Origin of the sequence: Paraburkholderia fungorum (genome assembly GCF_900099835.1) — a bacterium.
In the GTDB taxonomy this organism is placed as follows: Bacteria; Pseudomonadota; Gammaproteobacteria; order Burkholderiales; family Burkholderiaceae; genus Paraburkholderia; species Paraburkholderia fungorum_A.
On record NZ_FNKP01000001.1, the window covers coordinates 3166902 to 3282244 of the forward strand.

The 115343-nt window shown below is 62.9% G+C and carries 104 protein-coding genes (2 of these 104 cut by a window edge); 45 read left to right on the forward strand and 59 right to left on the reverse strand.

Features of this window, described 5'->3' with window-relative positions:
• Positions 1–151 carry the beginning of a sigma-70 family RNA polymerase sigma factor gene (locus BLS41_RS13995; protein WP_074765415.1) on the reverse strand. The gene continues 833 nt to the left of window position 1, outside the view, so 151 of the gene's 984 nt are visible here — the first part of the coding sequence; its start codon is at positions 149–151; the stop codon falls past the left edge of the window.
• A 258-nt stretch (positions 152–409) separates the two neighbouring features.
• Here BLS41_RS13995 and clpP point away from each other — a divergent pair, with 258 nt between their 5' ends.
• A complete protein-coding gene (gene clpP, locus BLS41_RS14000; RefSeq protein WP_074765417.1) occupies positions 410–1057 on the forward strand; it encodes an ATP-dependent Clp endopeptidase proteolytic subunit ClpP in 648 nt (215 codons plus the stop codon).
• A 195-nt stretch (positions 1058–1252) separates the two neighbouring features.
• Positions 1253–2719 (forward strand): NYN domain-containing protein, encoded by a 1467-nt coding sequence (locus BLS41_RS14005; RefSeq protein WP_074765419.1) that lies wholly within the window; start codon positions 1253–1255, stop codon positions 2717–2719.
• A gap of 355 nt (positions 2720–3074) precedes the next feature.
• Here the strand turns inward: BLS41_RS14005 and BLS41_RS14010 are convergent, their stop codons facing one another.
• Together BLS41_RS14010 and BLS41_RS14015 are read right to left on the reverse strand one after the other, a co-directional pair.
• Positions 3075–4910: a PQQ-binding-like beta-propeller repeat protein gene (locus BLS41_RS14010; protein WP_074765421.1), complete on the reverse strand. Its 1836-nt coding sequence runs from the start codon at positions 4908–4910 to the stop codon at positions 3075–3077.
• 317 nt (positions 4911–5227) lie between these two features.
• The gene (locus BLS41_RS14015; RefSeq protein WP_074765423.1) at positions 5228–5779 is read right to left on the reverse strand and encodes a glycine zipper family protein; all 552 of its coding nucleotides are present in this window, start codon (positions 5777–5779) and stop codon (positions 5228–5230) included.
• Positions 5780–6135: 356 nt separating this feature from the next.
• Here BLS41_RS14015 and BLS41_RS14020 point away from each other — a divergent pair, with 356 nt between their 5' ends.
• Positions 6136–6438, forward strand: a complete 303-nt coding sequence (locus tag BLS41_RS14020) for a hypothetical protein (RefSeq protein WP_143026261.1) — start codon at positions 6136–6138, stop codon at positions 6436–6438.
• Positions 6439–6537: 99 nt separating this feature from the next.
• On the opposite strand, the gene BLS41_RS14025 is transcribed toward BLS41_RS14020, so the two are convergent.
• From BLS41_RS14025 to xseA, 3 genes are all read right to left on the reverse strand, one after another.
• Entirely contained in the window at positions 6538–8904 is a 2367-nt protein-coding gene (locus BLS41_RS14025) for a tetratricopeptide repeat protein (protein ID WP_074765427.1), read from the reverse strand.
• A 188-nt stretch (positions 8905–9092) separates the two neighbouring features.
• Positions 9093–9671, reverse strand: coding sequence for a superoxide dismutase [Fe] (gene sodB, locus BLS41_RS14030; RefSeq protein ID WP_074765429.1), 579 nt, complete (start codon positions 9669–9671; stop codon positions 9093–9095).
• A gap of 219 nt (positions 9672–9890) precedes the next feature.
• Positions 9891–11270 (reverse strand): exodeoxyribonuclease VII large subunit, encoded by a 1380-nt coding sequence (gene xseA, locus BLS41_RS14035; RefSeq protein ID WP_074766538.1) that lies wholly within the window; start codon positions 11268–11270, stop codon positions 9891–9893.
• A 608-nt stretch (positions 11271–11878) separates the two neighbouring features.
• Here xseA and lpxK point away from each other — a divergent pair.
• The 5 genes from lpxK to BLS41_RS14060 all read left to right on the forward strand — a co-directional run bounded on the left by lpxK (position 11879) and on the right by BLS41_RS14060 (position 16006).
• A complete protein-coding gene (gene lpxK / locus BLS41_RS14040) occupies positions 11879–12895 on the forward strand; it encodes a tetraacyldisaccharide 4'-kinase (RefSeq protein WP_074765431.1) in 1017 nt (338 codons plus the stop codon).
• Entirely contained in the window at positions 12876–13079 is a 204-nt protein-coding gene (locus BLS41_RS14045; RefSeq protein ID WP_006050060.1) for a Trm112 family protein, read from the forward strand. The genes lpxK and BLS41_RS14045 overlap by 20 nt, the downstream gene beginning before the upstream one ends.
• 219 nt (positions 13080–13298) lie before the next feature.
• The gene (gene kdsB / locus BLS41_RS14050; protein WP_074765433.1) at positions 13299–14102 is read left to right on the forward strand and encodes a 3-deoxy-manno-octulosonate cytidylyltransferase; all 804 of its coding nucleotides are present in this window, start codon (positions 13299–13301) and stop codon (positions 14100–14102) included.
• A 214-nt stretch (positions 14103–14316) separates the two neighbouring features.
• On the forward strand, positions 14317–14982 hold the full coding sequence (adk, locus tag BLS41_RS14055; protein ID WP_074765435.1) for an adenylate kinase: 666 nt from the start codon (positions 14317–14319) through the stop codon (positions 14980–14982).
• 265 nt (positions 14983–15247) lie between these two features.
• A complete protein-coding gene (locus BLS41_RS14060) occupies positions 15248–16006 on the forward strand; it encodes a 3-hydroxyacyl-CoA dehydrogenase (RefSeq protein ID WP_074765437.1) in 759 nt (252 codons plus the stop codon).
• Positions 16007–16130: 124 nt separating this feature from the next.
• Here BLS41_RS14060 and BLS41_RS14065 read toward each other — a convergent pair whose 3' ends face one another.
• Both BLS41_RS14065 and murJ read right to left on the reverse strand, forming a co-directional pair.
• Positions 16131–16973, reverse strand: a complete 843-nt coding sequence (locus BLS41_RS14065) for a SirB1 family protein (protein WP_074766540.1) — start codon at positions 16971–16973, stop codon at positions 16131–16133.
• A 5-nt stretch (positions 16974–16978) separates the two neighbouring features.
• Entirely contained in the window at positions 16979–18529 is a 1551-nt protein-coding gene (murJ, locus tag BLS41_RS14070; RefSeq protein WP_074765439.1) for a murein biosynthesis integral membrane protein MurJ, read from the reverse strand.
• A gap of 549 nt (positions 18530–19078) precedes the next feature.
• Here murJ and rpsT point away from each other — a divergent pair.
• Positions 19079–19357 carry a 30S ribosomal protein S20 gene (gene rpsT, locus BLS41_RS14075; RefSeq protein WP_074765441.1) on the forward strand — a complete coding sequence of 93 codons (279 nt, stop codon included), beginning with the start codon at positions 19079–19081 and terminating at the stop codon, positions 19355–19357.
• Between the two features lie 218 nt (positions 19358–19575).
• Here the strand turns inward: rpsT and BLS41_RS14080 are convergent, their stop codons facing one another.
• Positions 19576–19917: a DUF3579 domain-containing protein gene (locus BLS41_RS14080; RefSeq protein ID WP_074765442.1), complete on the reverse strand. Its 342-nt coding sequence runs from the start codon at positions 19915–19917 to the stop codon at positions 19576–19578.
• 436 nt (positions 19918–20353) lie between these two features.
• Between BLS41_RS14080 and argF the strand changes: the two genes are divergently transcribed.
• Positions 20354–21283 (forward strand): ornithine carbamoyltransferase, encoded by a 930-nt coding sequence (argF, locus tag BLS41_RS14085; protein WP_074765444.1) that lies wholly within the window; start codon positions 20354–20356, stop codon positions 21281–21283.
• 234 nt (positions 21284–21517) lie between these two features.
• Positions 21518–22744 carry an argininosuccinate synthase gene (locus BLS41_RS14090; RefSeq protein ID WP_074765447.1) on the forward strand — a complete coding sequence of 409 codons (1227 nt, stop codon included), beginning with the start codon at positions 21518–21520 and terminating at the stop codon, positions 22742–22744.
• A 356-nt stretch (positions 22745–23100) separates the two neighbouring features.
• Here the strand turns inward: BLS41_RS14090 and murB are convergent, their stop codons facing one another.
• Positions 23101–24135 (reverse strand): UDP-N-acetylmuramate dehydrogenase, encoded by a 1035-nt coding sequence (murB, locus tag BLS41_RS14095; protein ID WP_253189680.1) that lies wholly within the window; start codon positions 24133–24135, stop codon positions 23101–23103.
• Between murB and BLS41_RS39030 the strand changes: the two genes are divergently transcribed.
• Both BLS41_RS39030 and BLS41_RS14100 read left to right on the forward strand, forming a co-directional pair.
• A complete protein-coding gene (locus tag BLS41_RS39030) occupies positions 24049–24276 on the forward strand; it encodes a hypothetical protein (protein WP_171910175.1) in 228 nt (75 codons plus the stop codon). The two genes, murB and BLS41_RS39030, sit on opposite strands and share 87 nt — an antisense overlap.
• 82 nt (positions 24277–24358) lie before the next feature.
• Positions 24359–24844 carry a YajQ family cyclic di-GMP-binding protein gene (locus tag BLS41_RS14100; RefSeq protein ID WP_028197943.1) on the forward strand — a complete coding sequence of 162 codons (486 nt, stop codon included), beginning with the start codon at positions 24359–24361 and terminating at the stop codon, positions 24842–24844.
• 60 nt (positions 24845–24904) lie between these two features.
• Here BLS41_RS14100 and plsY read toward each other — a convergent pair whose 3' ends face one another.
• Positions 24905–25540, reverse strand: a complete 636-nt coding sequence (gene plsY, locus BLS41_RS14105; RefSeq protein WP_074765451.1) for a glycerol-3-phosphate 1-O-acyltransferase PlsY — start codon at positions 25538–25540, stop codon at positions 24905–24907.
• Positions 25541–25683: 143 nt separating this feature from the next.
• On the reverse strand, positions 25684–26175 hold the full coding sequence (gene ybaK / locus BLS41_RS14110) for a Cys-tRNA(Pro) deacylase (protein ID WP_074765453.1): 492 nt from the start codon (positions 26173–26175) through the stop codon (positions 25684–25686).
• A gap of 286 nt (positions 26176–26461) precedes the next feature.
• Here ybaK and BLS41_RS14115 point away from each other — a divergent pair, with 286 nt between their 5' ends.
• Entirely contained in the window at positions 26462–28024 is a 1563-nt protein-coding gene (locus BLS41_RS14115) for a class I adenylate-forming enzyme family protein (protein WP_074765455.1), read from the forward strand.
• Positions 28025–28048: 24 nt separating this feature from the next.
• On the opposite strand, the gene xerD is transcribed toward BLS41_RS14115, so the two are convergent.
• The 3 genes from xerD to queG form a co-directional block, all read right to left on the reverse strand.
• Positions 28049–29005 carry a site-specific tyrosine recombinase XerD gene (gene xerD, locus BLS41_RS14120; RefSeq protein ID WP_074765458.1) on the reverse strand — a complete coding sequence of 319 codons (957 nt, stop codon included), beginning with the start codon at positions 29003–29005 and terminating at the stop codon, positions 28049–28051.
• A complete protein-coding gene (locus tag BLS41_RS14125) occupies positions 29002–29472 on the reverse strand; it encodes a methylated-DNA--[protein]-cysteine S-methyltransferase (protein ID WP_074765461.1) in 471 nt (156 codons plus the stop codon). Before BLS41_RS14125 ends, xerD begins: the two co-directional genes overlap by 4 nt.
• Positions 29473–29552: 80 nt before the next feature.
• Positions 29553–30806: a tRNA epoxyqueuosine(34) reductase QueG gene (queG, locus tag BLS41_RS14130; protein ID WP_074765463.1), complete on the reverse strand. Its 1254-nt coding sequence runs from the start codon at positions 30804–30806 to the stop codon at positions 29553–29555.
• A 17-nt stretch (positions 30807–30823) separates the two neighbouring features.
• Between queG and tsaE the strand changes: the two genes are divergently transcribed.
• Both tsaE and BLS41_RS14140 read left to right on the forward strand, forming a co-directional pair.
• A complete protein-coding gene (gene tsaE, locus BLS41_RS14135; RefSeq protein ID WP_074765465.1) occupies positions 30824–31405 on the forward strand; it encodes a tRNA (adenosine(37)-N6)-threonylcarbamoyltransferase complex ATPase subunit type 1 TsaE in 582 nt (193 codons plus the stop codon).
• A complete protein-coding gene (locus BLS41_RS14140) occupies positions 31387–32982 on the forward strand; it encodes an N-acetylmuramoyl-L-alanine amidase (protein WP_074765467.1) in 1596 nt (531 codons plus the stop codon). The genes tsaE and BLS41_RS14140 overlap by 19 nt, the downstream gene beginning before the upstream one ends.
• A 165-nt stretch (positions 32983–33147) precedes the next feature.
• Here BLS41_RS14140 and BLS41_RS14145 read toward each other — a convergent pair whose 3' ends face one another.
• Positions 33148–34029, reverse strand: coding sequence for an EamA family transporter (locus tag BLS41_RS14145; protein ID WP_074765469.1), 882 nt, complete (start codon positions 34027–34029; stop codon positions 33148–33150).
• A 176-nt stretch (positions 34030–34205) separates the two neighbouring features.
• Between BLS41_RS14145 and BLS41_RS14150 the strand changes: the two genes are divergently transcribed.
• Together BLS41_RS14150 and trxA are read left to right on the forward strand one after the other, a co-directional pair.
• On the forward strand, positions 34206–35081 hold the full coding sequence (locus BLS41_RS14150; RefSeq protein WP_074765471.1) for a pirin family protein: 876 nt from the start codon (positions 34206–34208) through the stop codon (positions 35079–35081).
• Between the two features lie 120 nt (positions 35082–35201).
• A complete protein-coding gene (gene trxA, locus BLS41_RS14155) occupies positions 35202–36050 on the forward strand; it encodes a thioredoxin (RefSeq protein ID WP_074765473.1) in 849 nt (282 codons plus the stop codon).
• Between the two features lie 131 nt (positions 36051–36181).
• Here trxA and tcdA read toward each other — a convergent pair whose 3' ends face one another.
• Positions 36182–37063, reverse strand: a complete 882-nt coding sequence (gene tcdA, locus BLS41_RS14160; protein WP_074765475.1) for a tRNA cyclic N6-threonylcarbamoyladenosine(37) synthase TcdA — start codon at positions 37061–37063, stop codon at positions 36182–36184.
• 261 nt (positions 37064–37324) lie between these two features.
• Between tcdA and pdxH the strand changes: the two genes are divergently transcribed.
• The 3 genes from pdxH to BLS41_RS14175 all read left to right on the forward strand — a co-directional run bounded on the left by pdxH (position 37325) and on the right by BLS41_RS14175 (position 40867).
• Positions 37325–37966: a pyridoxamine 5'-phosphate oxidase gene (pdxH, locus tag BLS41_RS14165; RefSeq protein WP_074765477.1), complete on the forward strand. Its 642-nt coding sequence runs from the start codon at positions 37325–37327 to the stop codon at positions 37964–37966.
• 140 nt (positions 37967–38106) lie between these two features.
• On the forward strand, positions 38107–39321 hold the full coding sequence (locus BLS41_RS14170; RefSeq protein WP_074765479.1) for an SAM-dependent methyltransferase: 1215 nt from the start codon (positions 38107–38109) through the stop codon (positions 39319–39321).
• Positions 39322–39400: 79 nt separating this feature from the next.
• Positions 39401–40867 (forward strand): DUF72 domain-containing protein, encoded by a 1467-nt coding sequence (locus tag BLS41_RS14175; protein ID WP_074765481.1) that lies wholly within the window; start codon positions 39401–39403, stop codon positions 40865–40867.
• Positions 40868–41100: 233 nt separating this feature from the next.
• On the opposite strand, the gene msrA is transcribed toward BLS41_RS14175, so the two are convergent.
• Entirely contained in the window at positions 41101–41646 is a 546-nt protein-coding gene (msrA, locus tag BLS41_RS14180) for a peptide-methionine (S)-S-oxide reductase MsrA (RefSeq protein WP_074765483.1), read from the reverse strand.
• A gap of 256 nt (positions 41647–41902) precedes the next feature.
• Between msrA and BLS41_RS14185 the strand changes: the two genes are divergently transcribed.
• Entirely contained in the window at positions 41903–42412 is a 510-nt protein-coding gene (locus BLS41_RS14185) for a flavin reductase family protein (RefSeq protein ID WP_074765486.1), read from the forward strand.
• 140 nt (positions 42413–42552) lie between these two features.
• Here the strand turns inward: BLS41_RS14185 and BLS41_RS14190 are convergent, their stop codons facing one another.
• The gene (locus BLS41_RS14190) at positions 42553–43068 is read right to left on the reverse strand and encodes an Lrp/AsnC family transcriptional regulator (protein WP_074765489.1); all 516 of its coding nucleotides are present in this window, start codon (positions 43066–43068) and stop codon (positions 42553–42555) included.
• Between the two features lie 130 nt (positions 43069–43198).
• Here BLS41_RS14190 and kynB point away from each other — a divergent pair, with 130 nt between their 5' ends.
• The 3 genes from kynB (at position 43199) to kynA (ending at position 46240) form a co-directional block, all read left to right on the forward strand.
• Positions 43199–43858 carry an arylformamidase gene (gene kynB, locus BLS41_RS14195; RefSeq protein WP_074765491.1) on the forward strand — a complete coding sequence of 220 codons (660 nt, stop codon included), beginning with the start codon at positions 43199–43201 and terminating at the stop codon, positions 43856–43858.
• Positions 43859–44031: 173 nt separating this feature from the next.
• Positions 44032–45282: a kynureninase gene (kynU, locus tag BLS41_RS14200; protein WP_074765494.1), complete on the forward strand. Its 1251-nt coding sequence runs from the start codon at positions 44032–44034 to the stop codon at positions 45280–45282.
• A gap of 10 nt (positions 45283–45292) precedes the next feature.
• Entirely contained in the window at positions 45293–46240 is a 948-nt protein-coding gene (kynA, locus tag BLS41_RS14205) for a tryptophan 2,3-dioxygenase (RefSeq protein WP_074765496.1), read from the forward strand.
• Between the two features lie 942 nt (positions 46241–47182).
• Here kynA and BLS41_RS14210 read toward each other — a convergent pair.
• From BLS41_RS14210 to BLS41_RS14240, 7 genes are all read right to left on the reverse strand, one after another.
• Positions 47183–47920: an SDR family oxidoreductase gene (locus BLS41_RS14210; RefSeq protein ID WP_074765498.1), complete on the reverse strand. Its 738-nt coding sequence runs from the start codon at positions 47918–47920 to the stop codon at positions 47183–47185.
• Positions 47917–49461 (reverse strand): FGGY-family carbohydrate kinase, encoded by a 1545-nt coding sequence (locus BLS41_RS14215; RefSeq protein ID WP_074765500.1) that lies wholly within the window; start codon positions 49459–49461, stop codon positions 47917–47919. The genes BLS41_RS14210 and BLS41_RS14215 overlap by 4 nt, the downstream gene beginning before the upstream one ends.
• Before the next feature lie 53 nt (positions 49462–49514).
• Entirely contained in the window at positions 49515–50603 is a 1089-nt protein-coding gene (locus tag BLS41_RS14220; RefSeq protein ID WP_074765502.1) for an alcohol dehydrogenase catalytic domain-containing protein, read from the reverse strand.
• 33 nt (positions 50604–50636) lie between these two features.
• On the reverse strand, positions 50637–51644 hold the full coding sequence (locus tag BLS41_RS14225) for an ABC transporter permease (RefSeq protein ID WP_074765504.1): 1008 nt from the start codon (positions 51642–51644) through the stop codon (positions 50637–50639).
• Positions 51631–53151 carry a sugar ABC transporter ATP-binding protein gene (locus BLS41_RS14230; protein ID WP_074765506.1) on the reverse strand — a complete coding sequence of 507 codons (1521 nt, stop codon included), beginning with the start codon at positions 53149–53151 and terminating at the stop codon, positions 51631–51633. The genes BLS41_RS14225 and BLS41_RS14230 overlap by 14 nt, the downstream gene beginning before the upstream one ends.
• A gap of 61 nt (positions 53152–53212) precedes the next feature.
• Positions 53213–54175 (reverse strand): ABC transporter substrate-binding protein, encoded by a 963-nt coding sequence (locus BLS41_RS14235; RefSeq protein ID WP_074765508.1) that lies wholly within the window; start codon positions 54173–54175, stop codon positions 53213–53215.
• Between the two features lie 132 nt (positions 54176–54307).
• Positions 54308–55321 carry an AraC family transcriptional regulator gene (locus BLS41_RS14240; protein ID WP_074765510.1) on the reverse strand — a complete coding sequence of 338 codons (1014 nt, stop codon included), beginning with the start codon at positions 55319–55321 and terminating at the stop codon, positions 54308–54310.
• Between the two features lie 388 nt (positions 55322–55709).
• Here BLS41_RS14240 and dalD point away from each other — a divergent pair, with 388 nt between their 5' ends.
• The 3 genes from dalD to BLS41_RS14255 all read left to right on the forward strand — a co-directional run bounded on the left by dalD (position 55710) and on the right by BLS41_RS14255 (position 59741).
• Positions 55710–57122, forward strand: a complete 1413-nt coding sequence (dalD, locus tag BLS41_RS14245; protein ID WP_074765512.1) for a D-arabinitol 4-dehydrogenase — start codon at positions 55710–55712, stop codon at positions 57120–57122.
• Positions 57123–57236: 114 nt separating this feature from the next.
• Positions 57237–58718 carry a xylulokinase gene (gene xylB / locus BLS41_RS14250; RefSeq protein WP_074765514.1) on the forward strand — a complete coding sequence of 494 codons (1482 nt, stop codon included), beginning with the start codon at positions 57237–57239 and terminating at the stop codon, positions 58716–58718.
• A 75-nt stretch (positions 58719–58793) separates the two neighbouring features.
• Positions 58794–59741, forward strand: a complete 948-nt coding sequence (locus BLS41_RS14255; protein WP_074765516.1) for a sugar-binding transcriptional regulator — start codon at positions 58794–58796, stop codon at positions 59739–59741.
• A 22-nt stretch (positions 59742–59763) separates the two neighbouring features.
• Here BLS41_RS14255 and BLS41_RS14260 read toward each other — a convergent pair whose 3' ends face one another.
• The 7 genes from BLS41_RS14260 to BLS41_RS14290 form a co-directional block, all read right to left on the reverse strand.
• Entirely contained in the window at positions 59764–60060 is a 297-nt protein-coding gene (locus tag BLS41_RS14260; protein WP_074765518.1) for a DUF1330 domain-containing protein, read from the reverse strand.
• Between the two features lie 69 nt (positions 60061–60129).
• Entirely contained in the window at positions 60130–61239 is a 1110-nt protein-coding gene (locus tag BLS41_RS14265; RefSeq protein ID WP_074765520.1) for an ABC transporter ATP-binding protein, read from the reverse strand.
• Between the two features lie 156 nt (positions 61240–61395).
• Positions 61396–62097: an HAD family hydrolase gene (locus BLS41_RS14270; protein ID WP_074765522.1), complete on the reverse strand. Its 702-nt coding sequence runs from the start codon at positions 62095–62097 to the stop codon at positions 61396–61398.
• Positions 62094–62927: a carbohydrate ABC transporter permease gene (locus tag BLS41_RS14275; protein ID WP_171910250.1), complete on the reverse strand. Its 834-nt coding sequence runs from the start codon at positions 62925–62927 to the stop codon at positions 62094–62096. Before BLS41_RS14275 ends, BLS41_RS14270 begins: the two co-directional genes overlap by 4 nt.
• A gap of 38 nt (positions 62928–62965) precedes the next feature.
• The gene (locus BLS41_RS14280; protein ID WP_074765526.1) at positions 62966–63901 is read right to left on the reverse strand and encodes a carbohydrate ABC transporter permease; all 936 of its coding nucleotides are present in this window, start codon (positions 63899–63901) and stop codon (positions 62966–62968) included.
• A 185-nt stretch (positions 63902–64086) separates the two neighbouring features.
• Positions 64087–65409, reverse strand: a complete 1323-nt coding sequence (locus BLS41_RS14285) for an ABC transporter substrate-binding protein (RefSeq protein WP_074765528.1) — start codon at positions 65407–65409, stop codon at positions 64087–64089.
• 87 nt (positions 65410–65496) lie between these two features.
• Positions 65497–66279: an L-iditol 2-dehydrogenase gene (locus BLS41_RS14290; RefSeq protein ID WP_074765530.1), complete on the reverse strand. Its 783-nt coding sequence runs from the start codon at positions 66277–66279 to the stop codon at positions 65497–65499.
• A 345-nt stretch (positions 66280–66624) separates the two neighbouring features.
• On the opposite strand from BLS41_RS14290, the gene BLS41_RS14295 reads away from it, so the two are divergent.
• The 4 genes from BLS41_RS14295 to BLS41_RS14310 all read left to right on the forward strand — a co-directional run bounded on the left by BLS41_RS14295 (position 66625) and on the right by BLS41_RS14310 (position 70069).
• Positions 66625–67104 (forward strand): Fur family transcriptional regulator, encoded by a 480-nt coding sequence (locus tag BLS41_RS14295; protein ID WP_074765532.1) that lies wholly within the window; start codon positions 66625–66627, stop codon positions 67102–67104.
• 223 nt (positions 67105–67327) lie between these two features.
• A complete protein-coding gene (locus BLS41_RS14300; RefSeq protein ID WP_074765534.1) occupies positions 67328–68299 on the forward strand; it encodes a metal ABC transporter solute-binding protein in 972 nt (323 codons plus the stop codon).
• Positions 68296–69294 carry an ABC transporter ATP-binding protein gene (locus BLS41_RS14305; protein WP_074765536.1) on the forward strand — a complete coding sequence of 333 codons (999 nt, stop codon included), beginning with the start codon at positions 68296–68298 and terminating at the stop codon, positions 69292–69294. Before BLS41_RS14300 ends, BLS41_RS14305 begins: the two co-directional genes overlap by 4 nt.
• Positions 69287–70069: a metal ABC transporter permease gene (locus tag BLS41_RS14310; protein ID WP_074765538.1), complete on the forward strand. Its 783-nt coding sequence runs from the start codon at positions 69287–69289 to the stop codon at positions 70067–70069. The genes BLS41_RS14305 and BLS41_RS14310 overlap by 8 nt, the downstream gene beginning before the upstream one ends.
• Positions 70070–70139: 70 nt before the next feature.
• On the opposite strand, the gene fghA is transcribed toward BLS41_RS14310, so the two are convergent.
• The 3 genes from fghA to BLS41_RS14325 all read right to left on the reverse strand — a co-directional run bounded on the left by fghA (position 70140) and on the right by BLS41_RS14325 (position 73836).
• Positions 70140–70988 carry an S-formylglutathione hydrolase gene (gene fghA / locus BLS41_RS14315; protein ID WP_074765540.1) on the reverse strand — a complete coding sequence of 283 codons (849 nt, stop codon included), beginning with the start codon at positions 70986–70988 and terminating at the stop codon, positions 70140–70142.
• Positions 70989–71003: 15 nt separating this feature from the next.
• On the reverse strand, positions 71004–72110 hold the full coding sequence (locus tag BLS41_RS14320) for an S-(hydroxymethyl)glutathione dehydrogenase/class III alcohol dehydrogenase (protein ID WP_042321278.1): 1107 nt from the start codon (positions 72108–72110) through the stop codon (positions 71004–71006).
• A gap of 295 nt (positions 72111–72405) precedes the next feature.
• Positions 72406–73836, reverse strand: coding sequence for a xylulokinase (locus BLS41_RS14325; protein WP_074766542.1), 1431 nt, complete (start codon positions 73834–73836; stop codon positions 72406–72408).
• Between the two features lie 492 nt (positions 73837–74328).
• Between BLS41_RS14325 and BLS41_RS14330 the strand changes: the two genes are divergently transcribed.
• Positions 74329–75738, forward strand: a complete 1410-nt coding sequence (locus BLS41_RS14330; RefSeq protein WP_074765542.1) for a nucleobase:cation symporter-2 family protein — start codon at positions 74329–74331, stop codon at positions 75736–75738.
• A 183-nt stretch (positions 75739–75921) separates the two neighbouring features.
• Here BLS41_RS14330 and BLS41_RS14335 read toward each other — a convergent pair whose 3' ends face one another.
• From BLS41_RS14335 to BLS41_RS14345, 3 genes are read right to left on the reverse strand one after another with little or no spacing between them, the layout of a single operon-like run.
• Positions 75922–77472 carry an efflux transporter outer membrane subunit gene (locus tag BLS41_RS14335; RefSeq protein ID WP_074765544.1) on the reverse strand — a complete coding sequence of 517 codons (1551 nt, stop codon included), beginning with the start codon at positions 77470–77472 and terminating at the stop codon, positions 75922–75924.
• A gap of 1 nt (position 77473) precedes the next feature.
• On the reverse strand, positions 77474–80686 hold the full coding sequence (locus tag BLS41_RS14340; RefSeq protein ID WP_074765546.1) for an efflux RND transporter permease subunit: 3213 nt from the start codon (positions 80684–80686) through the stop codon (positions 77474–77476).
• Positions 80687–80704: 18 nt separating this feature from the next.
• Positions 80705–81937 (reverse strand): efflux RND transporter periplasmic adaptor subunit, encoded by a 1233-nt coding sequence (locus tag BLS41_RS14345; RefSeq protein ID WP_074765548.1) that lies wholly within the window; start codon positions 81935–81937, stop codon positions 80705–80707.
• A gap of 432 nt (positions 81938–82369) precedes the next feature.
• Between BLS41_RS14345 and BLS41_RS14350 the strand changes: the two genes are divergently transcribed.
• Positions 82370–83011, forward strand: coding sequence for a TetR family transcriptional regulator (locus tag BLS41_RS14350; RefSeq protein ID WP_074765550.1), 642 nt, complete (start codon positions 82370–82372; stop codon positions 83009–83011).
• A 46-nt stretch (positions 83012–83057) separates the two neighbouring features.
• On the opposite strand, the gene BLS41_RS14355 is transcribed toward BLS41_RS14350, so the two are convergent.
• The 6 genes from BLS41_RS14355 to BLS41_RS14380 form a co-directional block, all read right to left on the reverse strand.
• Complete coding sequence (locus BLS41_RS14355; RefSeq protein WP_074765552.1) at positions 83058–83819, reverse strand: SRPBCC family protein; 762 nt, start codon at positions 83817–83819, stop codon at positions 83058–83060.
• Positions 83820–83852: 33 nt separating this feature from the next.
• Positions 83853–84245, reverse strand: a complete 393-nt coding sequence (locus BLS41_RS14360) for a DUF427 domain-containing protein (RefSeq protein WP_074765553.1) — start codon at positions 84243–84245, stop codon at positions 83853–83855.
• 159 nt (positions 84246–84404) lie between these two features.
• Positions 84405–84902: a hypothetical protein gene (locus BLS41_RS14365; protein ID WP_074765555.1), complete on the reverse strand. Its 498-nt coding sequence runs from the start codon at positions 84900–84902 to the stop codon at positions 84405–84407.
• Between the two features lie 308 nt (positions 84903–85210).
• Positions 85211–86734 (reverse strand): DegQ family serine endoprotease, encoded by a 1524-nt coding sequence (locus BLS41_RS14370; RefSeq protein ID WP_074765557.1) that lies wholly within the window; start codon positions 86732–86734, stop codon positions 85211–85213.
• A gap of 161 nt (positions 86735–86895) precedes the next feature.
• Complete coding sequence (locus BLS41_RS14375; RefSeq protein ID WP_074765559.1) at positions 86896–88197, reverse strand: ATP-binding protein; 1302 nt, start codon at positions 88195–88197, stop codon at positions 86896–86898.
• Positions 88198–88201: 4 nt separating this feature from the next.
• Positions 88202–88864, reverse strand: coding sequence for a response regulator (locus BLS41_RS14380; protein ID WP_074765561.1), 663 nt, complete (start codon positions 88862–88864; stop codon positions 88202–88204).
• 313 nt (positions 88865–89177) lie between these two features.
• Here BLS41_RS14380 and dacB point away from each other — a divergent pair, with 313 nt between their 5' ends.
• The 3 genes from dacB to BLS41_RS14400 all read left to right on the forward strand — a co-directional run bounded on the left by dacB (position 89178) and on the right by BLS41_RS14400 (position 93328).
• Complete coding sequence (gene dacB / locus BLS41_RS14390) at positions 89178–90827, forward strand: D-alanyl-D-alanine carboxypeptidase/D-alanyl-D-alanine endopeptidase (RefSeq protein ID WP_074765565.1); 1650 nt, start codon at positions 89178–89180, stop codon at positions 90825–90827.
• A 205-nt stretch (positions 90828–91032) separates the two neighbouring features.
• Positions 91033–91995, forward strand: a complete 963-nt coding sequence (locus BLS41_RS14395; protein WP_074765567.1) for a sterol desaturase family protein — start codon at positions 91033–91035, stop codon at positions 91993–91995.
• A 94-nt stretch (positions 91996–92089) separates the two neighbouring features.
• A complete protein-coding gene (locus BLS41_RS14400) occupies positions 92090–93328 on the forward strand; it encodes an SGNH/GDSL hydrolase family protein (RefSeq protein ID WP_074765569.1) in 1239 nt (412 codons plus the stop codon).
• Between the two features lie 220 nt (positions 93329–93548).
• Here BLS41_RS14400 and BLS41_RS14405 read toward each other — a convergent pair whose 3' ends face one another.
• The 7 genes from BLS41_RS14405 to BLS41_RS14435 all read right to left on the reverse strand — a co-directional run bounded on the left by BLS41_RS14405 (position 93549) and on the right by BLS41_RS14435 (position 101841).
• The gene (locus tag BLS41_RS14405) at positions 93549–94598 is read right to left on the reverse strand and encodes an L-threonylcarbamoyladenylate synthase (protein WP_074765572.1); all 1050 of its coding nucleotides are present in this window, start codon (positions 94596–94598) and stop codon (positions 93549–93551) included.
• 10 nt (positions 94599–94608) lie between these two features.
• Positions 94609–95805: a 5-(carboxyamino)imidazole ribonucleotide synthase gene (locus BLS41_RS14410; RefSeq protein WP_074765575.1), complete on the reverse strand. Its 1197-nt coding sequence runs from the start codon at positions 95803–95805 to the stop codon at positions 94609–94611.
• 95 nt (positions 95806–95900) lie between these two features.
• On the reverse strand, positions 95901–96419 hold the full coding sequence (purE, locus tag BLS41_RS14415) for a 5-(carboxyamino)imidazole ribonucleotide mutase (protein WP_074765577.1): 519 nt from the start codon (positions 96417–96419) through the stop codon (positions 95901–95903).
• A 49-nt stretch (positions 96420–96468) separates the two neighbouring features.
• Positions 96469–97359: a phosphoribosylaminoimidazolesuccinocarboxamide synthase gene (locus BLS41_RS14420; RefSeq protein ID WP_074765579.1), complete on the reverse strand. Its 891-nt coding sequence runs from the start codon at positions 97357–97359 to the stop codon at positions 96469–96471.
• A gap of 131 nt (positions 97360–97490) precedes the next feature.
• Positions 97491–98555 carry a class II fructose-bisphosphate aldolase gene (fba, locus tag BLS41_RS14425; RefSeq protein WP_074765580.1) on the reverse strand — a complete coding sequence of 355 codons (1065 nt, stop codon included), beginning with the start codon at positions 98553–98555 and terminating at the stop codon, positions 97491–97493.
• Positions 98556–98768: 213 nt separating this feature from the next.
• Positions 98769–100205, reverse strand: a complete 1437-nt coding sequence (pyk, locus tag BLS41_RS14430) for a pyruvate kinase (protein ID WP_074765582.1) — start codon at positions 100203–100205, stop codon at positions 98769–98771.
• Positions 100206–100647: 442 nt separating this feature from the next.
• Positions 100648–101841, reverse strand: coding sequence for a phosphoglycerate kinase (locus BLS41_RS14435; RefSeq protein ID WP_074765584.1), 1194 nt, complete (start codon positions 101839–101841; stop codon positions 100648–100650).
• Between the two features lie 116 nt (positions 101842–101957).
• Between BLS41_RS14435 and BLS41_RS39035 the strand changes: the two genes are divergently transcribed.
• On the forward strand, positions 101958–102119 hold the full coding sequence (locus BLS41_RS39035; protein WP_171910229.1) for a hypothetical protein: 162 nt from the start codon (positions 101958–101960) through the stop codon (positions 102117–102119).
• On the opposite strand, the gene BLS41_RS14440 is transcribed toward BLS41_RS39035, so the two are convergent.
• Together BLS41_RS14440 and BLS41_RS14445 are read right to left on the reverse strand one after the other, a co-directional pair.
• Positions 102112–102435, reverse strand: a complete 324-nt coding sequence (locus tag BLS41_RS14440) for an AzlD domain-containing protein (RefSeq protein ID WP_074765586.1) — start codon at positions 102433–102435, stop codon at positions 102112–102114. The two genes, BLS41_RS39035 and BLS41_RS14440, sit on opposite strands and share 8 nt — an antisense overlap.
• Positions 102432–103178 (reverse strand): AzlC family ABC transporter permease, encoded by a 747-nt coding sequence (locus tag BLS41_RS14445; RefSeq protein WP_074765588.1) that lies wholly within the window; start codon positions 103176–103178, stop codon positions 102432–102434. Before BLS41_RS14445 ends, BLS41_RS14440 begins: the two co-directional genes overlap by 4 nt.
• A 309-nt stretch (positions 103179–103487) precedes the next feature.
• Between BLS41_RS14445 and BLS41_RS14450 the strand changes: the two genes are divergently transcribed.
• The 6 genes from BLS41_RS14450 (at position 103488) to BLS41_RS14475 (ending at position 108436) form a co-directional block, all read left to right on the forward strand.
• The gene (locus BLS41_RS14450; RefSeq protein ID WP_074765590.1) at positions 103488–104411 is read left to right on the forward strand and encodes a branched-chain amino acid transaminase; all 924 of its coding nucleotides are present in this window, start codon (positions 103488–103490) and stop codon (positions 104409–104411) included.
• Between the two features lie 90 nt (positions 104412–104501).
• The gene (locus tag BLS41_RS14455) at positions 104502–104696 is read left to right on the forward strand and encodes a zinc-finger domain-containing protein (RefSeq protein WP_074765593.1); all 195 of its coding nucleotides are present in this window, start codon (positions 104502–104504) and stop codon (positions 104694–104696) included.
• 401 nt (positions 104697–105097) lie between these two features.
• Positions 105098–106123 carry a lipopolysaccharide heptosyltransferase II gene (waaF, locus tag BLS41_RS14460; protein ID WP_074765596.1) on the forward strand — a complete coding sequence of 342 codons (1026 nt, stop codon included), beginning with the start codon at positions 105098–105100 and terminating at the stop codon, positions 106121–106123.
• 176 nt (positions 106124–106299) lie between these two features.
• Entirely contained in the window at positions 106300–106746 is a 447-nt protein-coding gene (locus tag BLS41_RS14465) for a nuclear transport factor 2 family protein (protein WP_074765598.1), read from the forward strand.
• Between the two features lie 51 nt (positions 106747–106797).
• Positions 106798–107871 (forward strand): hydrolase, encoded by a 1074-nt coding sequence (locus BLS41_RS14470; protein WP_074765601.1) that lies wholly within the window; start codon positions 106798–106800, stop codon positions 107869–107871.
• Entirely contained in the window at positions 107864–108436 is a 573-nt protein-coding gene (locus tag BLS41_RS14475; protein WP_074765603.1) for a DUF2946 family protein, read from the forward strand. Before BLS41_RS14470 ends, BLS41_RS14475 begins: the two co-directional genes overlap by 8 nt.
• Before the next feature lie 69 nt (positions 108437–108505).
• Here the strand turns inward: BLS41_RS14475 and BLS41_RS14480 are convergent, their stop codons facing one another.
• On the reverse strand, positions 108506–110233 hold the full coding sequence (locus tag BLS41_RS14480) for a M48 family metalloprotease (RefSeq protein WP_074765604.1): 1728 nt from the start codon (positions 110231–110233) through the stop codon (positions 108506–108508).
• Positions 110234–110580: 347 nt separating this feature from the next.
• Between BLS41_RS14480 and moaC the strand changes: the two genes are divergently transcribed.
• Entirely contained in the window at positions 110581–111057 is a 477-nt protein-coding gene (gene moaC / locus BLS41_RS14490) for a cyclic pyranopterin monophosphate synthase MoaC (protein ID WP_074765606.1), read from the forward strand.
• A 73-nt stretch (positions 111058–111130) separates the two neighbouring features.
• Here moaC and BLS41_RS14495 read toward each other — a convergent pair whose 3' ends face one another.
• The 4 genes from BLS41_RS14495 to sucD all read right to left on the reverse strand — a co-directional run.
• Positions 111131–112915, reverse strand: coding sequence for a PglL family O-oligosaccharyltransferase (locus BLS41_RS14495; RefSeq protein WP_074765608.1), 1785 nt, complete (start codon positions 112913–112915; stop codon positions 111131–111133).
• 157 nt (positions 112916–113072) lie between these two features.
• Positions 113073–113696 (reverse strand): pilin, encoded by a 624-nt coding sequence (locus BLS41_RS14500; RefSeq protein ID WP_074765610.1) that lies wholly within the window; start codon positions 113694–113696, stop codon positions 113073–113075.
• Positions 113697–113820: 124 nt separating this feature from the next.
• On the reverse strand, positions 113821–114525 hold the full coding sequence (locus BLS41_RS14505) for a TerC family protein (protein WP_074765612.1): 705 nt from the start codon (positions 114523–114525) through the stop codon (positions 113821–113823).
• Between the two features lie 156 nt (positions 114526–114681).
• Positions 114682–115343, reverse strand: the 3' portion of a protein-coding gene (gene sucD / locus BLS41_RS14510; protein ID WP_074765614.1) for a succinate--CoA ligase subunit alpha. 220 nt of this gene lie beyond the right edge of the window; 662 of the gene's 882 nt are visible here — the last part of the coding sequence; its start codon lies off the right edge, out of view — the gene reads right to left on this strand; its stop codon occupies positions 114682–114684.

A 115343-nucleotide genomic window follows, 5' to 3' on the forward strand; every position in this document is an offset into this window, starting at 1 on the left:
CTCGTGTATCGGCCAGATGCCACTTGAGCCAGACGTCCTGAACTACGTCTTCCGCTTCGGCGCGGCTGCCGAGCATTCGGTACGCCAGCGCAATCAGGCGGGCGCGCGCTGCCTCGAAACTGGATGCCTTGTCGTTTCCCTGTTCCATCATGCGTAGATCTCCAGATTCGTGGTGGTGAAAAATGCTGCCCGCTTGCTTCGGTGCCGTCCTTTTGTTTCTGACTTTTGATGTTCTTCCCAGCTTGACGATCTGGCTACCGACGATGTGACAACAAACGAAAAAAATATTTCTGTCACATCGCAGCCCTCTCCTTCGTCAAATGAGCAATAACCGGCGCATGGGGCGCGTGGTTTCAAATCGGCCGCTGCTATCAGGCATTCGCGTCGCGCCGCTTATAACGAGGCACCTATGCATTCCAGCCATTCCTTTATCACCGGTCTCGGCCTTGTACCTACCGTGATCGAACAATCCGGCCGCGGCGAACGTGCGTACGACATTTATTCCCGTCTGCTGCGCGAACGCATCGTGTTTCTGGTCGGCCCGGTGAATGATCAATCGGCTAGTCTGATTGTCGCGCAACTGCTGTTTCTGGAATCGGAAAACCCCGACAAGGATATTTCCTTTTATATCAACTCGCCGGGCGGCTCGGTGTACGACGGCCTTGCGATTTACGACACCATGCAATTCATCAAGCCTGAAGTATCGACGCTTTGCACAGGCTTCGCCGCGAGCATGGGCACCTTCTTGCTGACCGCGGGCCAACGCGGCAAGCGCTATGCATTGCCGAACGCCCGCATCATGATTCACCAGCCATCCGGCGGCAGCCAGGGCACGGCGGCAGACATCGAAATTCAGGCGAAAGAAGTGCTTTATCTGCGAGAGCGGTTGAATGCAATAACCGCCGAGCGCGCCGGGCGCAGCGTCGAAGAGGTAGCGCGAGACTCCGATCGCGACAACTTTATGTCCGCGCACGAGGCCAAGGAATATGGCTTGATCGACGACGTGCTGGAAACACGCGCTGCGCTCGGCGACCCCAGTCGTTATCGGGATATGTAGGGTTGGTGAGTCGCCGCGTCATGCCATGAAACTTGCGACAGTCAAGGAACGATGCTCACCGGCAGCACTGAAATTTCCACATGCTTTTGCTGAACCTGTCGGTGCGCAAGTGCCACAAATTCTGCTCACCTTCGCTGGAATCGCTATCATGGTCGCGATTCGTCGAGTTCGACGATCGCTTCAATGGAGATATACATGGCGTCATCCAACGAAACCGTCAGCATGGCGCTATTCTGCGACTTCGAAAATGTCGCGCTAGGCGTGCGCGACGCGAAGTACGACAAGTTCGATATCAAGCTGGTGCTCGAACGTCTGTTGCTCAAGGGCAGCATTGTCGTGAAAAAAGCCTACTGCGACTGGGACCGCTACAAAAGTTTTAAAGGCGCGATGCACGAGGCCAATTTCGAATTGATCGAAATTCCGCACGTTCGCCAATCGGGCAAGAATTCCGCCGACATCCGGCTCGTGGTCGATGCACTCGACCTCTGCTACACGAAGTCTCACGTCAATACGTTCGTGATTATCAGCGGCGACTCCGATTTTTCACCGCTGGTGTCAAAGCTTCGCGAAAACGCCAAACAGGTGATTGGCGTGGGCGTGCAGCAATCCACGTCGGATCTGCTGATCGCGAATTGCGACGAATTCTTTTTTTACGACGACCTGGTGCGCGAAAGCCAGCGGGCAGTCGCCAAACGGGAGTCCACGCGTCCGCCCAAAGATGCTCAGCAGGCGGCCAGACGCGCGCCGGGCGAGGAGAAGCCCCGTCACAAGGACGACCTGGAAAAGCGGCGCACCAAAGCGGTCGAAATTGCAGTGCAAACATTCGACGCGCTTGCGTCGGAGCGCGGCGACAGCGGCAAGATCTGGGCGTCGGTGCTGAAGAACGCGATCAAGCGTCGGAAGCCGGACTTCAACGAGACGTACTACGGTTTCCGCGCGTTCGGCAATCTGCTCGAAGAAGCGCACGCGCGTGGGCTGCTCGAATTTGGCCGTGATGAGAAGTCGGGTGCGTATGTGTATCGGAGTAACGCTGCGAGTGCTGCGGGCGAGAATATGAATGAGCCGGTCGAGGCCGAATCGTCCGAGCAGTTGTATGAAACGCAGGTTGCTGAGGCTGTGGTGGCCGAGACAGTTGCCAAGCATGAGTCTCGGCGTCGTGGCCGAGGCAATCGCAAGCAAGGCCGTGGCCAGCAGGAAGCCGTTCACGACGAGCGGACCATCGCCGGGCAGGCGATCGACGTTCAACCGGGGGAAAGCGAACGGTATGAGCAGGATTGGTCTACCAGCGAGCCTGTTTTCGAACAACCGGATGCGGCTTCGGTAGCGTCGGAAGCCTCTTCATTCGCACCAGAACGAGGCGCGGTTGAATCGGAGAACGCCATCGCCGGAGCGCTCCCCGCTGGGAGCGAAGAGCACCAGGAAGCAGACGACAAGCCCGCTGAACGTCGCAAAACAAGAGCACCGCGCAAAACAGCCGCGAAGAAAGCGAAGAAAAGCGCGCCGCGATCAATCGATGAAATACCCGAGATCGCCGTGCCTGCTGAGCCGACCGCGCCGTCGAACGATGTGCAGGAGGCTCCGGTTGCCGCAAAGAAGGCCGCACGAAAAGCCGCGCCGCGAAGCCGGCGTCCGCGCAAGGCAGCCACAGAGAGCGACTCTTAGTAAAGCGGCTCACATTGCGTGATTTATGTCGACAGCAAGAGAAAGTCAGCGGCGGTCGTCGCAATGTGAGTGCGGAACTAGGGGCGGCATCAATAAGTAAGGCCTCATTCGCAATGAAGAGGGCTTGTACGGTCGGCCAAGGTGAAGTGGGTCGTTGCTGAGTAAGCCGAACGGCATAACGGCCGGCCCTCGTGCACTGCCCCCACCAGACCTCAAAAGAACGTGGGCAGCGAAGCATGTTTGCTTCGCCACCTCTGGCCTGCGCATCACCTGCCTGATGCTCATGTTGCGCGGTCCGGGCTACCAACTCCCTGCCCTCTCCCACCCGCTGCGATCCACTCCCGCCCTACAACCCTCACAACAATCCAAACACCGCCACCCCATTGGTCGCGCCCACATAAACCTTTCCTCGCGCGATCATCGGCGTAATGAATTTATTGCCCGCACCCCACTGATCCCGCGTTCCGGCCTGGTTGCTGTTGTACAACTCGCGTGCGAGATTGCTCGCGTCGTAAGCATGCAAAGCGCCGGTTGTGCCGTTTTCTGCGGCCCACACGATTGCGTTGCTCGCGCCGTTCGCCGACACCGCCGGCGTCGCACCGGGGTAGGCAAACGTCGTCGGACTTTTCGACGCGGCGGTCGTCGCCAACAGCGCCCCCGTGACCGGCAACGCCTTCAGGTTGTCGTTCAAGCCACCGTAATACACCACGCCCCCGTAGTAAGCCGGTGATCCCCAGATACCGCCCGCCAGCGTACCGATCAACTCCTGCCAGATATTGTTGGTGGTCGGATTGAATTTGCCCATCGAATCGCGATCGACAACATAGATCAGGTTGTCTTTACCCGCCGCCACCGCGAGATGTTTTACGACACCGTTCGCGGTCGTCTGATCCGGCAGCAACATCACGCCACCCGAGCCGAAGTCATTGTCGGCGGCGGCCTCGGCGACGACGTTGTCCATCGCGAAATAATCGGTCACCTGCAAATTGCTCAATGACAACTTCATCAGCGAGTTGCCGTAGTCGCCATCGACGGGAAATCCTTGCGCATTCAGCGTGGTGCCGAACGTGCCGTTGCCGTCCACGACGTAGAGCGAGGTGCCATCCGATGCCATCCCCGAGCCCGCCATCCAGACCGATCCCTGGCTGCCGTTCGGCGCCACGTTCAGCACACTGGTCTGTTTGAGCGTGTCGGCGCTATATCCCATCAGCCAGCCGTTATATGCGCCCGACATACAGTGCGCCGTCCAGCCCATATAAACGGTTCCGCCGACCAGCGTGAGCGCGGCGCGCACCGAATGCAGCGACGGATTGAACGTGATCACACCGTTGACACTTCCCGCGCCATTGCCGGGGAAAGTGGCCGCGATTTCCGTCGGACCGCCAAGCACCTCGGCGCCGGTGGCGAGATCGAGCGCATGGAGTCGGTGGTGGTAGCCGCCGCTAGCGTCCTTCGTCATCGCGACGGCATAGAGCACGCCATTCGTGCCGCGATTGCGGTCGATCACCGGCGTCGACGTAATGCCGATTTCGGGCGTGATGTCCTGGCAGCCCCGGTCGTCGCTCGGTGTTTCGCCGCTGCCGACCAGCGAGACCTTCCATAGCTGCGCGAAGGTGCTGGCGTCGTATGCGTAGACGCTATCGTGCTCGGTGACGACGTAGACCACATCGTGCGACGCACCGCCAATCGACAGACTGGTGACGAACAGCGGCTGTCCGTCGACCTTGCCGTCGGCGGCAAGAAACGCGACTTTACCGAAGCTGGCGGAATTGACGTTGGTAGGAGTCAGTGCTGTCTCGGCGAGCATCTGACCGGTGCGCGCGAGATCGTTGTGATGCATCAGAACATCGGTGGCAAAAACGATCGTTGACGTGGATGATCCGCCCGAACCGCCAGCGCTTCCGGAAGAACCGGTGCCAGTGCCGCTGCCCGTGCCGGTAGTCGTCCCGCTACCGCCGCTGCCGGAGCCCGTCGACGAGGTTCCTGTGCCGCTGGTCGACCCGCCAGTGGGATTGCTGGCTCCGCTGCCACCTCCCGAACCCGACGACGAGCCGGCCGAACCGCCAGAACCCGAGCCGCCCCCGCCGCCTCCGCACGACACGAACACTGAGACGATCAACGCTATGGACAGCCACGCGCACACCCGCGTCGCCACACTCGGATCAGATGTGCCGGTTCTGGGTCTCCACATAATCGCCTCGTTTTTTTGCACCGTGCCGGGCGCGCTCCGCGTCGAGTGGCGGAGTAAAAACGTCGCGTGCAGGCAGGGATAAGCTGGATGTTGCTGACCGTGCGAGACCGCCGACCAGCGGCGGTCACACACTCCATCCAAACCTACGCCCTTTGCTGACGGCGCTGTCGCCATCCTGTCGCGTGTTTACGCCAGAGATGACGGAATCTTTACAGCGCGTTGCCGGGCTTTCGAAACGGCGTACAGCGAAGCGAATATGCAGATCTTTCCGCTGACTAATTGCCAACTAATGCCGACAAATGCGGATCAATGCAGATTTAGTACGGATACGGCGCGTACATGACCGGCGGCGGCGGAGCGTAATACGGCTGCGGCGCAACATAGACCGGCTGCGGCGCGGCGTAGTAACCGCGCGGCTGGATCGTCTCACCCTTCGACGTCATGCATTGTGCGTAAGCGGTGTCGTAGCGGGATTGCAAGCCCGCTGCGGAATATTGCGCGCTGTTGGCGCCGTTCGAGCCGCCGATCAGCAAGCCGCTGCCTGCGCCGATTGCCGCTCCCGCACCCGCGTTGCCAGCGGCAGCGCCGATCAGCGCGCCGATTGCCGCGCCGCCGAGCGTACCGAGTGCCGCGCTGTTGACGCTGTTGGTGGTGGCTGCCTGCGACGCCGTGCCGTTCGGGTCCGTCGAGCGGTTCGCGTAGTCGCGGCATGCATAGTCGTTCTGCTGGAACTGGCCGAGCGTCTCGCCGCTGTGCGGCAGCGCGACAATGCTCGGACCGCTGGGCGGTGCCACCGCGCAGCCGCCGAGCGCGAGCGCAACGATGACGGCCGGTATCGCAAGACTGATGGATTTAGTGCTGGAAATCATACTGGTGCGCTTCAGAGGATCGGAATTCAAACGTTAGGCCAATCGGCCCGGTTCGTGGTTACTGGATCGTTACAGAAAGTTTATTGCTGCATCGCGCACGTGGGCCGCACGAGCCGCGAGCATACCCGAATCGCCGACGCTCTCGTTTGCGTTATATCGGGTAACGCTTGTAAGTGCGGCGGCAATCAAATTCTGCATCGGGCCGCCTAAACTCGCTGCGAGCCGGGTGGCAAAAAATGCTGCACGAACCGCTCGCCGCGACGCGCGAAACCCGATTTCGGACAACCCGTGCCATTAGCCGCCCATGCGTGTTGCGCCCCTCGGCGGCGGCCGTCAACGAAACAAAGGATGACTCAATGAACCGGCTAGTTTTCGCTGTGCGCGCGGCCTGCGTCGCGTCCTTGTCCTCCTTGATCTGTGCCTCGCCGGCTTTCGCCCAAGCGGATCAGGCCGTGCAGAGCGACGTGATCCAGCATCCGGCCACGAACTTCTCCAGCACCACCGCCGCCATCTCAGACAATTTCCAGTACATCAACCATCCGCCTGCGCCCGCCGTGCCGGCAAGCTCGCCAAAGTCGAACGGCGGAGGCCGGGGGCATCGGCATGGAAAAATGTCGGGGACTCAGGATTCGGACGGCACGGCGTCTACGCAACCCTGAACCGGCCAGACAGTACGCCTGCATGAACGGCCCCAAGCGCAAACAGCCAATCACCACTGCGGACGAACGGCTCAGTTACCAACTGTGACAAACTTTTGGTCAGGTGCAGGTCTGACGACACCACCGCGCCCACACGTCGCGATACACCTTCTCCACATGCGCAGCAAAGCGCATGCCGTTCATCAACGGCGACGCTTCGAGGCGTGCGCGCAAACCCGCTCGTAGTCCGCTCAATCGAGTTAGATCCCGCGCCAGTCCAACTGCGATCTCGACAAACCGTTCATCGCTTTCGGCAACCAGATCCCGCAGTCCCATATTTGCCGATTGGCTCAGCCCGGCGCGCCCGGCCGCCGTTTCGCCTACCCGCGTAACGACCGGCACGCCCATCCAGTACGAATCGAGGCTGGTCGTATGGCCGTTGTACGGGAACGTGTCGAGGCCGACATCGATCCGGTGATAGGTGCGCAGATACTCCGCGCGGCGCTGGAAGGGAGTGAAAGAGATTCGTCCGGCATCGATTCCCACTGCGCCGAGCCGCTCGATCAGACGCACGCGAGCCGGGCCATCCGGCGCCATCAGCAGCAGTCGCGCGTCCTTCACTTCGCGCATCACACCGCCCCACATCCTGAACGTCGCGTCGCTCAGCTTGCAGGGGTTGTTCAGACAGCCGAACGTCGGATACCCATTGGTCAGCGCGGGCAACGCGTTGACCGTCGGCGTGTCCGTCAGCGGGTCGTAGCACCAGAACGAATCAGGCAGACGGATCGAAGTTTCGCTGTACTGGTCATCCGTTCCGGTGGGATCGAGCCACGGATCGGTCAGCCGGTAATCGATCGAGCGCATGCCGGTCGTTCCAGGATAGGCCAGCCACGCAATCTGCACCGGCGCGGGTTTGCGCGCGAACAGCAACGGCCGGCCGTCCGCCATATGCATGGTCAGATCGATCAGGATGTCGATGCAGTCATCGCGGATAACTTGCGCGAGCCGCGCGTCGTCGAGTTCGCGCACATCGCGCCAAACGTCGGCGTGCGACGCGACGCGCTGTGTCAGATCGTCTGGCCGCGTCACGCTGGCATAACAGTAGATCTCGAATTGCGCGTGATCGTGATGCGACAGCAGCGGCAACGTGAACAGCGTCTGACAATGGTCGCGGAAATCCGGCGACACGTAGCCGATACGCAAACGCCGCGACGGCGTCGCATCGTTCGCATGCGGTTGATGGGTGTCGAGATGACGCGTCTCATGTTGCTCGGACCAGCGTAGGCATTCGTCCAGCACGGGCTGCGGATGCTCCGCCTGAAAACTCAGCCCATACGCGAGATTGCTGTGAGCGATCACGTTGTCCGGGTCGCTCGCGAGCGCTCGCCGGTAGCTGTCGATACCATCGTCGAGCCGCCCTTGGTCCTTCAGCACATTGCCCAGATTGTTATGCGTGACGGAGTGCGTGGGATCGACACTCAACGCTTCCCGCAGATGAGCCTCGGCTTCAGCTACACGCCCAAGCGTGCGCTTGAGCGTCGCGGCATTGTTGAGCGCAGCCACGAAGCCGGGACGCAAGCGGATCGCCGTATCGAACGCGTGCTCCGCCTCTTCGTGCGCGCCCGATTCCTGATAGACGATGCCCAGATTGTTATGGGCATCCGCGTGCGTGGGTGTTTGCGCGATCGCCTTTTGATAGTGAAGCGCGGCTTCGCGCCGCCTGCCGAGCGCGTGCAGCGCGTTGGCCAGGTTGTAGGCCGCTTCGGGAACCGCCGGGTCCAACTCCAACGCACGAGTGAGCAGTCCGGCAGCCTCTGCGGGGTCGCCCCGCTGCTGAAGCGCGACGCCAAGATTCACCAGCGCGTAAGCCGACGCGGGAGCCGCACGCACCGCCGCTTCCAGCAATGCAAGCGCTTCCTCCTGACGATCGCCTGATTCGAGCAGCGTACCGAGATTGGTGAGCGCATTGGCGTCGTCGGGATGCAATTCAAGCGCACGTCGATACGCAGCTTCAGCGGCCTTCGTGTCGCCCTGCTGACGGTGACAGTTGGCCAGATTGTTGAGCGCATCGGCGTGCGCGGGTTCGAGTACGAGCGCTGCCGTATAGGCTTCGATGGCGGCAGGATAGTCGGCGCTCGACTGCAGCGCCGACGCCAATGCACACAGCACGTCGGCGGAAGCCGGGTCGACTGCGAGCGATTGCCGGTACGCGCCGATCGCTTCGTCGAGCCGTTGAGCAGCGGTCAGCACATGGCCGCGAACGAAGTGGTATTTCGCGTTATCGGGAACGAGCTTTAACGCCTGGTCGAGCCAGCGGAGCGCGCTGTCGTGGGCACCCGTCTGCATGTCGAGCACGCCGAGACGGAACATCACATTGGCGTCGCCCGGTTCGATGGCGAGCGCGTTTTCGTACAGTTCGCGCGCTTCGCCGAACGCGCCCGCGAGGTGCCGTGCCATCGCGAGTTCCAGAATCTGATTGCGGTCCATCGTGTCCCTGACTGTGTTGCTATTAATCGACCAGGCGTCGCGCTACGGTTGACTCATCCAGCCATTATCGCGGACCAGAAAAACAGAAAGCCCTCACATGTGAGGGCTTTCTGTCGTACTCCTGCTGTTGCCAGCCGTTGGCGCCTGCGTGAAAGTCAGCCGTCACGCGAGACACGCAACCGTCGATCTCACGCGAAGTTCTTCGACGCGAATTCCCAGTTGACGATGTTCCAGTACGCTTCAACAAACTTCGGACGCGCATTGCGATAGTCGATGTAGTACGCGTGTTCCCACACGTCGATCGTCAGCAGTGCCTTTGCGTCGGTGGTCAGCGGCGTAGCAGCGTTGCTCGTCGACACCAGGTCGAGCGAACCGTCAGCCTTCTTCACCAGCCATGCCCAGCCCGAGCCGAACGTGCCGACTGCGGTCTTGGCGAATTCTTCCTTGAACTTGTCGAACGAACCCCACTTGGCGTTGATCGCGTCAGCCAGTGCGCCGGTCGGAGCACCGCCACCTTGCGGCGACAGGCTGTTCCAGAAGAACGTGTGGTTCCACACTTGAGCCGAGTTGTTGAACACGCCACCCGACGACTTCTTGACGATCTCTTCGAGCGACAGGTTTTCGAACTCCGTGCCCTTGATCAGATTGTTCAGGTTGGTCACATAGGTCTGGTGGTGCTTGCCATAGTGAAACTCGAGCGTCTCTTCCGACATGTGCGGGACGAGAGCGTTTTTCGCGAACGGCAGCGGCGGGAGCGTATGTTCCATGGTGCTTTCCTTGTGTCTGTATCTGTTGTGGGGGAGTTTGCGGATAACGCTTTTGAGCACTCGATTGTAGGCGAGTTGGAATAACCCCGCAAACCAACGGACTTTATGCCCGGCATCGGTAAACGAGCCGTGCATGAAGCGTATTCGAGGGTATCCGCACGTCGTGTGCCTGCTTCGTCACGTGTGCGGATCGGGCGTGCTCAGGTCGTTGGCAAAGTGTCAGAAACCATCGGTAAGACGCGCTTGCACGTCGGCCAGTGCGATGTCGGCCGAGCCCTCGGCGAGATGCACGGTCAGGCGCCGCCCCGGCTTCAACGACGACGGCGCGCGCACCGCGCGGCCGTTTTGCGCATCGAGCACGGCGGCGTAACCGCGCTCCAGCGTCCGCTGCGGACTCAGCACTTCGAGCCGTGCAGCAAGCGAGTCGACACGTGCAAGCTGACGTTCATGCTGGCGTAACAATGCCGCATCGAGACGTTGCGAGAGATTACCCAGTTTCGCCCGATGCGCGGCGAGATCGGGACGCCAGCGTTGCCAGCGCATCTGCAGCAGCAAAAACCGCGCTCTTGCATCGCGCACGGGACGCGCGCCGGCGGACCCGAGCCGCACGCTCAGTTGCTGCAAATGCGTGCGTTGTCGCGCGAGACGTTCCGCGGGCGACACGAGCCGGCGCGCAAGCCAGTCGAGTTGCTGCGCGCGCCGCTCCATCATTCGACCGAAACCGCGCGCAAGCGTGGCGTGCCGCTGATCGAGTTCGCGCAACAGCAGCACGCGTTGCGGGCTGACGAGTTCGGCCGCGCCGGTCGGTGTCGGCGCGCGCACGTCGGCGGCAAAGTCGGCAATCGTGAAATCGGTTTCGTGACCGACGCCGCTCACTACCGGAATCGCGCTCTCCGCGATCGCACGCGCCAGCACTTCTTCGTTGAACGCCCACAGGTCTTCGATCGAGCCACCGCCACGGCACACGATCAGCACGTCGACTTCACGCCGCGCATTGGCTGCGTCGACCATCGCCGCGAGCTTGCCGCTGACGCCTACGCCCTGCACGGGCGCCGGATAAACGATCACCGGAATATGCGGCGCGCGGCGCGACAGCGTGGTCAGCACGTCGCGCAGCGCGGCGGCCTGCAGCGACGTGACAATGCCAATCGCTCGCGGATGCGTCGGCAGCGCGCGCTTGCGCTCGGCGGCAAAAAGCCCCTCGGCTTCGAGCTGCGCCTTCAGCCGCAGGAACGCTTCGTAAAGACGCCCTTGGCCCGTACGGCGTACCGCTTCCACGTTCAGTTGCAATTCGCCGCGCGGCTCGTACATCGTGACCAGCGCGCGCACTTCAATGCGGTCGCCTTCGCGCGGCGTGAATTCGGCGTATTGCGCGCGTCCGCGGAACATCACACAGCGCATTTGCGCCTGCGCGTCCTTGATCGAGAAATACCAGTGACCGCTCGCGGCGCGCGTGAAATTGGACACTTCGCCCGCCACCCACACGAGCGGAAACGAGCGTTCGAGCATCGAGCCGATTGCGCGGTTGAGTGCGGAAACGGGAACGACGACTTCACCGCCGGGCGCGGCCGACGAAGCAAAAGGGCTTTCGGGATTCATGCGAGGGAGTATCTGTGACTGGCCGGACAGACGATAGACCGAGCGGCCATCCGCGTCCAGCTTGTCCGCTGAATTGTTAAAAGTGTCCACATGGCGGGAGTCGCCAGGCGAAGTCCGCCAAATCGCCCGCCAGGGCGCATGAATTCGAAGCATCCCATTGATTTATATGGAGTTTATATTCCGCCAATGAGAACCCTTACCGATCCGGAGCGCCCGGAACGGCCCTCTCGGCCCCTCGAATGGGAGGTTCTCCACAAAGTTATCCACAGGCTGCGGTTAGCGCGGACAGTCCCGAAGCGCCGCGCCTCCTCTGTGCCACGACTTGCCGGGCTGGACGCCCGCGCGCTAGAGTGGCGGGTTCCACGGCATGCCAGACGCCCGCGAAACCTGCCATTGCGGCACACTGCATGCGAGCGTCGGGCGTCAATACCGACGTCCTCGTTCAAGCCCTGGTTGCCTCATTTTTCGCCCTACTTTTCGATTGTCCGGAGAACCGCGTTGATGCAGACCCCGCGTATTGCGCATGGCGCCTCCACGCCGGCGAGTTGTCCTTCTGTTTCGGCCCGAGTATCGGCCCGAAGTGCGCCGTCTGTTCGCATGGCTCGCCCATGAGCGAATTCAACGACCGCCTCGAAGCGCGCCTCGCGCGTGAATGGCAACAGCGCGGGCCGCTCGCGTGGGCGTTGTCGCCGCTCGCGTGTGTGTTCGGTACGATTGCCGCCGCGCGCCGCGCCGCGTTTTCGATGGGATGGCTGAAATCGGTGCGCGTTGGCGTGCCGGTGGTGGTGGTCGGCAACGTGACAGTCGGTGGAACCGGCAAGACGCCGACCGTGATCGCGCTGGTCGAAGCGTTGCGCGCCGCGGGCTTCACGCCCGGCGTGGTGTCGCGCGGCTACGGCGCGCGCGTGAAGGGGCCGACACCGGTCACGGCGACGTCGGCGGCGACCGTCGGCGGCGACGAACCCTTGCTGATCGCGCGGCGCACCGGCGCGCCTGTGTGGGTCTGCCCGGACCGCGTGGCCGCTGCACAGGCGCTATGCGCCAGGCATCGCGACGTCGACGTGATCGTCAGCGACGACGGCCTGCAACACTACCGCCTCGCGCGCGACGCTGAGCTGGTGGTGTTCGATCACCGGCTCGGCGGCAACGGTTTTCTGCTGCCGGCGGGTCCATTGCGCGAGCCGCTGTCGCGCCGCCGCGACGCGACGCTGATCAACGATCCCTACGCGCGCTCGCTGCCCGCCTGGCCGAATACGTTCGCGCTGCAACTCGCGCCCGCCGAGGCGTGGCATCTGGATAACCCGGCGCTGCGCCGGCCGCTTGCGCAATTCAGCGGCGACCGTGTGCTGGCCGCGGCCGGCATTGGCTCGCCGGAGCGCTTTTTCTCGACGCTGCGCGCTGCCGGCCTCACCCCCGCTACGCGCGCGCTGCCCGACCACTACGCGTTCGAGCGCAATCCTTTCACCGACGTGGACGCCGACGCGATCCTGATAACGGAAAAGGATGCGGTAAAATTAGGGTCCTGGCACGATGCGCGCATCTGGGTTGTCCCGGTCGAAGCCGCGCTCGATCATCGCCTCATCGCATTAGTTGTGGAGAAAGTCCGTGGACGCTCGCCTGCTTGAAATTCTCGTCTGCCCGATCTGCAAGGGCCCGCTCAGCTACGACCGTTCCGCCCAGGAGCTGATCTGCAACGCCGACAAGCTCGCATATCCGATCCGCGACGGCATTCCCGTCATGCTCGTCGACGAAGCGCGGCAGACTGTCGAAGGCACGCCGGTCGACCTGAATCCGGGCTCGGTGGCCTGAGCCGGTCGATACGCGAGGCGATACGAAACGGCGTTCGCAGAAATGACGCGACGCCTCTTTCGCTTCGTTAAGCCGCGTGCGTTGATCCACCGTTCGTTTCTCCGTCGTTTGCTGTCGTAGCCGTACGCGCCCGCGCTGTCTGCCGGGTCGTTTGACACGGCTTCACCGCGATCCGTCTTTCCGCCGTTCTTCCCGATCACCTCCCTGCTCATCTCGCCGATGACTCAAGCCAACTCCACCACCGCCCCCCCGTTCATCGCCGTCGTACCGGCCCGGCTCGCTTCGACGCGTCTGCCTAACAAGCCGCTCGCGGACCTTGGCGGCAAGCCGATGGTGGTGCGGGTCGCCGAACGCGCACGCGAATCGGGCGCACAGCAGGTGCTGGTCGCGTCCGACGCACAAGAAGTGCTCGACGCTGCCCGCGACCACGGCTTCGAAGCCGTGTTGACGCGCGCCGATCACCCGTCGGGCACCGACCGTCTCGCGGAAGTCGCCGCGCAGTTCGGCTGGAGCGACGACACGATCGTCGTCAACGTGCAGGGCGACGAACCGCTGATCGACCCGGCCCTCGTATGCGGCGTGGCGTCGCACCTTGCAGCCAGCAGCGGTTGCGCGATCGCTACCGCCGCGCACCCGATCGTCGACCCCGCCGAAATCTTCAACCCGAATGTCGTCAAGGTCGTGCTGGACGCTCGCGGCGTAGCGCTGTATTTCTCGCGCGCGCCGATTCCCTGGGCTCGCGACGCTTATCAGCCGCACTGGCCCAATGTCGCGTCGATGCCCGCGCCGCCTGCTCCGGCGGTGGTTCACCGGCACATCGGGCTGTATGCGTATCGTGCGCAATTTCTGCGCACGTATCCCACTCTCGCGATCTCGCCGATCGAGCAGGTCGAAGCGCTCGAACAGTTGCGCGCGATGTGGCATGGCGAGCGAATTGCAGTGCTCGTCACCCAGGACGTGCCGCTGCCAGGCGTCGACACCCCCGCCGATCTCGCGCGCGTAAGGGCTTTATTCGGGTCTTGACCGCAAAAACCCATGGCATAATCGGACGGTTGTGCGCGCCTCCTACAACAAGCGAGCGTCAGGGTTTGCCCCGGTCGCGCCGGTTTCCTCCTGCAGCGCCGTCGTGTTTCGACGTGCAGCGCGAGAGTCGAACGGCAGTCGATGCGGGTCCCTCGGCGAATCGCCGGATGGCTGCAGCGTCTTCAAAGAATTCACATAGATCTGGAGATATCACATGCGTTTGATCCTTTTGGGTGCACCCGGCGCGGGTAAGGGCACTCAGGCAAACTTCATCAAGGAAAAATTCGGTATTCCGCAAATTTCCACCGGTGACATGCTGCGCGCGGCCGTCAAGGCAGGCACGCCGCTGGGCCTCGAAGCCAAGCGTTTTATGGACGCTGGCGAGCTGGTCACGGACGAACTCATCATCAACCTGGTGAAGGAGCGTCTGCAGCAGGCCGATTGCGCGAATGGTTATCTGTTCGACGGTTTCCCGCGCACCATTCCGCAAGCGGAAGCGATGAAGCAGGCGGGCGTTGCGATCGATTACGTGCTGGAAATCGACGTTCCGTTTGACGAGATCATCGTGCGTATGAGCGGTCGCCGCTCGCACGCAGCGTCGGGCCGCACGTACCACGTCAAGTTCAATCCGCCGAAGGTCGAAGGCGTCGACGACGTGACCGGCGAGCCGCTGATCCAGCGTGACGACGACAAGGAAGAAACGGTCAAGAAGCGCCTGCAAGTCTATGAAGCGCAAACCAAGCCGCTGATCGACTACTACAACGGCTGGGCAAAGAACGGCGATACGGCGACTTCGTTGAAAGCACCGCAATACCGTCGCATTTCGGGCCTCGGCAGCGTCGACGAAATTCGTGAACGCGCTTTCGACGCGCTGAAGTAATCCCTCCGGTTTTGTTCGACAAAAAAACCCGCCCATGCCGGCGGGTTTTTTTATTGCCGCATGCGACAGGCGATGTATATGAAATGCGCGTGCCGCCATTTTTTGACGCCATAAGCTCAACTTTAATTAGACCTCCGTATCGGCAGCGCTCCGAATTCCGCGCTCCGATCGCTCGCTTTCTGCATCGCAACACAGCCGCTACAATCGACTATCGAAAAAATATTCGATCTGGCCACGACTGAACAACCGTAGCAAAGGAGAAGAGATGGAGATTCGTGACAATGTGTTCCTGATCACCGGCGGTGCATCGGGTCTCGGCGCCGCCACAGCTCGCCTGTTCGTCGAGAACGGCGGCAAGGTGGTGCTGGCCGACCTGAATCAGGACGCCGGCGAGGCGCTCGCGAAGGAACTCGGTGGCGTGTTCGTCAAATGCGACGTGAGCCGCGAAGACGACGCGACCCAAGCCGTGGAAGCCGCCATCAAGCTCGGCACACTGCGCGGGCTGATCAATTGCGCGGGCATTGCGCCCGCGGTCAAGACGGTCGGCAAAGACGGCCCGCATCCGCTCGACTCGTTCGTGCGCACCATCTCGATCAATCTGATCGGCACCTTCAACATGATCCGGCTCGCCGCCGCGGCCATGTCGAAGAACGAGCCGAATGCGAACGGCGAGCGCGGCGTGATCGTCAACACGGCGTCGGTGGCGGCCTATGACGGGCAGATCGGCCAGGCCGCCTACGCGGCATCCAAAGGCGGCGTGGTCGGCATGACGCTGCCGATTGCACGCGACCTTTCGCGCAACGCGATCCGCGTGATGACGATTGCCCCTGGCATCTTCGAAACGCCGATGCTGCTCGGCATGCCGCAAGAAGTGCAGGACGCGCTCGGGGCAATGGTGCCGTTCCCGCCGCGCCTGGGCAAACCAGCCGAATACGCGATGCTGGCCAAGCAGATTTTCGACAACCCGATGCTGAACGGCGAAGTGATTCGTCTGGACGGGGCGATACGGATGCAGCCAAAGTAATTGCCGTGCCCGCTCAGCTCGGCTCATAACGCGCCAATGCAAAAACGCCTGCTCATGAATCGATCATGAGCAGGCGTTTCATTTTGGTGCGTACGCGGCCTTGCGCGTCGAAAGCCTCGCGCGACTAGTCGCGATCGTCCTGCTGGGTCCGCTGACGCAACTCGTGCAATTGCGACTCCACCACCATTGCGTCTTCCGCATCGGGGCGGTCGCCGAGATAGTTTTCGAGGTCTTCGAGCGCGGGCCGCAGATAATCGAGCCGCGCATACGCAAAACCACGATCGCGCACTTCTTCGATATTGTCGGGCAACAGAATCACCAGACGCTGCTGAACAGCCAGCAGGCGCTGCCACCGTTCAGTCTCGAGATAAGTCGCCTTGAGGTTGCCCAACATCCGCGTGAGGATTTCGCGACTCGTGGCCGGTTGCAGCAGCATCCGCAGCGCCCTGCTCACCGACTCCCCCGCCGACGCCACATAAGGCTCCAGCATGTCGACCATCTCCGACTCGGACAGCGAATGACCGTTGATCGGGTCGAGCATCACGTCGCCGTCGGGCGTCGTGACGCGCAACAGGAAATGCCCGGGGAACGAGACGCCGCGCACCGGAATGCCGATCTGCTCGGCCATCTCCAAGTACAACACCGCCAGCGAAATCGGAATGCCGCGACGACGCTTGAGCACGACATTCAGATGACTGTTGTCGGGGTCGAAATAATCGTTGAGATTGCTGGCAAAACCCAGCTCGCGGAAGAAGAACCGGTTCAGAATGCCGATCTTTTGCCTAGGGTCGGCGTTCTCCGGGATGCGTCGCTGGAGGCGCAGCACGAGTTCGTCGATCTCGGCCAGCGTGGCTTGCAGATCGAGATCGGGATAAGCGTCCTGTGCGAGCGAAAGCGCCGCTTCGGTCAACGGCAGACTTTCGTCTTCGGCCACGAGCGTGCTGAAATAGTCGAGAACTCGCGTCATCGTGATCACTTCACTCGCCTTTTGAAATACGCGTACTTGAAGCCCATCAGCCAAAGCATACCGAAATATAGCGCGGCGAACAGCACGAGGCACGCGCCCAGCAGCACGATCCGGTTGAGCGGCTGATCGTGCATGGCGATCCAGTCAAAACTGATTGCCAGCCACCTCATCACGCCCGCCAGCACCAGACAGGCGCCCAGCAACTGCACGAAGAATTTCAGCCAGCCATTCGACGGCATATAGATGCCGCGCTTGCGCAGACCGAGAAACAGCAGCAACGCGTTGACGCAAGCGCCGAGCCCGACGCTCAGCGTCAAGCCCGCGTGCGCGAACATCGGCACGAACGCGTAGTTGCTCAACTGCGTCACGATCAGCACGCCGATGCCGATCTTCACCGGCGTCTTGATGTCCTGCTTCGCGTAGAAGCCCGGCGCGAGAATCTTGATCAGGATCAGGCCGATCAGCCCGACGCCGTAGGCGGCCAGCGCGCGGCTCACCATCACGACCGAATGGCCGTCGAATTTGCCGTAGTGGAACAGCACGGCCGTCAGCGGCTCGGCAAAGAAGAACAGCGCGACCGCGCTCGGCGCGGCCAGCAGGAACGTCACCCGCAGCCCCCAGTCGAGCAGCGACGAATATTCGTGCGGATCGGCGTCGACGTGCGCCTTGGCCAGACTCGGCAGCAGGATCGTACCGAGCGCGACACCAAGCAGCGCGGTCGGGAATTCCATCAGACGGTCGGCGTAGTTGATCCACGAGACCGCGCCGGGGCCGATGCGCGACGCGATATTCGTGTTGATGATCAGGCTGATCTGCGCAACCGACACGGCGAACATGGCCGGCACCATCTTCGACAGCACCCGCTTGACGCCGCGATGCGCGAGCGCCCGCAAGGGATTCCAGCCGATGCGCGGCACCATGTCGATCTTCTTCAGCCCCGGCAACTGCACCAGAAACTGCAACAGCCCGCCGACGATCACCGCCCACGCGAGCGCGTAGACCGGCGTTTGCAGACGCGGCGCGACGAACACCGCAGCGAGGATGAACGCCACGTTCAGCAGCACCGGCGCGAACGCGGGCAACGAGAAGCTCTTGTACGTATTCAGCACGCTCGACGCCAGCGACGTCAGCGAAATGAAAATGATGTACGGGAACATGATGCGCGTCATCGTGACGGCGAGCGCGTACGCGTGGCCTTCATGCGCGAGCCCCGAGGCCACGATGAACACCACGCCGGACGCGCCCAGCACGCCGATCACCGACAGCACGGCCAGCGCCCAGGCCAGCACGGTCGAGGTGGCGTCGACGAGTGCCTTGGTGGCGTCATGACCCTGCTGGTTCTTGAACTCGGCGAGGATCGGCACGAAGGCCTGCGAGAACGCGCCCTCGGCGGAAATACGGCGCAGCAGATTGGGAATACGGAAGGCGACGTAGAACGCGTCAGTAAATTGACTGGCGCCGAACGCACGAGCGATCAGCGTTTCGCGGGCCAGTCCGGTCACGCGCGACAGCAGCGTGAAGCCGCTGACCGTCAGCAAGGCTCGGAGTAGATTCATGGGGCGCTTATTATACGGGTGCCGCAAGTGCGGACGACGAGCCGGGACGCGATTCGGACCGATTTGCTGCACAGACGTTCGATTGGATTTACGGTCTACGCCGTTTTTCGCGGCTTTTCGGGGATTGCCTCGGCAAGCGTACCAACCCAACCAGTGCTTGGGGGCATGATCAGCGCCTCGCCCGCACCACAGCGGCTCCCCACTCCTCTTGCACGTCGCTGGACCTCGCGCTACACGGGCGACGGAGCGGTCATCAAGCTTTCCCGTTGCCACGTGCCTGATTTTGTTGCTATAATCGTCGGCTTCGAAGAGCTCGCTCAATTTTCGGGCGGTGTTTTATGACATCGCGGACACCGCGGGTTGGCACCACGCCCCCCGCTAAATACCGTCCGGCACCAAGAAAATCCGAGCCCGCCTTCGCGTAGTTCGATCGATTTTTCGACACTTTTTGCGCTCTTGGGCAATCGCTTCCAAGAGTTCGGATCTAAAAGCAGCACCTCACCACTTGAAGGTCAGGTACTGGAAACAGGAACAGGATAAGGAACCGTCATGGCAAACTCCGCACAAGCACGCAAGCGCGCCCGCCAGGCCGCCAAGGCAAACTCGCACAACTCGGCACTGCGCTCGAAGTTCCGCACGGCTATCAAGGCTGTTCGCAAGGCGATCGACGCCGGCGACAAGGCTAAGGCCGCTGAAATCTTCCAGGCATCGTCGAAGACCATCGACATCATTGCCGACAAGAACATCGTTCACAAGAACAAGGCAGCTCGCCATAAGAGCCGCCTCGCTGCAGCCATCAAGGGTCTGCAAGCGGCCGCAGCTCAGTAATTCCGGTCGGCCCGCTTCGGTGGGCTAACTCCTGTTTCCGCTGCACAGAAAGGCCCGCCTCGGCGGGCTTTTTTGCTTGGGACTTTGCGCCCGCCTGGTCCACGAGACCAGCGGATTGCGGCTCAACAGACCGCCCGCCTGGAGCCCTCGCTCCGGGCACAAAAAAACCCGCTTCTGGCGGGTTTTTGCTTTTACAGATCCAACCGGGCGGACCCGGTTTAGATCACATGCCTCTTTTCCCGCGGCGCGACGTGCTCGAGCTCCAGCTCACACGCCTCGGTTACGACGAGGTCGTTGTCCTTTGCAAAATTGAGGACGAAATCGAAAGCCATGGGCTCGATGTCGCGCAGGCGCGAATCGAGGATCACACACTTCAGGTCGCCGATCATGGTGGGCCGCACGTACAACGAATACTGCATGTAGGCGTTCGGCCCCTTTCTCGCACCGGGACCAAAACACGCCATCACGCCCGCGAGCCGCTCCGACCAGTCGCTCGGCCGAAACTTTTTTCCTTTCGACGTGATGCCCTGAATGAAATATTCGGTTGGTGCTTCGGCCATGTAGGAATACCTGTGTGACTGCCCAGCGGATGACGGCAAAGCCGGCGGCAAGCCGGTTCAACTGCCTGAACTCGCCGCATACGCCACGATGGCGAATCGTGCCGCCAGAAACCGCCCGAGGCCAGCGGAACGCCGCCCCGGCGTTTGTCATGACGGCGCACCGCGAGCAGACTTTCCGAACCGCGCGAGCCGTGTCCCGCAAGCAAAATAGCTGCCTGCCGGGCTTTGAGATAACCGGCAGATTATAGCGCAGCGGACCCTTTTCCGCAGCGCACACAAGCCCCGGCCGACACACTTCCGAGGCTTTCACCCTGCTTACCCGGCCTTTTGGCCGACTCGTCAAACGGGGCAAAATCCTTTATGCTGCATTGAGTTACCACAAACGACGGCGGCGCCGTCCGGCAATCCTGCCGGGTGAGACCGCCGTATTTGTTTCATGACCGCCAAGAAAATTCGCCACTATCTGCAGTTCAAGGATTTCTCGCTGGAAGACTACGAATACGTGCTGGAACGAGCACGCATTCTCAAGCGCAAGTTTAAAAACTACGAGACCTACCACCCGCTGCACGACCGCACGCTGGCGATGATCTTCGAGAAAAATTCGACTCGCACGCGCCTGTCGTTCGAAGCCGGCATCTTCCAGCTCGGCGGTCACGCCGTCTTCATGAGCACGCGCGACACGCAACTCGGCCGCGGCGAACCGATCGAAGACGCTGCGCAAGTCATTTCGCGCATGGTCGACATCATCATGATCCGCACGTATGGGCAGGACATCATCGAGCGCTTCGCCGAGAACTCGCGCGTGCCGGTCATTAACGGGCTGACCAACGAATATCATCCCTGCCAGGTGCTCGCGGACATCTTCACGTTCTTCGAACATCGCGGCCCGATTCGCGGCAAAACGGTCGCGTGGGTCGGCGACGCCAACAACATGCTGTACACGTGGATCGAAGCTGCGCAAATTCTCGGCTTCAAACTGCGCCTGTCCACGCCCCCGGGCTACAAGCTCGACCGCGCGATGGTCGCCGCCGAAAGCGCGCCGTTCTACGAAGAGTTCGACGATCCGAACGAGGCCTGCGCGGGCGCCGACCTCGTCACGACGGACGTCTGGACCAGCATGGGCTTCGAAGCCGAAAACGAAGCACGCAAGAAAGCCTTCGCCGACTGGTGCGTCGACGCCGACATGATGGCGCGTGCCAATTCCGACGCGCTCTTCATGCACTGCCTGCCCGCCCATCGCGGCGAGGAAGTCAGCGCTGAAGTGATCGACGGTCCGCAGAGCGTCGTGTGGGACGAAGCGGAAAACCGTCTGCACGTGCAAAAGGCGTTGTTGGAATTCCTGCTGCTCGGCAAGCTGAATCACTGAGCGAGCCCTTCCAGCACCTGCGTGAAGCGCGACGGGGCCTTGGTTACGAGGCAAGCATCCACGTCAGCGCCATGCAGCGAGCCGGAGTCCACGGTTGCCAGTGAACCCGGCTTGCATCACCGCACTGTCCCAAAAACGCGGGCACCCGGCGGTTTAGTGTCAAAATAGCGTTTTTCCGCGCTCCGGACCCGCCGGTGCGCCTGTTTTCCCGCTTTTTCCAGCTACGAGTTCACCATGAGCGATATCAAGAAAGTCGTGCTCGCCTATTCGGGCGGCCTCGACACCTCCGTCATCCTGAAGTGGTTGCAGGACAACTACGACGCCGAAGTCGTCACGTTCACGGCCGACATCGGCCAGGGCGAAGAGCTGGAGCCGGCGCGCAAGAAAGCCCTGCAACTCGGCATCAAGCAGGAAAACATTTTCATCGAAGACCTGCGCGAAGAATTCGTGCGCGACTACGTGTTCCCGATGTTCCGCGCGAACACGATTTACGAAGGCGAATACCTGCTGGGCACGTCGATCGCGCGTCCGCTGATCGCGAAGCGCCAGATCGAAATCGCCCGCGCAACCGGCGCGCAAGCGGTGTCGCACGGCGCAACCGGCAAGGGTAACGACCAGGTTCGCTTCGAACTCGGCTACTACGCGCTGGAACCCGGCATCAAGGTGATCGCACCGTGGCGCGAATGGGACCTGCTGTCGCGCGAAAAACTGCTCGCGTACGCAGAAAAGGCCGGCATTCCTATCGAAATGAAGCACAAGCAAGGCGGCGCGCCGTATTCGATGGACGCGAACCTGCTACACATCTCGTTCGAAGGCCGTCACCTGGAAGACCCGAAGGCCGAGGCCGAAGCCGATATGTGGCGTTGGACCGTGTCGCCGGAACAGGCGCCGGACCAGGCCGAATACCTCGACATCGAGTACGAACACGGCGACCCGGTTGCGATCAACGGCAAGCGTCTGTCGGCGGCTGAAATGCTGACCGAACTGAACCGTTTGGGCGGCAAGCACGGCATTGGCCGTCTGGATCTGGTCGAAAACCGTTACGTCGGCATGAAGTCGCGTGGCTGCTATGAAACGCCGGGCGGCACGATCATGCTGAAGGCGCACCGCGGCATCGAGTCGATCACGCTCGACCGTGAAGTGGCTCACCTGAAGGACGACCTGATGGCCCGCTACGCGTCGCTGATTTACAACGGCTACTGGTGGAGCCCGGAGCGTCGCGCGATTCAGGTGCTGATCGACCACACGCAAGAAAAGGTCAACGGCTGGGTGCGTGTGAAGCTGTACAAGGGCAGCGTGTCGGTCGTGGCGCGTGATTCGAAGGAAACGCTGTTCGACAAGACGATCGCTACGTTCGACGACGACGGCGGCGCTTACAACCAGGCTGACGCTGGCGGGTTCATCAAGCTGAACGCGCTGCGTATGCGGATTGCTGAGAACGCACGCCGTCAGCGTGACTAAAGAAGTTGGTTTGAGATTGGGCTAACTTTGCGCGGCTGATCTCGAACGACAACGTGAAAAAGGCGCCGGGAGGAAACTCCCGGCGCCTTTTTCATTGCCGGCGCACAAATGTCTGCTCAGGAGCGGGCGGCTGCATGCCGATGCAGGAGCGCTGAGTCAGCATGCTCCCGTTGTTAGCGACAACAAGGATCAGAACGACCACTGGGCGTCGCAGCGCCCGTTGGCACCGATTTCGTGCCTCTTGTATTCGGAACGCACATCACGGCGTCACCAGGCGAGATGCGGAAGGAAGTTGACACCCAAGCTCGAAGCCCCGCACGCGCCGCCGGTTCATTCCACGCCGCCCGCGCTGCAACTCACAAACAGACCGGCTCGGCTTCCAGCTCGACCCCAAATCGCGCCAGCACATCGCGCTGGACCGCTTTCGCAAGCGCCAAAACCTCCGCGCCGCTCGCGCCGCCGCGGTTCACCAGCACCAGCGCCTGGCGCTCATGCACCGCCGCCGCGCCCATCGCACGGCCTTTCCAACCGCACCGGTCGATCAACCAGCCCGCCGCAAGCTTTACCCGGCCGTCGGGCTGAGGATAAGACACGACCTCCGGCTCCCGGAGCTTCAGCGCGTCAAACTGCGCTGCATCCACGACCGGGTTTTTGAAGAAACTCCCGGCATTGCCAAGCTCCAGCGGATCAGGCAACTTCGCGCGACGCACGGCTACCACCGCATCGAAAATAGCCTGCGCGGTCGGCAGCGCGTCATCTGAACCCGGCGCAGCAGAGGCTGAAGCGCCTGCCGTCAGTGCTCGCGCCAGATCCGCATACCCGGCGCGTGGCTGCCAGGCCTTTGGCAAGCGGAACGTCACTGACGTGATCACAAAGCGCTCGCGCCCTTCCCGCTTGAAGAAACTGTCGCGGTAACCGAACTGGCAAGCCTGCGCGTCGAGTTCGACGACCTCGCCGGTGGCCAGCTCCACGGCCCGCAGCGACGCGAACCGCTCGCACATTTCCAGCCCATATGCGCCGATATTCTGGATCGGCGCGGCGCCGACCGTTCCGGGGATCAGCGCAAGGTTTTCCAGGCCGGGCATGCCCTGCGACAAAGTCCACGCGACGAACTCGTGCCACGGCTCGCCGCCGGCTGCCTCGACGTACCACGCGTCGTCGTCCTCGCGTACGACCTCGCGGCCGCGCATCGCCATCAGCAGCACCAGCCCGCCGAAGTCGCCGGTCAGCACGACATTGCTGCCGCCGCCCAGCACGAGGCGCGGCAGGCCGGCGGCGCGCGGATCGCGCACGGCGACCATCAATTGCTCTTCGCGTTCGATCCGGCACGCAAACTGCGCACGGACATCGAAGCCGAAGGTGTTGTGCGCCTTCAGCGGATAGCCGGCAATGAACGCGGCGGAATCGGATTGGGACATCGGAATAAGAGCAATGAAACGACGAAAGAGACCACGAACGAGGCCAGGTCAGCCCTCGCCCGCGCGGCATTGCGCGGCGGTCTTGGGCAAAAGGGAGTGGCGTCGGTAAAATGACGTCCGGTCCGTGATTATAGCGAGTGCCCCGTGAGCAGCCGACCGGCCGCCTCACGCATCGCAGCACTATTGGGAGAATGCAATGCCATCGTTTGACGTCGTCTGCGAAGCAGACATGATCGAAGTCAAGAATGCGATCGAACAGTCCAACAAGGAAATCTCAACGCGCTTCGACTTCAAAGGGTCGGACGCGCGCGTCGAGCACAAGGAAAGCGAAATCACCGCATACGCGGACGACGATTTCAAGCTCGGTCAGGTAAAGGACGTGCTGCTGTCGAAAATGGCCAAGCGCAACGTGGACGTGCGCTTCCTCGACTACGGCAAGATCGAGAAGATCGGCGGCGACAAGGTCAAGCAGGTCATCAAGATCAAGAAAGGCGTGTCCGGCGATCTGTCGAAGAAAATCGTGCGCCTCGTGAAGGACAGCAAGATCAAGGTCCAGGCGAGCATTCAGGGCGACGCGGTGCGGATTACCGGCGGCAAGCGAGACGATCTGCAAAGCGTGATCGCGATGCTGCGCAAGGACGTGACCGATACGCCGCTCGACTTCAATAACTTCCGCGACTGAGTCTGCGAGTTCTGCTGTATCTGCAACTGACAACGAGGGGCGCGCGGCGCCCCTCTACCGTCACAGATCGTTGCCTGCCGCTGGGGCGCTCGCCTTCTTTTTATCGCCGATCCGGCTTTCCTGCCCGCGCGCCAGCTTTGCAATGTTGCCGCGATGGCGCCAAACGAGCAGCGAACTCATCGCCACGATAGCCAGCGCGATGATGTGCGGACCAAACAGAAAGGCATCGAAAATCGGCGCGAACACGGCGGCAGCCAGCGCGGCCAGCGACGAATAACGCGTGAAGAACGCGACGATCAGCCAGGTCAGCAACGTAGCGACGCCGAGAATCGGGTTAATCGCGAGCAGCACGCCCGCCGCGGTCGCCACGCCCTTGCCGCCCTTGAAGCGGAAGAAAATCGGGTACAGGTGGCCCAGAAACACCGCGATCGCCGCAATCGCGACCGACGTGTCGTCGAGCCCGTAACGCGCGCCGAAGTGCACGACGAACCACACGGGCAGCCAGCCTTTGAACGCGTCGCCGAGCAGCGTCAGGATCGCCGCTTTCTTGCTGCCGCTGCGCAGCACGTTGGTGGCGCCGGGGTTGCCCGAGCCGTACGAGCGCGGGTCGTCGAGGCCCATCGCGGCGCTTACGACGACGGCGAACGAAATCGAACCGATCAGGTAGGCAACGACAGCAACGATCAGGTTTTGCATCTGGGGACTCTTATAAGGATCGGCGGTCCGACGTTCGGAGAAACCCGACACGTCGACCGCAAAGGAAACGCCGACAGACAACAGGGCGCAAAGCGGCGCACATTCTACCCAACGTGCGCGCCCGGAAAACATTCAGACAAACGTCAATCGACGCTCGCGCACTGAACCGCCTTCGCTGCCAGCAGGTCGGTCAGCACCTTCGGCTCGATGCTGACCAGAAAGCCGCGCCGCCCGCCGTTCAGCCAGATCTTGTCCATCTCCAGAATGGTCGACTCGACATACACCGGCATTTGCTTGCGCGTGCCGAACGGCGAGGTGCCGCCGATCAGATACCCTGAGTGTCGGTTCGCGACCTCGGGCTTGCACGGCTCGACGCGTTTCGCGCCGATCTGCCGCGCGAGGTTCTTGGTGCTGACGGTACGGTCGCCGTGCATCAGCACGATTAACGGCTTGGCGTGCTCGTCTTCCATCACGAGGGTCTTGACCACATGATGTTCGTCCACGCCGAGCTGGCGCGCCGATTCCCCGGTGCCGCCGTGCTCGACATACTCGTAAGGATGCTCTCCGAAAGTGACGCCGTGACGGCGCAGGAACTGCGTGGCGGGCGTTTCGGAGACGTGTCTGGATTTGCTCATCGGCGCATTGTAATGGCGAGTTTGCGCAACGGCTATTTGCCGAACGGCCAATTGTGCGGGGTGGGCGCTTGTGGCACGATCGTTCGATAAATTTTCCGGCGCACTGTATGCCGGTATCGAATCGTAGCCGGAGAGGACCCGAGTAAGCGCTAAAGCGCTAACTCTGGGTCGACCGCCGGGGCATGGGACCCGAGTAAGCGCTAAAGCGCTAACTCGGGGTCGACCGCCGGGGCATGGGACCCGAGTAAGCGCTAAAGCGCTAACTCGGGTCGACAAGGAGACAGCATTGAATATTGATTCACGAACCCGTTCCACCATCGACATCCCCGCGCTGCTGGCCGGCTTGCCCGCGCGCATCGCAGACATTCCGGCATTCGCCGCCGCACGCGATCCGCAACACGTCGCGCTGATCGAGGACGCGCGCCGCCTGACCAGCGCGCAACTGCTGCAAGCCGTCGACGCCGCCACCGCGCTGCTGCGCGAATGGGGCGTGCGCGGCGGCGATCGCGTGATGATCGTCGCGGAAAACAGCATCGTGCAGATCGTGTTGCTGTTCGCGACCGCGCGGCTCGATGCATGGGCGCTGGTGTCGAACGCACGGCTTTCCGCAGCCGAACTCGATTCGATCCGGGCGCACGCACAACCTCGCGTGGTCGCGTATGCGGTGGAAAGCTCCGTCGATGCCCAGCAGCACGCGCAACGCCATCAGGCAACTCAAGCGCCCGCCATCACGCCGGACATCGGCGCATGGTCGTATTCGGTGGACGACGCCGTGCAGGCCGAGCCAGTCGAAGCCGCAAACGACCGCCAGTGCGCCGCGCTCATCTACACCACCGGCACCACCGGCGCGCCGAAAGGCGTGATGCTGTCGCACCGCAATCTGCTGTACATCGCGGCCGTGTCGAGCCGTCTGCGCAAAGTCGGTCCCGACGATGTCGTCTACGCGGTGCTGCCCATCTCGCACGTGTACGGCTTTGCATCGGTGTGCCTGGGCAGCCTGCATGCGGGCGCGACCTTGCGGCTGGTGCCGCGCTTCTCGCCGGAAGCCGTGCGCCGCGCGCTCGCAGACGAACGCGTGTCGATCTTCCAGGGCGTGCCGGCCATGCACGCCAAGCTGCTCGAACATCTGCAGACGCACGGCCACGCGTGGTCCGCGCCGCAGCTGCGCTTTGCGTACTCGGGCGGCTCGCCGCTCGACGCCGCGCTGAAAGCGCAGGTCGAATCCGTCTACGGTCTGACGCTGCACAACGGCTACGGAATGACCGAGAGCAGTCCCACGGTTTCTCATACGATGCTCGACGCACCGCGCAGCGATTGCTCGGTCGGCGAAGTGATTCCTGGCGTCGACGTGAAGTTTGTCGGACTCGACGGTGTCGAAGCTGCGCCGGGCGAGATCGGCGAATTATGGGTACGCGGTCCGAATGTGATGCTCGGCTATTACCGCAGTCCTGAGCAGACACGCGCGGCCGTAACCGAAGACGGCTGGCTGAAAACCGGCGACCTCGCGCGGCAGGATGCCGACGGCGCGCTGCATATCGTCGGGCGTAGCAAGGAGTTGATCATCCGCTCGGGGTTCAACGTGTATCCGGCCGAAGTCGAACATGTGCTGAACGCGCATCCGCAAGTGGTGCAATCGGCAGTGATCGGGCGCGCGGTCGAGGGTAACGAAGAAGTGCTCGCGTTCGTCGAGTTGACCGCCGGGGCGACGGTCACGCCTGCTGAGTTGATCGCGTGGTGCGGCGAGCGGCTTGCACCGTACAAGCGGCCCGCCGAACTGAAGGTGCTTGCCGCGTTGCCGGCTGCGTCGACGGGAAAGATTCTCAAGCACCGGCTGCGCGAATTTATCTGAAGCCTGCGTCTGGAAGTGCGCGCATCATCCTCGCGGATGATGCATCGCATGCAGCGACTTCAGCCGCTCCCGCGCCACATGCGTGTAAATCTGCGTAGTCGAAATATCGGTGTGACCGAGCAGCAGTTGCACGACGCGCAAGTCGGCACCGTGATTCAGCAGATGCGTCGCGAACGCATGCCGCAACGTGTGCGGCGACAACGGCGCATGCACGTCGGCGGCCACCGCGTGTCGCTTGATGATGTTCCAGAACTGCTGACGCGTCATACCCTCGGCGCGGCTCGTCACGAACAGCGCATCGGTCGAACGCGCGCCGAGCAGCGCCGGGCGAGCCTCGCGCAGATAGCGTTCGATCCACCCGTGCGCTTCTTCGCCGAACGGAATCAGCCGCTCCTTCGCGCCCTTGCCCATCACACGCACTACGCCTTCGTTCAGGCCGACCTCCACCGTCTTCAGCGTGACGAGTTCGGTCACCCGCAGGCCGCTCGCGTACATCAACTCGAGCATCGTCCGGTCTCGCAGACCCAGCGGCGTGGAGATATCCGGCGCACCGAGCAACGCTTCGACTTGCGCTTCCGATAACGTCGACGGAAAACGCATGGGCTGTTTGGCCGAGCGGATGCGCAGCGTCGGATCGGCCTGCGCGCGATGCTCGCGCACCGCCCAACCGTAGTAGCGGCGAAACACCGAGAGCCGCCGGTTCGACGACGTCGATTTGTCGGCGTGCCGCGCGGCGGCATAGGCGTTGAGATCGGCTTCGCTGGCGGTGTCGAGCGACGCATTGCGGGTCTGCGCAAGCCATTCGCAAAAGAGCCGGAGGTCGCGGCGATACGCGTCGAGCGTGTTGCGCGACAGGCCGTGCTCGAGCCACAGCGCGTCGCAGAACGCATCGATCGAGGCGGCGCTTGCCAGATAAAGAGGAGACGCGACGACGCTCGTGTCGTCGGCCAGGGAATCGGTCGTGCCCATGCTCGTGCTCATGCGTACGGAATGCCTTCGTGCGCCAATAGCCAGCGCTTGACGTTGCGGAAAAAGCCGTCATCGCCGTGATGCGCGAATCCGCCGATGCCGCTCGAACTCACCACGCGATGACAGGGAATCACAATCGGGAAAAAATTGGCGCCGCACGCCTGACCGACCGCGCGCGGCGCGCTGCCGAGCTGCCTTGCCACCTGTCCGTAGGTCAGCACGACGCCCGGCGGAATATCGCAGATCGCCTGCCACACGCGCTGCTGGAATGCCGTGCCGACCGGCGCCAGCGGCAACTCGAATGTCGCGGACGCCCGCTCGAAATATCGCTCGATCTGCGCGGCGGCCTGCTTCGCCAGCGGCGAGTCGGGCGCGACGCTCGCCATCGAGTCCGGCAGATAGACGATCTCGCGCACCGCTTCGCCTTCGAGACGAATGCCGACCTTGCCGAACGGCGCGTGGATCACTGCATTGAACATGATGGCCTGCTCCTTACTATCGTGGCGGCTCGGTTGTGCGAGATGGCACCGCAGCATGCAGTGCTATTGCCTGCTCAACTTTACGCCGCTTCCAGCGCCCATTGCACGTGCTCGCGTACCACGTCCGAAGCGTCGCCGGCGCGCTGTCGCAACGCCTGCACGATGGCGTCGCGCGCCTGAGTATTCAAACTCTCCGGCGATGCACGCAACGCATTGCCCATCCCCACTGCGAGATTGCGCAACCAGCTTTCGTAGCCGATGCGGCGAATCGCACTGCCCTGCATTCGCGTATCGAACTCGTCGGCGGTCCATGCGAACAGATCGACCAGCGACGCGCGATCGAGTCCGTGCCGCACGTCGAAATCGGCGACCGGCGCGGCCTGCGCAAACTTGTTCCACGGACACACGAGCTGACAGTCGTCGCAGCCATACACACGATTGCCGATCAGCGGCCGCATCTCGAGCGGAATGCTGCCCTTCAGTTCGATGGTGAGATAAGAAATGCACAGCCGCGCATCGACCTTATAAGGTGCGACGATCGCGCCGGTCGGACACGCGCCGATGCAACGCGTACAACTTCCGCAATGCGAGCCCGGCGTTTCAGGCGCGATGTCGGGCGACGTTTCGGCATCGGTCGGCAACGGTACATCGACGTAAATTTCGCCGAGGAAAAACAGCGAACCGGCGTCGCGTTGCAACAGCAACGTGTGCTTGCCGCGCCAGCCGATGCCCGCCTTCTGCGCAAGTTCTACCTCCAGCACCGGCGCCGAATCGGTAAATACGCGGAAGCCGAATGCACCGATCTCCGCTTCGATTTTCTCGGCGAGATGTTGCAGGCGATTACGCATCACCTTGTGATAATCACGGCCGCGCGCATAGACCGACACCACCGCCGCCGACGGGTCTGCGATCCGCGCATGCTCGGCTGAGCGCCAGTCTTGCGCGCTCAGGCCGCCGCTCGAGCCGCTTTCGTGCGCCGCTCCGTTCAATGTTTCGGCGGGCAAATAGGCGATGCGCGCGGTAATCACACGTCGCGTGCCGGCCACAAGCTCAGCCGGCCTCGCGCGTTTCATGCCGTGTTTCGCCATATAATCCATCTCGCCGTGGCACCCCGCTTCCAGCCAGGCTGCAAGCGGCGCTTCGGCCGCGGAGAGATCGGTATCGCTAATGCCGATCGCCCCGAATCCCAGTTCACGGCCCCAGCTTTTGATGTTCAGCGCGAGCGCATTCAGCGCTGCGTCATCGTAATGACGAGCGCTCTCCGCAGCGTTCGTCGCGATGGACGAATGCGCGCTGGTGACAGTGGACTCAGGGGACTCCGGACTTCGGTTCATCACGCCATTTTACGAGAATGCCTGCCAATCCCGATCACGCGATTCTGCCGTCCGCCAATCTTCTGCTCGAACGCAGCTTTGCGCTCGCAGACGAAGCCGCCACGCACGCGTTCGGCGAGCGCTTCGCACAGGCGATCGAAAGCGTTCGCGACGCTGCGCAGCATTCCCAACACGCGCCGGACGCGAACGGCGGCACGGCATTCCACGGGCTGCAAGTCCAACTCATCGGCGACCTCGGCGCCGGCAAAACCACCCTCGTGCGCGCGACCTTGCGCGGCCTCGGTCACACTGGCCGCGTGCGCAGTCCCACGTACACGCTCGTCGAACCTTATGCGCTAGAACGCCCTGCTGGGGAACTCGCGCTGTATCACTTCGATCTCTATAGATTCACCGATCCGGCCGAATGGGCCGATGCGGGCTTTCGCGAATACTTCGACAGCGGCGCTATCTGCCTCGTCGAGTGGCCGCAGCGCGCAGGGCCCCTTCTGGGAGTGCCGGATCTCGTCTTCTCACTCGATCTGGACAGCGAGAACGACGGACGCGTGCTCGTCGCACGGGCATACAGCGAATCAGGAAAGGCATGTCTCGAAAGATGTTGATCAAACCGTTCCGCTCGATCGAATCCGCGGCTACCGCCACGCATAACTGGCGGCGTCGGCAGATTCTGCGGGCGGGAGCGTCCACGCTCGTACTCGGACTCGTCGCGCCGCGTCTGGCCCTGGCCAGCTCGGTGCTCGGCGTGCGGGTCTGGCCCGCGCGCGACTACACCCGGGTGACGATCGAATCCGATCAGCCGCTGCAAAACACGCAGCAGCTCTTGCAGGCGCCCGACCGTCTGGTGGTCGATCTGAGCGGCCTCGATCTGGATCAGGCGCTGAAGGACCTGGTATCGAAGATCACGCCGAACGATCCGCAGATTTCGGCGGTGCGGGTGGGACAGAATCAGCCGCACGTGGTGCGCATGGTGTTCGATCTGAAGGGCTCGGTGAAGCCGCAGGTGTTCACGTTGCCGCCGGTCGGCGCGTACAAGTACCGGCTGGTGTTCGACCTGTATCCCGCAGTCGCGCCCGATCCGCTGATGGATCTGCTCGCGCAAACCGAACACAAGCAGCAGACGTTCAACGAAGAGAACGGTGTGCCGCCCGCCACGCTGAGCGGTCCCGGCACGACGCCGCCCGCCGCGGATAACAGCGAGGCTTTCTTCGAGCGTTACGCGCAGAACGGCAACGGCGGCGCTAACAGCGGCTCAGCACCTGCGCCGGGCGTGCCACGTCCACCCGTGCATGTCGCTCCCACGCCTTCGGCACCGATCATTGCCGGCAAGCCGGCTGTTCCGCTGTCGCCGCCTGCCGCGATTGCGCGCAACAAAGGCAGCAGCAAGCCGAACAACCTGGGCGGCGACAACGACGACAGCAGCGACGACACCTACGCGTTCTCCACGCCGAAGTCCGGCAAGAGCAACACGGTGCGCCTGCTGACCGTCGCGATCGATCCGGGTCATGGCGGCGAAGACCCCGGCGCGATTGGCGGCGGCGGAACGTATGAGAAGCACGTCGCGCTCGACATCGCGAAGAAGCTGCGCGCGAAGATCGACGCCCAGCCCAACATGCGCTCGATGATGACCCGCGACGCCGACTTCTTCGTGCCGCTGAACGTGCGCGTGCAGAAAGCGCGGCGCGTCGGCGCGGACCTGTTCGTGTCGATCCACGCCGATGCGTTCACGACGCCCGAGGCGAAAGGGTCGTCGGTGTTCGCGTTGTCGGACCATGGCGCGTCGAGCGCGGCGGCTCGCTGGATGGCGAACAAGGAAAACTCGTCGGATCAGATTGGCGGGATCAACATCAAGTCCGCCGATGCGACCGTCAACCGCGCGCTGTTCGACATGTCGACCACGGCGCAGATTCGCGACTCGATGCGCTACGGCAACTTTGTGCTGAAGGAAATCGGCGGCATCAACAAGCTGCACAAGGGCTCGGTCGAGCAGGCGGGATTCGCGGTGCTGAAGGCGCCGGACATTCCGTCGATCCTCGTGGAAACCGCGTTCATCAGCAACCCGGACGAGGAGCGACGCCTGAACGACGACGCCTATCGCGACAAGATGGCCGACGCGATCATGAACGGCATCAAGCGTTATTTCGCGGCAAATCCGCCGCTGGCGAAAAACCGGATGACTTGAAGCCGGCTTCTGATAACGCACGAGGCAAAGAAAAAACGGCCGCTCATCAGTGATGAAGCGGCCGTTTTTTGTCGATGCGCGCTGCGGCATGATGCGCACGTCGCACATTGCAAGTTGCAAGTTGCACATCGCACGTTGCTCGCTACATGCTGCGCAGCAAAAAACTCAGCGTGCCGGTGTCAGCCTCTGCACGACCCATCCGCCGAACACGTTCACCGCCAGCCCCGCCATCACCAGCAACGCACCGCCGACCTGCGCCATCGACAATTGCTCACCCAGCAGCAACGACGCCGACGCCAGCCCGACAATCGGCACCAGCAGCGAAAACGGCGCGACCTGGCTCGCCGGATAGCGCGACAACAGACGGCTCCACAATCCATAGCCGATCAGCGTCGCGATAAACGCCAGATAGACGATCGCGAATATCGACATCGCGCTGATGCCGGACAAAGCGGCGGCGATCCGCTGCGGCCCCTCGAACGCATACGACGCCGCGAAAAACGGCAGCGGCGGAATCAGACTCCCCCACACCACCAGTCCGACGAGATCGACCTTGCCGACCTTCTTCGTGACGATGTTGCCGAGTGCCCACGAACACGCCGCGCACAAGGTCAGCGCAAAGCCTGCGGCGGTCATCGCGTGACCGCCTTGCAAACCGATTACAGCGAGACCGGCTGCCGCGATCAGCAGACCCACGAGGTTCGGCAAACGGAAGCGCTCGTGCAGGAAGATCGCCGCGAAAATCAGCGTGAAAAACGCCTGCGCCTGCAACACCAGCGAAGCAAGCCCCGCCGGCATGCCGACGTACATCGCCGAAAACAGGAACGCGAACTGGCCAAACGAAATCGTCGCGCCGTACGCGAACAACCAGCGCCATGGCAGATTCGGCTTCTTCACGAAAAACACCGCGGGCACAGCGGCGAGCGTAAAGCGCAGCGCGCCGAGCAGCATCGGCGGCACGCCATGCAGACCCACCTTGATCACGACGAAATTGACGCCCCACGCGATCACGACGATCAGCGCGAGCAGCAGATCCCTGGGCGACATCCCGGTCTCCATCCGATTGTTGAATCCGGCAGTTTAACGGAGCCTTACATCGGCGGTCATCGCCGTTGCCATCGATTCCGGAGCGCGGGCGCGTAGCGAGGCGTCGGCATTGTGCGCTGCGCAGTAGAATCGTCCATTCAGCAAGATTTCCACCCACCATTTCAGCCGAGCCTGCCATGTCCTCCTCGATCAAAGCCGTCCTCAAACCGCATCTGCGCGACGTCGGCAGCCTGACCGTGCGGCGCGTGCTGCCCGCCATGGCCGCGCGTCTGATCGGCCCCTTCATCTTCTTCGACCACATGGGCCCCGCCACCCTCGAACCCGGCGTCGGACTCGACGTGCGGCCGCATCCGCATATCGGCCTCGCGACCGTCACGTATCTGTTCGAAGGCTCGATCATGCATCGCGACAGCCTCGGCTCGGAGCAGAAAATCGTCCCCGGCGACGTCAACTGGATGACGGCCGGACGCGGCATCGTCCATTCGGAACGCACGCCCGCCGAAGATCGCGCGAGCGGGCTGACCATGCACGGCATCCAGACCTGGGTCGCGCTGCCGCTCGACGACGAAGAAGTCGAGCCGTCGTTCGCGCATCACGCTGCCCACACGTTGCCGGTGGTCGAGCGCAACGGCGTCACGCTGCGCGTGATCGCGGGCACGGCGTTCGGCGTGGAGTCGCCGGTCACGACGTTCTCCGGCACGCTGTACGTCGCCGCCGAATTCGCGCCGGGCGGTGCATTCGCGCTCGAACCGGAACACGAGGAACGCGGCGTCTATCTGGTGGACGGCGATCTGGAAATCGACGGCACGCCGCTCGAAGTCGGCCAGATGGCCGTGCTCGCGCTCGACGAAACCGTCACGCTGGCAAGCACGAACGGCGCGCGCGCGATGCTGCTCGGCGGTGAAAAACTGGACGGCGAGCGCTTTATCGAGTGGAATTTCGTCGCGAGTTCACGCGAGAAAATCGAAGCCGCGAAGCTCGCGTGGACCCACCAGGAAATGGGCCAGGTGCCGGGCGAAACCGAATGGATTCCGTTGCCGGAGCGTAAATAACGAACCCGGGCACGAATCGCGCCGATTAACCCCGACGCTCGCGTGGGCAAGCATGCGACGCATTGAACCCGCGCTGTTCGGCCCCATTTAGTGACAAACCGTTTTATCGACGAGGACGCAATGGACACCACTCTGGCCACTTTTGAACAGGACGTCATCGCGGCGTCGACACTGGCCCCCGTGCTGGTCGATTTCTGGGCGCCGTGGTGCGGCCCGTGCAAAAACCTGGGCCCGATGCTCGAAAAGCTCGAGGCCGAAGCCGCCGGCAAATGGAAGCTGGTGAAAGTGAACGTGGACGAAAATCAGGAACTGGCCGCGCACTTCCAGGTACGCAGCATTCCGCACGTGATGGCGTTTGCCGACGGCCGCCCGGTCGACCAGTTTGTCGGCGTGCTGCCGGAAGGCCAGTTGCGCGAATTCATCGAGCGGCTCGTGCCGCAAGGTGCAGATGCCGCGCGCCTCGAAGCGCAGACCGCATTGGCCGAAGGCCGTCGCGACGATGCGTACGACGCGCTGCAAGCCGCCCTCGCCTACGACCCGGGCTTCGACGAAGCGCGCCTGGATCGCATCGAACTGCTGCTCGAAGACAATCGTGTCGACGAAGTCCGCAACGAAGTCGATCTGCTGTCGCCGAAAACGACGCAGGGTATCGACGCACGTTTCAACGCGATCAAAACGCGCCTCGACGCGCTGGATGCCGCCGCCGACCTGCCGCCCACGGACGCGCTCGAAGCCAGAGTCGCCGCCGCGCCCGACGATCTCGAAGCCCGCTTCGATCTTGCCAGCGCGCTGATCGCCCGACTCAAGTATTCGGAAGCACTCGAACATCTGCTGGCAATCGTGCAACGCGACCGCACGTTCCGCGACGATATCGGCCGCAAGACGATGTTGTCCGTGTTCGATCTGGCCGCGCATCAGCCGGAACTGGTGTCGCAATGGCGGCGCAAGTTGAGCGCATCGCTGTATTGATTCGCGTGCGGTCTGTCGGGAAGGGATAGCACGTAAAAAAGGCGGTGAAAGCGATACCTTGTCGCTTTCACCGCCTTTTGCTTTTCATGGTCGCTTCGCTTGAAACGGCGGTTGGAACTTCGGCCGAACCGTCAACCGGCCGCCTGCTTCGCCAACGCCCGCAACACATGCGCGGCCGCGGCAAAGCCGAAACTCGCCGTCACGCACACGCTCGAACCAAACCCCGCGCAATTCAGACCGACCGGCCCCGTGTGTCCCGGCGACGTGCTCACGTGCTCCGCTTCTTCGTCGATATCGCAGACGGCCACTTCGGGGTAGATCAACGGCTCGTCGGAATACACCGCGCTCACCTTGAACTTCGCCTTCGGCCCGCGCGGAAAACCATGCTGCTTGCGCAACTGTCCGCGCACTTTCGACAGCAACGGATCCTGGATCGTCAGCGCGAGATCGTCGATGCGAATGCGCGTCGGGTCGAGTTGACCACCTGCTCCGCCCACTGTGATCAACGGCTGCTTGCGCTCGACACACCATGCGATCAACGCGGTCTTGGTTCGCACGCTGTCGATGGCGTCGATCACATAATCGAAACCGCCGCCTAAGGTCGCGTCGAAATTATCCGCCTCGACGAAATCTTCGATCAGCCGCACGTCGCAGTACGGGTTGATCATCTTGATGCGCTCGGCCATGGCTTCGACTTTCGGTTTCCCGTAGTTGCCGTCGAGCGCGTGAATCTGCCGGTTCGTGTTGCTCTCGGCCACGTTGTCGAGATCGATCAGCGTCAGCGTGCCAACCGCACTGCGCGCCAATGCTTCCGCCACCCACGACCCCACTCCGCCGATGCCGATCACCGCCACATGTGCGCCTTCGAACGCGGCGAGCGCGGGCGCGCCGTACAGGCGTGCAATGCCGCCGAAACGCCGCGCGTGGTCGGCGCTTTCACTCGCGTCGAGGCTGGTAGTAATATCGGCATACGCGTCGGACTGCGCGTCGGATTGCGCGGTGGTGCTGGACATGGTGGCGGGACTCGTTGAAGACTGGCAAAACGGAAATTGGCGGCGTCCGGGTCGATTCTGAATCGCCCCAAAACGCACTCAGACCGTATTTTGCCTGAACGCGCCGAGCCGCATCGCCGTACACGTTGCGGCGCACGAATCGGCGATCATCATCGGAGTACGCAGTATCCGTTCGTGCAAAGCGCAAGCGCTTGACCTGCCTGCGCGCAAAGAATTTTCTCCTTAGCTATACTTGCCTGACTGTAGCGTTCGCATAAGAACATGACCTCACTCGCCGAACTTCGAAAAAACTATTCGCTGGGTTCTTTGGACGTTGCCGATGTCGACCGCGATCCATTTCGCCAGTTCGACACCTGGTTTGAACAGGCGGTAGACGCCAAACTGCCCGAACCGAATACGATGACGCTGGCTACCGTCGACTCGCGTGGCCGGCCATCGGCGCGCATCGTGCTGATCAAGGGTGTCGACGAACGCGGCTTTGTGTTCTTCACCAATTACGAAAGCCGCAAGGGCCGCGAACTCGCAGCCAATCCGTATGCGAGCCTGCTGTTCTACTGGATCGAACTCGAGCGCCAGGTGCGCGTCGAGGGGCGCATCGTCAAAACCAGTGCAGAAGAAAGCGATACGTATTTCGCGTCGCGCCCGCTCGGTTCGCGTATCGGTGCGTGGGCATCGAATCAAAGTCAGGTAATTGAAAGCCGTTCGCAGCTCGAAACACGTGAACGCGAAATCAGCCTGCAATACGGCGACCAGCCACCGCGTCCATCGCACTGGGGCGGCTATCGTTTGGTCCCCGAAGCAATCGAATTCTGGCAGGGCCGGCCGTCGCGTCTGCACGACCGTCTGCTCTATACGCGCGAAACTGAAAACGGCGACTGGCAAATCTCCCGCCTATCGCCTTGAATCGGAATATAACGTCGGCAGCGCGCCGCCAACGCAGCAGCGCGCACCGGCAGGATTGCGTCTGCGGCATAGGAGTCGAGCCGCGCTGAGTCGCGATCCGCACAAGCTTTGCTTTAATTCAACGGACACGGAGAGATCACATGTTCTGGGAGAAGAAGCTGGCGCAGTGGGTAGAAGATGTAAAGACCAAGGCTAACCTGCCTGCACGACTCGTGCTGTGGGACGGTCAGCAACATGACTTTGGGCAGTTCGCCGCGCCTCAGGTCACGCTACACGTCAAAAGTGCGACGGCGCTGCCGTATCTGCTCGAACCGAGCCTCGACAATCTCGGCGAGGCTTACGTGCAGGGCAAGATCGACATTGAAGGCAAGCTGTCGGACATCATCAATATCGGCTATCAGCTGGCGCGCAATACCGTCACCAGCGCGAGCAAGCTGGCGCGCGTGCGGCGCTACTTTCATCATTCGAAGGCGTCGGACAAGAAGGCTATCCAGTATCACTACGATGTCTCGAACGAGTTCTACAAGCTGTGGCTCGACGAGAACATGGTGTACTCGTGCGCCTACTTCGAGAACGGCGACGAAGATCTCGCGACCGCGCAGATCAAGAAGATCGATCACATCCTCACGAAAATCCAGTTGCAACCGGGGCAGCGTCTGCTCGATATCGGCTGCGGCTGGGGTGCGCTCGTGCTGCGCGCGGCGCAGAAATTCGGCGCGAAATGCGTGGGCGTGACGCTGTCGCAGAACCAGTTCGATCTCGCCACCGCTCGCGTGAAAGCAGCAGGCCTCGAAGGCCAGATCGAGATTCGTCTGCAGGATTATCGCGATGTTCAAGGGCAATTCGACCGCATTACCAGCGTCGGCATGTTCGAACACGTGGGCCGCAAGAATCTGCCGGGCTACTTCGAAAAGATCCACGATCTACTGGTCGATGACGGCGTGGCGATGAACCACGGCATCACATCGAGCGATTCGGACAGCGGCGAAACCGCACTCGGCGGCGGCGAGTTTATCGACCGTTATGTGTTTCCCGATGGCGAGCTGCCGCACATCAGCCTCGCGCTCGAAGCGATGCAGCGCGGCGGACTGGAAGCGGTCGACGTCGAAAGCCTGCGCCGTCACTACGCGCACACGCTGGACATCTGGGCGGAAAACTTCGAGGCGAACGCGGAAAAAGCCCGCTCGCTCGTCGACGACGAAAAATTCCGCATCTGGCGCGTGTACCTCGCCGGTTGCGCGTACGCGTTCGAAACCGACGACGTGTCGATCTATCAGGTGGTCTGCCGCAAAGCCGGCCGCAGCGCGAAAACCTTGCCGTGGTCGCGCCGCTATATGTACGAGAAGACGCTGTGATACGGTTGCGCCGTCGTCGCGAACCGAGTGGGTGAAGCGGCGACATGGCGCAATCTTTTGAACAGCAGGTCGGATAGAGATGGATCAGAGCGGGGCAAACGAAACTGACGGGCCGCAAGGCGGCGATGGCGATGCTGTCGACGTCGGGCATGAGGCTGTGCAGGTCGATCTGTTTGGGATGCCGGTGGAGCGGGCGGAGGTGGCGACCAGGTCGGCGACGGTGACCGTGAAGCCGCAGCACGCGACATCTGTCGTGGCTAAAGCCGGAGGCCGGGCGGGGATTGTGGCGGCGGCCTCCGCCGACGCCGACGCGCAATCCACGGTTGCCGCGTCGACGCAGCCTGAAGCACGGCGTCAATCACGCGCAAAACCTACCGCAGCGGCATCGCTCTGGCAGGAAGACGAAAGCGCCGCCACTGGAACCGAAGCACTCCCCTCTCCCGCCGATTCCCCGAAAAAGCGCCGCACGCGCGAAATCCTCGCTGCCCCGCCCTCGCCCGAACTGCTCGCGCTCGCCGCCGAACTGCCACCGCAAGTCCACCTCGGCACGTCGACCTGGTCGTTTCCAGGCTGGAACGGCATCGTCTACGGCGACGAATACAGCAACAGCAAACTGTCGCGTGAAGGCCTCACGGCTTATGGCGCGCATCCGCTGCTGAAGACCGTCAGCATCGACAGGTCGTTTTATCAGGCGCTGTCGGTCACCGAGTATTTGCGCTACGCCCAGCAGGTTCCGGAGCACTTCCGCTTCATCGTCAAGGCGCCCATGTCGATCACCGACGCCACCGTGCGCGCCGAACGTGGCGAGCCGGTATCGCTGAATCCATGCTTTCTGAACGCGCAGATGGCGATCGACGAGTTCGTCACGCCCTGCATCGAGGGACTCGGCGCGAAAGCGGGCGCGTTGGTGTTCCAGTTGTCGCCGCTACCGGATCAGATGCTCGCGCAGCCGGCAGTATTCATCGAACGGCTGGGCGAATTTCTGATGGCGCTGCCGACGCTGCCCAACGACAGCCGCTACGCGATCGAAATCCGCGATGCGAGCCTGCTGACGCCGCGTTTTATCCGCACGCTGAAAGCGGCGGGCGTGCGCTATTGCGTCGGGATTCACGCGCGGATGCCGGACCCGCAGCGCCAGGCGGCGGCGCTCGCGCTGCTGGACGGCGAACCGGCGGCCGGCGATCCGGCGGCCGGCGCCCCGGCCGGACCGCTGATCGTGCGCTGGAGTCTGCACGGCGGCTTCAAATACGAGCAGGCGAAGGCCAAGTACGAACCGTTCAACCAGTTGATCGATCAGGACCCGGCCACGCGCACGGCGTTGGCCGAACTCGCCGCGCGCTATGCGCTGGCCGGTCAGCCGGTGGTGATCGCGATCAACAATAAGGCGGAAGGATCGGCGCCGTTAAGCTGTCTGGAGCTGGCGCGCGCGATTATCGATGCGTATGCGCGGCTGGTTCGAGAGCGGGAGCAGGCTGAGGGGCGGCCGCAACAGGAAGACGCTGGCGACCGGGAAAGTGAAGGCAAGCCCGGTGACGAACCGGAGTAAAGCGGAGCGGGACACGCGTTAAGGCAGGTTGCTGTGCGGCGGGCGCGATCATGTGCGATCGGATCGCGCCCGCCGCTTTGGGAGTGGGTGCTCGCCTCGTGTTTCGAGGACGGCGGGTGCCGTGCAGACCACCGGGGCACCCACCATCGGCTCTTACCAAGGCTCAGCCCATGCACGCCCTCGTCGTAGCGATCAGCGCCAGGATCGCACGCTGAAACCTACAACCCCAACCCCTACGCCTTAATCCGATGCGCGAACTTCTGACGAAACTTCGCCACTTTCGGCGCCACCACGAACGAGCAGTACCCCTGATTCGGATGCTGCGCAAAATAGTTCTGGTGATACGCCTCCGCCGGCCAGTAGTTGCCATCGAGCGGCAACACCTGCGTCACGATCTGACCGTCGTAAATGCGCTGCTCGCCAACTTCGCGGATTGCCTGTAACGCGGTCTCACGCTGCGCGTCGGAGTTCGTGAAAATCACCGAGCGATACTGCGTGCCCACGTCGTTGCCCTGCCGGTTCAACTGGGTCGGATCGTGGATCGCGAAGAAAATGTCGAGAATCTCGCGGTAACTGATCTTCGACGGATCGAAGTCGACATTCACCACTTCGGCGTGGCCAGTCACGCCGTCACAGACCTGTTCGTAGGTCGGGTTCTGCGTCTGGCCGCCCGCATAGCCCGATTGCACCGAATTCACGCCATCGACGCTCAGATACACCGCTTCGAGGCACCAGAAACACCCGCCACCGAGGGTGGCGATTTCGCCTGTCTGACTCATGCTGCCTGCTCCTTGATCTTTGATAGTCGGCCATGCCGGGCCTGCTTTGCCGCAACGCTCGTGCCATCGGCAGGATTTTGCAGCTTAACGGGTTTCCCCTTCTCCGGCTGGGGTCACGGCCTGCGCGCCGCGATTGCAGTTAAAATTGGGGCTAATCGACGATTTTCACTATGACTTTCGAATCATTTGTTTTCAACCGCGCGCGCGGTGGGTTCAGCCCCGGTTTCACCCGACTGGCGCCAGGAACCTCCCCCCGATGAAGCACGCCAGCCCGCCCAATTTCGACCAGCCCGCCTTCAAACAGGCGCTCAGTCAGTTCGCCACCGGCGTCACCGTTATTACAACGCGTTCGGCATCCGGCCAGTTGATCGGCATCACCGCCAGTTCATTTAACTCGGTTTCGCTGAATCCGCCGCTGGTGCTGTGGAGTCTCGCCACCCGCTCGGCGTCGATGCCGGTGTTCCGTACCAATAGTCACTACGTGATCAACGTGCTGGCGGCGACGCAGCTCGATCTGTGCAAGCGCTTCGCGACCGTGAAGGGCGACCGTTTCGAAGGTGTGTCGCACGCGGAAGGCGATACCGGCATGCCCGTGCTCGATGGTGCGCTCGCGTGGTTCGAATGCCATAACCGCAGCCGTTATGAAGAAGGCGACCACGTGATCTTCGTCGGCGAAGTGGAACGCTGCGGCGTGCATGAGAATGCCGCGGAGATTGCGCCGCTCGTGTTTCAGAACGGACAGTTTCACGGGCTTAAAACGCTGTGAAGGCGTTTGCGGGTGCCGCGTGATAGCGGGCACCCGTCAGTTCAGTGGCATGAGTCGCATCGGCGGCATTGGGATACTTGCGTCCAGCGAGGCTAGCCGCCCGCCGAGGCGCCCGCCTTCTCGGCCGGCGACGCCCACCCTCAGCGATCGTTATGCGCCGCGCTATGCCCGCCGGTTTTCGCCACTAGCGACACCGGCACGCCCGAATCTTCCTTCAGCGTCTGCAGCACGATATTCGAACGGATATCCATCACGCCGGGCGCTTTATACAGCCGCTGCAGCACGAAATCAGAATAGTGTTTGAGGTTGTGCGCGAGCACGCGCAGCAAATAATGGCTCTCGCCAGTGACGACAAACGCGCCGGCCACTTCCGGCCAGTCACGCACTGCCTCTGCAAAGCGCTCGTGCCAGTTTTCCTGGTCGTTGCGCATCGACACCTGCACAAACGCTTCCAGTTCGAAACCCAGAACTTCGCGATTCAGACACGCGCGGTAATGTTCGATGACGCCCTGCTCTTCCAGCAAACGCAGGCGCCGCAGACAGGCTGATGGCGAGAGCGAGATGCGCTCTGCGAGGTCGAGATTGCTGATCCGTCCTTCTTGCTGAAGCACCGTCAAGATACGGCAATCGGTGGCGTCGAGCGAGATCGCGTTCATATTCGGTCTCCCTTTCCGGTTTGAATCAAATTATGTTCCAAGACAGGGCTCAGAAGGTGATTTTTTCGCAATCACATTTCACGGCAAGACACCTATCATTCCCGGATAGACATATTCCGCAGATGGAGACATGCAAACACTCTGGGACATCACCCCCGCCGTCGATACCGCGACGCCCGTCTGGCCAGGCGACACGCCGGTCACGATCGACCGCGTATGGCGCATGGAGGCGGGCTCGCCCGTCAACGTCGCGCGGCTGACGCTGTCGCCGCACACCGGCGCGCACACCGACGCACCGCTGCATTACGACGCAGAAGGCGCGGCAATCGGCGAGGTGCCGCTCGATATTTATCTCGGTTTATGCAGGGTGATTCACTGCATAGGGGTATCTCCTGTTGTGATGCCACAACACCTCGCCGGGTCGCTCGAGAACCTGCCGCCGCGAGTCTTACTGCGGACTTACAGAAATGCGCCGACTGCCGCCTGGGATAGCGCGTTTTGCGCGGTCGCGCCCGAGACGATCGACCTGTTCGCGTCGAAGGGAGTGAAGCTGGTCGGCATCGATACGCCGTCGCTCGATCCGCAGGAATCGAAGACGATGGACGCTCATCATCGAATCCGCGAGCACAAGATGGCGATTCTCGAAGGCATCGTGCTCGATGCGGTCGCGCCCGGCGACTATGAGTTGATCGCGCTGCCGCTGAAGCTGACCACGCTCGACGCGAGTCCGGTGCGGGCGGTTTTACGCGCGTTGCCTGGGGCGCGGGCCGAGGCGCCGCCGGGGGTTTAGTGCCCGTGTTTAGGTCTGGGGCTTCGATCTGAGATTTAGGTCAGGGGCTTAGGTCGGAGGCCTGGCCCCGACGCTTAAGCCCGGCACGTCGCCCCGAAACGTATCAAGCGCCGCACGCGCATTCCCAATCGAACTTTTCACCGAATCTGAACGAATTCACCCACGGAACCGCCATGAACCATCGTGACGAAGCACTGGCGCTCGATAGCGCCGATCCGCTCGCGCCGCTGCGCGCCCAATTTGCGCTGTCGCCGACCACCATCTATCTCGACGGCAACTCGCTCGGCGTGCCGCCTGCCGCCGCCGCGCAACGCGCGCAGACCGTGATCGCCGCCGAATGGGGCGAAGGCCTGATCCGCAGCTGGAACAACGCCGGCTGGTTCGAACTGCCGCGCCGTCTGGGCAACAAGCTCGCGCCGCTGATCGGTGCCGACGACGGCGAAGTGGTCGTCACCGATACGATTTCGATCAACCTGTTCAAGCTGCTCTCCGCAGCCGTACGGGTCGCGAATGCGCGCGATCCGAAGCGTCGCGTGATCGTGTCCGAGCGCTCGAATTTCCCGACCGATCTGTACATCGCGCAAGGCCTGATCGAGCAGCTCGACCGGGGCTACGAATTGCGTCTGGTCGACGACCCTTCCGAGTTGCCTGCCGCCATCGGCGACGACACGGCCATCGCGATGATCACGCATGTGAACTACCGCACCGGCTACATGCACGACATGGCCGCGCTGACCCAACTGATCCACGACAAGGGTGCACTCGCGCTGTGGGACCTCGCGCATTCGGCGGGCGCAGTGCCGGTCGACCTCAACGGCGTCAACGCGGATTACGCGGTCGGCTGCACGTATAAGTATCTGAACGGCGGACCGGGTTCGCCCGCGTTCGTGTGGGTGCCGAAGCGGCATCAAAACGATTTCGCGCAGCCGCTGTCCGGCTGGTGGGGACATCGCGCGCCGTTCAGGATGGAACCGGCGTATCAGCCGGACGACGGCATCGGCCGCTTTCTTTGCGGCACGCAGCCGATGGTGTCGATGTCGCTGGTCGAATGCGGGCTCGACGTGTTCCTGCAAACCGACATGCAGGCGATTCGCCAGAAGTCGCTCGCGTTGACCGATCTGTTTATCGAACTGGTCGAAGCGCGTTGTAGCAAGTTTCCGTTGAAGCTGGTCACGCCGCGTGAGCATGCGCAGCGCGGCTCGCATGCGAGCTTCGAACATCCGCATGGCTATGAGGTGATGCAGGCGTTGATTGCGCGTGGCGTGATCGGCGATTACCGCGAGCCGCATGTGCTGCGATTCGGTTTTACGCCGCTCTATACGCGCTTTGTCGATGTGTGGGATGCGGTTGAAACCTTGCGCGAAGTGCTCACGCAGGAAACCTGGCGTGCGCCTGAATTTGCCGCGCGCGGTGCGGTGACTTGAGGAGCCTGTCATGACCGATCACATGCAAACGCCGGGTTTGCCGGAAGAAAAAGCTGCGCAAGGCTGTCCGTTTGGACATGGGCGTGAGGCAACGGCCGCCGACTCCTCTCCCCGTTCAGTTGACGATGCCACTTCCGGCGATGGCTGGCACGACGCGCAACTCGATTTCTCGGAGTCGATGAGTTACGGCGACTATCTGTCGCTCGGGACGGTGCTGGATGCGCAGCATCCGTTGTCGCCGGATCACAACGAGATGCTGTTCATCATTCAGCATCAGACGAGCGAGTTGTGGATGAAGCTCGCGCTGTACGAGTTGCGTGCCGCGTTGAAGGCGGTGCATCGCGACGAGTTGCCGCCCGCGTTCAAGATGCTTGCGCGCGTGTCGCGGATCATGGAGCAACTCGTTCAGGCGTGGAGTGTGCTCGCAACGATGACGCCGTCCGAATACACGGCCATGCGGCCTTATCTGGGAAGTTCTTCCGGGTTTCAGTCTTATCAATATCGGCAGATCGAGTTTCTGCTCGGCAATAAGAACGCGCAGATGTTGAAACCGCATGCGCATCGGGCGGATGTTTTTGCTGAAGTTAAGGCTTCGCTCGAAGCGCCGTCTTTTTATGATGAAGTGGTGAGGTTGCTGGCACGGCGCGGGTTCGCGATTTCAGCCTCGCGGCTGGAGAGGGACTGGACGCAGCCTACTGTGCATGATGCTTCGGTTGAAGCGGCGTGGCTGGAGGTTTATCGGAATCCTTCGCAGCATTGGGAGTTGTATGAGATGGCCGAGGAACTTGTCGATCTCGAGGATGCTTTTCGGCAGTGGCGGTTCAGACATGTCACTACCGTTGAAAGGATTATCGGGTTTAAGCAGGGGACTGGCGGGACGAACGGCGCGGTTTATCTCCGGAAGATGCTGGATGTGGTTTTGTTTCCTGAGCTTTGGCAGGTTAGGACGATGTTGTAGGTTGGGTTCGCCTCGTGTGGCGGGTTCTGGTTTTGAATGTGGTGTTGGTGGTGTTGGCCTTTTCTTGTGATCACGGTGGTCTATTTGCACTGCCCCTGTGCGGGGGGGAGCTTTTTTGGGCAGCGCCCTTTGGTGGTGTGCTTCGTGGCGTTGGCCTTTCCTTGCTGTCACGGTGGTCTATTAGCGCTGCCCCTGTGCGGGGCGGCACTCACTTTCTTTGCCGCCGCAAAGAAAGTAAGCAAAGAAAGCGGGCTCACACCGCTAGCTCATAAGCGGGTCCCCTGGCTTGGAGGGGGCAGTGGTGCATCTGGAATCAGTGCTTCCGCACACTCCGCCTTAGTGACAAGGCAGTCATTCTTCCGGCGGCGCTTCGCGCGCCGTCGCGGTCCTTCCCAAACCCCGCGCTCATGCTTCCGTGCAACCTCGTTCTGAGGGCACGCTATCCAATCGAATTGTGGTTTATGCGCCCCCGCGTTTCGGCACGGGCGCACTGCGTTCCTGATCGAACAAGCATTCGGCAGAGCATCACGAGGCAACCCGATTGCACACCAACCAACGCGGGGACCGACCCATTCCGGCGAGCACTAGTGCGAGGCGGGAAGCATGACTGCCTTGTCACGAACGCGGAGTGTGCGGGAGCACCGATTCCAGATGCACCACTGCCCCCTCCAAGCCAGGGGACCCGCTTCATAGCTAGCGGTGTGAGCCCGCTTTCTTTGCTTACTTTCTTTGCGGCGGCAAAGAAAGTGAGTGCCGCCCCGCACAGGGGCAGTGCTAATAGACCACCGTGATCACAAGGAAAGGCCAACGCCACGAAGCACACCGCCAAAGGGCGCAGCCCAAAAAAGCTCAGCCCCGCCCCGCACAGGGGCAACGCTAATAGACCACCGTGACCACAAGGCCAACACCACAAAGAACCTACCCAAAACAAAAAACAAAAAATCACCTCGCCGTATACCCCCCATCAACCGGCAAAGCCACCCCACTCACCATCGAAGCTGCCTCACTCAACAAAAACAGAATCACCGCAGCCACCTCAGCCGACTCGGCAAACCGCCGCAAAGGAATCGCCGCCAAAGCAGGATCCCGCTTAACCGGATCACTCCACGCAAGCACCGCCATCGGCGTCAACGTAACCGTAGGATTAACGCTATTCACGCGAATCCCAAACGGCCCCAACTCGATACAAAGCGCGCGCGTCACCGCGTCCATAGCCGCCTTGGAAGCCGAATAACTCAAATGATCGTCCAGCGCGACAAGAGCGGCCTGACTCGACACGTTCACGATACTGCCCGCGCGCTTACCTTCGATCATCCCGCGCGCGACATGCTTGGCAACCAGCACCGCGCCGCGCGTATTCACCGCCATCACCCGATCGAAACTCGCAGCCGTCGTGTCCACCGCGCGCTCCAGCAACGCAATGCCCGCGCAATTCACCAGGCCGTCGAATGCATCGAGCGAACCCAACGCATCGTCGATTGCAGCCTCGTCGCCGACGTCCAGCACCAGCGGCTCGCAACCGGTTTCCTCCGCGAGTCGCGCTAGTTCGTTCACGTTACGCGCTGCCGCCACGACATTCGCGCCCGCAGCGCACAGCGCTTCGACAGTCGCGCGGCCGATACCGCTCGATGCACCCGTCACGAGAATCGAGCGGCCAGAAAAATCGAAAGTAGCATTCATGATGATTGCAACCGATGCATGACCGGCTTCAACGCCGGATAGAGGTCCGTATAAACGCCAAAGCGCTGCTCGTATAACGTCATTCGCACAGCATCGGGTTGCGCGCGTTCGACCAAAGTCACCCAGCCGCGCTGCGCGTCGTCACGCGAAACAAGCCCGACGCCTACCGCTGCAAGTAACGCCGCGCCCATCGCCGCTTCGACATCCTGCTCGATCGTGTAGACCGGATAGCCGGTGATGTCCGCGATAATCTGCATCCACAAATCGGAATGCGCGGCGCCGCCGACGACGATCAGTTTGTCATCGAGCGATTGCGCGCCTTTGCGCCCTGCCTCGATGTTGTGCTTCAACGCAAACGACACGCCCTCCAGCACCGCGCGGTACAGATGCGCGCGCGTATGAAAGAGGCTCAGGCCAACGAACGCGCCGCTCGCCTTTGCGTCCCACACAGGACTGCGTTCGCCCATCAGATACGGCAGAAACATCACGCCGTCCGAACCGGCCGGGACCTTGCCTGCGGACTCTTCCAGCAAACGATGCGCGTCGCCATGCGGCATCGCGCGCGCGGCTTCGATCTCGGCCTGGCAGAACTGCTCGCGATACCAGGTGACCGACGCGCCCGCCGTAATCGCACCGCCGAATACGTAGATATCGTGCTGGCCGTTGAAGACGTGCGGCATGCTGATCAACCCATGACGCGCGTCGACCGATTGATTGATGTAGCCCCAGCACATGCTCGTGCCGATCATCGCGACATGCTGCCCTGACCGCGTGACGCCAGCCGCGAACGTTGCCATCGCGGCATCCACGCCGCCCGCGACGATCGCCGTGCCCGTGTCGAGTCCGAGTTGCTCCGTCCACTGCGATAACAGGCCACCCACCACGTCCGATGAATCGACCAGTCGCTCCGGCATCATCGTCGCGGGAATGCCGAGCATGTCGAGCGCTTCGTCAGACCAGTCGCGTTTCGCGATGTCGTAGACGCCGCCGATGTTGCCCGCCGAACTATGATCGACCGCGACCTCGCCCGTCAGCATGTAGATCACGTACGCGTTCGGCGGCAGGAAATAGCGCGTTTTCGCCCATACGTCCGGCTCGTGATCGCGCAGCCACAACATCTTCGTATAGCCGTAGTAGCTGTCCACACCGTTGCCGGTAATCGTGTAGAGCCGTTCGAGATCGACGTTTGCGCGCACCCACTCGACCTCGCGCGTCGCACGCCGATCCATCCAGATCAGACACGGCGCGAGCGGGCGCATTTCGTTGTCGACCGGAATACCCGAGCCGCCGTACAGACTGCTCACGCACACCGCCTTGATCGACTTCGCCGCGACGCCCGCCTGCTTCGCTTTGCCCACGCAAGCGGCGATGCATTCCACCACCGCCTTCAACCACACCGCCGGCCATTGTTCAGCCCACAGCGGCTTGGGCGTATCCGGCTGATAGCCCGACGCATGTTGCGCGACGATCGTGCCATGCTGATCGACCAGCAGCGCCTTGGTGCTCTGCGTGCCGATGTCGATGCCGATCACGTAGTTCATACAGTCTCCGTTTTATAGTCCGCTGGTGCACGCGCTTTGTACCGCGCAAAAACTCACGCGCGCGGTTTCAGCAGCACCTTGATCGAATCGAGCGAATTCGCAATCCTGATCGCGTCGTCCCACTCTTCCAGCGAAAAGCCGTGCGTGACAATACCTTTCGATGTGACGAGTCCGCGCGCCAGCAGATCGATTGCAATCGGATAGCAGTACGGCCCCAGATGCGCGCCGCGTACGTCGAGTTCCTTGCGGTCGCCGATCACCGACCAGTCCAGCGTCGTATCCGCACCGAACACTGAAAACTCCACGAAACGCCCGAGCTTGCGAATCAGGTCCATCCCCTGGTTGACGCCGATCGGCGCACCGGTCGTTTCAATATACACATCGCAGCCGTAGCCGTCCGTCAGCGAATGGATGATCGCGAGCGCGTCCTGCTCTTTCGGATTGATCGTCACGTCCGCACCGTATTCGCGTGCCAGCGCGAGGCGCTCTTCCACCAGATCGATCACTACCAGTTTCTTCGGTGTCTTCAGATGCGCGACTTGCGTCATCATCAATCCGAGCGGACCGGCGCCTGCGATCACCACCACATCGTCGAGTTGCAGATCGCCGCGATTGACCGTGTGAATCGCGCACGCCAACGGCTCGATAATCGCGGCGTCTTCGAGAGAAATGCCGTCGGGAATCTTATGAACAATCGCGGTCGGCGGAATGCGCATGTATTCGGCCATGCCGCCGTCCGCGACTTCGCGCTGGAAACCGAAAATGTTGTGCACTTCGCACATCCAGTACTTGCCGGATTTGCAATAACGGCACTTGCCACAAGGCACAATCTGTTCGGCGATCACGCGGTCGCCCGGTTCGACGCCGAAGTGTTCGGCTGCGCCTTCGCCGATTTCTTCGACATAGCCAAAGAATTCGTGCCCCGGAATCACCGGCGCTTTTACCCACGGGCTCGGGCCACCCCAGAACATTTTCGCGCCGGAATGGCATTTGCAATCGCTCGCGCAAATGCCGCACGCAGCAATGCGGATCACCAGTTCGTGCGTGCCGGCCTTCGGTTTCGACACCTGTTCGACGCGATAATCTTTCGGCGCGTGACAGACGATGGCGGTCATGTTCTCTTTGTCGGATTGTGTCGTCATTGCATGGTCCTGCTAAAAGGAGTCGAGGGGAATTTACTTTCTACGGTCGCGGCTAATGTAGATCGCGAGCAGAATGATTCCGCCCTTGATCACGTTCTGCACATACGGATTCACGCCGACCATGTTCAGGCCGTTGTTCAGCACGCCGAGCAGCAACGCGCCGATCAACGTGCCGATGATCGAGCCGCGTCCACCGGAAATCGACGTGCCGCCCATCACCACAGCGGCAATCGCATCGAGTTCGAAGCCGACGCCCGCGTTCGGCTGGCCGCTCATCAAACGCGCGGTCAGAACGATGGACGCGAACGCGGACGTCAAACCCGCAATCGTGTAGACGATCAGCTTCACGCGCGCCACGCGCACGCCGGACAAACGCGTCGCCTGTTCATTGCCGCCAATCGCGTAGACGTAGCGGCCGAACGGCATGCGTTCGAGCAGCACCCACGCGATCACGTAGATCACCGCCATGATCACGACAGGCGCCTGAATGCCGAGAATCTTGCCGCTGCCGAAGAAGCTGACCCAGTCGGGCAAGCCGTCAATTGGATAACCGCCGGTGTAGATCAGCGCAAGCCCGCGAGCGATGCCCATGGTCGCCAGCGTGACGATGATCGGCGGCATGCCCGCGAACGCGACGAAGAAGCCGTTGGCCGCGCCGAATCCCAATCCGACCGCGATGCCCACTGCCAGCGCGGCGACAGCGTTCATGCCGGCGACCATCAAACCGGCGGCGAGCGTGCCCGCCAATGCCATCACCGAGCCCACCGAGAGGTCGATGCCGCCGGTGAGAATCACGCACGTCATGCCGACCGCAATGATCGCGTTGATCGATACCTGGCGCAGCACGTTCTCGATGTTCGCCGCGGAGAGAAAGCTGTCGCTGGCAAAGACCATCACGATGCACACGACCAGCAATCCGATGAACGGATAGAACAACGTAGAGCGCTTGAGCGCGGCCCAGGTGAAGCGCACAGGCGCACCAGGTGTGTCGCTACTCACCGTGGAAGTCTTCGGCGAAGAAGAAGGATTAGGCGTGTTCATGGGGTGCTCCAAGGGCGCCGGCAGTGGCATAAGTCATCACGGCGTTCGAGTCGATCGCGTCGCCTTCGAGCATCGCTTCGATGCGTCCCTGCCGGAACACGGCGACGCGGTCGCACATGCCGACGATCTCCGGCAATTCGGATGAGATCATGATGATCGAGTAGCCACGCCCGGTGAGTTCGCGCATCAGCAGATAGATTTCGGCTTTGGCGCCGACGTCGATGCCGCGCGTCGGTTCGTCGAAGATCAGGATGTTGGTGTGGTGATTCAGCCAGCGCGCAATCACGACTTTCTGCTGATTGCCGCCGGAGAGCGTTGCGACTTCGGTGTGCATCGTCGGCGCTTTCACGCCGACGCGTTTCATGATGTCGGCGGTCGCGCGCGCTTCACTGCGCTGGTCGATGAAAAACCGCATCGATCGATATTTACCGAGATTGTTGATCGAGATGTTCTGTTTGATCGAGAAGTCGGTAATCAACCCCTCTGTCTTGCGGCTTTCGGGCAGGATGCCGACGCCCGCGCGCAATGCATCGGCTGGGTCGGACAACTTCGCCGACTCGCCGTTGATGCGAATCTCCTTCACGTAGGCCGGATCCGCGCCGATCACCGCGAGCGCGGTTTCCGTGCGGCCCGAACCGACCAGTCCCGCGAAGCCGAGAATTTCGCCTTCACGCAGCGTGAAACTCAACTCGGGGCTGTCCTTCAGTAATTGCAGCTTCTGAACATCCAGCACAATCTTCGCGTCGGCCCGCAACGGCGGCTTCGGCGGAAAGCTGCTTTCGATCCGGCGTCCCACCATCATCTGCACGAGACGTCCCACGTCGGACTCCGCGACCTCGGTCATGCCGACATACTGGCCGTCGCGCAACACCGTAATGCGGTCGCACACTTCGAAAATTTCTTCGAGATGGTGCGAGATAAAAATCATCGCGACACCCTGTTTTTTCAGGTCGCGCATGATCGCGAACAGATGCTCTGCTTCGGCAGGCGTGAGCGTCGCGGTCGGTTCATCGAGAATCAGAATGCGCGCTTCCAGCGACAACGCCTTGCCGATTTCGACAAACTGCTGCTGCGCGACCGACAGCTCGCGAATCGGTACCGACAGATCGATCGCCACGCCGAGCCGCTGAAAAATCGCCGCCGCCGCGCGCCGCATCTTGCCGCGTTCTAGCAGACCCAAACCGTTCTTCATTTCGCGGCCGAGAAACATGTTCTCCACTGCGTTCAGATATGGAATCAGACTGAACTCCTGAAACACGATGCCGACGCCCGCAGCAACTGCGTCGTGATAGTTCGTGAAGTGACGCGCCTCGCCTTCGATCGTGATCGTGCCTTCGTCCGGCTGATAAATGCCGCACAGGATTTTCATCAGCGTCGATTTGCCCGCGCCGTTTTCACCGAGCAGTGCGTGAATCTCGCCGCGCGCGATTTCCAGGTGAATGCCTTGCAGCGCCTTCACACCCGGAAAGCTCTTGGTGATGTTGTCGAGTTTGAGAATGGTGTCCATCGGGTCCTCCTTTACCACCGGTTGCCATGCGTCAAACGACGCGCGGCAACCGGACTTCGCGTTACCAGCTAAAACCCTTGGCGTTACTCTTGTCGATCATCTTCACGTCGACGGGAATCGCTTTCGGCACATTGGCGCCCCACTTCTTCGCGAGCGCAATGCCGAGTGCAATACGCACCTGGTCAGCCGGAAATTGCGCGGACGTCTCGATGAATTTCGAATTCGGCTTCTGGATCGCGGCGATCGCTTCCGGCGCTCCGTCGACGCTCGTCAGCTTGATGTCCTTACCGGACGATTCGATTGCCGACAACGCGCCCATCGAGCCGCCGTCGTTCACGCTGAAAATACCCTTCAGATTAGGATGCGCCTGAATCATGTTTTCGGTGACGGACAACGCGGTCGCTCGCTCCTGCTTGCCGTTTTGGGTATCCACGAGTTTCACGCCTGGCGCTTTCGCGAGCGCCGCTTTGCAACCGCGTACGCGTTCGAGAATCGGCACCACCGGAATGCCGTCGAGAATCGCGACTTCACCGCTGCCGCCAATCGATTTCGCGAGGTAATCGCAGGCCATTTCGCCCGCATCGTAGTTCTTCGAACCGACGAACGAATCGACCGGGCCGTTCGCGTTTGCGTCGACGGCAACCACAACCACGCCCGCTTTCTTCGCCGACGTCACCGCCGATTGAATGCCGGTCGTGTCGGTCGGATTCACGAGCAGAATGTCGATCTTCTTCTGCAGCATGTCTTCGACATCGCTGACCTGTTTGCTGACATCGTGATGCGCATCGGTGACGACCACCGTCGCGCCGATCGATGCGGCCGCGTCGTTCAACGCCTTCTGCATCGTCACGAAATACGGGTTATTCAACTCCTGGAACGTCATGCCGATTTTCAGCGGCGCGGCTTGCGCGGCGGGCGCGGCAATCAACGAAAGGCCGAATGCGAGCGTCGCGAAAGCCGCCGTGTTGCGCGCGAAACTCGTCAACGTGGCCCGCTGTGAAGGCAGTTGAGGGAATTGCGTCATGGTTTGTCTCCGTTATTAAGGTTGAACGCGTCCCTCACGCTGTCGTGGGACAGCGCGATACGTGTCGAACGCGAGGTGAGATAAAGCGCTTCGGCTACGGGCCAGACGCGCGAACTACGTGGACTACATGAATCAGTTAGTCGCCCGCTGCGCGCCCGTGGCGCGCTTCAGCGGCGGATAGGCAGCGGCAACCGTGGGCGGCAGGCCGGGTGCGAGAACGATGGCCGGTGCATCGTCGATACCCGCGCCGCGCGCGGCGGCTTCTTCGGATGCATCCCGGCTCGCGTCATTCAGTTGCTGATAGCGACGGAATTTCGACGGCGCCATCCCCTTCACCGCAAGGAACTGCCGGTTGAAATTCGACAGGTTATTGAAGCCCGCCTTGAAGCAGATATCGGTGACGCTCAGTTCGTCGTCGGTGAGCAACTGACACGCGAGGTTAATGCGCATCCGGTTCACGTATTGCACGAACGGCAGACCGGTATGCCGGCGAAAATATCGCGAGAAAGCGCTCACGCTCTGGCCCGCGAGTTGCGCAAGATCGGACTCGCGCAGTTCGTTCGCGAGGTTCTTGCCGATATAGGAAAGCGCATGATTGATACGGGTCGATGCAAAGCCCGTCGGGTCCGCCTGATAAGCGGGGCTCGCCAGCGTCTCGCGGTCTTCCGCGTTCATCAGGATGTCGAGCATCGACATGAACAGCGTGAGACGGCGCAATCCGCGCGCGGCCAGCAACTCGTGGAACAGCGGCAGGATCGCCGCGCTGGTCTGCGTACCGAACGACAGCCCGCGCCGTGAATCCGCGAGCAGGGTGTCGACCTGCCGCCACTCGGGAAAGCTGTCGATACAGCTCGACACGAACTCCTGCCCGAATTGCACGACCAGATTGCGCTGCGCAATCGACTCGCCTTCCGGCACGTCGCTGACCCAGTTGTGCGGCAGGTTCGGGCCCATCAGCACGAGATTGCCCGGCGCGAAATTGCTGATGTGATCGCCGACGAACATCTTGCCGGTGGTCGCCACGATCAGATGAATTTCGTATTCCGGATGAAAATGCCAGCGCACCGTCCGGTACGGATAACCATGCGACCACACTTTGAATGATTCGTCGCGGCGTACGGCCACGATCTCGAGATCGGGTTGCACTGTCTGCCTCCATGATGCGGTTCGCCGGGGCGCCGCTGAGCTTCATCTTGTAGAGCGAAAAGTAACCTTCAAACGCGCGATCCACCACTAGAAATGAGACCGCGGACCAATACTTTTTTGCATTCGGGTTACTCCCGACGCGTCGAATGTCAATTTTGGTGCAATGCAATACGCTTAAATGCGCCCATCGATGTACGCCCCATCTGGCGACCGGCGTCGCCGAACCCCGCTGCAAACCCCGCCACGCCGCGCTGCGCCACAAAAAGCCCGTGCACTCGCCTTGACATTCGTTTCAGCGGGTACGATCATTCGCTCACATGCAGAGCAAATGCTCCATCTTAAGAAAAAACGCACGCTCCGTGTCGTGCGAGACATTCAGGAGACGAACATGAACAGCGGGCAAAGCAGCGGCACGGCCGCCCACGTGATCCTGCACATCGGCGCGGGATCGTTTCATCGCGCGCACCAGGCGTGGTATCTGCATCGGCTGAACGAGGCGAAGGTGGCGGGCGAGCCGCACTGGTCGCTCACGGTCGGCAATATTCGCGGCGACATGAACGCCGTGCTCGACGCGCTCGCTGCGCAAAACGGCGTCTATACGCTCGAGACCGTCACGCCTCAGGGCGAGCGCGCTTACGAGACAATCCGCTCGATCGAACGCGTGGTTCCATGGACAGAAAGCCTCGACGGGCTGATCGAAGCCGGCGCCGATCCGGCCTGCAAGATCATCGCGTTCACGGTCACCGAAGGCGGTTATTACCTCGACGAGGAAGACGAACTCGATACCGCGAATGCCGACCTTGCCGCCGATCTGCAAGGCGGCCACACGACGATTTACGGTGCACTCGCGGCGATTCTCGACGCGCGCATGAAGCGCGGCGCGGGTCCGGTCACGCTGCAAACCTGCGACAACCTGCGCAGCAACGGCGAGCGTTTTCACGCGGGCATGAGCGAGTTTCTGGAGCGGCGCGGTGCTGACGAACTCGCGCAATGGTTCGACGACAACACCGCGTGTCCGAGTTCGATGGTCGACCGCATCACGCCGCGCCCTACGCCCGACGTGAGCGAGCGCGTGAAGGCCGCGACCGGTGTCGACGACGCGTGTCCGGTGATGGGAGAAGCGTTTATCCAGTGGGTGATCGAAGACCGTTTTATCGCTGGACGCCCCGCGTGGGAAAAGGTCGGCGCGGAACTGGTCGACTCGGTGATGCCGTACGAGGAAGCGAAAATCCGCATCCTGAACGCGACGCATAGCTGCATTGCGTGGGCCGGCACGCTGGTCGGGCTGAACTACATCCACGAAGGCACGCTCGACGCCGACATCCAGAAATTCGCCTACGACTACGTGAGCGAAGACGTGATCCCGTGCCTCACGCCGAGTCCGCTCGATCTCGAACGTTATCGCGACGTGGTGCTGGAACGCTTCGGCAATCCTTATATCCAGGACACGAATCAGCGCGTCGCGGCGGACGGCTTTTCGAAGCTGCCTGGTTTCATCGCGCCGACGCTGTCCGAATGTTTCGAACGCGGCGTCACACCCGCTGCGACAGCGATGCTGCCCGCGCTGTTCTTCCGCTTTCTCGAACGCTGGCATCACGGCAAGCTGCCGTACAAGTATCAGGACGGCGTGATGGACGACAGCGTCGCGCACGCTTTCTTCGCGGCGCCCGATCCGCTGAAAGCTTTCGCCGCCGACCGGTCGCTGTGGGGCAGCACGGCGCAGACGCCCGAACTGGAATCCGCATTGGCGGGCGCGCTCGCCCGCGTCGACGTGTGGCTCGCCAAACGCGGCGCAGCCTGAGCGCGGCGCTTCAATTCACCTTGATTCACGCGCGGTGCCAGGCTTAATGCGCATGGCACCGTGCGTCATGTGCGGCTAAAGTAGCGCATCTCTAACGACGAAGGTTCCGCGCCCATGTATCTCGGCATCGACCTCGGCACGTCCGAAGTAAAAGTCCTGCTGCTAGCGTCCGATGGACGCGTGATCGGCACCGCAGGCTCCCCTTTTACCGTTTCGCGTCCGCATCAGCGCTGGGCCGAGCAGAATCCCGAAGACTGGTGGACCGGCACGCGCGCGGCGCTCGCCGCATTGCGCGCGAAGCATCCCGATGAGTTCGCGCAGATTCGCGGCATCGGCCTGTCCGGGCAGATGCACGGCGCCGTGCTGCTCGATTCGCAGGACCGTGTGCTGCGCCCTGCGATTCTGTGGAACGACATGCGCAGCGACAAGGAATGCGCCGAGCTGACCGAACGCGCGCCCGATCTGCACAGTGTGGCCGGTAATCTGGCGATGCCGGGTTTCACCGCGCCGAAGCTGTTGTGGGTTGCGCGTCACGAGCCGGAGATTTTTGCGCAGACCGCGTGCGTGCTGTTGCCGAAGGACTATCTGCGTCTGCAACTGACCGGCGGCAAGGTGTCCGATCCGTCCGACGCAGCCGGTACGTTGTGGCTCGATGTCGCTAAGCGCGACTGGTCCGACTCGCTGCTCGCCGCGTGCAACATGACGCGCGCGCAGATGCCGAGCCTCGCCGAAGGCAGCGCGCCGTCGGGCACATTGCTGCCCTCGGTCGCGCGCGAATTCGGTTTGAGCGACGGCGTGATCGTCGCGGCCGGCGGCGGCGACAACGCGACCAGCGCGATCGGCATCGGCGCGACGCAACCGGGCGACGGCTTCGTGTCGCTCGGCACGTCGGGCGTGCTGTGTGTGGTCGGCGACAGCTTCAGGCCGAATCCGGCGTCCGCCGTGCACGCGTTCTGTCACGCGATTCCCGACCGCTGGCATCAGATGAGCGTGGTGTTGTCGGCGGCGAGCTGTTTGCGCTGGGTCTGCAAGCTCACGTCCACCGACGAACCCACGTTGCTCGCCGAAATCGAGGCGCTTCCCGCCGATGCGTTGACCACCGCGCCGCTGTTCCTGCCGTATCTGTCGGGTGAGCGCACGCCGCACAACGACCCGTACGCGCAAGGCGTGTTCTTCGGCATGAATCACGCGACCGACCGCGCCTTACTCGGCTACGCGGTGCTCGAAGGCGTGACGCTCGCGCTCACCGACGGCCTCGACGCGTTACGCGCCGCCGGCACCGAAGCGAAGGCGCTGTCGCTGCTCGGCGGCGGTGCGCGCAGCGACTACTGGGCGCAATTGCTGGCCGACGCGCTCGACACCGCCACCCGCAAACACGGCGGCGGCGAAACCGGCGCGGCACTCGGCGCGGCCCGTCTCGGCTGGCTGGCAGCGGGCGGCGATCCGGCCACCGTGCTGACCAAACCGCCCATCGAAAAGGAGTTCACGCCGAACCCACGTCGTCATGCGGAATTGCGCACGCGGCTCGAAGCGTATCGCGCGCTTTACCGTCACGTGCGTCCGTTGTTCGACCCGGCGCGAGCCCCGCTCGCCTGACCGGTCAGCGCAGCCGGCCCCGTTGAGAGTCGGGACCGGCTGCTATCATCGGCGCACTTCAAGCGAACCGTTACCGTGCCCAAGTCCACAGAAAAACTAGATCTTGCAACCCGTGCGGCGTGGCTTTACTACGTCGCCGGCAATACCCAGAACGAAATCGCCGAGAAGCTGCAGGTGTCGCGCCCGGTCGCACAACGGCTGGTCGCATTCGCCGTCGAAAAGAACCTGATCCGCGTGCGGGTCGATCACAAACTCGCCGACTGCCTCGCACTCGCCGATCAACTGTCGAAGCGCTACGGCCTCACCATGTGCGAAGTCGTGCCGATCGACGGCGATGCCGCCGAAGAGGTCGACCGCAAGCTGGCCGTGGCCGGCGCGCAGGTGATGGAGCGCTATCTCGGCGCGGAAAAACCGATGGTGGTCGCCGTGAGCAGCGGCCGGACGCTGAAGGCCGCCGTCGATCAGATCGCGCAACTGGACCGTCCGCAGCACCGGTTGGTATCGATGGTCGGGGCGATCGCCCAGGACGGCTCCTCGAACCGCTACGACGTCGCGCTGCACATTTCAGAGAAGACCGGCGGCAAGCATTTTCTGCTGCCCGCGCCGCTGCTCGCCGATAACGAGGCCGAGCGCGCGCAATGGTGCAATCACCGGCTGTACCGGATCGTCGAGTCGCTGTCGGCAGAGGCCGATGTCGCGTTCGTCGGGATCGGCAATATCGGGCCGAAATGTCCGCTGCACGAAGACGGCTTCATCACGTCGGCGGAAGTGAAGGAGTTGATGCAGAACGGCGCGGTGGCCGAAATGCTTGGCCTGCCGATCGACTCGGCGGGCGCGCATGTCGAATCGCCTACAGGCCGCCGCGTGACGAGCATTGCGCTCGACACGCCGCCGCGCCGTCCGACGATTGGTTTTGCTGGTGGCCAGCGCAAGCGCGAAGCGTTGATCGCCGTGCTGAAAGGCGGCTGGCTGTCGGGGCTGGTGACCGATGAACTGTGCGCGCGGGCCGCGCTGGAAGCCTGAGCCACGCGCCGGGTGTGAAACCCTAAACCAGCGGCAACCCTTCGGTGATGATGATCCGGTAATCGCCGCCCTGCAGCCGCGTCTGACTCACCTGCTGATACGCGGGACTGCGATACCAGGCGAGCGCCTCGTCATAGCCGGTGAATTCGAGAATCAGAATCTCCTCGATGGCCGGCCCTTCCACCACTTCCTTGCGCCCGTGGCTCGCGAGCATCATCACCGGATGTTGTTCGAACACAGCGGGCGCGACCTGTTTGTACTCTTCGAGCTTGGCGGGATCGAGCGTCTTCTCGCGCGTAATGACGACGTAGGCGGGCATGAGCGTTTCCTGAGCATGATGGGGAGGAAAGCTAAACAGAAAGCTGCGTGCCCACCGCCTGGTTCATCGTTACGCGGCCAGCACCTCGACGATCTTACGCTGGAATGCTTTCCCTTCGCTGTCGAACAAATGGCAGTGTTCGGGCGTGGCGCCGAGCTTTTGCGTCTCGCCTTTGGTATGACGTTCGAGCGGCGGAATCCGCGCGATCAGACCGTCCGGCGCAACGCCCGATTCCGCGTACAGATACGCTGCATCGCCAAGCGATTCGATCGCCATCGTGCGCGCCGAAATGCCGTCGTCGGTCGTGCCCACATGCAGATGCTCGGGGCGAATCCCCACCGTCACCTTGTCGCCCTGCTTGACCGCGCCGGGCTCCACCGCGACGCGCTGCGTCTCGCCGGTTTCGTAGCGCACCGTCACACCGTCGTGCGTGACCGACTGCACCACGCCTTCCATGAAGTTCATTTTCGGCGAACCGATGAAACCCGCGACGAAGCGATTGGCCGGCGCGTGATACAGCATCGTCGGACTGCCCACCTGTTCGAGATTGCCCGCCGACAACACGACGATCTTGTCGGCCAGCGTCATCGCTTCGACCTGATCGTGCGTGACGTAGATCATCGTGGTCTTCAGTTCGTCATGCAGACGCGCGAATTCGAGGCGCATTTTCACGCGCAAAGCAGCGTCGAGATTCGACAGCGGTTCGTCGAACAGGAACACCTTCGGCTTACGCGTAATCGCACGGCCGATCGCCACGCGCTGACGCTGCCCGCCTGACAGCTGCTTCGGCTTGCGGTCGAGCAGATGGTCGATGTGCAGAATCTTCGCGGCATTGCGCACCGCCGCGTCGATCTCCGGCTTCTTGGTGCCCGCGAGTTTGAGGCCGAACGCCATGTTGTCGTACAGCGTCATGTGCGGATACAGCGCGTACGACTGGAACACCATCGCGATGCCGCGCTTGGCGGGTGCAACATCGTTCACGCGCACGCCGTCGATGGTCAGATCGCCGCCGCTGATGTCTTCGAGGCCGGCAATCATCCGCATCAAGGTCGATTTACCGCAACCGCTCGGGCCCACGAACACGACGAATTCGCCGTCCGCGATGTCGAGGTTGATGTCGCGCATCACTTCGTTGTCGTCGTAAGCCTTCCTGATGTTGCGCAGAGTTACGCTTGCCATGATGTGTCTCCGTATGTTGCTCTGTACTGTGCTTTGCTGAGTGCTGCTTCTGAGTGCTGCCTGCCAGATGCTTCAGCGATATGAACTGCTTATGTGCTTATGTTGGCCCCGCCACCTGCTTCGTTGCGCCTGCCTGTGTCACCGTGTTCGCCGCGTTCACGGCGCGGCCGTCGCCGTGCTCAACGTCCATTGCGCGACGAGATCCGGCAACTGGCGCATATCGTCGAAGACGTGGCGTGCGCCTGCTGCATGCAGCTTGTCGATCTGCGCGTCGCTCGCATGACCACCGCCGATAAAACCCAGCACCGTCATACCCGCCGCCGTCGCCGCCGTCACGCCCGTCACGCTGTCTTCGACGACGAGGCACAAGGCCGGTGCGAGACCGAGACCCTGTGCCGCCGCGAGATAGACATCGGGCGCGGGCTTTGGATTCGGCACGGCATCCGCGCAAAACAGCCGGTCGTCGAAAAACTGCACGAGGCCGGTGCGCTTCAGCACAGTCTCCACGTACGGCCGAAAGCTGTTGCTCGCGCAGCCTTTCACCAGCGGCACCTGGGCAAGCGCGGCCTCGATGCCGTCTACCGTCGGCGCCTGCATCGCGGCGGCTTCCACTGCGCGGCGGATCGCATCGATATCGTCGGCGCTGAGGCTCTTGCCGAGTTGCGCCGCCGTGCCCTGCAACACCATTTCGATGCGAAGGCCAAGCAGCGGCAGCACGACCGGCTCGACATCGGTGTCGGGCCAGCGTGCTTCCAGTTCATGCACCAGCATGCGCGCTGCCACGGCTTCGCTGTCGATCAGCACGCCGTCGCAATCGCAGATCAGCGCGAGGTTGCGTGCATTCGTCCCTGCGGTCATTTCACCGCCCCGAATGTAAGGCCGCGCACCAGTTGCTTCTGCGACAGCCAGCCGACGATCAGGATCGGCGCGACCGCCAGCAGCGACGCCGCCGACAGCTTGGCCCAGAACAACCCTTCAGGACTCGAATACGACGCGATGAACACGGTCAGCGGCGCGGCGTTCGAACTCGACAGGTTGATGCTCCAGAACGCTTCGTTCCACGACAGGATCACCAGCAGCAGCGCGGTGGATGCAAGCCCCGGCAGCGACATCGGCATCAGCAGATAGACGATTTCCTGCCACGTCGCCGCACCGTCGATGCGCCCCGCTTCGAGAATATCGCGCGGAATTTCGGCGAAGTACGTGAACGACATCCACACCGCAATCGGCAGATTGATCAGCGTGTAGACGATCACCAGACCCGACACCGTGTCGAGCAGCCCGCTGTTTTTCCACAGCAGATAGATCGGCACCAGCACGCCGACCGACGGCATCATCTTGGTGGACAGCATCCACAGCAACACTTTCTGCGTGCGGCGCGTCGGGAAGAACGCCATCGCGTAGGCAGCGGGCACGGCGAGAATCAGGCACAGCACCGTAACGCCCACTGAAATCAGAATCGAGTTCCACGCGAAGGAAAAGTAGTTACTGCGCGCGAATACTTCGCGGAAACTATCGAGCGTCGGAATAAAAAACAGCGACGATGAATAGGCCTGCTGCTCGGTCTTGAATGCGGTGATCGTCATCCAGAAGATCGGGAAAAACAGCAGCAGTGCGACGAGCCACGCAATCACGCCAGGAATGCCACGGCGGATCACATCGAACGGCGACTTGGCCGGCACGGTCATGGGCGTCGTCGACGACGCCGGAGTGGAGGCAACGTGGCTCATTTTTCGTACTCCCCTTTGAGGTTCTTCGCGAGCATCCGCACGAGGAAGAACGACACGATGTTAGCCAGCACGACAGCGAGAATGCCGCCCGCCGACGCAAGACCGACGTCGAACTGTTGCAGGCCCAGCGAGAAAATCAGGTACGACAGATTGGTGGTCGCAGTGCCCGGACCGCCGCCCGTGGTCGTGTAGATTTCGGCGAAGATCGACAGCAGGAAAATCGTTTCCATCATCACCACCACCGCGATCGCGCGCTTCAGGTGCGGCAGCGTGATGTAGAAGAACATCGAGAACGGCCCCGCGCCGTCGATCTTCGCGGCTTCCTTCTGCTCCTGGTCGAGCGACTGGATCGCCGTGAACAGGATCAGGAACGCGAACGGCAGCCACTGCCACGCGACGATCATGATGACCGCGATCAGCGGGTAGTCGGCGAACCAGTCGATCGGCTGCATGCCCATCGCGCGCATGCCCTGCGCGATCAGGCCATACACCGGGTGCAGGATCATGTTCTTCCAGATCAACGCGCTGACGGTCGGCATCACGAAGAACGGCGCGATGGCGAGCAGCCGCGCGACGCCCTGGCCGTAAAACTTACGGTCGAACAGAATCGACATCAGCACGCCGCCGACCACCGTGATCACCAGCACGGAGATGATCAGTTCGAGCGTATGCGCGATCGACGGGAGAAACGAAGGATCGGTGGCAAGGAAGCGATAGTTGTCGAAACCGGCAAAACCGCGAATATCCGGATTCAGCAGGTTGTAGCGCGAGAACGAAAACCAGATCGTCATCGCGAGCGGGATCGCCATCCACAACACCAGCACGGCGACCGACGGCGTGGCTAGCCAGCGTGCTGAATTGGCCTTGCGGGCTTCACGTTCTTTTTCTGTCTGGGGATGGGCATGCATGAGAGGTAGGCGCAAAGGACGCATGATTGACCACCTGTTCGGTAATGCGCGGACTGTTTGCATCGGCCGCGCGAACTACTGCGGCATCTGGCGACGCCACAACGTCCGCACGCGGCGGAACAGGTCCGCTGTGCTGCGTGGGCCGGCTGACGGGCGTCAGCCGGCGCGTGCCACATTAACCGTGTGGCGGGTTTCCCGATCCGGGCGGCTTACTTCTGATAGCCGGCCTGCTTGACCGCGCGATCCGCGGTGGCGTTGCCTGCTGCCAGCGCCTGATCGACCGTCATCTGACCGGCAATCGCGCCGGAGATGCTCTGACCGACCACGGTGCCGAACGACTGGAACTCAGGAATCCCGACGAACTGTACGCCGGTGTACGGCACCGGCTTGAGCGTCGGATGATCCGGGTCCGCTGTTTCGATCGCCTTCAGCACGAATGCGCCGAACGGTGCGGCTTTCTGGTACTCGGGACGCGCGTAAGTCGACTGACGCGTTCCCGGCGGCACCGAGGCCCAGCCTTCGTCCTTCGCGACCAGTTCGATGTATTCCTTCGAGGTTGCCCATGTGATGAACTTCTTCGCCGAGTCAGCCTGCTTCGACGACTTCGGAATCGCGAGCGCCCAGGCCCACAACCAGTGCGAACCCTTCGGCGTGACCGCGATCGGCGCGGCCGCGAAGCCGACCTTGTCCGCAATCTGCGACTGGTTCTTGTTGTAAAGCATGCCCGCTGCAACCGTCGCGTCGATCCACATCGCGCACTTGCCCGACGACATCAGCGTGAGGTTTTCGTTGAAGCCATTCGAGCTGGCTCCCGGAGGGCCGTCCTTGCGCAGCAGATCGACGTAGAACGTCATCGCCTTCTTCCATTCCGGCGACGTGAGCTGCGCATTCCACTTCTCGTCGAACCAGCGTCCGCCGAACGTATTCACGACCGTCGTGCCATACGCCATGTTTTCGCCCCAGCCCGCCTTGCCGCGCAGGCAGATGCCGTACTGGCCGTTGGCCTTGTCGGTGAGCTTGTCGGCGAATTGTGCGATCTGGTCGTAGGTCGGCTGATCCGGCATCTTCAGGCCGGCCTTGTCGAACAGGTCCTTGCGGTAATACGTCATCGAGCTTTCGACGTAGAACGGCAGCGCGTACAACTGCCCGCCGCTAGACAGACCGTCGCGGGCCGTCTTCACGACGTCGTTCAGATCGTAATCGGCGGGGAGATTCGTGAGCGGCGTGAGCCAGCCGCGCTTGCCCCATTGCGGCGTTTCGTACGCGCCGATCGTCATCACGTCGAACTGGCCGCTGCCAGTGGTGATGTCGGTCGTCGCGCGTTGACGCAACACGTTTTCTTCGAGAATCACCCAGTTCAGCTTGATGTCCGGATTCGCTTTTTCGAATGCGGGCGAGAGCTTTTTCAGCTCGATCATGTCCGGGTTGTTCAACGTGGCGATGGTCACCGTCGCCGCGGATGCGCTCAACGCGAAGCACGCGACAGCGCCGGCACTCGCCGCTTTCAGCGCGGATTTGAAGGCTGGTTTCATGTGATGTCTCCTTTTTCTCGTACGTTATGTGGTGCTGCGTCTGTTTTACGAAAATGACGGTGAAGTGAGCAAGGCTCGCGCCTGCAATCAGCTCATCCAGTTACCGCCGTCGACGTTCAAGGTTTGTGCGGTGATGTAATCGGCGTCCGCCGATGCGAGGAACAATGCAGCGCCGGTCAGATCGTCGGGCACACCCATGCGCCCGAGCGGCACCGCTTCGCCGACCAGGCGTTTCTTCTCGCCGAGCGGCCGGTTTTCATACTGCGCGAACAGCGCGTCGACCTCTTTCCACATCGGCGTATCGACGACGCCCGGCGCAATGCCATTCACGTTGATCTTGTGCGGCGCGAGCGCCAGTGCCGCCGACTGCGTATAGCTGAGCACGGCGGCCTTGGTCGCGCAGTAGTGCGACACGAGCGCCTCGCCGCGCCGCCCGGCTTGCGATGACATATTGATGATCTTGCCGCCATGTCCCTGCTCGACCATTTTTCGCGCGACGGTTTGCATCAGGAAGAACATGCCCTTCACGTTGACCGCGAACAGGCGGTCGAACACGTCCCAGGATTCGTCGAGGATCGGGCGCATGTCGAACAGCGCCGCGTTGTTGAACAGAATGTCGACCTGACCGAAACGCTCCAGCGTGCTCGCCAGAATGCGTTCGATATCGTCGCGGCGCGTGACGTCAGCGCTGACGGTCAGCACGCGGTCGCCGTGAGCGGCACGCAGCGCGTCGCCGAAACTGTCGGCCGGTTTCACGTCGACCAGCACGCAACGCGCGCCTTCGTCCAGATACCGTTTGGCCACCGCCTCGCCGATTCCGCTTGCCGCGCCCGTCAGAATCGCCACCTTGTCTTGCAATCGTGCCGCCACTGCCTGTCTCCGGTTCGTTCTGCTTGTCGAGATTCTTGAGTCGCGGTGAGCGAACGCTCATTGCGCGAACAATTGCTCTGCTTGTGGTCGAATGATCGGATACGGACCGGGTCATGTCAAGGCGCTCTGACAGATTTCGATGGTGCAGCGCGGAAGGCCTCTTACGCGCATTGCATGCCCTCAGCCAAATTAGTACGAGAAATCGCGGACTGCCAATCCGCATTTCTGCGCGACCCGCTGACAAAAAATCGAGATACGTTATATCATTCCGACCTTGCTTCGATTGGGCAGCCAGCGAAGCGTCCGTTGCTCACTCATTGCCGCTTGCCGAGGAGGCCCACGCCGATGGCCATGTCGATTGCAGAACACCGCGCCGTGCGGCTCGCGCACGCCGAAGCGCATGCCGCGTTGCATGGGCTCGCGCTGACGCCGCTGCGTCGTCAGGTATACGCGGCGATCGTGGCGAGCGAGCGGCCCATCGGTGCCTACGAATTGATGGACACGCTCGAACCGCAGCGCGGCCGGATGCCGCCCACCACGGTGTATCGCGCGCTCGAGTTTCTGCTCGCGCACGGCTTTGTCCACCGGATCGAGTCGAAGAATGCGTTCGTGGCCTGTTGCGAGATCGGCGTGCCGCATCGCAGCCAGTTTCTGATGTGCGACGGCTGTGGCGCGACCGTCGAGATTCCCGGCGACGACCTCGCCGATCAGTTGTCGCATAGCGAACCCGCGCATGGATTCGAGGTACGCCGGCAGGTGATCGAACTGAGCGGCTTGTGTGCGCTGTGCGCGCGGGCGGAGCGGGCTGCGGGGGCGTCGGCATGACGGGAACGTGGCGAAAAATGACGCGCCCGGCGGTCTGCATCGCGGCACGCTCGGCAGCGAGCCTGAACGAAGGGCCGCCGCCGCTTAGGGCGGCCACTGCCGCGCACAAAGCCGCGCGTCGATCCACGCACCCGGACCGCGCAACCGCCCACCTTCGCCGCGGCCCGTGCGCCCCATTTCAACCTCTGTGATTCATTCAACTCTCACGCAGCAGGAAACAACGATGAAAAAGATCGGCTCGAAGTGGATCGGGGCGCACCGTGCGCTGAAACTGTCGAAGTATCTGGCCGCAGGCGCGGCGGCATTCGCGCTCGCTCACAGCGCGTTCGCGGCGGACCCGAAAATCCCGGTGGTCGCCGCGGAAAACTTCTATGGCGACGTGGTCCAGCAACTGGGCGGCGATCGCGTGGACGTGACGAGCATCCTCAGCAACCCCGACCAGGACCCGCATCTGTTCGAAGCCAGCCCGAAGACCGCGCGCGCGTTGCAGCATGCGAGCCTTGTGGTCTACAACGGCGCCGACTACGATCCGTGGATGGCAAAATTGCTGGCCGCGTCGAAGGGAGCGAAGCGCACGGTCATCGTCGCCGCCGACCTCACCGGCAGGAAAGGCGGCGATAATCCGCACCTCTGGTACGACCCGGCGACCATGCCGAAAGTGGCGCGCGCGGTGAGCGACGCACTGGTCGCGGCTGACCCGGCGCACAAGTCGGCGTACGATGCGAACCTCGCGAAGTTTCTCGACTCGCTGAAGCCGATCGACGCCAAAGTCGCTGATCTGCATGGCCGCTATGCGGGCCTGCCGGTCACGGCGACCGAACCGGTGTTCGGCTACATGTCGGACGCGATCGGGCTGAGCATGCGCAACCAGCGCTTCCAGCTAGCGGCGATGAACGACACCGAAGCCAGCGCGAGCGATATCGCCGCGTTCGAACGCGATCTGCGCGAGAAGCAGGTGCGCGTTCTGATCTATAACAGCCAGGCAACCGAGGCCCTGACCCAACGTATGTTGAAGCTCGCGCAGCAATCGAAGGTGCCGACGATGAGCGTCACCGAAACCCAGCCGGCCGGCAAGACCTATCAGACGTGGATGCTCTCGCAGCTCGACGCGCTGGGCACGGCGCTGGCTGCGGGCGACGCGAACGGTGCAAAAGCGGCGGCCACGGCTCCGGGCGTAAAAGGAAAAACCCAATGACTTCGACTGGCCGCATCGCGCCAGCTAATCCGGCAGCCAGCGCGGCCGCCAATGCGCCTACGGGCGCAGCAGACCGGGCCTCCAGCGGAGCGCCCGTGCTCGAACTCGACCACGTGACCCTCGAACTCGGCGACCGCACGATCCTGCGCGACACCGGCTTCTCGGTGAATCAGGGCGAATTTATCGGCGTACTCGGGCCGAACGGCGCGGGCAAGACCACGCTGATGCGCGCCGTGCTCGGCCTCGTGCCGGCTGCGCACGGTTCGATCCGCGTGCTCGGTCAGCCGGTGGAGCGCGGCAACGCGTCGATCGGCTATATGCCGCAAACGCGCAGCGCGCTCGCGGGTCGGCGCGTGCGCGGCCGCGATTTCGTCGCGATGGCCGCCGACGGTCACCGCTGGGGCCTGCCGCACGCCGACGCGACAACCCGCGCGGACGTCGAGCGCGTGCTGGATCTGGTGGGCGGTCTGAAGCTGGCCGAACGGCCTTTGTCGGAACTGTCGGGCGGCGAGCGCCAACGTCTGCTCCTCGCGCAATGTCTGCTCGGCAATCCCAAACTGCTGCTTCTGGACGAACCGCTGATCAGCCTCGACCCGCATCATCAGAAAAGCGTGGTCGAACTGGTGCGGCGCGTGCAGCGGGAACTCGGCATTGCCGTGCTGTTTTCCGCCCATGAACTGAATCCGCTGCTGAACTCGCTCGACCGCGTGCTGTATCTCGGCAGCGGCGTGGCGGCGCTCGGCACCGTCGACGAGGTGATCACGCGTCCCGTGCTATCGCGCCTCTACGGCTCGCCGATCGACGTGATGCGCGTGAACGGCCGCATCTTCGTGATGTCGGGCGACGTCGAAGTGGAAAAACACGATCACGAGCACGAACACGACGAAGCCGGCGGCCATTCGCATTCACATTCCCACGGGCATTCGCACGACCACGGCCAGTCGCACGGCCACTCACACCACGACTCACGCGACGGACACAAGCACGATGTTTGAATACGATTTCATGGTGAACGCATTCGCGGCGTCGGGGATCGTCGCGGTGCTGGCGGGCGTGGTCGGCTACTTTCTGGTGATGCGCGGACAAACCTTCGCGGGCCACGCGCTGTCGCACGTCGGCTTCACCGGCGCGACCGGCGCAGTGCTGATCGGCATCTCCCCGATCTGGGGGATGATCGGCTTCACGCTCGCGGCGGGCATCGGCATGGGCGCGCTCGGCGAGCGTCTCGCGGGGCGAGACGTGGCGATCGGCGTGATCCTGTCGCTGTCGCTCGGCTTCGGTTTACTGTTTCTGCACTTCTTCACCGCGTACGCGACCCAGGTCACGGCGCTGCTGTTCGGCAACGTGCTCGGCGTAAATTCGTCGACGCTGGTCGTGCTCGCGGCGTTGGGCGTGGTCAGCCTGGGCGCGCTGGCCGCGATCATGCGGCCCTTGCTGTTCGCGTCGTTGCAGCCGGAACTGGCCGAGGCCAAAGGCGTGTCGCTGCGCCGCGTGTCGGTGCTGTTTCTCGCGATCGCCGCGCTGGCTGTCGCCGCCTGTACGCAGATCGTCGGCGTGTTGCTGGTGTTCACGCTGATGGTCGGCCCAGCTGCGGCCGCACAGAACATGACGACGCGTTTGTCGACCGGCCTCGTGCTCGCTGCGGTATTCGCGCTGGTGCAGGCGTGGCTGGGTCTGACGCTGGCTTTCTATACCGACTGGCCGACGAGCTTCTGGATCACCGTGCTGTCGGCGGTGGTGTATGGCGGGAGTTTGTTGCGACGGCGCTAGGCCGCGAGTGAGGTTTTCCGATAACGGCGGCTGATGCATCTGAGCGCCGCCGTCGTCGGTCTACCCGGTCCTAGAGCAGCACCTTCGCGTGATGCGCGAGGTGATCCTCGATGAACGTCGAGATGAAGTAATAGCCATGGTCGTAATCCGCGTGACGCCGTAACGTCAGCGGCTGACCGGCGGCCTGGCAAGCGGCTTCGAACACATCCGGATTCAGTTGCTCGGCGAGGAATTGATCCGCGAGACCCTGATCCACCAGAATCCCTTCTGCGAACTTGCGCGACGCGCGCGCGACCAGTTCGCTCGCGTCGTACTGCTTCCACGCTTCGCGGTCGTCACCCAGATAACCGCCGAACGCCTTCTCGCCCCACGGGCAGCGCGCCGGCGCGGCAATCGGCGCGAATGCCGACACCGACCGGTAAATCTCCGGATTCTTCAGCGCCAGCATCAACGCGCCGTGACCGCCCATCGAATGCCCGAAGATGCCGAGCCGCGCGCCGTCCACCGGCAGATTCGCGAGCACCGTTTCGCGCAGTTCGTCCCGCACGTACGAGTACATCCGGTAGTGCTTCGACCAAGGTTCCTGCGTGGCATCGACATAGAAACCCGCGCCCACGCCGAAGTCCCACGCCGCGCTTTCGCCCGGCACGCCCGCACCGCGCGGACTCGTGTCCGGCGCGATCAGCGCGATGCCGTGCTGCGCGGCGAAGCGCTGCGCGCCGCCCTTCATCGGAAAGGTTTCTTCCGTGCAGGTCAAACCCGCGAGGTAGAACAGCGCGGGCACGTTCGCGTTCGGCTGCAAAGCCTGCGGCGGCAGGTACACCGAGAAACGCATCGGCAGACCGATGGTCTGCGACGCGTGCCGGTAGAAGCGCTGCTCGCCGCCGTGGCTCGCGTGCGACGACAATAATTCAAGCATCGCTACGCTCCTGGTTTAGTACAGCACGACCGAGCGGATCGACTCGCCCTTCTTCATCAGATCGAAGCCTTCGTTGATGCGTTCGAGCGGCAGACGGTGCGTGATCAGATCGTCGATATTGATCTTGCCTTCCATGTACCAGTCGACGATCTTCGGCACGTCGGTGCGGCCACGTGCACCGCCGAATGCGGAGCCTTTCCACTCGCGGCCCGTCACGAGCTGGAACGGACGCGTGCTGATTTCCTCGCCCGCCGCCGCCACGCCGATGATGAACGACTGGCCCCAACCCTTGTGCGTGCATTCGAGCGCCTGACGCATCACCTTCGTGTTGCCGATGCATTCGAACGAGTAGTCCGCGCCGCCATCGGTGAGTTGCACGATATGGTCGACCACGTTCTCGACTTCGTTCGGGTTGATGAAGTGCGTCATGCCGAATTTCTTCGCCAGTTCGACGCGGCCCGGGTTCAGATCGACACCGATGATCTTGTCCGCGCCGACCATCTTCGCGCCCTGGATCACGTTCAGCCCGATGCCGCCGAGACCGAACACCACCACGTTCGCGCCCGCTTCGACCTTCGCCGAATACACGACCGCGCCGACGCCGGTCGTCACGCCGCAGCCGATGTAGCAGATCTTGTCGAACGGCGCGTCTTCACGCACTTTCGCGACCGCGATTTCCGGCACGACGATGTAGTTCGAAAACGTGGACGTGCCCATGTAGTGAAACAGCGGCTTGCCGTCGAGCGAGAAACGCGAGGTTGCGTCGGGCATCAAGCCCTTGCCTTGCGTCGAACGGATGGCCTGGCACAGGTTGGTCTTGCGCGACAGACAGAACTTGCACTGGCGGCATTCCGGCGTGTACAGCGGAATGACGTGGTCGCCCTTCTTCAACGTGCCGACGCCCGGACCCGTGTCGACGATCACACCGGCGCCTTCGTGGCCGAGAATCGCCGGGAAAATGCCTTCGGGGTCTGCGCCCGACAGCGTGTAGTAGTCGGTATGGCAGATGCCCGTTGCCTTCACTTCGATCAGGACTTCACCGGCACGCGGCCCTTCGAGATCGACTTCTTCGATCGTCAACGGGGCGCCGGCTTTCCATGCAATTGCTGCTTTCGTTTTCATCGTGAATGCTCCTGTGAGTCTGTGAATGCAACGCGTCGCGGGCGATTGCTGCGCGGCGCGTGGGTGTCGGGCTGTTGCTGCGTTTACGTGCGCCTGCTTCGCACGCTGGCATCTGACGCCGGGCTCGCACGCTGTTCGCCGCTCGCGTAAAGCCAGGCGATGACGGCTCAGTGATCGACCTCGGCAGCGTACCTCCCCATGCCGCCGATACCTCCGCGCTTCAACATAGCGTGCGAAAAGCGTAATGGTATTGCAAAGTGCGTCACGGCATTGTCCATCCCGGACATTGCGCAGGCTAGCGCGGCGATGTGTCGCCGAACCAGCTTTCTACCCGGCCATAAAGATCGAGGAAACGTGCGTAACGCTCGGCAAGCTGCGCATCGTCTCGCGGACCGGCGACACGCGTCGCGCCTGGCGCAAGCGTGGCGAGATCGTCCGCGTGCCAGTGTCCGCTTGCGAGACCGCCGAGAATGGCGGCGCCGCGTGGCGCGGCATTCGGGCAATCCACCGCATATAGCTCGACGTTCAACGCATTGGCGAGCAACTGACGCCAACGGGGATCGACGGAACCGCCTCCTGCGAGCTTCAGCATTGTCACCGACGCGCCGCTCGCGCGGATCGCGTCGAGCCCGGCACGCAGTGAAAATGCGACGCCTTCGAACGCGGCACGCATCATCGCGCCGCGCGTGTGGTCGAGCGCGAGGCCGAGCCAGCCGCCACGCGCGCTCGGGTTGAGCCATGGCGTGCGTTCGCCGGTGAGGTACGGGAGAAAGGTCAGGCTGGCGCTGGCGTCGGCATCGTCGAATGCATCCCGGTAAGCGTCGGTCCATTCATACGATAGCCATCCGCGGACACGCTCCAGTGCAATGCCGACGTTCTGCATCGCCGCCATCCGGTACCAGTGATCGCTCACCGCCCGATAGCGATGCAAGCCGCGCACCGCCGTCGGCGATTGTGCGGACAGCACGACGATCTGGCCGCCAGTGCCGGTGGTCAGCAACGCGTCGCCGTCGTGCGCGAGTCCGCTGCCGAGCGCGGCGCACGGCGTATCCGCGCCGCCGGTCGCGAGCACGATTCCCGCGCGCAAACCCAACGCGCGCGCTGCTTCGTCCGACAACACGCCGCCCGCTGCATAAGATGGCGCCAGCGGCGCAAACCATTCACGCGGAATGTCGAGCCGCGCCAGCAGCGCCGCGTCCCACACGCCGGCGGGATCGGCGAGCGCGGTTGCACAGGCGTCCGACGGATCGGTGGCCACCGCGCCGCCTAACGCGACGCGCAGCCAGTCTTTCGGCTGCAACGCCCAGCGCGTACGGCTCACCGACTGCGGCTCGTGCAGCACGATCCAGCGCAACAGCGGCCCCGCCATGCCGGGCGCGACCGGATTCGGCTGCGGCTCGGGCCATTGCGCGAGCAGATCCAGAGCGCGCGTGTCGGGCCACAGCATCGCGGGCCGCACTGCTTCGTGCTGTTCATCGATCAATACGACGCCGTGCATCTGCCCGGAGAAACCGATGGCCTGCACGTCGCCGCGCAAATCGTCCGGCAGACGCGCCATCGCATCGCACAACGCGCGCCACCAGGTTTGCACCGATGTCTCGGCCCAACCCGCATGCGGTGTTTCGAGTGCGTACGCGACGCTCGCGACGGCCTGCTCGCGCCCTTGCCGATCGACGATTGCCACTTTGAGGGAACCGGTGCCGAGATCGATGCCGAGAAAACTCATGAGCGATGTGTTGAAAGTGAGGTAAGCGTGAATCGACGAAAACGGAGCGATGAAAGGCCACGCGACAGGCGGAAAATCATGCGTGCCGTCACACGAAAAAACATCGGGAAAATGCTCGCAAAACGCGTCGGTTTTCACATGCGCGCCGCCCTTTGCAAAGTCTCCCGAACGCCCGCCGAAAAAGCAAAATAGCGGGTTAACCCCGTCACCGGACGAGCCACCTCAAAACAGGACTATGCGTTGCGCGGGATACACCTCATTGATTCTCACACATATCCCATCGGCGAGGACATACGGGGCGGCCGGCGTCGAATCGCCGCTGCAAGGGGCTGAGCGGGTCGGCGAGATTCCCGCACCTTTAAATCCCCTTTCAATCGACGCCCCCGCATATCGTCACCGGGAATGCCGGAATAGGCCCCAGTGGTCTTGTTGCACATTTTCGTCCCCGATACCTTGGAGTCATTCCCAAAACAGATTGGTGGAGACAGAGATATGCAATCGAACACGGTTCACCCGTGCGACGAGAGACTGCCCGCAGCCCAGTTGCTCACCCTCGGCATTCAGCACGTTCTGGTGATGTACGCCGGCGCGGTCGCGGTGCCGCTGATCATTGGCGCCGCTCTCAAGTTGCCGAAAGACCAGATCGCGTTCCTGATCAGCGCCGACCTGTTTTCCTGCGGCATCGCCACGTTGATCCAGACCCTCGGGTTGTGGATCTTCGGCATCCGTTTGCCGGTCATCATGGGCTGCACGTTCGCCGCCGTCGGTCCGATGGTCGCGATCGGCACAAATCCTTCGCTCGGCATTCTCGATATCTTCGGCTCGACTATCGCGGCCGGTGTGGTCGGCATCATCCTCGCGCCGATGGTCGGCAAATTGCTGCGCTTCTTCCCGCCGGTGGTGATCGGCGTGGTGATCTCGGTGATCGGTCTGTCGCTGATGGAAGTCGGCATCAACTGGGCGGCGGGCGGTGTGGGCAATCCCGATTACGGCAACCCGATCTACCTCGGTCTGTCGCTGGTCGTGCTGATGCTGATCCTGCTGATCAACAAGTTCGCCAAAGGCTTTCTCGCCAACATCTCGGTGCTGCTCGGGATCGTTGCGGGTTTCGTGATTGCGCTCGCACTCGGCCGCGTCAACATGGACGGCGTCACGCACGCTCCGTGGGTCGGCTTCGTGATGCCGTTCCACTTCGGCCTGCCGCACTTCGACCCGCTGTCGATCGCGACGATGGTCACCGTCATGTTCGTCACCTTCATCGAATCGACCGGCATGTTCCTCGCGGTCGGCGACATGGTCGATCGTCCGGTCGATCAGAAGACGCTTGTGCGTGGCTTGCGCGTCGACGGTCTGGGCACGTTGATTGGCGGCATCTTCAACTCGTTCCCGCATACGTCGTTTTCGCAGAACGTCGGCCTGATCGGCGTGACCGGCGTGAAGAGCCGCTTTGTCTGCGCGATGGGCGGCGTGATTCTGGTGCTGCTCGGCCTGTTCCCGAAGATGGCGCAGGTGGTCGCGTCGGTGCCGGCTTTCGTGCTCGGCGGCGCGGGTATCGTGATGTTCGGGATGGTCGCGGCGAACGGCATCAAGGTGCTGTCCAAGGTCGACTTCGTGAAGAACCACCACAACCTGTTCATCGTCGCGGTGAGTATCGGGCTGGGTCTGGTGCCGGTGGTGTCGCCGCACTTTTTCTCGAAGCTGCCGCCTGCGCTGTCGCCGCTGCTGCATAGCGGGATTTTGCTGGCTTCGGTGTCGGCGGTGGTGCTGAATCTGATCTTCAACGGCGTGAAGAGCGAGAAGAAGGCGCGCTGCGAGATTCGCAGCGCAGGGCATGATTTCGACGGACGTGGAGGGAATGAAGCGCAGGGAGATCAGATGCTGCGCGCGGTGGATTTGCATTAACGACGCACGGTAGCGCCGCTGCGAATTGCGGCGTCACGCATACCCGTATGGCGGCAGAAATAGAAAAAGCCACGGCATGCCGTGGCTTTTTCTATTTCTGCTCCGCTTCAGCTAACTGCGCAGAACGGTTTCGTTAAAACTGAACCCACTCCGCGCAGCCGCCCGCGCAAGACTTACCTTAACTCACCCCGCCGTCGCCGCCGAAGCCGCCACCGGCGCGCTCGCTGCGCCGTAGTCGACCGGTGCATCGGCTGGACGCGGTTGATCGCCGGTATGCTCGATCCACCCGCCGCCCAGCGCCTGATACAGCGTGACCAGGTTCTGCAGACGTTCCATCCGTGCCGTAATCAGCGACGTCTGCGACGTGTACAGATCGGTCTGCGCCGTCAGCACCGACAGATAGCTGTCGACACCGTTCGTATAGCGCAGATTCGACAGATCGAGGCGACGCTGTTCCGCAAACGTATTGCGCTCCAGCGACTGGATCTGCTGATCGTACGTGCCGCGCGCCGCCAGTCCGTCCGCCACTTCGCGGAAGGCCGTCTGGATCGCCTTTTCATACGTGGCGATCTGGACGTTCTTCTGGATGTTCGCGACGTCGAGGCTGGCCTTCAACTGGCCGCCCTCGAAAATCGGCACCGTGATCGACGGCGCGAAACTCCACGCAGCCGAACCCGGCTTGAACAGACCGCCCAGCGTCGGGCTCAGCGTACCGACACTGCCCGTCAGCGTGACTTGCGGGAAGAACGCTGCCCGCGCCGCGCCGATATTCGCGTTGGCCGCGAGCAGATTCTCCTCGGCCTCCATGATGTCCGGACGACGCGTCAGCAGATCGGACGGCAGACCCGCCGGAATATCCGTGAGCAGATTCTGGTCGTTCAGCTTCAGACCCGGCGCCAGGTCAGCCGGCAACGGCTCGCCCAGCAGCAGCACCAGCGCGTTCTCGGCCTGAGCCCGCAAACGCGCCTGCGCCTGCAGATTCGCGCCGGCCGTTTCGACCACCGTCTGCGCCTGACGCAGATCGAGTTCCGAACCCGTGCCGTTGTCGAACTGCAGCTTGGTGATGCGGTACGAGTCCTGCGCGGTCTTCAGCGTGTCCTGCGTGACCTTCAGCAGATCGTCGAGTTCGAGCACCGTCAGGTACTGGTTCGCCACCTGCGAGACCAGCGCGATTTCCGCTGCCTTGCGCGCCTGGGTCGTGCCCAGGTAGGTCGCCAACGCCTGATCCTTCAGGCTCTGAACGCGCCCGAAGAAGTCGATTTCCCACGACGCATTCAGACCGACCGAATACGTGCTGGTAATCGTCTCAGGAACCGACGACAGATCCAGCGGCGTACGCTGCCGGGTTCCCGAGCCCGCGGCTTCGAGCGTCGGCAGCAGACCGGCGCGAACGATCCGGTACTGCGCCTGCGACGCCTGCATGTTCAGCACCGACACACGCAGATCGCGGTTGTTTTTCAGCGCGATCTCGATCAGCTGCTGCATGCGCGGATCGACGAAGAAATCGCGCCAGCCGATGTCGGCGGCGGCCTGACCATTGGCGCTGCGCGCCGTGCTGGTCGAGCCGGGCTGTTGCTGCTGACCCGGCTGGGTCGCGCCCGGCTGCGTGTCGTACACACCGCCGCTCGGGAAGGTCGACGTCACGGGTGCATCGGGGCGCTGGTAGTGCGGCGCCATCGTGCAACCCGTGGCGAACAACGCGACCGCCACTGCAATCAAAGAGTGTTTTTGCATCTCAATGTCCGTCCTTGCCCGAGCCCTCATCAGCCGCCGAGCCGCCAGCTTGCGGATCATGCGGATGGTGCTGGTTGTAGTGTGCGAGCGCCGCATCCGGGTCTTCCTTGTCACCGCCGAATTTCGCGCGGATCACGACGAAGAACATCGGGATCATGAAAATCGCGAGGAAGGTCGCCGTCAACATCCCGCCGATCACGCCGGTACCGATTGCGTGCTGGCTCGCCGAACCTGCGCCGTTACTGATAGCGAGCGGCAACACGCCGAGAATGAACGCGAGCGAGGTCATCAGAATCGGACGCAACCGCAGACGCGCCGCTTCCAGCGCGGCCTCGACCGGCCCCATTCCTTCACCCTGCTGCAGTTCGCGGGCGAATTCCACGATCAGAATCGCGTTCTTCGCCGACAACCCGACCGTCGTCAACAGACCCACCTGGAAGAACACGTCGTTCTCGAGCCCGCGCAGCGTAGCGGCCAGCAGTGCGCCGATCACGCCGAGCGGCACCACCATGATCACCGAGAACGGGATCGACCAGCTTTCATACAGCGCCGCGAGACACAGGAACACGACGAGAATCGAGATGCCGTACAGAATCGGCGCCTGCGAACCCGACTGGCGTTCCTGCAGCGACAGGCCGGTCCATTCGTAGCCGATACCCGCCGGCAGTTTCGCCACGAGCGCTTCCATGGCCGTCATGGCCTGACCGGTCGACTTGCCCGGTGCCGCCGCGCCCTGGATTTCGACCGACGAAATACCGTTGTAGCGCTCGAGCTTCGGCGAACCGTAGATCCACTCCGTGTTGGCGAAAGCCGAGAACGGCACCATCGCGCCCGCGCTGTTACGCACGAACCACGCACTCACGTCTTCCGGTTTCATCCGGAAAGGCGCGTCGCCTTGCAGGTAGACCTTCTTGATCCGGCCGTCGGTATCGAGGAAGTTGTTCACGTACGCGGAGGCCCACGCAATCGAGAACGTCGTGTCGATATCGGACACGGAAACGCCGAGCGCCTGTGCCTTCTCCCGATCGATATTCACCTTGAACTGCGGCGTATCGTTCAGGCCGTTCGGACGCACCTGAGCCAGCGTCGGATCTTTCGCGGCCATGCCCAGCAGCATGTTCCGTGCTTCCATCAGCTTTTCATGGCCGATACCCGCGCGGTCCTGCAACTGGAAGTCGAAGCCCGCTGCCGTGCCGAGTTCAGGAATCGACGGCGGATTGACCGGGAACACGATCGCGTTCTTGTAGCCGGCGAAGTGCATGTACAGACGACCCACCAGCGACTGGACCTTCTGGTCCGAGTGCTGGCGCTGCGCGTAGTCCTTCATCCGCACGAACACGAGACCCGCATTCTGACCACGACCGGCGAAGCTGAAGCCGTTCACCGTGAAGGTGGATTCGACAATCGACTTCTCGTCGTTGAGCAGGTAGTCGGACACGTCTTTCAGCGCGTGCGCGGTGGTTTCCTGGGTCGAACCCGACGGCGTCTGCACCAGCACGAACATCGTGCCCTGGTCTTCGTCAGGCAGGAACGACTTCGGCAGCTTCACGAACAGCAGACCCACCGCGAAGATCACCACCATGTAGATGATGAGCCAGCGGCCCGAGCGCTTGATCACGTGGTGAACGCCCGAGTGATACTTGTCGCGGCTCTTGTTGAACGTGCGGTTGAACCAGCCGAAAAAGCCAGTGGTCTTTTCCGAGTGCCCCTTCGGAATCGGCTTCAGAATCGTCGCGCACAGTGCCGGCGTCAGAATCAACGCGACCAGCACGGACAACACCATCGCCGCCACGATCGTCAGCGAGAACTGCCGGTAAATGGCGCCGACCGAACCGCCCGAGAACGCCACCGGCACGAACACCGCCGACAGCACGAGCGCCACGCCGACCAGCGCGCCGGTGATCTGGTCCATCGCCTTGCGGGTTGCGTCGCGAGGCGATAAGCCCTCCTCCTGCATCACCCGCTCGACGTTTTCCACCACCACGATCGCATCGTCCACCAGCAGGCCGATGGCCAGCACCAGCCCGAACATGGACAGCGTGTTGATCGAGAAGCCCACCAGGCCCATGACCGCGAACGTGCCCAGCAGCACCACCGGCACGGCGATCGTCGGGATCAGCGTGGCGCGCAGGTTCTGCAGGAACAGGTACATGACCAGGAACACCAGCACGATACCTTCGAGCAGCGTCTTGACCACTTCTTCGATCGACAGGCGCACGAACGGCGTGGTGTCGTACGGATACTGGACGACCAGGCCGTGCGGGAAGTACTTCGACAGTTCAGCGACCTTCGCGCGTACCGCCTTCGCCGTGGCCAGCGCGTTTGCGCCGGTGGCGAGCTGGATACCGAAGCCGGCCGTCGGCTGCCCGTTGTACTTGGTGTCGAAGTTGTAGTTTTCGCCGCCCAGCTCGATGTGCGACACATCGCGCAGACGCACCTGCGAGCCGTCCGTGTTCACCTTCAGCAGGATGTTGCCGAACTGTTCAGGCGTGTTCAGCAGCGTGGCCTGCGTGATGGTGGCCTGCAGCACCTGACCCGGCACCGACGGCGTGCCGCCGAGCGAACCGCCCGCGACCTGCACGTTCTGCGCGGTCAGTGCGGTTTGCACATCGACAGGCGTCAGGCCGAAGTTATTCAGCTTGTTCGCGTCGAGCCAGATCCGCATCGCGTACTGCGAGCCGAACAGCGTCACCGTACCCACACCGTCGATCCGGCTGACCGGATCCTGGATGTTCGACGCGACGTAGTTGGCCAGGTCGTACTTGCTCATGCTGCCGTCTTCGGACACGAAAGCCATGACCAGCAAGAAGCTGCTGCTCGACTTCGTGACCTTGGTGCCCAACTGCTGCACGGCTTGCGGCAACAGCGGCGTGGCGAGTTGCAGCTTGTTCTGCACCTGAACCTGCGCGATGTCAGGATTGGTGCCGGCCGCGAACGTCAGCGTGATGGTTGCGGTACCCGAGTCGTCCGACGTGGACGCCAGGTACAGCAAGTGGTCGAGACCACTCATCTGCTGCTCGATCACCTGCGTGACGGTGTTTTCCACCGTCTTCGCCGATGCGCCCGGGTACGTTGCGCTGATCTGCACGGCCGGCGGCGCGATGGTCGGGTATTGCGCGATCGGCAACGTAAAGACCGACGCGATACCCGCGAGCATCAGAATAATGGCGATCACCCATGCAAAAATCGGGCGATCAATGAAGAACTTTGCCATGAGGCGGGCTCCCTGTTATTACGCGCCCGATGCAGCAGAGGCGGGTTGAGCCGTCTGCGCAGCACCGCTGGCGGCCGGCGCACCCTGAGCGGCTGCGTCGGAAGCGGGGGTGGCGGGAAGTTGCGCGGCAACTGGCTTGACCTGCATACCCGGGCGTGCCTTGTCGGTGCCCTGAACGATCACGCGCTCACCTGACTTGAGGCCGCTTGCGACCACCCAGTTGTTGCCGTACGTACCGTTGGTCACGAGCTGACGCAGCACCACCTTGTTGTCGTCACCGACGACCAGCGCGGTCGGCTGACCCTTCTGGTCATGCGTGATGCCGATTTGCGGCACGACGATCGCATTCTGGTTGACGCCTTCGTCGATGCGCGCGCGCACGAACATGCCCGGCAGCAGCACCTTGTCGGCGTTCTTGAAGATCGCGCGAACCGTGACCGAACCGGTGCCCTGGTCGACCGTCACGTCGGTGAACTGCAGCTTGCCCTTTTCGGAGTAAGTGCGGCCGTCTTCGAGAATCAGCGAGACTTGCGCGGCGTCCGGACCGGTCGTCTTCAGACGCCCTTCCTGCACTTCACGGCGCAGCTTCAGACCGTCGAGGCTCGATTGCGTCAGGTCGACATAGACCGGATCGAGTTGCTGGACGGTTGCCAGCAGCGTCGCGGCGCTCGCCTGCACGTAAGCGCCCGGCGTGACTTGCGACACGCCGATCTGGCCGGTGACCGGCGAGGTCACGTCGGTATAGCCGAGGTTGATCTGCGCGGTGTCGACGGCTGCCTTGCCCGCTGCGACGTCGGCGACCGCCTGGCCTTGCGAGGCGACGGCGTTGTCGTAGTCCTGCTTGCTGACTGCGTTTGCCGCGACCAGCACCTTATAGCGGTTGGCCTGCGCGGTGACCGACACGAGGTTCGCCTGCGCCTTCGCGAGGGTTGCCTTCGCGTTGTTCAGCGTGGCGATGTACGGCGCCGGGTCGATCTTGTACAGCCGCTGACCGGCCTTGACCTGGCTGCCTTCCGTGAACTCGCGGCGCAGCACGATGCCGTCGACCCGCGCGCGCACTTGCGCCACGAGGAAGGCACTGGTGCGGCCAGGCAGCTCGGTGACCACTGACACCGTGGTCGGCTGGAGAGTGACGACGCCGACTTCGGGCGTTTGTGGCGGCGGGGCAGATTGTTTTTGTCCGCACGCTGCCAGCAATACGGCAGCCGTCGCGGCACTGATTAAGCGGAATGGAACCCGTTCGACGCGCATGGAGCGACCTCTGTCTAAGACTGAGAATGAAAAAGTGCGCGCATCCCTACCCCGGGGACGACAGCGCACACATGCGTCTTGCGACGCTCGACCGGAAGCCCGTGGATGCGAACCGCACCTGCAGGGGCATCGTGATGTGAATGCGCCAAACCGGGAAATGCCGCGCGGCGCCGCCCGTTTGGGCACGGCGCAAAGCGTTTGAAAGGCAACAGTGACGGATATTAACCGGTCGTCACGGCTTGGGCTATCCGATCGTGGGCTGCTATTATATATACGTTCATGAATGCACGTAAAAGTGCATTTATTATTCTTGCAGGCGGGGACCCGCAAGATCACAACGCTATTTGCCCATTTAGCAGACAGATTGTCATCGGATTGACTTAATAACGCTCATCCGGCAAAAACCCCACCGTCAGGGCAGGTCTTACCAACATGGTCAGAAGAACCAAAGAAGAGGCGCAGGAGACCCGCGCGAGCATTCTCGATGCGGCCGAACAGGTTTTCTTCGAGAAAGGGGTGTCACGCACCTCGTTAGCCGACATCGCCCAGGCTGCCGGTGTCACGCGCGGCGCCATTTACTGGCATTTCGAGCACAAAAGCGATCTCTTCACCGAAATGTTCGACCGCGTGCTGCTGCCGCTGGACGAACTCAAGGCCGCGTCGCAGGACCCTAACGAGCCTGATCCGCTTGGGCGGTTGATGGAAATCTGCGTGGTGTGTTTGCGCGATACGGCTAACGACCCGCGCCGCCGGCGCGTGTTCGACATCCTGTTTCTGAAGTGCGAGCTGGTCGAGGAGATGGGACCGGTGATGGTGCGCTATCAGACCAATATGCGCGAAGGGCTTCTGAAGATCGAAGGGGGTCTGCGCAACGCGATCTCCAGGGGGCAGCTGCCCGCCGATCTCGATACGAAGCTGGCGGCCGCAATGGTGCATGCGTTTGTCAGCGGATCGCTGCGCGACATGCTGTTTCTTCCCGATGCCACCGATTTCGGCGCGCACGCGCAGCAGATGCTGGAGGGGATTTTCGATTCGCTGCGGTTGAGTCCGGCGTTGCGCAGGAAGACGGCGTAGTTGGCTGCGCGATTTGCCACGCCGTTACCAACAACGCGACGCGTCGTCAGTGCTCGCTGATCCAGCGCGCCACGTACAACAGCAGCGCGACCACGAAGATCATCGCGGCCCACGCCCAGTTCGGCACCGCGCCGGGTCCCGTCGACCGGCGCGACACGCCCGGCAATACACCACGCGAGACACCGTGCGATGCGCTCGCCGTCCGTCCGGCCAGCGCGTTGTCGTGCTCGGTGCGCGAGCGGCGCGCGATGCCGCCCAGCGTGATCGGTCGCAGGAACACATGCTGCCGACGCCCCGCCGATCCACGCGCCCGGTTCGGACCTTGTCCATGCTTGGCCCGCACGACCGCGTTGAATTCGGTGAAAAAATCCTCGGCCAGTTGACGCAGCGCGTTCTCCAGCTGACGCGTCGGGAGTTCGGCAAGCGGCCCGGACGCCGTCGCCCAGACCGTGTACTCGATGCGCGTGCCACGCTCCCGACCCGCGCCGTGCGCGCCCTCTTCCGCGCGCAAACGCATTTCGATCTGACCGCGCAACGCACCGATGCCCTCGGCACGGGCCTTGAAGTTGATCGTGCGGCGCTGCGCATCGGCGGGACCGGAATCCTGACCCGCCACATGAGCGCGCACGTCGTAACGCGCGCGCAGCGGACCGAGCGGCACGGTCATGGTCAGCGTGTATTCGCCGTGGGAAAGACGGGTGAACGACTCGCAATTGTCGAGGCTGGCGCGCAACAGCGCGAGATCCTGCAAAGCCGCCCAGACGTCGGACGGCGCAAGCGGAATCCGTAATACGTCGTTCAGCTCCATACCAGCCTCCCCGATAAACGCGCGACCACGGGATCAGGATGTCTGATCGATGCGGTCGACGCGCGATGAGTAAAACGCGAGATACCCTTTGATTTGCATAGCCGGTTCGAGCGGCGCTTCGTAGCTCCACACGGCGTTTTCGATCAAACCGTCTTCGGTACGCAGATGAAAGTACGACGCGTCGCCTTTGAACGGGCAATGCGACGTATGTGCAGAACGTTCGAGCCGGGCCATGTTCACGTGTTCGCGCGGAAAATAGAACACATCCGGCAGACCGGTTTCGGAAAGCGTCAAACCTGCCTGCGTGTCGGCCATGGTCACGCCGCCGTGTATCACGCGCACCCGGTGACTATTGCCGCTGATCGAGATGGAGTGGCCGCCCGTGCTCGCGCCGGTACTACCGTGAGGGGTCTGGGCATCGCTCATGTCTCGCTCCGTGATGGTGTGCGGCAGGTTGCGTGTGATCCAACAGAAAAGCCACGGGACGGGCCCGTGGCTTCATTATCGGCCAAACTTCCGCCGATTGCGCGGCAGCGCTGCACGGCGTTCCGCGGCGGCCGCAGCGTCGCCGGAACGTTCAGCCGCTTACTTCGCGCCCCAGTAGAACGCGGCCTTGGTGTTGCCGCTGGCCGGCACGGTCACGGATTTCGACTGGTCGCGATCCTTGTATTGCGCGTGCACGGTGTAGTGGCCGGGATGCAGCTTGACCAGCATATAGGGCCCGCGCGACGACGTGTTCAGCACCTCGGTGTTGTGCGCGTCGACCACGCGTACCTTGACGTCGGCGACGAACTCGGAACCCGGTCCGGTGAAGCGCAGCGATAGCGGCCAGTGGCTTTGCGCCTGCTGCAGCGCCTTCGACTCGTCGAGGCCGACGCCGCCCGACACGAACGAGACATCGCCTTGCTGCTGGGTTTGCGGCATGCCGCCGCCGTTGTCGTTGCCCGCGCTGCTTTGGTCGGTGGTGCTGCCGCCAGTCGTGTCGCTTGCCTGTTGTGCATACGCGCCGCCCGCCAGACCGAGCGTGAGCGCTGCGCATACCGCAGCGGCTACGATCCTTCGCTGATTGCGTTGGGTTTTCATCGGTTCGCTCCTTGTTAAGGTCCTTGTCGTCCGGTATGCCTCGATGGGCCCGGATCAAGGCAGACGCAACCTGCATGCCAGGCGGTCTGCGGAACGGGGCGCTGGTTGGAAACGCTGGCGCGTCGCGGCTTGCGGCCAGCGAAGCCGCCGCTGCCCCCGGTTTTCGTCCGCCCAAAAGAAAACGGTCCGTTTGCAGTAAGTGCAAACGGACCGGCAAGCGTTACTTCAATCGCGGGCTGAAACGGGTGATGCGTCGGTCAAACTGCCATTGATGCGGCCGGCCGCACCGCCTGTTCAGCGCGGTGTCATCAGCCGAGATCGACCGGCACGAAGATTTGCGCGTTGTCACGCTGGATCAGCAGCGCGATGCTGTTACCGGCGCTGGAAATCATCTGCTTGAGCTGATCGACGCTCGCGACCGGCCGGCCGTTGACCGCCAGAATCACGTCGCCCGGCTGGATGCCGGCGCTTTCCGCCGCGCCGCCCGACTGCTGCACCAGCAGACCATGCGACACCGACGCGCCGCTCTTCTCTTCCGGGGTCAGCGGACGCACGGCCACGCCGAGACGGCCTTGCAACTGCGTCGGCTCATCGGCCTTGTTCGACGCGACCTTCGCATCCGACAACGAACCGATCGTCACCTTCAGGTCCTTCGTGGCCTTGTCGCGCCACACCTGCACCGTGGCCGAACTGCCCGGAGCCAGACCCGCAACCTGCGCCGGCAGATCCGACGAATCGTTGACCGGATCGCCGTTCACCGACAGGATCACGTCGCCGGGCTGCAGACCGGCCTTCGCAGCCGGGCCGCCCGGATCGACCGAACTGACCAGCGCGCCGTTCGGCTTCTGCATGCCGAACGAGTTGGCGAGTGTCTGGTTCATCCCCTGCACGGCGACGCCGAGACGGCCGCGGCTCACATGGCCCGTCTTGACGATGTCGTCCTTGACCTTGATCGCTTCGTTGATCGGAATCGCGAACGACAGGCCCTGGAAGCCGCCGGTCTGCGAATAGATCATCGAGTTGATGCCGATCACTTCGCCTTGCAGATTGAACAGCGGCCCGCCCGAATTGCCCGGATTCACCGGCACATCGGTCTGGATGAACGGCGTGTAGTTTTCGTTAGGCAGCGAGCGCGATTTCGCGCTGATGATGCCCGAGGTCACGGTGTTGTCGAAGCCGTACGGCGAACCGATCGCGACCACCCACTGACCGACCTTGCTCTGACGCGGATCGCCGATCTTCACGGTCGGCAGATTGCCCGCGTCGATCTTCAGCACGGCGACGTCAGACTGCTTGTCGGCGCCGACCACTTTCGCCTTGAATTCGCGCTTGTCGGTGAGCTTCACGGTGACGACGTTCGCGCCGTCCACCACGTGCGCGTTGGTCAGGATGTAGCCGTCGCTGCTGACGATGAACCCCGAACCCAGGCTCGCGCTCGGCTGATCCTGAGCGTCGCCACCGCCGTCGCCGCCCTGCATGCCCGGTACACCGCCGAAGAAGTGCTTGTAGAACTGATAGAACGGATCGCTCGGATCGATCGGCAACTGGTTGCCGCCTGCGCTCGGGCCGTTACCACCATTGCCGCGCAGCGCCGCCTGTTTGACCACGTGCTTCGCGCTGATGTTGACGACGGCCGGGCCGTAGGTTTCGACCAGACCCGAGAAGTCGGGAATACCGGTTTTGGCGGCGGCTTCGGCTGGCATCATGGCGGCCTGCACGGGCGAGATCACCTGCGGCGCGGGCAGATCGCGATGACCCGCCACATAGCCGGCGGAAAGCGCAACGGCAATAGCCACTGCAACAGCGCTGCGGGACAAGGTTTTCGCGTTCATCGTGCACTCCTGACTGGAGAAAAGAGACTTTGGGGATGTCGAGGAGCGTACGTGCTGTCACTTAAAAGAGTCTTAAGCAATCGGAGGAACCTTATTTGCGATAGAGCGTCGCCTTTAATCAAGGTTTTTTACGGCTTTTGCGTGAGAAACAGCATCGTTTTTCAGAAGCGAATGGTGACCTGCAATCCACCCGCCGACGATTCATCGAGCGAGACGGTTGCGTGGTGCTGCGTGGCGATCCGGCGCACGATCGCCAACCCCAGCCCGCTACCGGCAACGTCCGTGCGCGCGCGATTGGCACCCGCGCCCGCACGATAAAACCGGTCGAACACGCGATCGCGGTCGGCGGGTTCGATCCCCGGGCCGCTGTCGGCGATGCGCACTACCGGACGCCCGCCCTCCGCCCGCAGACTGACGTCGACGCGCCCGCCGTGCGGCGTGTACTTGGCGGCGTTATCGACGAGATTATTGAACATCACGCGTAGCGCGTCGGCGTCACCGGTAACGGTCGCGGCGTCGCTCGTCTCGATGCCCAGATCGACTCCGCGATTCTCCGCAAGCGGCGCGTAAGCCACCACGCACTCCTGCAGCAGCGCGCGCAAATCGATCGGGTTGGCTACCGCCAGGCCGTCCGGTTCGGAACGCGCGAGCGCGAGCAACTGCTCGGCAAGCCGCGTGGCCCGCGTGACGCCGGCCTGAAGATCGGCAAGCGCGTCGCTACGGGCGGCATCGTCCTTTGCGCGACCGACGAGTTGCGCCTGAATCTGCACGGCGGCAAGCGGCGTGCGCAATTCGTGCGCGGCATCGGCGACAAAGGCTTTCTGGATATCCAACGCGGTCGCGAGCCGATGCAGAAGGCCGTTCAACGCGCGCACCAGCGGCTGCACTTCGAGCGGCAGACGCTGATCCGGCAACGGATCGAGCGCTTCGGGATGACGCGCGTCGAGCGCGCTGGTGACGCGCCGCAACGGCCTGAGCCCGCGCCCGACGATCACCCACACCGCCATGCCCATCAGCGGCAGCAGCACGATCAGCGGCCACAGCGTGCGCAACGCGACGTTGGCCGCAAGCCGGTTGCGCACCGACACCGGCTGCGCAAGCTGCACGACGTTATCGCCGACGATCGCGCCATACACGCGCCACTCGCCGCGTTCGGTATGTTCCGTCGAAAACCCCAGCTCGGCGCGCGGCGCGAGCGGCGCGCTCGGCCGCGAGTAGTACATGAGCACGCCATTGCGATTCCAGATTTGCAGCACGATGCCTTCGTCGCCGGTATCGCGCGAACCGAGCACCTGCGAGAACGGTTCGGACGGCAGCGCGGCGGCGATCTGCTCCAGCTGGTAATCGAAGAGTTCGTTGGCTTCGGCGAGCGCCTGCCGGTAGATCAGCCATCCTGCAATGCCGACGCCGAGCAGCACGAGCGCCAGCAACCAGACCAGCAACTGTCGGCGAATCGAACGCATCGGCTCAGGCGTCCTTTGCGATCATGTAGCCCAGGCCGCGCACATTGCGGATCAGTTCCGCGCCGAGTTTTTTGCGCAGCGCGTGAATATAGACTTCGACGGTATTGCTGCCGATCTCCTCGCCCCAGCCATACATTTTTTCTTCGAGCTGGCTTTTCGACAGCACCGCGCCGGGCCGTGCGAGCAGCGCCTCGAGCAACGCGAATTCGCGCGCGGACAACGCGACCGGCGCGCCGTCGAGCGTGACCTGATGCGACGCGGGATCGAGCGTGAGATTGGCGTGGCGGATCGTCGAATCGCTGCGACCCGACTGACGGCGAATCAGCGCGCGCATCCGCGCACCGAGTTCGTCGAGATCGAAAGGTTTGACGAGGTAATCGTCGGCACCCGCGTCGAGCCCTTTGACGCGATCGGCAATCGCGTCGCGCGCGGTGACGATCAGCACCGGCAGCGCATGGCCGCGCGCGCGCAAGGTGCGCAGCACGTCGAGGCCGTCGCGTTTGGGCAGGCCGAGGTCGAGCAGAACCAGATCGTAAGGTTGCCCGGACGCCGCGCGGATCGCCGATTCGCCGTCTTCCACCCAGTCGACCGCGAAACCCTCGCCGCGCAACGCCTTGCGCACGCCTTCGGCGATCATCCGGTCGTCTTCGACTAGCAAAATGCGCATGGTTGTCCGTTCCGAAACATTTGATGATGCCGCATTCTAGCGCCCGCCCCCGCCATGCGCGGCGCGTGCTGCTTTTTTCACCTCAGCCTGGCGGCATGTCACTACAATGGGCGCTTTGCGTCGCGCGGCGGCGATTGCGGTTTGCGTGTGCTGCTCGCGTATGCGAAATGCGTCATTTCTTCGACGCGTCGGCACGTTGGCCAATACCACTTGCGCACGATGCAGCCGCTGAACTGACGCGTCCCGCCATGTGCCGACACAACCCGGATGGCCGCGTGCCCCACGCCCCGACATTTTGCTTCTTCGCCCGTTCATGACGCACGCTTTTCTGTTCTCTATCGCACGCCGCCTGGCGCAGCGTCCACGTCGCTCTTCTGCCTCCACCGTTCCCGCGTCCCCACAGATTGCGCCGCGTGCGGCGGCATGGCTGCTCGCCTGCGCCACGCTCACGTCGGGCGCTGTGCTGCCGCTTGCCGCGCAGGCGCGTGTCAAGGCTGTGCATCCCAGCGTCAACGTTACGACGGTGTTGCCGCAACCGGTCATGGCCGGCTTGCAGCGCGCACATGTGCCGTTGTCGTCGATCAGCGTGGTGGTGGAAAAAGTCGGCGACCGTACGCCGCTGCTCGCGCTGAACGCGGGCAAGCCGATGATGCCCGCGTCGACGATGAAGCTCGTCACCACTTATTCCGGCCTGTCGATTCTCGGCCCCGACTACCGCTGGCGCACCACCGCCTACGCGGACGGCACGCTCGACGGTAACGGCGTGCTGCACGGCAATCTGTACATTCAGGGCACCGGCGATCCGAAGCTCGTGCCCGAAGAACTGATCGACCTCGTTCAGAAGATCCACAAGGCGGGTATTAACGGAATCGACGGCGCGCTGGTGCTCGACAAGCGCTACTTCGATCCGTCCACGCGCGACCTGCCGCCGTTCGACGACGACGCCACCGCGCCTTACAACGTCGGCCCCGATCCGCTGCTCTACGCGTTTAAATCGCTGTCGTTCACGCTGACGCCGTCGCCCGACGGCAAGGTCACGATCGACGTGCTGCCCGCGCTGTCGCAATTGCAGATCGACAACCAGATGCGCGCAGTCAACGGCCCGTGCCGTGGCGACGCAGCCTCGGTTTCGCCGACCGTGACGCCGCAGCCGAACGGCACCGTGATCGCGTCGTTCACCGGCGACTACTCGATGCACTGCGATCCGCGCACGATCAACGTGGCTGTACTCGATCACTCGGCATTTTTTGCAGGCGGTTTCCTCGCGCTGTGGCAGCAGACCGGCGGCACCTTCACCGGCGCGACGCGCGAAGGCGCGGTGCCGTTCGGCGCGAAACTCGTGGCGACGCACGAGGGGCCGGTGCTGTCCGACATCGTTCGCGACATCAACAAGTTCAGCAACAACACGATGGCGCGCAATCTGTTCCTGACGATCGGCGCGGCCGAAGAAAAACCGCCGGCGACGCCGGCCAAATCGGCTCGTGCAATCGAGGCGTTTTTGCGCCGCGATGCCGTCGACATGCAATACCTGTCGCTCGACAACGGCTCGGGTCTGTCGCGCGACGAACACGTCACCGCACTGTCGCTCGCCGATCTGCTGCAGCGGGCCAACGCGAGCCCGGTCGCGCAGGTATTCGTGGAGTCGCTGCCGATTGCGGGTGTCGACGGCACGATGCGCAACCGCCTGACCAATCGTGGCGCGGGCGGCAATGCGCACATCAAGACCGGCACGTTGCGCGACGTGCGTGCAATTGCAGGCTATGTGGCATCGGCGGACGGTAACAGTTACGTGGTCGTGAGCCTGATCAACGATCCGCATTCGGAAGCCGCGCGCGCCGCGCACGACGCGTTGCTCGAATGGGTCTATGAAGGGCCGTCGCAAGGTTTTACCAAGGTCGCCGATCCCGTCGAAGAGCCGCGCAGCAAGCCCAGGAAAAACCCGCGCAAGCGCGCGAGCCACTGAGGATTCATTCTAGCGAAGGCGCGCGCGGCAACGTCCTGAGCGTGTACGCTGTCGGGCAGTGTTTGACACGCGTGTGAAACGCGAGGCAAACACGCAACATGCAGCATAAGCCGCGCAAACGCAGGGCATCGCGCGGCACACTCGAACGACAACGACACCACCCGCTGCGACCACGCAGCGGTCAGGGACCACGGAGGAAGACACCATGCAATTCGATGCCGAATTGCTGCTGCTCGCCATGGCGCCAGTCTTTCTCGCATGCATCGGCTGGGAGGCGTGGCACCTGCGGCGCACACGGCCGGGCGCGCAGCTTTATAGCTGGCGCGACACGCTGTGCAACGCCGCGCTCGCCCTCATGCAGCAGGCCGCCGACAAGCTCGCGTGGCTCGCCATCATCCCCGTCTACGCTTTCTTCTACGAGCACTACCGCATCCACACATGGCCGGCGACGTGGGTGTCGTTCATCGTGCTGTTCGTTGCGCAAGACCTGCTCTACTACGTGTTCCATCGATGCAGCCATCGGGTGCGCTGGCTGTGGGCCGCACACGTCGTGCATCACTCGTCGGAGCGGATGAATTTTTCGACTGCGTTCCGTCAGAGCCTGATGTATCCGGTCGCCGGCATGTGGCTGTTCTGGATCCCGCTTGCCGTGCTCGGCTTTCCACCGAAGCAGATCGTCGCGATCGTGCTGATCAATCTCGGCTTCCAGTTTTTCGTGCATACGCAGGCCATCGGCAAGCTCGGCTGGCTCGAATACGTGTTCAATACGCCGTCCATTCATCGCGTGCACCACGCGCGCAACGACCGTTATATCGACCGGAACTATGCGGGCGTGCTGGTGCTCTGGGACCGCCTGTTCGGCAGCTATGTCGACGAAGATTCACACGACGCGCCGGTGTACGGCATCGTCGAGCCGCTTCACACCTATAACCCGCTGAAGGCGACGTTTCACGAATGGGCGTCGATGGCCGCCGATTTCGCGAGCGTGCGCGGCTGGCGCAACAAGTGGCGCGCGCTGTTCGCGCCGCCCGCGTGGGCAGCGAATTATCATGCGCGCCGCGCCGCCGGCTCGCCGCTGATGAATCCTGCATCGAGCGACCAAACGGGTGATCAATCCGGCATCGGTGAAAACCATCAAGCTGCGTTTCAAACGCCGCGCAGACCGTGAAAAATTCTGTAAGCTGCGCTCACGCCGCCGACGCGGTGGACGCTGCCTGCAACACATGGCGCAAAGGCCACACATACGAGGAGATGTAGTCAACATGAAGCAAACAGCATCGAAAAAACAGCAATGGTTGCGTGTCAAACAGATCGCCGTGGCAAGCGCCGCGTTCGCGATGCTCGCTGCCTGCGGCGGCGGTAGCGACAACAACAATTCGAGCAGCAGCACGCCGGCAGGGGGCGTCAAATTGCAGGTGGTGTCGTTCGGCGACAGCCTGTCAGACGTCGGCACCTATGCACCGGTGATTCAGGCGAGCTTCGGCGGCGGCCGCTTCACGACCAACCCGGGCGAAGTGTGGACGCAGAAGGTCGCCGAATACTACGGCGACACGCTGACGGCGGCGTACCTCGGCGGCTTCGGTCAGCCGCTGACCGCAACGGGCGGCCTGGGTTACGCGCAGGGCGGCTCGGATGTCGTCAATGCTGAAGGCGAAGGTTGGGCGCCGAACAATGCGGCGGCCACGACGGTGCCGGTCGTGACTCAGGTGCAGAACTACCTGAGCGCGCATACGAGCTTCAATTCGAACCAGCTCGTGCTGATCAACGGCGGCGCGAACGACATCTTCCAGTTTGCCGATACCACCGGAAGCCTAGCTGCCCTCGGCGCAGCGCTGCAGACGCAATACCCGACCAGCGGATTGCCACTCACGCAGGCAGGTCAGGTGACGTTCATCGCCGGCTACCTGCAGCAATTGGCCAACCCGCAGGTCGCGCAGGCCGCTGTCGCGCTCGCTGCACAAATCAATACCATCGTTGCTTCGGGTGCGACCCACGTGGTGGTGTCGACGGTGCCGGACATCGGCAATACGCCGCTCGGCGTCGCCGCCGAAGCAGCAACGCCTGGCGCGGCTGCGCTGTTGTCGGGCGTCACTGCAGCTTACAACGGCATCCTGATTCAGGCCCTGACGGCCTACGGCCTCCTGGGAACCGGCAAGGTGGTCGTCGCCGACGCGTTCACGTGGCTCGATCAGCAGTTGCCGAACTACAAGGCGCTGGGCTTCACGGTGTCGAACACCGGCACGGCATGTAATCTCACCAACATGGTCGCGAACGCAACGGCCTACGGTACGGCGAATCCGGCGGCGACCAACGGTCTTACCCCGGCCGAGTACGGTGCGCAGTTCGGTTCGTCGCTGTTCTGCTCGCCGCAAACCTACACGGTGGCCGGCGCCGACCAAACCTACATGTTCGCCGATACGGTGCACCCGAGCACGCACACGCACGCGCTGTTCGCGCAGTACGTTCAGACGCAGATTGCTGCGAGCGGTTTGGGTAAGTAACGGAATGAGGGACGCGCGCCTGATGGCGCGCAGTACCTGGTGTATCGAAAGCGCCTGGCATAGTTATGCCGGGCGTTTTTTATTGCGGTGGACGGTTGGTGCGAATGTCGCGGGAATGCCTGGTTGCGTGTATGGCCAGTCGGCTACCAGTGGCCCACTAACGACTCATTTGAAAAAACGAATCGCCGCCAGCCATCACGAGCGATGAAACCCAACGCCGTCAGCTCTGCGCCTCGAAAGCCGCTGCTGCACGTCCCAAACGATCGTTCACCGCGATCCATTCGATCGTATCCGGCAACTTCTCGATCAGAATCTGCGTGACGTTCGCTCGATCCAACGCGCGCAGCAAGCCATACAACTCACGCGCGTAGACGTGCGGATCTTCGGGCGCGGCGATGAAATGCACACCTTCGGCATCGGCCCAATGACCGGCACGCGATGCGCGCGCCACCAGCGCCACTCGCTCGCCCGCATCACGCGCGATCAGCAACGGCTCCAGCGCACCAAACGGCAACAGCGCCAACGGCGTGCGCGGCGCGTAATGCGCTTTCAACGTGCCAGAAGCACGCGGCGCGGTAGCATCCGAACCGTCGGGTAGACGCGGCGCTTCGCCGAGGACGTCGGCGATATCTTGCGGCGTCACGCGGCCCGGTCTCAACAGCGCGGGAAAACCGCGCGACAAATCGAGAATGGTCGATTCGATGCCGACATCGGACGCGCCGCCGTCGAGCACGTGAATCGAACTGCCGAACTCGTCGCGCACATGCTGCGCCGTGGTCGGGCTCACATGCCCAAAGCAATTCGCCGATGGCGCGGCCACGCCGCCATGTCCGCAGCGCAAAGCGCTGAACGCTTCCAGCAGCGCTTGCGCCACCGGATGCGACGGGCAACGCAGCCCCACGGAATCCTGCCCGCCACTGACCGCTGCCGGAATCCGCGCGGCTCGCTTCAGAATCAACGTAAGCGGGCCGGGCCAGAACGCGTCGATCAGACGCTGCGCTTCAGCGGGTAAATGCTCGACCCAGTAATTCGGATCACCCTGCGGCGCCAGATGCACGATGACGGGATGATTCGCCGGCCTGCCCTTCGCCGCGTAAATGCGCGCGACGGCATCCGGACTCTCGGCGTCGCCGCCGAGTCCGTACACGGTCTCGGTCGGGAATGCGACCAGACCACCCGCGTCGAGCAACGCAGCCGCGTGCTCGATCTGCGCGGCGCTCACAGGCAATGCGCTCGCGGCGCCTTCAGCGGGTTTCTGTTGATCCGGCATGGTGCTCGCGTCAGCTCGTGATGATGTGCAGAAGCCGCGCGCAATCGCGCCCAGCCGTGCGGGCTTCTTCGAGCGACGCCGCCGTGAAGTTGATATGACCCATCTTGCGGCCACAGCGTGCTTCTTCCTTGCCGTACAGATGCAGACGCGCCGCCGGCATCGCCGCGACTTCGTGCCATGGCGGCGTGACCGCAGCGCCCTTCGGGCCGTCCGGGAACCACACGTCGCCGAGAATGTTCAGCATGACGGCCGGCGAGTGCTGACGCGTGTCGCCGAGCGGCATGCCGGTCATCGCGCGAACCTGCTGTTCGAACTGGCTGGTCGCGCAGGCGTCGACGGTGTAATGGCCGGAATTGTGCGGACGCGGCGCCATTTCGTTGGCGACCAGCGAACCGTCTTCGAGGATGAAAAACTCCACGCACAGCACGCCCACGTAGCCAAGCTTCTCGGCGATTTGCAGCGCGGCTTGCTGGGCCTGCTCGACCAGCGTCGGGCTTGCGTCCGGCGCGGGGACGATGGTGTGCGACAGCACACCGTCGCGGTGAGTGTTCTGCGCTAGCGGATAGACCACCGACGCGCCGCTCGAAGCGCGCGCGATCAACGCGGACACTTCGAACTTCAGCGGCAGGCGTTTTTCCAGCACGCAGGCAACACCGGCGAGCGACGCATGCGCCTCGCGCACTTCTTCGGCATTGCGTACGCGAATCTGGCCTTTGCCGTCGTAGCCCATGCGGGCCGTTTTGAGGATGCCCGGCAGCACGGCTTCGAGTGCGGCGTCGTCGAGCGCGGCGAGCGCGTCCGACGACTCGATCACTACGTGCGGCGCCACCGTCACGCCCGACGACGCGATAAATCGCTTCTCGGCAATCCGGTCCTGGGCGACGGCCACGCAGCGGCCCGCCGGGCTCACGAACGTGGTCTTCGCGAGAAAGTCGAGGCTCGCGGCCGGTACGTTCTCGAATTCGGTCGACACCGCCGCGCACAGCCGCGCGAGTTCGGTCAACGACGCTTCGTCGTCGTAAGCCGCGCGCAGATGGCGATCGGCGACGGCGCCCGCCGGACTGTTTTCGTCCGGGTCGAGTACGGCGACGCGATAGCCCATGGACTGGGCGGCAAAACAGAACATGCGGCCGAGCTGGCCGCCACCGACCATGCCAAGCCATGCGCCTGGCAGAATCGGTGAAACCGGTGTGTTGTCTGGGTTCATCTTAGTGGTCGGTCGCGGCCGGGTAGGCCTTGAGAAAAACAGGCACCCGGCCGGGGGTCAGACAGGGGACGTCTTATATCAATCAGCCCGCGCGATTACAGCGCCGGCAATACCATTGCGTGAGCCGCTTCGTTCTGGCGCACGCGGAACGCAGCCAGTTTCTCCGCGTATTCGTCGCTCGTGCCGGCGAGCAGCGACACCGCGAACAGCGCAGCATTCGCCGCACCCGCTTCGCCGATCGCAAACGTCGCAACCGGCACGCCCTTCGGCATCTGCACGATGGAGTGCAACGAATCGACGCCCTTCAGATACTTGCTCGCGACCGGCACGCCGAGCACCGGCACCGTGGTCTTCGCGGCCAGCATGCCCGGCAGATGCGCCGCGCCGCCCGCGCCCGCGATGATCGCGCGGATGCCGCGCTCACGCGCACTTTCAGCATAGGCGAACATTTCGTCGGGCATACGGTGCGCCGACACAACCTTCGCTTCGTACGGCACGCCGAATTCCTGCAAAATCGCCACGGCGTTCTTCATGACTTCCCAGTCGGAACTGGAGCCCATCAGCACGCCGACGACCGGCGCGCCATGCGTATGGGCAGTTTGAGCTTCACTCATCTTACGGCTTCCCTGTTTCTCGAACGGTACTGATACGACAAGCGCGTAATCAGGCGAGCTTCTGACCGGTCAGACGTTCGAGCGCTTCCTGATACTTTTCGCCCGTCTTCGTGACCACGTCGTCCGGCAGCTTCGGCGCCGGCGGTTCTTTCGCCCACGCCTGCGTTTCGAGCCAGTCGCGCACGAACTGCTTGTCGAACGACGGCGGGTTGGTGCCGACCTGATACTGGTCAGCCGGCCAGAAGCGCGACGAGTCGGCGGTCAACGCTTCGTCCATCAGGTACAGCTTGCCGTGGTTGTCCAGACCGAATTCGAACTTCGTGTCCGCGATGATGATGCCGCGGGTCGCCGCGTAATCCGCCGCTTCCTTGTACAGCCTGATCGAGATGTCGCGGATCGTGGCCGACAGTTCGGTGCCGATGCGGCGCTCCATGTCGTCGTACGTGATGTTTTCGTCGTGATGGCCCATTTCGGCCTTGGCTGCCGGCGTGAAGATCGGCTCAGGCAGCTTCTGTGCGTTTTGCAGGCCCGGCGGCAGTTCGACGCCGCACACCGAACCGGTTGCCTGGTAGTCTTTCCAGCCGCTGCCGGCCAGGTAGCCGCGCACCACCGCTTCGACCAGAATCGGCTCGAGGCGCTTGACGACTACCGCCCGGCCCTTCACCTGCTCGACTTCGTCGGCCGCGACCACGGATTCGGGCGCGACGCCCGTCAGATGGTTCGGCACCACGTGCGCGAGTTTGTCGAACCAGAAGTTCGCCATTTCGTTGAGCACGCGACCCTTATTCGGAATCGGCTCGCCCATGATGACGTCGAACGCCGACAGACGGTCGGTCGTGACGATCAGCAACTGGTCGTTGCCCACCGCATAGTTGTCGCGGACTTTACCGCGGCCGAGCAGCGGCAGCGAGTGGAGCGTAGATTCGTAGAGGGTAGACATCGTCGTGGTTCGCTAAAAGTGAGGCAAAAAGTGTGACCGGAACAAAAGGGAAACGCCGTTCCCCCGATGATGCGGGAACGGCGATCTAACGACAACCTGGCCGGATGGCCAGGTGTAGAGCCTGTTACAGCTTAACGGACGACCTGCGCCAGCTCGCCCGACTTGTACTTCTCCGCGATTTTATCAAGCGAGAGCGGCTTGATCTTGCCAGCCTGGCCTTCGCAGCCGAATTGCATGTAACGGTCGATACAAACCTTCATCGCCGCTTCGCGCGCCGGCTTCAGATAATCGCGCGGATCGAACTTGCCCGGGTTGGTCGCCATGTAGCGGCGGATCGCGCCGGTAATCGCCAGACGCAGGTCGGTGTCGATGTTGACCTTGCGCACGCCGTTACGGATGCCTTCCTGAATTTCTTCGACCGGCACGCCGTAGGTTTCCTTCATATCGCCGCCGAATTCGCGGATTTCAGCCAGCAGTTCCTGCGGCACCGACGACGAACCGTGCATCACCAGGTGCGTGTTCGGAATGCGCTGGTGAATTTCCTTGATGCGCTGAATCGACAGAATGTCGCCCGTGGGCTTCTTGCTGAACTTGTACGCGCCGTGCGAGGTGCCGATCGCGATGGCCAGCGCGTCGCACTGCGTCAGCTTGACGAAGTCGGCTGCCTGCTCCGGGTCGGTCAGCAATTGCTCGCGGGTCATCTTGCCTTCCGCGCCGTGGCCGTCTTCCTTGTCGCCCTGCATGGTTTCGAGCGAACCGAGCACGCCCAGTTCAGCCTCGACCGTGATGCCGATGGAGTGCGCCGCTTCAACGACCTTGCGCGACACGTCCACGTTGTACTCGTACGATGCCACCGACTTGCCGTCGGCCTCGAGCGAACCGTCCATCATCACGCTGGTGAAACCGCTGCGAATCGCCGCCATACAGACCGCCGGCGACTGCCCGTGGTCCTGGTGCATCACGACCGGAATATGCGGATACGACTCGACCGCTGCTTCGATCAGATGACGCAGGAACGCTTCGCCAGCGTACTTACGTGCGCCCGCGGACGCCTGCATGATGACCGGGGCATTGACCTTGTCGGCCGCTGCCATGATGGCCTGCACCTGCTCCAGATTGTTCACGTTGAATGCCGGAAGGCCATAACCGTTTTCGGCGGCATGGTCCAGCAGTTGACGCATTGATACGAGAGGCATGCTTTAACTCCATAGATTGAAACGAATTCTTGTGCCGTCGGCATCTATTTGGCGATTTTTCCGCGGTGCAAACTGCATGCCCGTCACACGATGGCTTAAAACGTCGAGCGTTCCTGGCGCTTCCAGACGCAATTGAAGCCTGTGTGCCGCCTCTCGCGGGGCATGTCAGTCTGCACCGCTCAATCGACCCTGCGCCGATCAAGCAGTCACTTCTCAATACGGCTCGCCGACCCGCACGATTTTCAGCGTATTGGTGCCGCCAGCCTGACCCATCGGCTCGCCGACGGTCAGCACGACCATGTCGCCGTGCGACGCGTAACCCTTCTTCACCACGGTTTCCAGCGCCTGTTGCAACGCGGTGTCGCGGTCGGTGTTGGTGTCCAGATGCAGCGAAGTCACGTTGCGGTACAGCGCCATGGCACGCTCACTGCCGATTCGCGGCGTGAGCGCGAAGATCGGCACGTGGGTCCAGTGACGCGACATCCACAACGCGGTCGAGCCGGATTCGGTCAACGCGACAATCGCCTTCGCGCCAAGGTGGAACGCCGTGAACAGCGCGCCCATCGCGATCGACTGGTCGATGCGGGTGAACGTGCGGTCGAGGAAATCCTTGTCCAGTTCCGACTGTTCCGACTTCTCGGCTTCGACGCAGATCGCCGCCATCGTCTCGATGGTCTGCACCGGGTATTTGCCCGCCGCCGATTCCGCCGACAGCATCACCGCGTCCGTGCCGTCGAGCACCGCGTTCGCGACGTCCGACACTTCGGCGCGGGTCGGCACCGGCGCGTAGATCATCGACTCCATCATCTGGGTCGCGGTGATCACGAACTTGTTCGACTCGCGCGCCATGCGGATCATCCGCTTTTGCAGCGCCGGCACTGCGGCATTGCCCACTTCCACCGCCAGATCGCCGCGCGCGACCATGATGCCGTCCGACGCGTCGAGAATGCCTTGCAGCGCCGGAATCGCTTCGGCGCGCTCGATCTTCGCGATCATCTTCGGCTTGATGCCGTACGGCGCACCGGCGATGTTCGCCAGTTGCCGGGCCATTTCCATGTCGGTCGCGTTCTTCGGGAACGACACGGCCACGTAATCGACACCGAGCGACATCGCCGTGCGGATGTCTTCCATGTCTTTCGCGGTCAGCGCGGGGGCCGTCAAACCGCCACCCTGACGGTTGATGCCCTTGTTGTTCGACAGCTCGCCACCGATCTTCACGATCGTGTGAATCTCGCTGCCAATTACGCGTGCGACGTTCAGGACGATCAGGCCGTCGTTGAGCAACAGCACGTCGCCTGCTTTCAGATCGCGCGGCAGGTCCTTGTAATCGAGACCGACGCGTTGTTCGTTGCCGAGTTCGCATTCGGCGTCGAGGATGAACGGCTCGCCGGCAACGAGCATGATCTTGCCGTTTTCAAATTTGCCGACCCGGATTTTCGGGCCCTGCAGGTCCGCCATGATGGCGACTTCGCGGCCGGCCTGACGGGCCGCCTCGCGCACGAATTCGGCGCGTTGGCGGTGGTCGTCGGCGGTGCCGTGCGAGAAATTGAGCCGCACCACGTCCGCTCCTGCCTGAATCATTTGCAGCAGGACTTCCGGCGTGCTGGAAGCCGGTCCGATGGTAGCGACAATCTTGGTAGCGCGATGCATGAGTCTCCTCGTCTGGATGGGATCGCTGGGAAAAGCGCTGCGAGTCGGATGCGGAGGCTGCGCACCGAAAGATGATGCGAGGGGTTGCGCGCCGGTTGAAACCAGCGTCGCTTTATTGGTAAAGGCGGTGTTCGAGACCAGCACGGGGGGTGCCGGTGGGGGCGCGAGCTCTGCGTGTTCGTGCGGGAGTTCAGCCTGCGACGGCGCGTTCTGCGCAACAGGGTCAACGGACGATTCTGCTGCTTCGTCGATGGTGGCCGTGGTCAACTCCGCGAGCGCGAGAGACGAGCCGGATTGTTCTGCTTCAACTGACGCTGCAGACGCCGCCGGAGTGGCGGCGGAGCGCACTGCGCGCTCCCCTGCCGTCGTTGCTGCGGTGCCGCGCGCCGGTTTGGCGCCGCGCGTTTTAGCAGACTTTGTCGAGGGGGAGCGCGTCGTCACGTTAAGCCCGCGATTCCAGGATTTCGACAGCCGGCAACTTCTTGCCTTCGAGGAACTCGAGGAAGGCGCCGCCGCCCGTCGAGATGTAGCTGATTTTTTCCTGGATGCCGTACTTGGCGATGGCCGCGAGCGTGTCGCCGCCGCCTGCAATCGAGAACGCGCCCGACTTGGCGATCGCGTCTGCCAGCGTCTTCGTGCCGTTGCCGAACTGGTCGAATTCGAACACGCCGACCGGGCCATTCCACACGATCGTGCCGGCCTTTTCGAGCTGCGAGGCGAGCGTTTTCGCGGTTTCCGGTCCGATGTCGAGGATCATGTCGTCGTCTTGAACATCGGCGACTGCCTTGATTTCGGCCTTGGCGGTGGGCGAAAACTCTTTCGCGGTGACCACGTCGACGGGGATCGGCACCGAGGCGCCACGGGCCTTCGCGGATTCGATAATGGCTTTGGCTTCTTCGAGCAGATCGGCTTCGGCCAGCGACTTGCCGATCTTCAGGCCGGCAGCCAGCATGAACGTATTGGCAATGCCGCCGCCGACGATCAGCTGATCCACCTTGTCGGCGAGCGACTTCAGAATGGTCAGCTTGGTCGACACCTTCGAGCCGGCGACGATCGCCACCAGCGGACGCTTCGGCGCGCCGAGCGCCTTGCCGAGCGCTTCGAGTTCAGCCGCGAGCAGCGGACCGGCGCAAGCGACCGGCGCGTACTTCGCGATGCCGTGGGTGGTGGCTTCGGCGCGGTGTGCGGTGCCGAACGCGTCGTTCACGTAGATGTCGCAGAGCTTCGCCATTTTCTGCGCGAGCTCGTCGGAATCTTTCTTTTCGCCCTTGTTGACGCGGCAGTTTTCCAGCAGCACGACCGAACCCGGCGCCACGTTCACGCCGTTTTCGACCCAGTTCGCCACCAGCGGCACGTCGCGGCCGAGCAGGTCGGCGAGGCGCCTGGCGACCGGTGCGAGCGAGTCTTCCGGCTTGAAATCGCCCTCGGTCGGGCGGCCCAGGTGCGACGTGACCATCACGGCCGCGCCTGCGTCGAGCGCCGCCTTGATAGCCGGCACGGAGGCGCGGATACGGGTGTCTTCGGTGATGTTGCCTTGATCGTCCTGCGGCACGTTCAGATCGGCGCGGATAAACACGCGTTTGCCGGACAACTTGCCTTCGGCGATCAGATCGGAGAGACGCAATACCTTGTTCATGGGCGTGTGTGTGCGAGTTGATGAGAAGGCGGTGACGGGCGACGCGCGCGCTTCAAGCGCGGCAGACTCCAGCGCTTTTGCACAACGGCGGCTCCACAGGATCGGGCGCGGGCGGCATGGCCGCAGTTCTCGCGCCCTGCACCGGCGCGCTCAACCCGGAAACGAGCATTTTAACCGATCCAAACTGCCTTCTGACCCGCAACTGGGCGAATGACGCGTATTTGAAGATAAGCCTGCCGTGGTGCGACGCAACATTTTCAATCGTTCCAATTACATGAAGACGCGCAACAGAGTGAACACGACCATTCCGGTGACAATCGTGCCGAGCATGGTGCGCCGCCACAAAAACCAGCCGAGACCAGCCAGCGTCGCGTAAAACTCGTGATTGGACGGCGCGAACGACAGGCCGTCGGGCGTCGCCAGCACGTCGGGCAACACCACGGCGGCCAGCGCCGCGGCCGGCGCGTAGCGCAACATCCGTTGCACACGACCCGGCAAAACCGTGCGCTCGCCGCCGATTAGAAACATCGCGCGTGTCAAAGCGGTGACGAAGGTCATGCCGAAAATGGCGAGCCAGATTTGCGTGGATGTCATCGGGAATCTCCGGCGCTGTTGCGGATGCGGCGCAGATCGGCGCGCTCGACCATCAGGTCGGCGGCGCTGCCGGCCACGATCGCCGCAATCACCGCAAGCGGCAGCGCGAGCCGGTACGGCAGGTCGAAAGCGAGCAGCGAGACGACGCCCGCAATCGCGACCGCCACCAGCGTGGAACGCGTCGCGATCGCCGAGACCATGATGGGCAGCAAGGCCAGCGTGCCCGCCAGCGCCAGCCCCCAGTTATCGGGGATCAGGCTCGCGAGCAGGATGCCCGCAATCGACGACACCTGCCACGACAGCCAGCTCGACAGCGCCATGCCCCAGTAGTAAGCCTCCTTACCCGGCACGTAACCCGGCGCGAAGCTCTTCTTCTGGAACAGCAGATAGATGACGTCGCCGTTGAAATAGCCGAGCACGATGCGCCGCCACATCGGCAGATAGGAGAAATGCGGCGCGAGGCCGACGCTGAAAATGACGAAACGCGTGTTGACCATGGCCGCTGTGAGCAGCACGGTCCAGATCGGCAGTTTGGCGGCGAGCAGCGGCAGCACCGCCAATTGCGACGAGCCGGCGTAGCACAGCAGCGACATGGTGAGCGACTGCGGCAGCGTCAGCACCGACTTGCTCATCGCGATGCCGGTGACCAGCCCCCACGAGAAAATCGCCATCAGGGTGGGTGCGTAGTCGCGCGCGCCCTGACGGAAGGCACGGCGATCGAGATCTGACAGACGAGCAGGCATCAGGCGTAGCGCGCCCGCGCAAGGCGCGGCAACGAAGGGAGGTCGACGCCAGGAAAGTCAGACACCCGCTGGCGTATCCGGATTTGATTTATGCGTGCGCCGGATTATAGCGCCGGGCCTGCGGCCAAATGCCCGTTCCGTGTGCAAAAGACGCTAAAATAACGCTCTTGATTAGGCCCCGAAGAAAGTCTCCCTTGGGCAGCACGCCGCACGGGAAACCAACGGGCCACCCCGGTTTTCTTGCTCCACGGGGAGCCTGCGCGCAGCGTCAGGTCTGGGGGCACTCATAACGCACTGCTGGAGAATCGTATGTCAATGGCCGACCGCGACGGCAAGATCTGGATGGATGGCAAGCTCATCGACTGGCGCGATGCCAAGGTCCACGTGCTTACCCACACGCTGCACTACGGCATGGGCGTCTTTGAGGGCGTGCGCGCCTACAAGACGGCCGACGGCGGCACCGCGATCTTCCGTCTGCAGGAGCACACCAAGCGTCTGCTGAACTCGGCCAAGATTTTCCAGATGGACGTGCCGTTCGACCACGAAACGCTCGCCGCCGCGCAGTGCGAAGTGGTCCGCGAAAACAAGCTCGAATCGTGCTATCTGCGTCCGATCATCTGGGTCGGCTCGGAAAAGCTCGGCGTGTCGGCCAAAGGCAACACCATTCACGTGGCAATCGCCGCGTGGCCGTGGGGCGCTTACCTCGGTGAAGACGGCATCGCGAAGGGCATCCGCGTGAAGACGTCGTCGTTCACGCGCCATCACGTGAACGTGTCGATGGTCCGCGCGAAGGCGTCGGGCTGGTACGTGAACTCGATCCTCGCCAACCAGGAAGCCATCGCCGACGGCTACGACGAAGCGCTGCTGCTCGACGTCGACGGCTACGTGTCGGAAGGTTCGGGCGAGAACTTCTTCCTCGTGAATAACGGCAAGCTGTACACGCCCGACCTGTCGTCGTGCCTCGACGGCATCACGCGCGACACGGTCATCACGCTGGCGCGCGACGCGGGCATCCAGGTCATCGAAAAACGCATCACGCGCGACGAGGTCTATACCTGCGACGAAGCGTTCTTCACCGGCACTGCCGCCGAAGTCACGCCGATCCGCGAACTCGACAACCGTACTATCGGCTCGGGCTCGCGCGGTCCGATCACCGAGAAGCTGCAGTCGGGCTTCTTCGACATCGTGAACGGCAAGAGCGACAAGTACGCGCACTGGCTCACCAAGATCTAACGCGCGCTGCGCCGGTTTTTCTGCCTGGCCTCACGGCTGGGGCCGGATCCCGGCGCAACGCCCGCACCCTGCATACAACGAGAAAGTCCCATGAGCGAAATCAAGGAAATGCCGCTGGTCGAACTGTCGGCAAAAGACCTTCCGGCCTACTGCCCGAACCCGAACATGCCGCGTTGGAGCGCACATCCGCGCGTCTTTATCGACGTCACGCACGGCGAAGCGAAGTGCCCGTATTGCAGCACGCGGTACAAACTGCGCGACGGCGAAGTGGTCCGGGGTCACTGAACCCGGCACATCGTGCGTTGTGACTGGCGGCGCTGTTTGTCGAGCGGTGAGGTTTCGGCCTCGATTTGAAGTGCGTGGGTTGTCAGGTCGGCGGGTTACTGCCGGATGAGCGGAGCGATGTCTGGTTCGACATTGACTTCGTAGTTCGTGTCGTCGCCCGTCTGTTCCGTTGTCCGATTCAGCTTTATACGAATCGGCCTCGAACACGCCCCGACCGCCGGCACGCCCACGCTAGAACACACTCGACGTCACGCGCACCACAGCAGCAAAGCCGCAGTCGCGGTGCCACCGGCATGGCCGGAATGGCGTCACGCGGCAAGCGGTTTTTCCCCTTTTACCTATCCGAACGCCACGCGCACTGCGCGCGCAGCGTTTCGTTTCGACACCGGACACTCACTCTGATGCGTCGCGCGTTGGTTATCGCACCGAACTGGATCGGTGACGCATTGATGGCGCAGCCGCTGTTTGCGCGCCTCGTGAAATTGCATCCCCGCATCGTCATCGACGCGGTCGCGCCCTCGTGGGTCGCGCCCGTGCTCGAACGCATGCCGGAAATCCGCGACGTCTACGCCACCGACCTCGCGCACGGCAAACTGCAAATGCTGCGCCGCTGGCAACTGGCGAGCGATTTGCGCGACGTCGGCTACGACGCGGCTTACGTGCTGCCGAACTCGCTCAAATCCGCGCTGATTCCGTGGATGGCGGGCATTCCGCTGCGCATCGGCTACACCGGCGAAAGCCGCTACGGCCTGTTGAACGTGCGTCACGCGAATCCGCGCAAGGACGAGCGCCCGCCGATGGTCGGCCAGTACGCCGCCCTCGCCTACGCGCCCGGCGCGAAGATTCCCGACGACCTGCCGATGCCGCGACTCGACGCGGACCTGAACGAAGCGTCGCGCGTGTCGGCGCGCTTCAATCTCGACACGCGCGTGCCGCTGCTGGTGTTCTGCCCCGGCGCCGAATATGGTCCGGCCAAGCGCTGGCCGCCTGAGCATTTCGCGGCGCTCGCGCAGATGGTCGGCCAGTCGTTCCCATACACGCAGATCGTCGCGCTCGGCTCGCCGAAAGACGCGCCGCTCGCGCAGGCCATCGCCGAGAAAGCGCCCAACGTGCGCAACCTGTGCGGGCAAACCGCGTTGGGCGAAGCTTGCGCGCTGATCTCGCGAGCCAACGCCGTGGTCACGAACGACTCCGGCCTGATGCACGTGGCAGCCGCGCTGCGCCGCCCGCTGGTGGCCGTGTACGGATCGACCGATCCGCGCCACACCCCGCCCCTGTCGGAGCTTGCGAAGGTACAATGGCTTCATCTCGAATGCAGCCCCTGTTTTGAGCGCGAGTGTCCGCTCGGTCATCTGAACTGCCTCAAGCAACTGAGCGCCGAACAGGTATTCGGCGATTTGCGCGGCATGCTGCTCGCGCAACGCTGAGCCGATCAACCACACTCGCTGCTTGCAGTACCGCACGCCCCTTAAGCGCGTCGCGTCATGTTCGTGCCTCACGGCGCGAACATGCTGGCGCCGGGGGGCGACAAGTCCGGTGCGCCGGACTGTCCCGCTGACCGCTGCCCCGCAACCGCGCGCCGCGCACAAGAGACTGACGAGCCATGCCACGTTTTGCCCATATCTTCGAAGCCGCCGCCGATACCCTGAACGCCTACTATCAGGCCATCGCCGAGGTCAATATCGACAGCTTGATGGGCCTGTGGATCGACGAGGAGTTCGTTAGCTGCATTTGCGCCGACGGCTCCCACCTGCACGGCCTGGAAAGCATTCGCGCCGGCTTGCAGATCCAGCTCGAAACCGCGCCCGTTTCGATCGAACCGCTCGATATTCGCGTGTACGACAGCCTCGGCACCGTCGTCTATGCGATTGCCGAAGCGCATCGTCCGGCCGACCCGAAAGCCACGCCCAACATGGTGTTTACGACCTACGTGATGGTCCACGAACGCGGCGAGTGGCGCATCGCGCACATTCACGCGAGCCCGATGCCGAACGAAGCCGCCAGCCAGTTCGCCACCAAGATGCGGCATGGCCAGGGTTCGCTGCACTGACTCGGGGCCGCGTTTCCGGCTCGCGTTTTCATTTTTCGCTCTAACGCCGGCATGAGTTCGACGCCCAATAAACCTCTCTCCTCCGGCACGGCCCGCGCCGTCGCCGAGGCTGCCGTCGAGGCAACCGTCGATCTGCTATACCGCGCGCCGCTCTGGCTGCCGAACCGGCATGTGCAGACCATCGTTCCGTCGCTGTTCGCGCGCCGGCCATCGGTGTCGTTCCGGCGTGAACGCTGGGACACGCCCGACGGCGACTTCATCGATCTCGACTGGGTCGTGCATGACAGCCTGGCTGTGTCCGCGCCGCCGGTTCCCGCGCCCGACGCTCCCCTCTTCGTGCTGTTTCACGGTCTCGAAGGCAGTTCGGCGTCGCATTATGCTGCGTCGTTGATGTCGGCCGCGCAGCAGTACGGCTGGCACGGCGTCGTCCCGCACTTTCGCAGTTGCAGCGGTTCGCTAAACCGCCTGCCGCGCTTCTACCATCTCGCCGACAGCGCCGAAGTCGATTGGGTGCTGCGACGCCTGCGCGCCATGCATCGCGGGCCGATCGTCGCGGCAGGCGTGTCGCTCGGCGGCAACGTGCTGCTGCGCTGGCTTGGCGAGCAGCGCGACGGGGCCGCGTCGGTGGTCTCGGCGGCTGCCGCGATTTCGGCGCCGATCGACGTGCATGCCGGTGGCCGCGCGTTGTCGCAGGGCTTTGGCCTCGTCTACACGCGCAGTTTCCTGAAAACGCTCAAACGCAAAGCCGAGCAGAAGCTGGCCCAGTTTCCGGGTCTGTTCGACCGTGACGCGATGCTGGCGAGCCGCACGATGTACGAGTTCGACAACGTGGTGACCGCGCCGCTGCACGGTTTTCGCGATACCGACGATTACTGGAGCACCGCGACCACGCGCCCGCTGCTGCCGCACATCGAAGTGCCGACGCTCGTGCTGAACGCGCGCAACGATCCGTTCCTGCCGGCCGAGGCGTTGCCGTCGCCGCGGGAGGTGTCGGCGGCGGTGGAACTCGATCAACCCGAGCACGGCGGCCACGCCGGCTTTATGACCGGGCCGTTCCCGGGCCGTATCGACTGGCTGTCGCGGCGCGTGTTCGGTTATCTGGAGCGGCACATCGATCATGGATGACATCGTCAGGCAGGCATTGGCCAAGTGGCCGAACGTTCCCAGTTGCACCGGCTGGCTGATGCTGGACCGGCGCGGCAACTGGCGCATGCGCGACGAAGCGGCTCAGGCGAGCGGCTCGCCGGGCACGCCGATCCGGCACGACGCATTGCTCGGCTTCATCAACCGGAATTACGATGCCGACGAGCATGGGCAGTGGTATTTCCAGAATGGGCCGCAGCGGGTGTATGTCGAGTTGGGGTACACGCCGTGGGTGGTGCGACTGTCGGCGGATGCCGATGGCGCGCTCACGTTGCGGGACCAGGCGGGCGGCGCGTTCGAACCGGCCGCCGTGTTCGTCGATGAAGAAGGCGGGATTCTGTTTGGCGACGTTCAGGCGCCAGCCAGAATCGCCGTGTTGCACGATCACGATCTGGACATCTTCTCCGAACACGCCACGCTCGCCGACGATTCGTTGGGCGGCGAATTCCACTGGAACGGGCAAACCAGCCTGCCGCTGCATTCCGTGCGACGAGCGGATGTCGCCGAACGGTTCGGGTTCGTGGCGAGTCCGGCAGCGCGGGTTTGAGAGTTTGTCCGCTTGGGGTGGCACCGGTCGGGCGAACCTGTGCCCGGACCCCGTAGTTAGCAGAATCCGCTAGCTCTTTTCGTCGAGCCGCTCCTCCTTATAACGGCTCTCCATCTCGTGAAGTCTTGCGTCGACGGTCGCGAGGTCGTAGTAGGCGATTGTCTTCAGGTCACGTGCGTCCTTCAGTTGCCGGATCGCCGACGGCCACGCTCCCTCAAGCGCAAACTTTTCCGCCATCGCCCGATGCTGCGTCAACGCATCGCCGCTGCCCGCGCTGGCCTGCGCCAGATAGAGCCACCACGCCGGCTGGTCGGGGTGCGCGCGCGTTTCCTTTTGCGCGAGCACCTGCGCATCGGCATAGCGCTTCAAGGTCAGCAACGTGCGGATATGCATGTCGATCGCCGCATTCGACTGCGGCCAGCGCTGCTGCGCGAATTCGGCGAGACGGGCGGCTTCGTCCGCGTGGCCCGCACGACGCGCGATGTCGGCGGCCAGCACGTCAAGGCTCGGCGAACTGCGCGCGGGCTCGCCCTCGCTCCGCTCGCCGCCGGCGAAAGTCGCACGCGATGTCGCGAGCGACGCCGCCGCGTCGTCATAACGTTCGAGCAGCATCTGACCGAACGCGATCCCATACCAGTTGGCCGCGATGTTGAGCGCCGTGCGGTCGTCGATTTCGGTGCGCATCCGCGAAATCTCGTCGGCGTATTCGCTGCGCGAGCGATCCTGCAGCAGTCGCGCACGCGCGCGCACAAAACCGTATTCCGGCGACTGATGCGGCTGCCGGTACGCCGCCCGTCGCGCGCGGTCTTCCATGTCGGCGATCCGTTCGCCAGTCAGCGGATGGGTGCGCGCGTAGGCCGGCACGCCCATGTCGCTCATCGCCGCCCGATCGAGGCGGCCGAAGAAGGCGCTCATCGCGTAGGGATCGTAGCCCGCGCCTGCAAGCAGCAGAAAGCCGACGCGGTCGGCCTCCTGCTCGGCGGAACGCGAGAAACGCAACTGGTTGTCGACCGCGTACGCCTCGCTGCCGAGCGCGATCGCGCTGCCGAGGTCACCGCTGTGCGCGAGCACGCCCGCCAGCACCGCGAACAGCATGCCGGCGAGCGCGGCGTAGGTGCTGTGCTCGCCGGCGGTGATCATCCGCGAGATGTGACGTTGCAGTACGTGTCCCATTTCGTGACCGAGGACCGACGCCAGTTCCGACTCGGTTTGCGTCGTCACGATCAGGCCCGTGTTCACGCCGATAAAGCCACCGGGTAGCGAGAAGGCGTTGATCTGCGTGTCGCGCACCGCGAACAGATCAAAGTCCGGCCGATAGCCGCCGATATAAAGCGCGCTCGCCGCCGCAGCCAGTTTCGCGGCGACGGAGTTCAGGTAGTCGCGCACCAGCCAGTCGTCGAGGTAGTCGGGGTCGCGGCGCACGTCGCGCATGACGCGTTCGCCGAGCTTGCGCTCGGCTTGCGGCGTGAGCGTGCCGGCGCCGCCGCTGCCGAGGTCGGGCAACTGTTGCGTGGCGACCGGGTTGCGCCAGTTCGTGACGCCGGAATTGCCGGAGAAGCGGCTCTGCGCGCCGCCGTAGACGCCGAATACGCCCTGCGCGATGGCGGGCGGCACGATGGGATCGACGTGGGGATCGGCATAGGACCCGGTTGGGCCGCTCACCAGCGGGGAGTCGGCGGATTGCGCGGCGGGCGTGTTGAGCGCGATGCTCGAAGCGGAATACGATTGGGCGAACGCGCCCGGCGGGGTCGCGAGCGCGAGTGACAATAACGCAGTAAGAAACCGTTTCGGACGCATCGCAGGGTCGGTAGCACGGAGTCAAAAGGCGACGCCCGCCGCTCGGACTAAGATAGCGGGCATGAGGCAATTGTAGTCAGTCGTGTGCGCGATTCGGCGGGCTTGTTGCGTGACTGTTGCGGGCTTTTTGCAAGACGGTTGCACTGCCTGCCGCTTTGGTTGCTGCAGGGCTGCCGCTGCGGTTTCCGGTTTCCGGTTTCCGGTTTCCGGTTTGCGGTTTGCGGTTTGCGGTTTGCGGTTTGCGGTTTGCGGTTTGCGGTTTGCGGTTTTGCGCGTACCACGGGAACGCGCTCGTGGCACGCCGCGACCGCGCTGCTATGATAGGCGCCCTCTTAAGGAGCCCAACCATGCCTGAACTCACTCATTTCGACGCTGCCGGCCAGGCGCATATGGTGGATGTCGGCGGTAAAGAGGAAACGCGGCGCATCGCGATTGCGCGCGGCTCGATCCGCATGCTGCCCGAAACGTTCGCGCTGATCCGCGACGGCAATGCCAAAAAAGGCGACGTGATCGGCATCGCGCGAATCGCGGCGATCCAGGGATCGAAGCGCACCGCCGATTTGATCCCGCTATGTCATCCGCTCGCGCTGACGCGCGTCAAGGTCGATTTCGAACTCGACGAAACGTTGCCCGGCGTGCACTGCACGGTTCAGGTCGAAACGCTTGGCCGGACCGGCGTGGAGATGGAGGCGCTAACCGCCGTGCAAGTCGGCCTGCTGACGGTGTACGACATGTGCAAGGCAGTCGATCGCGGGATGACGATCACCGATGTGAAAGTGCTGGAGAAGCACGGTGGGAAATCGGGGGATTGGGTCGCGGGTTGATGACCGCTTAAGTCATCGCCCCGCTCGCCTGTTACCGCCTGCTCTTTATATTTGCGGTGCAGATAGCGACAACTCAATCGTCGTCGCTGTCGTCGTCCTGATTCACGTTGGACGGCGGCGTGCCAAAGCGCTTGACCAGTTCGTCCTTGAAACCTGCCAGCGATTTCTGTTCGTCCACGAGCTCGTACAGAAAGCCCAACTGCGACGGCCAGTCCTTCAACTCTTCAGAAAAAATCTTCAGACGGTCGACCGTGTCGAGCGCGCCCGCCGTATCGCCGCCCAGCGCCTGCAGCACCGCATAACGTCGCAGCACGGTTTCGCCCGGCAGCAGCGCAATCGCCTGCTTGTGCATGTCGAGTTTGTGTTGCAGGTTCATGCCGTTCATCGGCTGAAGCGTCGCCATACCGTATTCGCCCCACGCGCGGAACAGGAACGACGGATCCGCCGCATATTGCTCGGCGGGACGCGAACCGTAATACAGCACCTCGGCACGCGCGTAATCGCGATACACCGGATACAGCGCCGCCAGCCCGCCAAACACCACCACCGCAAACGCGCCGAACGAAAGCCGCGCGGGCACGAACCGCAACGGCCGCGTCTCGAGCACGCCGAACACGAACATCGCGGGCAACAGAAAGAACATGTACTGCTGCGGATATTCGACCAGCGCATGCATGGTCAGCACGCCGATCAGCGCGATGCCGAATACACGCGCCGCGCTTTGTGGAGCGCGCACCACGCGCACGAGCCACGCCACCAGCCCCAACAGAACGATCGCCACGCCGATCAGGCCAGTTTTCGCGAGCAGGTCGATGAAAATATCGTGCGAGTTATTGGCGATCTCGACACCACCGAGCTTCTTCACGTACTCGAACTGATAGCTCGGAAATTCGCCCCAACCCACGCCCAGCAACGGATGCGTCTTGAACATCGTCCAGCCGTACTTCCACAGCGCGAGACGCGGCGCGATCTGACTCGCGTCCTTCATGCGCTCTGCGGCCGACTGCCCGAGTTCGAGGTGATAGCGCACGTTAGCCCAGCGGATCACCGCGTTGACCACGAAGAACAGCACTGCAAGCGCGATCGGAATGATCCACTCGCGGTTGCTGCGGCGAAGCAGCGGCTCGTTGCGGGTCTGCGCGAATGCCATCCAGAAACCCGCCACCACGATCACGCCCATTTGCAGCCACGGTCCGCGCGACACGGTAAGCGCGAGGCCAACGGCGAAAATCGTCGAGACGAGCAGCCAGATGCTGACGGCGAGGCGGCGTGTCTGCACGAGGAACAGAGCGCCCGCCATCGCAAACGCAATGTAGGTAGCGAGGTGGTTCGCCTGTGCCATATTGCCGAACGGCCGACGCTCGACGGTCACGTTATAGGCCACCACGAGCGGCGACACGCGCGTCTCGAGGTGAAACAACTGGATCACCTGACTGAACACCGCAAACAGCCCACCGACGATCAACGCCCCGGCCGCCCAGCGCAACGCCGTATCGCCGAGCTTGACGCGCGTAAAGCCGTAACCGGCATGCGTCGCCATGAAGGCCGCCAGCAGGAAACCGCCGCCGAGCCAGTTCATCGACGGTTGCGACACCGGCAACACAATCGATTGCGTGATCAGCAACAGCCCGAACAGCAACGGCACCAGCGCAACAACCGGCGACGCGAACGCAACGCGCGGCTTCGCGGTCGCGACCAGCAGCACGACGCCCGCCCCCGTCAGCAGATACAGCGCGAGTGCGGTGAATTCGGCGTAGAAGGTCGGAATCGGATACGTGTGGTTGACGACTGCATAAGGCAGCACCAACGCGAGAGCCAACAGAATGAGAGACAGGTACCGCGCGAAAGGGGTGGGCATCGATTAACCGGAGGGCGTCAGCAACCGGCGCACTATACAAAAAATTCCTCCTGCTGTGCGCCGGCCGGGCTGAAATAGGCCAAAAATCAGCGCTTTACGTTCTTCCTACGACGTTCCGCCCTCTCGCATGTCATCCGGCATCATCTGCCGCCTCCGGTCACGAACGGCATTCCGGCGGGGCGAGATTCGACGCGAGGGTGGGCGCATCGGCGGGAGCGGGTCCTGCACCAGGCGCAGGCAGCGAAGACGCGGTTTTGCCGCCCGCGAAACACTCCCACGTGAGTGCGCCGCCCTGGGCCGCATCCTTGCTCAAGGCGACCCGTGCGGTGGGCGCGTCCGCGTTGTCAGGCACTGACGGCACGAGCGTCAGCGTGTTCGATCCAACAGGGGCCACGCGTGTCGTGAAGGCAATCGTGATCTGGCCGGTGGTGTCGTCGACCTGGATCGACTCGACGTTGCGCGTGGAGGGCGGCGACGCGAAACCGCCGCTGAACACATTGCCGCTCGCGGCATTCTCAGCCACCGCAATTCGCGCCGCCGACGCCAGCGACAAGCCCTCGCCCACCCGGCTGCGCGCCAGATAGTCCTGATACGCGGGAATTGCGTACGCGGCGATCACGCCGACAATCGCCAGCACGATCATCAGTTCGATCAAGGTGAAGCCGACGCCGAAGCGGCGAAACGCGCTCGCCAGTCGCGCGGGCCAGTTTGCTCGCCGGAAGGCGGAGCGCGCGGAAAGCGTGGCGTGGGAATAAGGGGAATACGGCAAGGTGACGATCATCGGCTGGCTCCTGAAACGAAAAACGCCTGGCCCGCGGTGTGGGGACAGGCGTTTCAATCGTAGCCAGCGAGGCTCGCAACCGACAGTCAGCCGAATGGCTAATGTTGTGAATCTCGCGGCAGTATCAAGCTGCCGCGCGATTCGCGTTCCGTCGCTTGAGCAGATAGCCGACGATCAGCACGAACAACGCACACGCGACGCTCATTCCATATTCGGCGACGGGCGTGTCGAGAATCGGCCAGCGGTCGCCAGCCGGATCGTTGATCATCAGACCGCCCGCGATCCAGCCGAGCAACGCCGCGCCCAACATGATGACGACCGGGAAGCGATCGAGCAGCTTGAGCACCAGCTGACTTCCCCACACGATCAGCGGAATACTCACCACCAGCCCGAAAATCACCAGCGCCAACCTGTGCTCGTGCTCAGCCGCTTCCGCCGCACCGGCGATTGCGATTACGTTGTCCAGGCTCATCACCGCATCCGCGACGATGATGGTCTTGACCGCCGAGATCAGCTTGTCGGCCGGCTTGACGTTTTCATGCGCGTCGTGTGCAGGGGCCAGCAGCCGCACGCCGATCCACAACAGCAGCAGACCGCCCGCGAACTTCAGCAGCGGCACGTCGAGCAGCACCACCGCAAACGCAATCAGCGCCACGCGCAGCACAATCGCGCCCGCCGTCCCCCACAACACGCCTTTGAAACGTTGCGACGGCGGCAGGTTGCGGCAGGCCAGCGCGATCACGACGGCGTTATCGCCACCCAGCAGGATGTCAATGACGATAATCTGAAAGACCGCGCCCCAGTGCAGGGTGGCAAAGAATTCGAGCATGACTGAAAGAATAGGAAGGAATCTGACGCGCGGACGAAAAAAAGCGGGGGAGTTTGCACTCCCCCGCTTTTCAGACCGCACGTTCACGAAAGGACTTCGTAAGCGTATCAAAAAACGCGCCGGTATCGCATGCAGATAACGCGCGCGAATTCAGATTTACAGCATCGCCTTCAGAAGACGCGCCATTTCCGACGGGTTCTTCGTGACCTTGATACCGCATGCGTCCATGATTTCCAGCTTGGCATCAGCCGTGTCTGCACCGCCCGAGATCAGCGCGCCGGCGTGGCCCATGCGCTTGCCCGGAGGCGCCGTGACGCCGGCGATAAAGCCAACCACCGGCTTCTTCATGTTGTCCTTGATCCACTCAGCAGCATTCGCTTCGTCCGGACCGCCGATCTCGCCGATCATGATGACGGCGTCCGTATCCGGATCGTCGTTGAACATCTTCATCACGTCGATGTGCTTCAGACCGTTGATCGGGTCGCCGCCGATACCGACTGCCGACGATTGGCCGAGGCCGATTGCCGTCAGTTGGCCGACTGCTTCGTACGTCAGCGTGCCCGAACGCGACACGACGCCGATGCGGCCCTTGCGGTGGATGTGACCCGGCATGATGCCGATCTTCAGTTCGTCCGGCGTAATCGTGCCCGGGCAGTTCGGTCCGAGCAGCAGTGTCTTGCTGTTCTTCGCGCGCATACGTGCCTTGAGCTCGATCATGTCACGGACAGGAATGCCTTCCGTGATACAGATTGCGAGATCCAGGTCGGCTTCGACTGCTTCCCAGATGGCAGCAGCAGCGCCTGCCGGCGGAACGTAAA

Coding starts and splice junctions, on each gene's coding strand:
- tcdA (WP_074765475.1), bottom strand. CDS start 37,063: ATGTCCAGCACCACCGCGCAATCCGACGCGCAGTCCGACGCGTATGCC.
- xerD (WP_074765458.1), bottom strand. CDS start 29,005: ATGAGCACGAGCATGGGCACGACCGATTCCCTGGCCGACGACACGAGC.
- BLS41_RS14025 (WP_074765427.1), bottom strand. CDS start 8,904: ATGGACCGCAATCAGATTCTGGAACTCGCGATGGCACGGCACCTCGCG.
- BLS41_RS14435 (WP_074765584.1), bottom strand. CDS start 101,841: ATGAACAAGGTATTGCGTCTCTCCGATCTGATCGCCGAAGGCAAGTTG.
- BLS41_RS14235 (WP_074765508.1), bottom strand. CDS start 54,175: ATGACGCAATTCCCTCAACTGCCTTCACAGCGGGCCACGTTGACGAGT.
- BLS41_RS14330 (WP_074765542.1), top strand. CDS start 74,329: ATGCAATCGAACACGGTTCACCCGTGCGACGAGAGACTGCCCGCAGCC.
- BLS41_RS14400 (WP_074765569.1), top strand. CDS start 92,090: ATGAAGCAAACAGCATCGAAAAAACAGCAATGGTTGCGTGTCAAACAG.
- BLS41_RS14090 (WP_074765447.1), top strand. CDS start 21,518: ATGAGCGATATCAAGAAAGTCGTGCTCGCCTATTCGGGCGGCCTCGAC.
- msrA (WP_074765483.1), bottom strand. CDS start 41,646: ATGAGTCAGACAGGCGAAATCGCCACCCTCGGTGGCGGGTGTTTCTGG.
- trxA (WP_074765473.1), top strand. CDS start 35,202: ATGGACACCACTCTGGCCACTTTTGAACAGGACGTCATCGCGGCGTCG.
- BLS41_RS14310 (WP_074765538.1), top strand. CDS start 69,287: ATGTTTGAATACGATTTCATGGTGAACGCATTCGCGGCGTCGGGGATC.
- xseA (WP_074766538.1), bottom strand. CDS start 11,270: ATGAATCCCGAAAGCCCTTTTGCTTCGTCGGCCGCGCCCGGCGGTGAA.
- BLS41_RS14405 (WP_074765572.1), bottom strand. CDS start 94,598: ATGCCGGATCAACAGAAACCCGCTGAAGGCGCCGCGAGCGCATTGCCT.
- BLS41_RS14365 (WP_074765555.1), bottom strand. CDS start 84,902: ATGAAAACCCAACGCAATCAGCGAAGGATCGTAGCCGCTGCGGTATGC.
- moaC (WP_074765606.1), top strand. CDS start 110,581: ATGCCTGAACTCACTCATTTCGACGCTGCCGGCCAGGCGCATATGGTG.
- BLS41_RS14465 (WP_074765598.1), top strand. CDS start 106,300: ATGCCACGTTTTGCCCATATCTTCGAAGCCGCCGCCGATACCCTGAAC.
- BLS41_RS14100 (WP_028197943.1), top strand. CDS start 24,359: ATGCCATCGTTTGACGTCGTCTGCGAAGCAGACATGATCGAAGTCAAG.
- xylB (WP_074765514.1), top strand. CDS start 57,237: ATGTATCTCGGCATCGACCTCGGCACGTCCGAAGTAAAAGTCCTGCTG.
- BLS41_RS14470 (WP_074765601.1), top strand. CDS start 106,798: ATGAGTTCGACGCCCAATAAACCTCTCTCCTCCGGCACGGCCCGCGCC.
- argF (WP_074765444.1), top strand. CDS start 20,354: ATGACCGCCAAGAAAATTCGCCACTATCTGCAGTTCAAGGATTTCTCG.
- BLS41_RS14015 (WP_074765423.1), bottom strand. CDS start 5,779: ATGATTTCCAGCACTAAATCCATCAGTCTTGCGATACCGGCCGTCATC.
- kdsB (WP_074765433.1), top strand. CDS start 13,299: ATGACTCAAGCCAACTCCACCACCGCCCCCCCGTTCATCGCCGTCGTA.
- BLS41_RS14350 (WP_074765550.1), top strand. CDS start 82,370: ATGGTCAGAAGAACCAAAGAAGAGGCGCAGGAGACCCGCGCGAGCATT.
- BLS41_RS14380 (WP_074765561.1), bottom strand. CDS start 88,864: ATGCGCATTTTGCTAGTCGAAGACGACCGGATGATCGCCGAAGGCGTG.
- BLS41_RS14140 (WP_074765467.1), top strand. CDS start 31,387: ATGTCTCGAAAGATGTTGATCAAACCGTTCCGCTCGATCGAATCCGCG.
- dalD (WP_074765512.1), top strand. CDS start 55,710: ATGAACAGCGGGCAAAGCAGCGGCACGGCCGCCCACGTGATCCTGCAC.
- BLS41_RS14450 (WP_074765590.1), top strand. CDS start 103,488: ATGTCAATGGCCGACCGCGACGGCAAGATCTGGATGGATGGCAAGCTC.
- BLS41_RS14495 (WP_074765608.1), bottom strand. CDS start 112,915: ATGCCCACCCCTTTCGCGCGGTACCTGTCTCTCATTCTGTTGGCTCTC.
- BLS41_RS14175 (WP_074765481.1), top strand. CDS start 39,401: ATGGATCAGAGCGGGGCAAACGAAACTGACGGGCCGCAAGGCGGCGAT.
- purE (WP_074765577.1), bottom strand. CDS start 96,419: ATGAGTGAAGCTCAAACTGCCCATACGCATGGCGCGCCGGTCGTCGGC.
- BLS41_RS14285 (WP_074765528.1), bottom strand. CDS start 65,409: ATGAAACCAGCCTTCAAATCCGCGCTGAAAGCGGCGAGTGCCGGCGCT.
- BLS41_RS14345 (WP_074765548.1), bottom strand. CDS start 81,937: ATGCGCGTCGAACGGGTTCCATTCCGCTTAATCAGTGCCGCGACGGCT.
- kynB (WP_074765491.1), top strand. CDS start 43,199: ATGCAAACACTCTGGGACATCACCCCCGCCGTCGATACCGCGACGCCC.
- BLS41_RS14420 (WP_074765579.1), bottom strand. CDS start 97,359: ATGTCTACCCTCTACGAATCTACGCTCCACTCGCTGCCGCTGCTCGGC.
- BLS41_RS14010 (WP_074765421.1), bottom strand. CDS start 4,910: ATGTGGAGACCCAGAACCGGCACATCTGATCCGAGTGTGGCGACGCGG.
- BLS41_RS14150 (WP_074765471.1), top strand. CDS start 34,206: ATGTCCTCCTCGATCAAAGCCGTCCTCAAACCGCATCTGCGCGACGTC.
- BLS41_RS14060 (WP_074765437.1), top strand. CDS start 15,248: ATGGAGATTCGTGACAATGTGTTCCTGATCACCGGCGGTGCATCGGGT.
- kynU (WP_074765494.1), top strand. CDS start 44,032: ATGAACCATCGTGACGAAGCACTGGCGCTCGATAGCGCCGATCCGCTC.
- BLS41_RS14220 (WP_074765502.1), bottom strand. CDS start 50,603: ATGACGACACAATCCGACAAAGAGAACATGACCGCCATCGTCTGTCAC.
- BLS41_RS14080 (WP_074765442.1), bottom strand. CDS start 19,917: ATGGCCGAAGCACCAACCGAATATTTCATTCAGGGCATCACGTCGAAA.
- BLS41_RS14210 (WP_074765498.1), bottom strand. CDS start 47,920: ATGAATGCTACTTTCGATTTTTCTGGCCGCTCGATTCTCGTGACGGGT.
- BLS41_RS14125 (WP_074765461.1), bottom strand. CDS start 29,472: ATGTTCAATGCAGTGATCCACGCGCCGTTCGGCAAGGTCGGCATTCGT.
- kynA (WP_074765496.1), top strand. CDS start 45,293: ATGACCGATCACATGCAAACGCCGGGTTTGCCGGAAGAAAAAGCTGCG.
- queG (WP_074765463.1), bottom strand. CDS start 30,806: ATGAACCGAAGTCCGGAGTCCCCTGAGTCCACTGTCACCAGCGCGCAT.
- BLS41_RS14440 (WP_074765586.1), bottom strand. CDS start 102,435: ATGACATCCACGCAAATCTGGCTCGCCATTTTCGGCATGACCTTCGTC.
- BLS41_RS14395 (WP_074765567.1), top strand. CDS start 91,033: ATGCAATTCGATGCCGAATTGCTGCTGCTCGCCATGGCGCCAGTCTTT.
- BLS41_RS14325 (WP_074766542.1), bottom strand. CDS start 73,836: ATGAGTTTTCTCGGCATCGATCTCGGCACCGGTTCCCTCAAAGTGGCA.
- ybaK (WP_074765453.1), bottom strand. CDS start 26,175: ATGAGCAAATCCAGACACGTCTCCGAAACGCCCGCCACGCAGTTCCTG.
- BLS41_RS14005 (WP_074765419.1), top strand. CDS start 1,253: ATGGCGTCATCCAACGAAACCGTCAGCATGGCGCTATTCTGCGACTTC.
- adk (WP_074765435.1), top strand. CDS start 14,317: ATGCGTTTGATCCTTTTGGGTGCACCCGGCGCGGGTAAGGGCACTCAG.
- plsY (WP_074765451.1), bottom strand. CDS start 25,540: ATGCAAAACCTGATCGTTGCTGTCGTTGCCTACCTGATCGGTTCGATT.
- BLS41_RS14145 (WP_074765469.1), bottom strand. CDS start 34,029: ATGTCGCCCAGGGATCTGCTGCTCGCGCTGATCGTCGTGATCGCGTGG.
- lpxK (WP_074765431.1), top strand. CDS start 11,879: ATGAGCGAATTCAACGACCGCCTCGAAGCGCGCCTCGCGCGTGAATGG.
- BLS41_RS14270 (WP_074765522.1), bottom strand. CDS start 62,097: ATGACCGCAGGGACGAATGCACGCAACCTCGCGCTGATCTGCGATTGC.
- BLS41_RS14340 (WP_074765546.1), bottom strand. CDS start 80,686: ATGGCAAAGTTCTTCATTGATCGCCCGATTTTTGCATGGGTGATCGCC.
- pdxH (WP_074765477.1), top strand. CDS start 37,325: ATGACCTCACTCGCCGAACTTCGAAAAAACTATTCGCTGGGTTCTTTG.
- BLS41_RS14225 (WP_074765504.1), bottom strand. CDS start 51,644: ATGAACACGCCTAATCCTTCTTCTTCGCCGAAGACTTCCACGGTGAGT.
- BLS41_RS14300 (WP_074765534.1), top strand. CDS start 67,328: ATGAAAAAGATCGGCTCGAAGTGGATCGGGGCGCACCGTGCGCTGAAA.
- BLS41_RS14375 (WP_074765559.1), bottom strand. CDS start 88,197: ATGCGTTCGATTCGCCGACAGTTGCTGGTCTGGTTGCTGGCGCTCGTG.
- waaF (WP_074765596.1), top strand. CDS start 105,098: ATGCGTCGCGCGTTGGTTATCGCACCGAACTGGATCGGTGACGCATTG.
- BLS41_RS14305 (WP_074765536.1), top strand. CDS start 68,296: ATGACTTCGACTGGCCGCATCGCGCCAGCTAATCCGGCAGCCAGCGCG.
- BLS41_RS14360 (WP_074765553.1), bottom strand. CDS start 84,245: ATGAGCGATGCCCAGACCCCTCACGGTAGTACCGGCGCGAGCACGGGC.
- fghA (WP_074765540.1), bottom strand. CDS start 70,988: ATGCTTGAATTATTGTCGTCGCACGCGAGCCACGGCGGCGAGCAGCGC.
- BLS41_RS39035 (WP_171910229.1), top strand. CDS start 101,958: ATGGCCGCAGTTCTCGCGCCCTGCACCGGCGCGCTCAACCCGGAAACG.
- clpP (WP_074765417.1), top strand. CDS start 410: ATGCATTCCAGCCATTCCTTTATCACCGGTCTCGGCCTTGTACCTACC.
- BLS41_RS14215 (WP_074765500.1), bottom strand. CDS start 49,461: ATGAACTACGTGATCGGCATCGACATCGGCACGCAGAGCACCAAGGCG.
- BLS41_RS14280 (WP_074765526.1), bottom strand. CDS start 63,901: ATGCGTCCTTTGCGCCTACCTCTCATGCATGCCCATCCCCAGACAGAA.
- BLS41_RS14260 (WP_074765518.1), bottom strand. CDS start 60,060: ATGCCCGCCTACGTCGTCATTACGCGCGAGAAGACGCTCGATCCCGCC.
- BLS41_RS14275 (WP_171910250.1), bottom strand. CDS start 62,927: ATGACCGTGCCGGCCAAGTCGCCGTTCGATGTGATCCGCCGTGGCATT.
- BLS41_RS14480 (WP_074765604.1), bottom strand. CDS start 110,233: ATGCGTCCGAAACGGTTTCTTACTGCGTTATTGTCACTCGCGCTCGCG.
- murJ (WP_074765439.1), bottom strand. CDS start 18,529: ATGAATCTACTCCGAGCCTTGCTGACGGTCAGCGGCTTCACGCTGCTG.
- BLS41_RS14065 (WP_074766540.1), bottom strand. CDS start 16,973: ATGACGCGAGTTCTCGACTATTTCAGCACGCTCGTGGCCGAAGACGAA.
- BLS41_RS14230 (WP_074765506.1), bottom strand. CDS start 53,151: ATGGACACCATTCTCAAACTCGACAACATCACCAAGAGCTTTCCGGGT.
- BLS41_RS14445 (WP_074765588.1), bottom strand. CDS start 103,178: ATGCCTGCTCGTCTGTCAGATCTCGATCGCCGTGCCTTCCGTCAGGGC.
- BLS41_RS14455 (WP_074765593.1), top strand. CDS start 104,502: ATGAGCGAAATCAAGGAAATGCCGCTGGTCGAACTGTCGGCAAAAGAC.
- BLS41_RS14370 (WP_074765557.1), bottom strand. CDS start 86,734: ATGAACGCGAAAACCTTGTCCCGCAGCGCTGTTGCAGTGGCTATTGCC.
- BLS41_RS14295 (WP_074765532.1), top strand. CDS start 66,625: ATGGCCATGTCGATTGCAGAACACCGCGCCGTGCGGCTCGCGCACGCC.
- BLS41_RS14355 (WP_074765552.1), bottom strand. CDS start 83,819: ATGGAGCTGAACGACGTATTACGGATTCCGCTTGCGCCGTCCGACGTC.
- BLS41_RS14265 (WP_074765520.1), bottom strand. CDS start 61,239: ATGGCAAGCGTAACTCTGCGCAACATCAGGAAGGCTTACGACGACAAC.
- BLS41_RS14410 (WP_074765575.1), bottom strand. CDS start 95,805: ATGAACCCAGACAACACACCGGTTTCACCGATTCTGCCAGGCGCATGG.
- BLS41_RS14185 (WP_074765486.1), top strand. CDS start 41,903: ATGAAGCACGCCAGCCCGCCCAATTTCGACCAGCCCGCCTTCAAACAG.
- BLS41_RS14020 (WP_143026261.1), top strand. CDS start 6,136: ATGAACCGGCTAGTTTTCGCTGTGCGCGCGGCCTGCGTCGCGTCCTTG.
- BLS41_RS14335 (WP_074765544.1), bottom strand. CDS start 77,472: ATGCAAAAACACTCTTTGATTGCAGTGGCGGTCGCGTTGTTCGCCACG.
- BLS41_RS14475 (WP_074765603.1), top strand. CDS start 107,864: ATGGATGACATCGTCAGGCAGGCATTGGCCAAGTGGCCGAACGTTCCC.
- BLS41_RS14500 (WP_074765610.1), bottom strand. CDS start 113,696: ATGATCGTCACCTTGCCGTATTCCCCTTATTCCCACGCCACGCTTTCC.
- pyk (WP_074765582.1), bottom strand. CDS start 100,205: ATGCATCGCGCTACCAAGATTGTCGCTACCATCGGACCGGCTTCCAGC.
- fba (WP_074765580.1), bottom strand. CDS start 98,555: ATGCCTCTCGTATCAATGCGTCAACTGCTGGACCATGCCGCCGAAAAC.
- dacB (WP_074765565.1), top strand. CDS start 89,178: ATGACGCACGCTTTTCTGTTCTCTATCGCACGCCGCCTGGCGCAGCGT.
- BLS41_RS14505 (WP_074765612.1), bottom strand. CDS start 114,525: ATGCTCGAATTCTTTGCCACCCTGCACTGGGGCGCGGTCTTTCAGATT.
- BLS41_RS14190 (WP_074765489.1), bottom strand. CDS start 43,068: ATGAACGCGATCTCGCTCGACGCCACCGATTGCCGTATCTTGACGGTG.
- rpsT (WP_074765441.1), top strand. CDS start 19,079: ATGGCAAACTCCGCACAAGCACGCAAGCGCGCCCGCCAGGCCGCCAAG.
- sodB (WP_074765429.1), bottom strand. CDS start 9,671: ATGGAACATACGCTCCCGCCGCTGCCGTTCGCGAAAAACGCTCTCGTC.
- BLS41_RS14320 (WP_042321278.1), bottom strand. CDS start 72,110: ATGAAAACGAAAGCAGCAATTGCATGGAAAGCCGGCGCCCCGTTGACG.
- tsaE (WP_074765465.1), top strand. CDS start 30,824: ATGCCTGCCAATCCCGATCACGCGATTCTGCCGTCCGCCAATCTTCTG.
- BLS41_RS14170 (WP_074765479.1), top strand. CDS start 38,107: ATGTTCTGGGAGAAGAAGCTGGCGCAGTGGGTAGAAGATGTAAAGACC.